The organism is Rubrobacter taiwanensis (genome assembly GCF_004337705.1).
Lineage (GTDB): Bacteria > Actinomycetota > Rubrobacteria > Rubrobacterales > Rubrobacteraceae > Rubrobacter_C > Rubrobacter_C taiwanensis.
Map to the genome: position 1 here is coordinate 1 of NZ_SKBU01000012.1, position 110,538 is coordinate 110,538.

At 68.4% G+C, this 110,538-nt stretch carries 124 protein-coding genes, 1 pseudogene and 2 riboswitches (1 of these 127 only partly in view); of the genes and pseudogenes, 98 read left to right on the plus strand and 27 right to left on the minus strand.

Annotation, left to right across the window (positions count from 1 at the left end; genetic code table 11):
* From E0L93_RS05705 to trpE, 44 genes are all read left to right on the plus strand, one after another.
* Positions 1-88, plus strand: an 88-nt coding sequence (locus E0L93_RS05705) for an EF-Tu C-terminal domain-related protein (RefSeq protein ID WP_207890341.1), incomplete at its 5' end; no start/stop codon positions are given.
* Positions 89-98: 10 nt separating this feature from the next.
* Positions 99-410 carry a 30S ribosomal protein S10 gene (gene rpsJ, locus E0L93_RS05710; RefSeq protein WP_132689717.1) on the plus strand — a complete coding sequence of 104 codons (312 nt, stop codon included), beginning with the start codon at positions 99-101 and terminating at the stop codon, positions 408-410.
* Between the two features lie 4 nt (positions 411-414).
* Positions 415-1,032, plus strand: a complete 618-nt coding sequence (gene rplC, locus E0L93_RS05715) for a 50S ribosomal protein L3 (RefSeq protein ID WP_132689720.1) — start codon at positions 415-417, stop codon at positions 1,030-1,032.
* A gap of 1 nt (position 1,033) precedes the next feature.
* The gene (gene rplD / locus E0L93_RS05720; protein ID WP_132689723.1) at positions 1,034-1,672 is read left to right on the plus strand and encodes a 50S ribosomal protein L4; all 639 of its coding nucleotides are present in this window, start codon (positions 1,034-1,036) and stop codon (positions 1,670-1,672) included.
* Between the two features lie 5 nt (positions 1,673-1,677).
* A complete protein-coding gene (rplW, locus tag E0L93_RS05725) occupies positions 1,678-1,965 on the plus strand; it encodes a 50S ribosomal protein L23 (protein ID WP_132689726.1) in 288 nt (95 codons plus the stop codon).
* 13 nt (positions 1,966-1,978) lie between these two features.
* Positions 1,979-2,815 (plus strand): 50S ribosomal protein L2, encoded by an 837-nt coding sequence (gene rplB, locus E0L93_RS05730; RefSeq protein WP_132689729.1) that lies wholly within the window; start codon positions 1,979-1,981, stop codon positions 2,813-2,815.
* A 1-nt stretch (position 2,816) separates the two neighbouring features.
* Positions 2,817-3,098: a 30S ribosomal protein S19 gene (gene rpsS, locus E0L93_RS05735; protein WP_132689732.1), complete on the plus strand. Its 282-nt coding sequence runs from the start codon at positions 2,817-2,819 to the stop codon at positions 3,096-3,098.
* Between the two features lie 2 nt (positions 3,099-3,100).
* Entirely contained in the window at positions 3,101-3,481 is a 381-nt protein-coding gene (gene rplV, locus E0L93_RS05740) for a 50S ribosomal protein L22 (RefSeq protein ID WP_132689735.1), read from the plus strand.
* Entirely contained in the window at positions 3,482-4,147 is a 666-nt protein-coding gene (gene rpsC / locus E0L93_RS05745) for a 30S ribosomal protein S3 (RefSeq protein WP_132689738.1), read from the plus strand.
* On the plus strand, positions 4,147-4,566 hold the full coding sequence (rplP, locus tag E0L93_RS05750; protein WP_132689741.1) for a 50S ribosomal protein L16: 420 nt from the start codon (positions 4,147-4,149) through the stop codon (positions 4,564-4,566). Before rpsC ends, rplP begins: the two co-directional genes overlap by 1 nt.
* The gene (gene rpmC, locus E0L93_RS05755) at positions 4,563-4,757 is read left to right on the plus strand and encodes a 50S ribosomal protein L29 (RefSeq protein ID WP_132689744.1); all 195 of its coding nucleotides are present in this window, start codon (positions 4,563-4,565) and stop codon (positions 4,755-4,757) included. Before rplP ends, rpmC begins: the two co-directional genes overlap by 4 nt.
* Positions 4,758-4,848: 91 nt before the next feature.
* A complete protein-coding gene (gene rpsQ, locus E0L93_RS16055) occupies positions 4,849-5,118 on the plus strand; it encodes a 30S ribosomal protein S17 (protein WP_279387453.1) in 270 nt (89 codons plus the stop codon).
* A gap of 1 nt (position 5,119) precedes the next feature.
* Positions 5,120-5,488, plus strand: coding sequence for a 50S ribosomal protein L14 (gene rplN, locus E0L93_RS05765; protein ID WP_132689746.1), 369 nt, complete (start codon positions 5,120-5,122; stop codon positions 5,486-5,488).
* A gap of 4 nt (positions 5,489-5,492) precedes the next feature.
* Positions 5,493-5,804 (plus strand): 50S ribosomal protein L24, encoded by a 312-nt coding sequence (rplX, locus tag E0L93_RS05770; RefSeq protein WP_132689749.1) that lies wholly within the window; start codon positions 5,493-5,495, stop codon positions 5,802-5,804.
* 1 nt (position 5,805) lies between these two features.
* Entirely contained in the window at positions 5,806-6,348 is a 543-nt protein-coding gene (gene rplE, locus E0L93_RS05775) for a 50S ribosomal protein L5 (protein WP_132689752.1), read from the plus strand.
* Between the two features lie 12 nt (positions 6,349-6,360).
* A complete protein-coding gene (locus E0L93_RS05780) occupies positions 6,361-6,546 on the plus strand; it encodes a type Z 30S ribosomal protein S14 (RefSeq protein ID WP_132689755.1) in 186 nt (61 codons plus the stop codon).
* Between the two features lie 12 nt (positions 6,547-6,558).
* A complete protein-coding gene (gene rpsH, locus E0L93_RS05785; RefSeq protein ID WP_132689758.1) occupies positions 6,559-6,960 on the plus strand; it encodes a 30S ribosomal protein S8 in 402 nt (133 codons plus the stop codon).
* Positions 6,961-6,970: 10 nt separating this feature from the next.
* The gene (gene rplF / locus E0L93_RS05790; protein ID WP_132689761.1) at positions 6,971-7,504 is read left to right on the plus strand and encodes a 50S ribosomal protein L6; all 534 of its coding nucleotides are present in this window, start codon (positions 6,971-6,973) and stop codon (positions 7,502-7,504) included.
* Positions 7,505-7,519: 15 nt separating this feature from the next.
* Positions 7,520-7,876: a 50S ribosomal protein L18 gene (rplR, locus tag E0L93_RS05795; protein WP_132689764.1), complete on the plus strand. Its 357-nt coding sequence runs from the start codon at positions 7,520-7,522 to the stop codon at positions 7,874-7,876.
* A gap of 92 nt (positions 7,877-7,968) precedes the next feature.
* Positions 7,969-8,535 carry a 30S ribosomal protein S5 gene (rpsE, locus tag E0L93_RS05800; RefSeq protein WP_132690083.1) on the plus strand — a complete coding sequence of 189 codons (567 nt, stop codon included), beginning with the start codon at positions 7,969-7,971 and terminating at the stop codon, positions 8,533-8,535.
* A complete protein-coding gene (rpmD, locus tag E0L93_RS05805) occupies positions 8,532-8,714 on the plus strand; it encodes a 50S ribosomal protein L30 (protein WP_132689767.1) in 183 nt (60 codons plus the stop codon). Before rpsE ends, rpmD begins: the two co-directional genes overlap by 4 nt.
* A 1-nt stretch (position 8,715) precedes the next feature.
* Entirely contained in the window at positions 8,716-9,177 is a 462-nt protein-coding gene (rplO, locus tag E0L93_RS05810) for a 50S ribosomal protein L15 (protein ID WP_132689770.1), read from the plus strand.
* 2 nt (positions 9,178-9,179) lie between these two features.
* The gene (gene secY, locus E0L93_RS05815; RefSeq protein WP_132689773.1) at positions 9,180-10,466 is read left to right on the plus strand and encodes a preprotein translocase subunit SecY; all 1,287 of its coding nucleotides are present in this window, start codon (positions 9,180-9,182) and stop codon (positions 10,464-10,466) included.
* Positions 10,463-11,089 carry an adenylate kinase gene (locus tag E0L93_RS05820; protein WP_132689776.1) on the plus strand — a complete coding sequence of 209 codons (627 nt, stop codon included), beginning with the start codon at positions 10,463-10,465 and terminating at the stop codon, positions 11,087-11,089. The genes secY and E0L93_RS05820 overlap by 4 nt, the downstream gene beginning before the upstream one ends.
* Positions 11,086-11,832 (plus strand): type I methionyl aminopeptidase, encoded by a 747-nt coding sequence (map, locus tag E0L93_RS05825; protein WP_132689779.1) that lies wholly within the window; start codon positions 11,086-11,088, stop codon positions 11,830-11,832. Before E0L93_RS05820 ends, map begins: the two co-directional genes overlap by 4 nt.
* Before the next feature lie 69 nt (positions 11,833-11,901).
* Positions 11,902-12,120 carry a translation initiation factor IF-1 gene (gene infA / locus E0L93_RS05830; RefSeq protein ID WP_132689782.1) on the plus strand — a complete coding sequence of 73 codons (219 nt, stop codon included), beginning with the start codon at positions 11,902-11,904 and terminating at the stop codon, positions 12,118-12,120.
* A gap of 25 nt (positions 12,121-12,145) precedes the next feature.
* On the plus strand, positions 12,146-12,259 hold the full coding sequence (gene rpmJ, locus E0L93_RS05835; RefSeq protein ID WP_132689785.1) for a 50S ribosomal protein L36: 114 nt from the start codon (positions 12,146-12,148) through the stop codon (positions 12,257-12,259).
* Between the two features lie 6 nt (positions 12,260-12,265).
* Positions 12,266-12,637 (plus strand): 30S ribosomal protein S13, encoded by a 372-nt coding sequence (rpsM, locus tag E0L93_RS05840; RefSeq protein ID WP_132689787.1) that lies wholly within the window; start codon positions 12,266-12,268, stop codon positions 12,635-12,637.
* A complete protein-coding gene (gene rpsK / locus E0L93_RS05845; RefSeq protein WP_132689790.1) occupies positions 12,638-13,042 on the plus strand; it encodes a 30S ribosomal protein S11 in 405 nt (134 codons plus the stop codon).
* 27 nt (positions 13,043-13,069) lie between these two features.
* Positions 13,070-13,672, plus strand: a complete 603-nt coding sequence (rpsD, locus tag E0L93_RS05850; RefSeq protein ID WP_132689793.1) for a 30S ribosomal protein S4 — start codon at positions 13,070-13,072, stop codon at positions 13,670-13,672.
* 40 nt (positions 13,673-13,712) lie between these two features.
* Positions 13,713-14,642 (plus strand): DNA-directed RNA polymerase subunit alpha, encoded by a 930-nt coding sequence (locus tag E0L93_RS05855; protein WP_132689796.1) that lies wholly within the window; start codon positions 13,713-13,715, stop codon positions 14,640-14,642.
* Positions 14,639-15,019: a 50S ribosomal protein L17 gene (gene rplQ, locus E0L93_RS05860; protein WP_132689799.1), complete on the plus strand. Its 381-nt coding sequence runs from the start codon at positions 14,639-14,641 to the stop codon at positions 15,017-15,019. Before E0L93_RS05855 ends, rplQ begins: the two co-directional genes overlap by 4 nt.
* Before the next feature lie 4 nt (positions 15,020-15,023).
* Positions 15,024-15,881: an ATP-binding cassette domain-containing protein gene (locus tag E0L93_RS05865; RefSeq protein ID WP_243638126.1), complete on the plus strand. Its 858-nt coding sequence runs from the start codon at positions 15,024-15,026 to the stop codon at positions 15,879-15,881.
* Positions 15,878-16,687, plus strand: a complete 810-nt coding sequence (locus E0L93_RS05870) for an energy-coupling factor ABC transporter ATP-binding protein (protein WP_132689802.1) — start codon at positions 15,878-15,880, stop codon at positions 16,685-16,687. Before E0L93_RS05865 ends, E0L93_RS05870 begins: the two co-directional genes overlap by 4 nt.
* Position 16,688: 1 nt before the next feature.
* Positions 16,689-17,477 carry an energy-coupling factor transporter transmembrane component T family protein gene (locus tag E0L93_RS05875; protein WP_132689805.1) on the plus strand — a complete coding sequence of 263 codons (789 nt, stop codon included), beginning with the start codon at positions 16,689-16,691 and terminating at the stop codon, positions 17,475-17,477.
* The gene (gene truA / locus E0L93_RS05880; protein WP_132689808.1) at positions 17,474-18,226 is read left to right on the plus strand and encodes a tRNA pseudouridine(38-40) synthase TruA; all 753 of its coding nucleotides are present in this window, start codon (positions 17,474-17,476) and stop codon (positions 18,224-18,226) included. The genes E0L93_RS05875 and truA overlap by 4 nt, the downstream gene beginning before the upstream one ends.
* Before the next feature lie 9 nt (positions 18,227-18,235).
* Positions 18,236-18,904: an O-methyltransferase gene (locus E0L93_RS05885; RefSeq protein WP_132690088.1), complete on the plus strand. Its 669-nt coding sequence runs from the start codon at positions 18,236-18,238 to the stop codon at positions 18,902-18,904.
* Positions 18,905-18,988: 84 nt separating this feature from the next.
* Positions 18,989-19,423 (plus strand): 50S ribosomal protein L13, encoded by a 435-nt coding sequence (gene rplM / locus E0L93_RS05890; protein WP_132689811.1) that lies wholly within the window; start codon positions 18,989-18,991, stop codon positions 19,421-19,423.
* Position 19,424: 1 nt separating this feature from the next.
* Complete coding sequence (rpsI, locus tag E0L93_RS05895) at positions 19,425-19,820, plus strand: 30S ribosomal protein S9 (RefSeq protein WP_132689814.1); 396 nt, start codon at positions 19,425-19,427, stop codon at positions 19,818-19,820.
* 75 nt (positions 19,821-19,895) lie between these two features.
* Entirely contained in the window at positions 19,896-21,197 is a 1,302-nt protein-coding gene (gene glmM, locus E0L93_RS05900) for a phosphoglucosamine mutase (RefSeq protein ID WP_132689817.1), read from the plus strand.
* Positions 21,194-22,030, plus strand: coding sequence for a DUF429 domain-containing protein (locus E0L93_RS05905; RefSeq protein WP_132689820.1), 837 nt, complete (start codon positions 21,194-21,196; stop codon positions 22,028-22,030). Before glmM ends, E0L93_RS05905 begins: the two co-directional genes overlap by 4 nt.
* A complete protein-coding gene (gene hisF, locus E0L93_RS05910; protein ID WP_132689823.1) occupies positions 22,030-22,788 on the plus strand; it encodes an imidazole glycerol phosphate synthase subunit HisF in 759 nt (252 codons plus the stop codon). The genes E0L93_RS05905 and hisF overlap by 1 nt, the downstream gene beginning before the upstream one ends.
* Complete coding sequence (gene hisIE / locus E0L93_RS05915) at positions 22,785-23,393, plus strand: bifunctional phosphoribosyl-AMP cyclohydrolase/phosphoribosyl-ATP diphosphatase HisIE (RefSeq protein ID WP_132690091.1); 609 nt, start codon at positions 22,785-22,787, stop codon at positions 23,391-23,393. Before hisF ends, hisIE begins: the two co-directional genes overlap by 4 nt.
* A complete protein-coding gene (gene trpE / locus E0L93_RS05920) occupies positions 23,377-24,894 on the plus strand; it encodes an anthranilate synthase component I (protein ID WP_132689826.1) in 1,518 nt (505 codons plus the stop codon). The genes hisIE and trpE overlap by 17 nt, the downstream gene beginning before the upstream one ends.
* Before the next feature lie 4 nt (positions 24,895-24,898).
* On the opposite strand, the gene E0L93_RS05925 is transcribed toward trpE, so the two are convergent.
* Complete coding sequence (locus tag E0L93_RS05925) at positions 24,899-25,555, minus strand: DedA family protein (RefSeq protein ID WP_165874184.1); 657 nt, start codon at positions 25,553-25,555, stop codon at positions 24,899-24,901.
* Between the two features lie 94 nt (positions 25,556-25,649).
* On the opposite strand from E0L93_RS05925, the gene plsY reads away from it, so the two are divergent.
* The 12 genes and pseudogenes from plsY to E0L93_RS05985 all read left to right on the plus strand — a co-directional run bounded on the left by plsY (position 25,650) and on the right by E0L93_RS05985 (position 38,540).
* On the plus strand, positions 25,650-26,267 hold the full coding sequence (gene plsY / locus E0L93_RS05930; RefSeq protein WP_132689832.1) for a glycerol-3-phosphate 1-O-acyltransferase PlsY: 618 nt from the start codon (positions 25,650-25,652) through the stop codon (positions 26,265-26,267).
* A complete protein-coding gene (locus E0L93_RS05935; RefSeq protein WP_132689835.1) occupies positions 26,257-28,491 on the plus strand; it encodes an HAD-IB family hydrolase in 2,235 nt (744 codons plus the stop codon). Before plsY ends, E0L93_RS05935 begins: the two co-directional genes overlap by 11 nt.
* On the plus strand, positions 28,492-29,700 hold the full coding sequence (locus E0L93_RS05940) for a zinc-dependent alcohol dehydrogenase (protein WP_132689838.1): 1,209 nt from the start codon (positions 28,492-28,494) through the stop codon (positions 29,698-29,700).
* Between the two features lie 12 nt (positions 29,701-29,712).
* A pseudogene (locus E0L93_RS05945) lies at positions 29,713-29,988 on the plus strand (protoglobin domain-containing protein); the annotation flags it as partial.
* A complete protein-coding gene (locus tag E0L93_RS16565; RefSeq protein WP_207890350.1) occupies positions 29,919-30,428 on the plus strand; it encodes a MarR family winged helix-turn-helix transcriptional regulator in 510 nt (169 codons plus the stop codon). The pseudogene E0L93_RS05945 and the gene E0L93_RS16565, both read left to right, overlap by 70 nt.
* Positions 30,429-30,446: 18 nt before the next feature.
* Positions 30,447-31,121, plus strand: coding sequence for an MOSC domain-containing protein (locus E0L93_RS05955; RefSeq protein WP_132689844.1), 675 nt, complete (start codon positions 30,447-30,449; stop codon positions 31,119-31,121).
* A 62-nt stretch (positions 31,122-31,183) separates the two neighbouring features.
* The gene (gene larAH, locus E0L93_RS05960) at positions 31,184-32,761 is read left to right on the plus strand and encodes an NPN-dependent hydroxyacid isomerase, LarAH14/15/16 family (protein ID WP_132689847.1); all 1,578 of its coding nucleotides are present in this window, start codon (positions 31,184-31,186) and stop codon (positions 32,759-32,761) included.
* A 38-nt stretch (positions 32,762-32,799) separates the two neighbouring features.
* Positions 32,800-34,443: an acyl-CoA dehydrogenase family protein gene (locus E0L93_RS05965; protein ID WP_132689850.1), complete on the plus strand. Its 1,644-nt coding sequence runs from the start codon at positions 32,800-32,802 to the stop codon at positions 34,441-34,443.
* Between the two features lie 168 nt (positions 34,444-34,611).
* On the plus strand, positions 34,612-34,977 hold the full coding sequence (locus tag E0L93_RS05970) for a hypothetical protein (RefSeq protein ID WP_132689852.1): 366 nt from the start codon (positions 34,612-34,614) through the stop codon (positions 34,975-34,977).
* A gap of 35 nt (positions 34,978-35,012) precedes the next feature.
* Positions 35,013-35,198, plus strand: a riboswitch (cobalamin riboswitch).
* A gap of 115 nt (positions 35,199-35,313) precedes the next feature.
* Positions 35,314-36,249 carry an ABC transporter substrate-binding protein gene (locus E0L93_RS05975; protein ID WP_165874185.1) on the plus strand — a complete coding sequence of 312 codons (936 nt, stop codon included), beginning with the start codon at positions 35,314-35,316 and terminating at the stop codon, positions 36,247-36,249.
* Positions 36,236-37,252: a FecCD family ABC transporter permease gene (locus tag E0L93_RS05980; RefSeq protein ID WP_132689858.1), complete on the plus strand. Its 1,017-nt coding sequence runs from the start codon at positions 36,236-36,238 to the stop codon at positions 37,250-37,252. Before E0L93_RS05975 ends, E0L93_RS05980 begins: the two co-directional genes overlap by 14 nt.
* Complete coding sequence (locus tag E0L93_RS05985; RefSeq protein WP_132689861.1) at positions 37,242-38,540, plus strand: ABC transporter ATP-binding protein; 1,299 nt, start codon at positions 37,242-37,244, stop codon at positions 38,538-38,540. The genes E0L93_RS05980 and E0L93_RS05985 overlap by 11 nt, the downstream gene beginning before the upstream one ends.
* Here the strand turns inward: E0L93_RS05985 and E0L93_RS05990 are convergent.
* From E0L93_RS05990 to E0L93_RS06010, 5 genes are all read right to left on the minus strand, one after another.
* Entirely contained in the window at positions 38,524-39,573 is a 1,050-nt protein-coding gene (locus tag E0L93_RS05990; RefSeq protein WP_132689864.1) for an NAD-dependent epimerase/dehydratase family protein, read from the minus strand. The two genes, E0L93_RS05985 and E0L93_RS05990, sit on opposite strands and share 17 nt — an antisense overlap.
* Before the next feature lie 143 nt (positions 39,574-39,716).
* Positions 39,717-40,334, minus strand: a complete 618-nt coding sequence (locus tag E0L93_RS05995; RefSeq protein ID WP_132689867.1) for a superoxide dismutase — start codon at positions 40,332-40,334, stop codon at positions 39,717-39,719.
* A 160-nt stretch (positions 40,335-40,494) separates the two neighbouring features.
* Positions 40,495-41,979, minus strand: coding sequence for a sulfatase (locus E0L93_RS06000; protein ID WP_132689869.1), 1,485 nt, complete (start codon positions 41,977-41,979; stop codon positions 40,495-40,497).
* 77 nt (positions 41,980-42,056) lie between these two features.
* The gene (locus tag E0L93_RS06005) at positions 42,057-44,459 is read right to left on the minus strand and encodes a glycoside hydrolase family 31 protein (RefSeq protein ID WP_132689872.1); all 2,403 of its coding nucleotides are present in this window, start codon (positions 44,457-44,459) and stop codon (positions 42,057-42,059) included.
* A 55-nt stretch (positions 44,460-44,514) separates the two neighbouring features.
* Positions 44,515-45,468: an ornithine cyclodeaminase family protein gene (locus tag E0L93_RS06010; RefSeq protein WP_132689875.1), complete on the minus strand. Its 954-nt coding sequence runs from the start codon at positions 45,466-45,468 to the stop codon at positions 44,515-44,517.
* A 54-nt stretch (positions 45,469-45,522) separates the two neighbouring features.
* On the opposite strand from E0L93_RS06010, the gene E0L93_RS06015 reads away from it, so the two are divergent.
* The 10 genes from E0L93_RS06015 to E0L93_RS06065 all read left to right on the plus strand — a co-directional run bounded on the left by E0L93_RS06015 (position 45,523) and on the right by E0L93_RS06065 (position 53,429).
* On the plus strand, positions 45,523-46,086 hold the full coding sequence (locus E0L93_RS06015; RefSeq protein WP_132689878.1) for an anthranilate synthase component II: 564 nt from the start codon (positions 45,523-45,525) through the stop codon (positions 46,084-46,086).
* 7 nt (positions 46,087-46,093) lie between these two features.
* A complete protein-coding gene (gene trpD / locus E0L93_RS06020; protein WP_132689881.1) occupies positions 46,094-47,119 on the plus strand; it encodes an anthranilate phosphoribosyltransferase in 1,026 nt (341 codons plus the stop codon).
* Positions 47,116-47,874, plus strand: a complete 759-nt coding sequence (locus tag E0L93_RS06025) for an indole-3-glycerol phosphate synthase TrpC (protein WP_132689883.1) — start codon at positions 47,116-47,118, stop codon at positions 47,872-47,874. The genes trpD and E0L93_RS06025 overlap by 4 nt, the downstream gene beginning before the upstream one ends.
* The gene (locus E0L93_RS16420) at positions 47,871-48,002 is read left to right on the plus strand and encodes a hypothetical protein (protein WP_279387450.1); all 132 of its coding nucleotides are present in this window, start codon (positions 47,871-47,873) and stop codon (positions 48,000-48,002) included. The genes E0L93_RS06025 and E0L93_RS16420 overlap by 4 nt, the downstream gene beginning before the upstream one ends.
* A gap of 30 nt (positions 48,003-48,032) precedes the next feature.
* Positions 48,033-48,248 (plus strand): hypothetical protein, encoded by a 216-nt coding sequence (locus E0L93_RS06035; protein WP_132689886.1) that lies wholly within the window; start codon positions 48,033-48,035, stop codon positions 48,246-48,248.
* An 815-nt stretch (positions 48,249-49,063) separates the two neighbouring features.
* The gene (locus tag E0L93_RS06045) at positions 49,064-49,681 is read left to right on the plus strand and encodes a phosphoribosylanthranilate isomerase (RefSeq protein ID WP_132689892.1); all 618 of its coding nucleotides are present in this window, start codon (positions 49,064-49,066) and stop codon (positions 49,679-49,681) included.
* On the plus strand, positions 49,665-50,852 hold the full coding sequence (trpB, locus tag E0L93_RS06050) for a tryptophan synthase subunit beta (protein ID WP_132689895.1): 1,188 nt from the start codon (positions 49,665-49,667) through the stop codon (positions 50,850-50,852). Before E0L93_RS06045 ends, trpB begins: the two co-directional genes overlap by 17 nt.
* Positions 50,849-51,631, plus strand: a complete 783-nt coding sequence (gene trpA, locus E0L93_RS06055; RefSeq protein WP_132689898.1) for a tryptophan synthase subunit alpha — start codon at positions 50,849-50,851, stop codon at positions 51,629-51,631. Before trpB ends, trpA begins: the two co-directional genes overlap by 4 nt.
* Positions 51,577-52,476 (plus strand): acetyl-CoA carboxylase, carboxyltransferase subunit beta, encoded by a 900-nt coding sequence (gene accD / locus E0L93_RS06060; RefSeq protein ID WP_243638130.1) that lies wholly within the window; start codon positions 51,577-51,579, stop codon positions 52,474-52,476. Before trpA ends, accD begins: the two co-directional genes overlap by 55 nt.
* Complete coding sequence (locus E0L93_RS06065) at positions 52,470-53,429, plus strand: acetyl-CoA carboxylase carboxyltransferase subunit alpha (protein ID WP_132689901.1); 960 nt, start codon at positions 52,470-52,472, stop codon at positions 53,427-53,429. Before accD ends, E0L93_RS06065 begins: the two co-directional genes overlap by 7 nt.
* Here the strand turns inward: E0L93_RS06065 and E0L93_RS06070 are convergent.
* The 4 genes from E0L93_RS06070 to E0L93_RS06085 all read right to left on the minus strand — a co-directional run bounded on the left by E0L93_RS06070 (position 53,426) and on the right by E0L93_RS06085 (position 57,747).
* Positions 53,426-54,856 carry a sodium:solute symporter family transporter gene (locus tag E0L93_RS06070; RefSeq protein ID WP_132689903.1) on the minus strand — a complete coding sequence of 477 codons (1,431 nt, stop codon included), beginning with the start codon at positions 54,854-54,856 and terminating at the stop codon, positions 53,426-53,428. The two genes, E0L93_RS06065 and E0L93_RS06070, sit on opposite strands and share 4 nt — an antisense overlap.
* Positions 54,853-55,494 (minus strand): TenA family protein, encoded by a 642-nt coding sequence (locus tag E0L93_RS06075; RefSeq protein ID WP_132689906.1) that lies wholly within the window; start codon positions 55,492-55,494, stop codon positions 54,853-54,855. Before E0L93_RS06075 ends, E0L93_RS06070 begins: the two co-directional genes overlap by 4 nt.
* A complete protein-coding gene (locus tag E0L93_RS06080; RefSeq protein ID WP_132689909.1) occupies positions 55,491-56,111 on the minus strand; it encodes a TenA family protein in 621 nt (206 codons plus the stop codon). Before E0L93_RS06080 ends, E0L93_RS06075 begins: the two co-directional genes overlap by 4 nt.
* An 83-nt stretch (positions 56,112-56,194) precedes the next feature.
* A riboswitch (TPP riboswitch) is annotated at positions 56,195-56,306 on the minus strand.
* Positions 56,307-56,343: 37 nt separating this feature from the next.
* Positions 56,344-57,747, minus strand: coding sequence for an alanine/glycine:cation symporter family protein (locus tag E0L93_RS06085; RefSeq protein WP_132689912.1), 1,404 nt, complete (start codon positions 57,745-57,747; stop codon positions 56,344-56,346).
* A 390-nt stretch (positions 57,748-58,137) separates the two neighbouring features.
* On the opposite strand from E0L93_RS06085, the gene E0L93_RS06090 reads away from it, so the two are divergent.
* Positions 58,138-58,953: a glycosyltransferase family 2 protein gene (locus E0L93_RS06090; RefSeq protein WP_207890351.1), complete on the plus strand. Its 816-nt coding sequence runs from the start codon at positions 58,138-58,140 to the stop codon at positions 58,951-58,953.
* Here E0L93_RS06090 and E0L93_RS15755 read toward each other — a convergent pair whose 3' ends face one another.
* Together E0L93_RS15755 and E0L93_RS06095 are read right to left on the minus strand one after the other, a co-directional pair.
* Positions 58,954-59,115 (minus strand): hypothetical protein, encoded by a 162-nt coding sequence (locus tag E0L93_RS15755; protein WP_165874186.1) that lies wholly within the window; start codon positions 59,113-59,115, stop codon positions 58,954-58,956.
* A gap of 9 nt (positions 59,116-59,124) precedes the next feature.
* Positions 59,125-60,174, minus strand: a complete 1,050-nt coding sequence (locus tag E0L93_RS06095) for a 6-phosphofructokinase (protein WP_132689918.1) — start codon at positions 60,172-60,174, stop codon at positions 59,125-59,127.
* Positions 60,175-60,519: 345 nt separating this feature from the next.
* Here E0L93_RS06095 and E0L93_RS06100 point away from each other — a divergent pair, with 345 nt between their 5' ends.
* The 3 genes from E0L93_RS06100 to E0L93_RS06110 all read left to right on the plus strand — a co-directional run bounded on the left by E0L93_RS06100 (position 60,520) and on the right by E0L93_RS06110 (position 63,829).
* The gene (locus E0L93_RS06100) at positions 60,520-62,334 is read left to right on the plus strand and encodes a phospholipase D family protein (RefSeq protein ID WP_165874187.1); all 1,815 of its coding nucleotides are present in this window, start codon (positions 60,520-60,522) and stop codon (positions 62,332-62,334) included.
* A 162-nt stretch (positions 62,335-62,496) separates the two neighbouring features.
* On the plus strand, positions 62,497-62,982 hold the full coding sequence (locus tag E0L93_RS06105) for a low molecular weight protein-tyrosine-phosphatase (protein WP_132689923.1): 486 nt from the start codon (positions 62,497-62,499) through the stop codon (positions 62,980-62,982).
* Positions 62,969-63,829, plus strand: coding sequence for a fructosamine kinase family protein (locus tag E0L93_RS06110; RefSeq protein ID WP_132689926.1), 861 nt, complete (start codon positions 62,969-62,971; stop codon positions 63,827-63,829). The genes E0L93_RS06105 and E0L93_RS06110 overlap by 14 nt, the downstream gene beginning before the upstream one ends.
* Here the strand turns inward: E0L93_RS06110 and E0L93_RS06115 are convergent.
* On the minus strand, positions 63,794-64,213 hold the full coding sequence (locus E0L93_RS06115) for a PPOX class F420-dependent oxidoreductase (protein WP_132689929.1): 420 nt from the start codon (positions 64,211-64,213) through the stop codon (positions 63,794-63,796). The genes E0L93_RS06110 and E0L93_RS06115 overlap by 36 nt on opposite strands.
* A gap of 89 nt (positions 64,214-64,302) precedes the next feature.
* On the opposite strand from E0L93_RS06115, the gene E0L93_RS06120 reads away from it, so the two are divergent.
* Genes E0L93_RS06120 through E0L93_RS06160 form a run of 9 tightly spaced genes read left to right on the plus strand, consistent with a single transcriptional unit; the run spans position 64,303 to position 75,707 of the window.
* Complete coding sequence (locus E0L93_RS06120; protein ID WP_132689932.1) at positions 64,303-65,175, plus strand: MurR/RpiR family transcriptional regulator; 873 nt, start codon at positions 64,303-64,305, stop codon at positions 65,173-65,175.
* The gene (locus E0L93_RS06125) at positions 65,175-66,512 is read left to right on the plus strand and encodes a YjiH family protein (protein ID WP_132689935.1); all 1,338 of its coding nucleotides are present in this window, start codon (positions 65,175-65,177) and stop codon (positions 66,510-66,512) included. The genes E0L93_RS06120 and E0L93_RS06125 overlap by 1 nt, the downstream gene beginning before the upstream one ends.
* A 7-nt stretch (positions 66,513-66,519) precedes the next feature.
* Positions 66,520-68,043 (plus strand): histidine ammonia-lyase, encoded by a 1,524-nt coding sequence (hutH, locus tag E0L93_RS06130; protein WP_132689938.1) that lies wholly within the window; start codon positions 66,520-66,522, stop codon positions 68,041-68,043.
* A complete protein-coding gene (locus E0L93_RS06135) occupies positions 68,043-69,263 on the plus strand; it encodes a Zn-dependent hydrolase (protein WP_132689941.1) in 1,221 nt (406 codons plus the stop codon). The genes hutH and E0L93_RS06135 overlap by 1 nt, the downstream gene beginning before the upstream one ends.
* The gene (gene hutU / locus E0L93_RS06140) at positions 69,260-70,927 is read left to right on the plus strand and encodes a urocanate hydratase (protein ID WP_132689944.1); all 1,668 of its coding nucleotides are present in this window, start codon (positions 69,260-69,262) and stop codon (positions 70,925-70,927) included. Before E0L93_RS06135 ends, hutU begins: the two co-directional genes overlap by 4 nt.
* Positions 70,920-72,176 carry a formimidoylglutamate deiminase gene (locus tag E0L93_RS06145; protein ID WP_132689947.1) on the plus strand — a complete coding sequence of 419 codons (1,257 nt, stop codon included), beginning with the start codon at positions 70,920-70,922 and terminating at the stop codon, positions 72,174-72,176. The genes hutU and E0L93_RS06145 overlap by 8 nt, the downstream gene beginning before the upstream one ends.
* Positions 72,173-73,411 (plus strand): imidazolonepropionase, encoded by a 1,239-nt coding sequence (gene hutI, locus E0L93_RS06150; RefSeq protein ID WP_132689950.1) that lies wholly within the window; start codon positions 72,173-72,175, stop codon positions 73,409-73,411. Before E0L93_RS06145 ends, hutI begins: the two co-directional genes overlap by 4 nt.
* Positions 73,408-74,517: a cobalamin-independent methionine synthase II family protein gene (locus E0L93_RS06155; RefSeq protein WP_132689952.1), complete on the plus strand. Its 1,110-nt coding sequence runs from the start codon at positions 73,408-73,410 to the stop codon at positions 74,515-74,517. The genes hutI and E0L93_RS06155 overlap by 4 nt, the downstream gene beginning before the upstream one ends.
* Before the next feature lie 32 nt (positions 74,518-74,549).
* Positions 74,550-75,707, plus strand: coding sequence for an MFS transporter (locus E0L93_RS06160; RefSeq protein WP_132689955.1), 1,158 nt, complete (start codon positions 74,550-74,552; stop codon positions 75,705-75,707).
* On the opposite strand, the gene E0L93_RS06165 is transcribed toward E0L93_RS06160, so the two are convergent.
* Entirely contained in the window at positions 75,704-77,197 is a 1,494-nt protein-coding gene (locus E0L93_RS06165) for a metallophosphoesterase family protein (protein ID WP_132689958.1), read from the minus strand. The genes E0L93_RS06160 and E0L93_RS06165 overlap by 4 nt on opposite strands.
* A 95-nt stretch (positions 77,198-77,292) precedes the next feature.
* On the opposite strand from E0L93_RS06165, the gene E0L93_RS06170 reads away from it, so the two are divergent.
* Positions 77,293-77,739: a universal stress protein gene (locus E0L93_RS06170; protein ID WP_132689960.1), complete on the plus strand. Its 447-nt coding sequence runs from the start codon at positions 77,293-77,295 to the stop codon at positions 77,737-77,739.
* A gap of 332 nt (positions 77,740-78,071) precedes the next feature.
* Complete coding sequence (locus E0L93_RS06175; protein WP_132689963.1) at positions 78,072-78,593, plus strand: P-loop NTPase family protein; 522 nt, start codon at positions 78,072-78,074, stop codon at positions 78,591-78,593.
* 290 nt (positions 78,594-78,883) lie between these two features.
* Here E0L93_RS06175 and E0L93_RS06180 read toward each other — a convergent pair whose 3' ends face one another.
* From E0L93_RS06180 to E0L93_RS06200, 5 genes are all read right to left on the minus strand, one after another.
* A complete protein-coding gene (locus E0L93_RS06180) occupies positions 78,884-80,224 on the minus strand; it encodes a S8 family serine peptidase (RefSeq protein ID WP_165874189.1) in 1,341 nt (446 codons plus the stop codon).
* 110 nt (positions 80,225-80,334) lie between these two features.
* The gene (locus E0L93_RS06185) at positions 80,335-83,166 is read right to left on the minus strand and encodes a CHAT domain-containing protein (protein WP_132689967.1); all 2,832 of its coding nucleotides are present in this window, start codon (positions 83,164-83,166) and stop codon (positions 80,335-80,337) included.
* A 14-nt stretch (positions 83,167-83,180) separates the two neighbouring features.
* On the minus strand, positions 83,181-83,798 hold the full coding sequence (locus tag E0L93_RS06190; RefSeq protein WP_132689970.1) for a hypothetical protein: 618 nt from the start codon (positions 83,796-83,798) through the stop codon (positions 83,181-83,183).
* A gap of 98 nt (positions 83,799-83,896) precedes the next feature.
* Positions 83,897-84,445 carry an RNA polymerase sigma factor gene (locus E0L93_RS06195; protein WP_132689973.1) on the minus strand — a complete coding sequence of 183 codons (549 nt, stop codon included), beginning with the start codon at positions 84,443-84,445 and terminating at the stop codon, positions 83,897-83,899.
* A 90-nt stretch (positions 84,446-84,535) separates the two neighbouring features.
* Positions 84,536-85,237 carry a response regulator transcription factor gene (locus E0L93_RS06200; RefSeq protein ID WP_243638131.1) on the minus strand — a complete coding sequence of 234 codons (702 nt, stop codon included), beginning with the start codon at positions 85,235-85,237 and terminating at the stop codon, positions 84,536-84,538.
* 65 nt (positions 85,238-85,302) lie between these two features.
* Here E0L93_RS06200 and E0L93_RS06205 point away from each other — a divergent pair, with 65 nt between their 5' ends.
* Both E0L93_RS06205 and E0L93_RS06210 read left to right on the plus strand, forming a co-directional pair.
* Positions 85,303-86,739, plus strand: coding sequence for a sensor histidine kinase (locus E0L93_RS06205; RefSeq protein ID WP_132689975.1), 1,437 nt, complete (start codon positions 85,303-85,305; stop codon positions 86,737-86,739).
* Positions 86,736-87,098, plus strand: coding sequence for a response regulator transcription factor (locus tag E0L93_RS06210; RefSeq protein ID WP_132689978.1), 363 nt, complete (start codon positions 86,736-86,738; stop codon positions 87,096-87,098). Before E0L93_RS06205 ends, E0L93_RS06210 begins: the two co-directional genes overlap by 4 nt.
* Here the strand turns inward: E0L93_RS06210 and E0L93_RS06215 are convergent.
* The 6 genes from E0L93_RS06215 to E0L93_RS06240 are packed head-to-tail and all read right to left on the minus strand — an operon-like array spanning position 87,073 to position 92,830.
* Entirely contained in the window at positions 87,073-88,707 is a 1,635-nt protein-coding gene (locus E0L93_RS06215; protein WP_132689980.1) for an MFS transporter, read from the minus strand. The two genes, E0L93_RS06210 and E0L93_RS06215, sit on opposite strands and share 26 nt — an antisense overlap.
* Complete coding sequence (locus E0L93_RS06220; protein WP_132689983.1) at positions 88,704-89,540, minus strand: ATP-grasp domain-containing protein; 837 nt, start codon at positions 89,538-89,540, stop codon at positions 88,704-88,706. Before E0L93_RS06220 ends, E0L93_RS06215 begins: the two co-directional genes overlap by 4 nt.
* Positions 89,540-90,721, minus strand: a complete 1,182-nt coding sequence (locus E0L93_RS06225; protein WP_132689985.1) for a mannitol dehydrogenase family protein — start codon at positions 90,719-90,721, stop codon at positions 89,540-89,542. Before E0L93_RS06225 ends, E0L93_RS06220 begins: the two co-directional genes overlap by 1 nt.
* A complete protein-coding gene (locus E0L93_RS06230) occupies positions 90,718-91,536 on the minus strand; it encodes an ATP-grasp domain-containing protein (RefSeq protein ID WP_132689988.1) in 819 nt (272 codons plus the stop codon). Before E0L93_RS06230 ends, E0L93_RS06225 begins: the two co-directional genes overlap by 4 nt.
* On the minus strand, positions 91,533-92,432 hold the full coding sequence (locus E0L93_RS06235) for an ATP-grasp domain-containing protein (RefSeq protein ID WP_132689990.1): 900 nt from the start codon (positions 92,430-92,432) through the stop codon (positions 91,533-91,535). The genes E0L93_RS06230 and E0L93_RS06235 overlap by 4 nt, the downstream gene beginning before the upstream one ends.
* Positions 92,429-92,830 (minus strand): response regulator transcription factor, encoded by a 402-nt coding sequence (locus tag E0L93_RS06240; protein ID WP_132689993.1) that lies wholly within the window; start codon positions 92,828-92,830, stop codon positions 92,429-92,431. The genes E0L93_RS06235 and E0L93_RS06240 overlap by 4 nt, the downstream gene beginning before the upstream one ends.
* Before the next feature lie 318 nt (positions 92,831-93,148).
* Here E0L93_RS06240 and pstS point away from each other — a divergent pair, with 318 nt between their 5' ends.
* From pstS to E0L93_RS06315, 15 genes are all read left to right on the plus strand, one after another.
* Positions 93,149-94,279: a phosphate ABC transporter substrate-binding protein PstS gene (pstS, locus tag E0L93_RS06245; protein ID WP_132689995.1), complete on the plus strand. Its 1,131-nt coding sequence runs from the start codon at positions 93,149-93,151 to the stop codon at positions 94,277-94,279.
* 139 nt (positions 94,280-94,418) lie between these two features.
* Positions 94,419-95,366 carry a phosphate ABC transporter permease subunit PstC gene (gene pstC / locus E0L93_RS06250; protein WP_132689998.1) on the plus strand — a complete coding sequence of 316 codons (948 nt, stop codon included), beginning with the start codon at positions 94,419-94,421 and terminating at the stop codon, positions 95,364-95,366.
* Complete coding sequence (gene pstA, locus E0L93_RS06255) at positions 95,363-96,223, plus strand: phosphate ABC transporter permease PstA (RefSeq protein ID WP_132690000.1); 861 nt, start codon at positions 95,363-95,365, stop codon at positions 96,221-96,223. The genes pstC and pstA overlap by 4 nt, the downstream gene beginning before the upstream one ends.
* A gap of 153 nt (positions 96,224-96,376) precedes the next feature.
* Positions 96,377-97,141 carry a phosphate ABC transporter ATP-binding protein PstB gene (pstB, locus tag E0L93_RS06260; RefSeq protein ID WP_165874199.1) on the plus strand — a complete coding sequence of 255 codons (765 nt, stop codon included), beginning with the start codon at positions 96,377-96,379 and terminating at the stop codon, positions 97,139-97,141.
* Between the two features lie 3 nt (positions 97,142-97,144).
* Positions 97,145-97,834: a phosphate signaling complex PhoU family protein gene (locus E0L93_RS06265; RefSeq protein WP_132690003.1), complete on the plus strand. Its 690-nt coding sequence runs from the start codon at positions 97,145-97,147 to the stop codon at positions 97,832-97,834.
* 63 nt (positions 97,835-97,897) lie between these two features.
* The gene (locus E0L93_RS06270) at positions 97,898-98,350 is read left to right on the plus strand and encodes an RrF2 family transcriptional regulator (protein ID WP_165874190.1); all 453 of its coding nucleotides are present in this window, start codon (positions 97,898-97,900) and stop codon (positions 98,348-98,350) included.
* Positions 98,351-98,352: 2 nt separating this feature from the next.
* The gene (locus E0L93_RS06275; RefSeq protein ID WP_132690008.1) at positions 98,353-99,042 is read left to right on the plus strand and encodes a class I SAM-dependent methyltransferase; all 690 of its coding nucleotides are present in this window, start codon (positions 98,353-98,355) and stop codon (positions 99,040-99,042) included.
* 251 nt (positions 99,043-99,293) lie between these two features.
* Positions 99,294-101,414 carry a DNA helicase PcrA gene (gene pcrA, locus E0L93_RS06280; protein ID WP_243638132.1) on the plus strand — a complete coding sequence of 707 codons (2,121 nt, stop codon included), beginning with the start codon at positions 99,294-99,296 and terminating at the stop codon, positions 101,412-101,414.
* A gap of 45 nt (positions 101,415-101,459) precedes the next feature.
* Positions 101,460-103,073 carry a putative manganese-dependent inorganic diphosphatase gene (locus tag E0L93_RS06285; protein WP_165874191.1) on the plus strand — a complete coding sequence of 538 codons (1,614 nt, stop codon included), beginning with the start codon at positions 101,460-101,462 and terminating at the stop codon, positions 103,071-103,073.
* A 21-nt stretch (positions 103,074-103,094) separates the two neighbouring features.
* Positions 103,095-103,931, plus strand: coding sequence for a bifunctional methylenetetrahydrofolate dehydrogenase/methenyltetrahydrofolate cyclohydrolase FolD (gene folD / locus E0L93_RS06290; protein ID WP_132690013.1), 837 nt, complete (start codon positions 103,095-103,097; stop codon positions 103,929-103,931).
* Positions 103,932-104,055: 124 nt separating this feature from the next.
* Positions 104,056-104,820, plus strand: coding sequence for a GNAT family N-acetyltransferase (locus E0L93_RS06295; protein ID WP_132690015.1), 765 nt, complete (start codon positions 104,056-104,058; stop codon positions 104,818-104,820).
* A gap of 30 nt (positions 104,821-104,850) precedes the next feature.
* Positions 104,851-105,132 (plus strand): Asp-tRNA(Asn)/Glu-tRNA(Gln) amidotransferase subunit GatC, encoded by a 282-nt coding sequence (gatC, locus tag E0L93_RS06300; protein ID WP_132690018.1) that lies wholly within the window; start codon positions 104,851-104,853, stop codon positions 105,130-105,132.
* Between the two features lies 1 nt (position 105,133).
* Positions 105,134-106,576 (plus strand): Asp-tRNA(Asn)/Glu-tRNA(Gln) amidotransferase subunit GatA, encoded by a 1,443-nt coding sequence (gene gatA, locus E0L93_RS06305; protein WP_132690020.1) that lies wholly within the window; start codon positions 105,134-105,136, stop codon positions 106,574-106,576.
* On the plus strand, positions 106,573-107,052 hold the full coding sequence (locus E0L93_RS06310; protein WP_132690022.1) for a MaoC family dehydratase: 480 nt from the start codon (positions 106,573-106,575) through the stop codon (positions 107,050-107,052). Before gatA ends, E0L93_RS06310 begins: the two co-directional genes overlap by 4 nt.
* Positions 107,053-108,093 (plus strand): DUF2891 domain-containing protein, encoded by a 1,041-nt coding sequence (locus tag E0L93_RS06315; RefSeq protein ID WP_132690024.1) that lies wholly within the window; start codon positions 107,053-107,055, stop codon positions 108,091-108,093.
* On the opposite strand, the gene E0L93_RS06320 is transcribed toward E0L93_RS06315, so the two are convergent.
* Positions 108,090-108,908, minus strand: a complete 819-nt coding sequence (locus E0L93_RS06320; protein WP_243638133.1) for a serine/threonine-protein kinase — start codon at positions 108,906-108,908, stop codon at positions 108,090-108,092. The genes E0L93_RS06315 and E0L93_RS06320 overlap by 4 nt on opposite strands.
* 14 nt (positions 108,909-108,922) lie before the next feature.
* Positions 108,923-110,538, minus strand: partial view of an ABC transporter ATP-binding protein gene (locus tag E0L93_RS06325; RefSeq protein ID WP_132690104.1) — the 3' portion only. 205 nt of this gene lie beyond the right edge of the window; 1,616 of the gene's 1,821 nt are visible here — the last part of the coding sequence; its start codon lies off the right edge, out of view — the gene reads right to left on this strand; the stop codon is at positions 108,923-108,925.

The window sequence follows — 110,538 nt, forward strand, 5'->3', positions numbered from 1 at the left end:
GATAGCTATGGACGAGGGGTTGAACTTCGCCATAAGGGAGGGTGGCCGGACGGTTGGTGCCGGTGTGGTCACCCAGATCATAGAGTAGGAGAGCCGGGATGGCCGTCTCAAAGATAAGGATCAAGCTCAAAGCCTATGACCACGAGGTCATAGACAAGACGGCTAAGTCCATAGTCGAGACCGCGGAGAGGACCGGGGCCTTCGTCTTCGGCCCCGTTCCTCTGCCGACGAAGCGCAGCGTGTACACCGTGATCCGCTCCCCCTTCAAGGACAAGGACTCGCGGGAGCACTTCCAGCTCAAGACGCACAAGCGGCTGATAGACATCCAGCAGCCGACGCCGAAGACGGTGGACTCGCTGCAGCGGCTGGACTTGCCGGCCGGAGTGAGCATCGAGATAAAGGCGACTTAGAGTTATGGCGGTAGCACTGGTAGGACGCAAGAAGCACATGACCCAGGTCTTCGAGGAGGACGGGACGGTCGTGGGTGTCACGGTCCTCGAGGTGGAGCCGAACGTCATCACGGCGGTCCGCACCGAGGAGGCCGACGGCTACGAGGCCGTGCAGGTCGGCTTCGGGCAGGTGGACTCAAGGAAGGTGAACAGGCCCCAGGCCGGCATCTTCGCCCGGCTGGGCGTGCCGCCGCGGCGGCATCTGCGCGAGCTGCGGGGCGTCTCGGGCGAGGTGGGCGAGACGCTGACCGTCGAGGCGTTCGCGCCCGGAGACCGGGTGCACGTCACGGGGACCTCCAAGGGCCGGGGGTTTCAGGGTACGGTCAAGCGCCATGGCTTCGGCCGCGGTCCCGTCACCCACGGTTCGCACAACGTTCGCCAGCCGGGCTCCATCGGCCAGTCGGCCGATCCTTCACGGGTCTTCCCGGGGCGGAAGATGCCCGGCCACATGGGCAGCGAGACCGTTACGGTCCGGAATCTGCGCGTGGTCGCGGTGGACCCGGAGAAGGGCGAGATCCTGGTCGAGGGCGGCGTACCCGGGGCCCGCAACGGCCTGGTGACCATCCGGAAGGCGGGTGAGTAGCATGGCGCAGGCACAGGTGCTCGACGCGCGCAACGGTCAGAAGTCCACGCTGGAGCTCGAAGGGCGGCTGTTCGAGACCGAGCCGAAGGAGCACGTGATACACCGGGCCGTGGTGGTCGAGCTCGACCGGCGGCGGCGCTGGACCGCCTCGACGAAGGGCCGCAGCCAGGTCGCCGGGTCGGGGGCGAAGCTCTACCGCCAGAAGGGGACCGGACGGGCCCGGGCGGGCGACATAAAGTCGCCGATCCGGGTCGGCGGAGGGACTTGGGGCGGGCCGCGCCCCAAGCACGCCCGCTACGGCAAGAAGATCAACAAGAAGGAGGCCCGGGCGGCGTTCTACGGGGCGCTCTCGGCCAAGGCCCGGGACGGCGAGATCTTCGTCCTCGATTCGCTGCGGTTCGAGGAGCCCTCCACCAAGGCGGCGAAGAGGATTCTGGAGCAGCTGGAGGTGCGGGGGCCGGTACTGCTGGTCGTCACCGACGAGGATCAGAACGCCGCGCTGTCGTTCCGGAATCTGCCGGAGGTCACGATCGTAGGGCCGAACGGCTACGGGGTCTACGAGCTGCTGACGCACCGGGAAGTGGTCTTCTCGCGCGCGGCCTATCAGGCGCTCGTGCGGCGGAACGAGGGGGTGAGCTGAGGGCGATGGATCCGCATCAGGTGATCATAAGGCCGGTCATCTCCGAGAAGAGCTATAATCTGATCGAGTCCGAAGGCCAGTACACCTTCCAGGTAGATCCCAGGGCCAACAAGAATCAGATCAAGCGTGCCGTGGAGCAGGCTTTCGACGTGAAGGTGGTCAAGGTCAACACGGTGAACGTGAAGAGCAAGCCCAAGCGGCAGGGCTTCACCCGGGGTCGGACCTCCAGCTGGAAGAAGGCTCTGGTGCAGCTCGCCGAGGGCGACAGGATAGAGTTCTTCGAGGGAGTCTAGAAGGAGTCTGAGGATGCCGGCGATACGCTACAAGCCGACGAGCCCGGGGCGGAGGAACTCCTCCGTGCTAACGCGCGACTCGGTGACGAAGAACAAGCCGGAGAAGAGCCTGCTGGCCAAGCTCCACAAGACCGGTGGGCGCAACCACCACGGCAGGATCACAACCCGGCACATCGGCGGCGGGCACAAGCGCCGCTACAGGATAATAGACTTCAAGCGCGACAAGGACGGGGTGCCGGCCACGGTCGCGGGCATAGAGTACGACCCGAACCGCTCGGCGAACATCGCGCTGTTGCACTACCACGACGGTGAGAAGCGCTACATCCTGGCTCCGCGCAACCTGACGGTGGGCTCCATCGTCGAGAGCGGGCCGGACGTCGAGGTGAGCGTGGGCAACGCGCTGCCGCTCAACCGGATCCCGGTCGGCACGGTGGTGCACGCCGTGGAGCTGGAACCGGGCCGGGGGGCGCAGCTCGCCCGCAGCGCCGGGACCAGCGCGCGCATCCTCGCCCGTGAGGGCGCTCTGGTCACGCTGCGGCTGCCGAGCGGCGAGCGGCGCCGGGTGCGCGGCGAGTGCCGGGCCACCGTGGGTGTCGTGGGCAATCAGTCGCACCAGAACGTGCGGTGGGGCAAGGCCGGGCGCAAGCGGCATCTCGGCGTGAGGCCCACGGTGCGCGGTACGGTGATGAACCCGGTCGATCACCCGCACGGCGGCGGCGAGGGCAAGAGCACGCCGGGCCGGCCGCCGGTCACGCCGTGGGGCAAGATCACGCAGGGGCAGCCCACCCGCAAGAAGAAGCGCTCGGACGCCATGATCGTCCAGCGGCGCAGGAAGGGAAGGAGGCGCTAAGGTGACCCGGTCTTCGAAGAAGGCGCCGTACGTCGAGGAGAAGCTTATGCAGCGCATCCTGCAGCTGAACGAGCGCAACGAGAAGCGCATCCTGAAGACCTGGAGCCGGGCCTCCGTGATCTACCCCGAGATGGTCGGCCACACCATCGCCGTCCACGACGGACGCAAGCACGTTCCCGTCTACATAACCGAGAGCATGGTCGGCCACCGGCTCGGGGAGTTCGCGCCCACCCGAACCTTCCGCACGCACGTGAAGGCGGACAAGACGGCGAGGAGGCGGTAGCGGTGAAGGCGACGGCCAGATACGTGCGCATCTCTCCCCGCAAGGCCCGGCTGGTGGTGGACGAGATCCGGGGCAAGAGCTACCCGGAGGCCCGCTACACCCTGCAGTTCATCAACAAGCGGGCGGCAGCCCTGGTCGGGGACGTGCTCAAGAGCGCCGCGGCCAACGCGGAGAACAACGACGGGATGGACCCCGACGATCTGTACGTCAAGGCCGCCCGGGTGGACGAAGGCCCGACCATCAAGCGCTACCGCCCCCGGGCCATGGGGCGCGCGACCATGATCCGGAAGCGCACCAGCCACATCACCATCGAGCTCGGCGCCCGGGAAGGCGTGCCGGTCGGCGGCGCTGTAGACACGCCCGGAAGCGAGGAGGAGAGATAGATGGGTCAGAAGATACATCCGGAGGGCTTCCGGCTCGGCGTTCGCCGCAGGGGCGAGAAGCTCGACTGGAAGAGCAGCTGGTATGCCAGCCGGGACTTCGCCGAGCAGCTCGGCGAGGACATGAAGATCCGGGATCACATCGAGAGGAAGCTCCGCCGGGCCGGCATAGCCAGCATAAACATCCGCAAGGCCGCCGAGCAGGGTGAGATAGCGGTAGACATCCACACTGCCCGGCCGGGCATCGTCATCGGGAAGGGCGGCAGCGAGGTAGATGCGCTGCGCAGGGATCTGGAGAAGCTCACCGGCAAGAAGGTGCAGATCAACGTGCGGGAGGTCTCCCGGCCCGAGCTGGACGCCAATCTGGTGGCCGAGTCCATTGCGGAGCAGCTTGAGGGGCGGGCGGCGTTCCGCCGGACGATGAAGCGGGCGCTCACGAGCGCCATGCGCAGCGGGGCCGAGGGTGTACGCATCCGGTGTTCCGGCCGGCTGGGGGGCATCGAGATGAGCCGGGCGGAGACCATCTCCGAGGGCCGGGTGCCGCTGCACACGCTGGACGCGAACATCCAGTACGGGTTCAAGGAAGCTAACACGCAGATGGGCCAGATCGGGGTAAAGGTCTGGATCAACCACGGTACGGCGGGTGAGGATGAGGAGGTGAGGCGCTAGTGCTGGTGCCCAAGAAGCTCAAGTACCGCAAGCCCCAGCGGGGCCGCATGAAGGGCAGGGCCAAGGGCGGCACCGAGGTCATGTTCGGGGATTACGGGCTGCAGGCGCTGGAGCCCGCCTGGATCACCAACCGTCAGATAGAGGCCGCCCGAATCGCCATGACGCGCAAGATCCGGCGCGGCGGGAAGGTCTGGATCAACATCTTCCCGCACAAGCCGGTGACCAAGAAGCCGGCCGAGACCCGGATGGGCAGCGGCAAGGGCAGCCCGGAGTACTACGTTGCGGTGGTCAAGCCGGGACGGGTCATGTTCGAGATGAGCGGCGTGAACGAGGATCTCGCCCGGGAGGCGATGGAGCTCGCTGCTCAGAAGCTGCCCATCAAGACGCGGTTTTTGGTCCGGGGAGGTAGCCAGTCGTGAAGGCGTCCGAGATACGAGAGCTGGACGTGGAGGAGCTGGAGCGGCGCATCGCCGACACGCGGCGGGAGCTCTTCAACCTCCGGTTCCAGCACGCGACGGGCCAGCTGGAGAACACGGGGCAGTTGAGGGAGGTTCGGAAGAACATCGCCCGGCTCCTCACGGCACTGAACCAGAAGAAGCGGGAGAGTTAGCATAGTGACGGAGAATCAGGAGAATCAGGGCGTACCCGTGGAGGAGGGTGCGGAGGCCGCGTCTCCGCGTCTGGACCGGGACGAGGGGCAGGTGCAGAGCCCCCACACCGGCCGCGGCAGCCGCAAGGAGCGCGTGGGGGTCGTGGTCTCCGACGCGATGGACAAGACGATCACCGTCAAGGTCGAGCGGCTCGTGCGCCATCCCAAGTACAAGAAGCGCATCCGGCGCTCCAGCAAGTTCCTGGCGCACGACGAGCGCAACGAGGCGCGGGTTGGCGACACGGTGCGCATCGTGGAGACCCGGCCGCTGTCGGCGCGCAAGCGGTGGCGGCTCGCCAGGATAGTAACGAGGGCTGAGTGAGATGATCCAGAACGAGACGAGACTCAAGGTGGCGGACAACTCCGGCGCTCGGGAGCTCTTATGCATCCGCGTTCTCGGCGGCAGCAACCGCCGCAGTGCGGGCGTGGGCGATGTGATCGTGGCCTCGGTCAAGGAGGCGACGCCCGGGGGTTCGGTCCAGAAGGGCAGTGTCGTGCGGGCCGTGGTCGTGCGCACCAAGAAGGAGACCCGGCGACCCGACGGCTCGTACATCCGGTTTTCGGAGAACGCGGGCGTGCTCATAAATCAGGAGGGGCTGCCGCGGGGGACGCGCATCTTCGGGCCCGTGGCGCGGGAGCTGCGCGACAAGGGGTACACGCGGATAATCTCGCTGGCTCCGGAGGTGTTGTAAGGATATGGGATTCAAGATCAAGCGCGGCGATACCGTGGTGGTGATCACCGGCAGGGAGAAGGGCAAGCGCGGCGAGGTCGAGCGCGTGCTGCCGAAGGAGAACCGGGTGGTGGTCAAGGGCGTGAACGTCCGCACCCGGCACGCGCAGCCGAGCCAGAAGAATCCGGACGGGCTCTACACCTTCGAGGCTCCGATACACATCTCGAACGTGAGGCTCGTGGACCCGCACACCGGGGAGCCGACGAAGGTCACGTACCGGTTCACGGAGGCCGGGGAGAAGATCCGGATCAGCAAGAGCTCCGGGAGGGAGATCTAGCATGGCCGCCAGGTTGAGAGAGCTCTACCGGTCGGAGGTGGCTCCGGCACTGAGGGAGCGGTTCGGCTACGAGAACGTGCATCAGATACCGAAGCTGGAGAAGATCGTTGTCAACATGGGCGTCGGCGAGGCGGCGCAGAACGGCCGGGCGCTCGAGGGAGCGATGAACGATCTGGCGAAGATCACGGGCCAGAAGCCCCAGCTCCGGCGGGCGCGCAAGAGCGTTGCCGGGTTCAAGATCCGGGAGGGGATGCCGGTAGGCGCCCGCGTCACGCTGCGGGGCGAGCGCATGTGGGAGTTTCTGGACCGTCTGATCTCGATCGCGCTGCCGCGGGTGCGCGACTTCCGGGGTTTGAACCCGGCCTCCTTCGACGGCCGGGGCAACTACGCCCTGGGGCTGCGCGAGCAGCTGATCTTCCCGGAGATCAGCTACGACGAGGTGGACAGCATCCGCGGCATGGACGTGTCGGTCGTGACCACGGCCGAGAGCGACGAGGAGGCGCGGGAGCTGCTCGCGCTGCTGGGCATGCCGTTCCGGCGCTAGGAGGAGGAAGCTTTGCCGAGAAAAGCGCTGATAGTCAAGCAGAGGAAGAGGCAGAAGTACTCCACGCGGGAGTACAACCGGTGCCAGCGGTGCGGCCGGGCTCACGGGTACTTCCGCAAGTTTGGTCTGTGCCGGATCTGCCTGAGGGAGCTGGCTCACGAGGGCAAGATTCCCGGCGTGACGAAGGCTAGCTGGTAGGTGTAAGAGAAGATGTCTTCTGTGAACGATCCCATAGCGGATATGCTGACCCGCATCCGGAATGCGGGCATGGCCCGCCACGAGACGGTGAGGGTGCCGGCCTCGAACATGAAGCGGGAGCTGGCGCGCATCCTCAAGCGGGAGGGTTACATCGCCGACTACGAGGAGCGGGGCAACGGCGCTCGCCGCGACCTGATAATCCATCTGAAGTACGGGCCGGATGGCGAGCGGGTCATCTCCGGGCTCAGGCGGCTGAGCCGCCCGGGCCGGCGGGTGTACCGCAAACAGGCGGACATCCCGCGGGTGCTGGACGGGCTCGGGATCGCCATCCTCTCGACCTCCAGAGGCGTGATGACCGACCATGAGGCCCGGCGCGCCGGTATAGGTGGCGAGGTCCTCTGCTACGTCTGGTAAGGAGAGGGAGATGTCAAGGATAGGGAAGGCTCCGGTAGAGCTGCCGAGCGGGGTCTCGGTGGATATCTCCGGGCGGCGCATAAAGGTGACGGGGCCGAAGGGAGAGCTGGAGGTGCCTGTCGGCGAGGGCGTCACGGTCCGGCAGGAGGACGGCGCTCTGATCTGCGAGCGGGCTTCGGACTCCCCGAAGCACCGGGCGATGCACGGCCTGACCCGTTCGCTGCTCTACAACGCGGTTAGGGGCGTCACGGACGGGTTCTCAAAGACCCTCCAGATACAGGGCGTCGGATACCGGGCTCAGATGCGCGGCGGCAACATCGAGTTTCAGGTCGGCTACTCGCACCCGGTGGTGGTCGAGCCGCAGGAGGGCGTGGAGTTCGAGCTGCCGAACCCCACGACCGTCGTCGTCAGGGGCATAGACAAGCAGCGCGTCGGGCAGGTGGCGGCCGAGATCCGTGCCATCCGTCCCCCCGAGCCCTACAAGGGCAAGGGCATCCGCTACGAGGGCGAGCAGGTGCGGCGCAAGGTCGGCAAGGCAGGGTAGCGGGAGGTTTTCCAGATGCCAACGGCGGTTGAGAAGAAGCGGGCGCACCGGGCCAGGCGCCGGGCGCGCGTCCGGCGGCGGATCTTCGGCACGCCGGAGCGGCCCCGGATCTCGGTGTTCCGCTCCAACAGGTACACCTACGCGCAGCTCATAGACGACATCGCCGGCCACACGCTGGCCGCGGTGGACACCCGGCGGGTGGCCGGCGCCGAGAGCCCGACCGATGCCGCCTACAAGGCCGGGGAGCTGCTGGCGAAGAAGGCGGCCGAGGTCGGGATAGAGCGGGCCGTCTTCGACCGGGGCGGGTATAAGTATCACGGCCGGGTCAGGGCCCTGGCCGAGGGTGCGCGTTCCGGCGGGCTGAAGTTCTAGAGAAGGTTCTCGCGAGGGAGGAGATCTTGGACGGACCCAGAACAGGTCAGAGCAGGGGGCACGGCCCCTCCGGCAGCAGCCGCGGTGGGGGTATGGACGCCCGCGGCGGCGGCCGGGGCGGGGGCGGCACTACGCGGGAGCGGGACGCCCGCGGCCCCCGGCCGCGCGAGCGCGGACAGCGTGATGGCGGCTCCGAGCTGCAGGACCGGGTCGTGGAGATCCGGCGCGTGGCCAAGGTCGTGAAGGGCGGGCGCCGGTTCAACTTCTCGGCGCTGGTCGTCGTCGGTGACGGCAACGGCCGCGTCGGTGTGGCGCTCGGCAAGGCCAATACCGTCCCCGCCGCGATAGCTAAGGGGCAGGAGAAGGCCAAGGCGAACATGTTCGACGTGCCGCTGCGGGGCACGACCATCCCGCACGAGGTGCTGGGCGAGTTCGAGAGCTCGTCGGTGGTGCTGAAGCCGGCCTCCGAGGGTACGGGGGTCATTGCGGGCGGCGGCGTCCGCGCCGTGCTGGAGCTGGCCGGCATCAAGGACGTGCTCACCAAGTCCCTCGGGTCGAACACGCCGGTCAATCTGGTACGGGCGACGGAGCGGGGGCTGCGGCAGCTCCGCTCCAAGGCGGCCATCGAGCGGGCCCGGGGGGTGAAGATCACGCTATGAGCCAGATCAGGGTGACGCAAACGAAAAGCGTGATAGGCTCCAAGGAGAAGCACAAGCGGACCGTGCGGGCTCTGGGGCTCAAGCGCATCCGGGACTCGCGCGTGCATGAGGACACGCCCCAGATCCGGGGGATGATCCGGAAGGTCTCCCATCTGGTGAGCGTAGAGGAGGTGAAGTAGCGTGCGGCTGAACGAGCTCTCGCCGGCTCCGGGCTCCCGCAGGGAGCGCAAGCGCGTGGGCCGGGGCTCGGGCTCCGGATACGGCAAGACGGCCGGCCGGGGGACGAAGGGTTACAAGAGCCGCTCGGGCGGTCAGGTGGATCCCACCTACGAGGGCGGCCAGCTCCCGCTGCAGCGCAGGCTGCCCCGCTTGAAGGGAGTGGCTCGCGGGAGGCACAAGCCGACCCACCCGACGGTCTACCAGCCGGTGAACCTGAGCCGGCTGGAGGAGATCGGCAAGGACGAGATCGGCGTTGAGGATCTGCGGGAGGCCGGGATCATCCGCAAACGGGAGACCCCGGTCAAGATTCTCGGTGACGGGGAGGTGAGCCGGGCGCTCAAGGTGCGGGCGCACGCCTTCTCCAGGACGGCGCGGGAGAAGATCGAGGCCGCCGGGGGCACGGCCGAGGTTCTGGAGCGGTAGAGATGATAGATGCCCTGGCGAATGCCTGGCGCGTTCCCGAGCTGCGCCGGAAGCTGTTCTTCACCGTAGGGATGCTGGCCCTCTACCGGCTGGGGGCGTACATACCCCTGCCGGGGGTGAACCGGGAGTTCCTCGCCGCCGGCGGGGTGGACACGGGCGAGAACGCCATAACCGGTCTGGTCGGGATCTTCACCGGCGGGGCCTTCAACAACCTCTCGATCTTCGCTCTGGGGATAATGCCGTACATCACGGCAGCGATCACCATGCAGCTTCTGACGGTGGCGATCCCGCGCCTGCAGCAGCTCGCGCGCGAGGGCGAGACGGGGCAGAAGAAGATCACGCAGTATACCCGGTACTTTACGCTGGGGCTGAGCTTCATCCAGTCGGTCTCGGTGGTGATGCTCTTCCGCTCGGGGGCCCTGGGTGGCGGAGTGCTTGCGAACTCCACGCCGCTGGACCTCTACCTGATCGTTCTGACGCTCACCACCGGCACGATGCTTATCATGTGGATGGGCGAGCTCATCTCGCAGTACGGTATCGGGAACGGCATCTCGCTGATCATCACGGCGGCCATCATCTCGCAGGCGCCCAACGGCATCCGGACGCTGTTTGAGGGGGGCAATGTCCTGACGATCGTGATCATAGGCCTTCTGGCGCTCCTGATCATCACGGCCATCGTGTTCGTAAACGAGGGGCAGCGGCGGATCCCCATCTCTTACGCCAAGCGGCAGGTGGGCCGCCGGATGACCCAGGGCGGCACGACCTACCTGCCGATGAAGGTGAACATGGCCGGGGTCATCCCGATCATCTTCGCATCCTCGCTCTTGATCTTCCCGACCGCCATCCTGCAGTTCGCCGGGGGAGATCCCGACTCGTTCCTGGTCAGGTTCGCGCAGTTCTTTGCTCCGGGCGAGCTGCCGTACCTGGTGCTGTTCGCGATCTTAATCGTCCTCTTTACCTACTTCTACACGGCGGTCCAGTTCAACCCGATCGAGCACGCCGATAACCTGAAGAAGACCGGCGGCTACATCCCCGGCATCCGGCCGGGCCAGCCGACGGCCATCTACATGAACAACGTGCTGACCCGGATAACGCTCTTCGGGGCGTTGTTCTTGGCAGCGGTGGCCGTGGTCCCGTACGTCATCACGGGCTTCATGAACGTGCAGATATTTCTGGGCGGCACCTCCATGCTGATCGTGGTCGGCGTGGCGCTGGACTTCGTGCGCCAGCTGGAGAGCCAGCTGATGATGCGCAACTACGAAGGGTTCTTGAGGAAGCAGAGGATATGAGGATACTGATACTCGGGCCCCAGGGAGCCGGAAAGGGGACTCAGGGCCAGCGGCTGGCGGAGATTACCGGCGCCCGCCACATCTCTACCGGCGACATCGTACGGGCGGAGATCAAGTCCGGCAGCGAGCTGGGCCGGAAGGTGAAAGAGTACCACGACCGGGGCGAGCTGGTGCCGGACGAGATCATCGTCGAGATGGCCCGGCCTCACCTGCGCGACGCCGGGAGCTGGATCCTGGACGGGTTCCCCCGCAACGAGGCTCAGGCCCGCGCGCTGGACGAGGCACTGGAGGAGATGGGGGTGGAGCTGGACCGGGCGGTGGCGCTGGAGGCGCCGGACGAGCACCTCGTCCGGCGCCTCTCGGGCCGCCGGCAGAGCCGGGCGACGGGCCGTATCTACCACCTCGAGTACGACCCGCCCCCGCCCGATGACCCGGGACCGTTCGTCCAGCGCGAGGACGACACCGAGGAGGCCATCCGGCGGCGGCTGGAGATCTACCACCGGGAGACCGAGCCGCTAAAGGGGTACTACGCAGAGCGGGGGCTGCTCGTGAGCGTGGACGCCACCCGGAGCATCCCGGAGGTCACGGAGAGCATCCTGCAGGCGCTGGGAGAGAAGGGGTGATCGTCCGCAAGAGCCGCAAGGAGCTGGAGGCGATGCGGGAAGGCGGCCGCATAACGGCAGGCTGCCTCGGGATGCTGCGCGAGAGCGTGCGGCCGGGTGTCACCACCGCCGAGCTGGACCGGCTGGCCGAGGAGTACATCGTCTCCCGCGGCGGCCGCCCGGAGTTCAAAGGGTATCAGGGGTTCCCGGCCTCGATCTGCGCCTCGCCGAACCACATGATCGTCCACGGCATCCCCGGCCCCTACAGGCTCAAAGAGGGCGACATAATATCCATCGACGTCGGGGTGCGTTACAAGGGGTTCGTCACCGACAGCGCCACGACGGTCGCCGTCGGCGAGGTGCCGGAGGAGGTGCGGGGACTCCTGGAGGTGACGCGGGAGTGCCTGGAGGCCGTGATCCGGCAGATGATCCCCGGCAACCGGCTCGGAGACCTGGGCCACGCCATCCAGTCGGTCGCCGAGCCGCGCGGCTACGGGGTGGTGCGGGACCTCGTCTCCCACGGCGTGGGGCGCCGGATGCACGAGGAGCCCCAGATCCCCAACTACGGCGAACCGAACACCGGGCCGCGGCTGCAGCCGGGTATGACCTTCGCGCTGGAACCCATGATAACCCTGGGCACCTGGAAGATCCTGCTCGACGAGCAGGACGGATGGTCCATCTACACCGCAGACGGCTCGCTCGCAGCTCATTTCGAGCATACCGTGGCCGTCACCGAGGACGGGCCTCTGGTGCTCACCGAGTAGATAAAAGCGGAATGCGTGCTAGAATAGGCGATTGGCTTCAGAAAAAGATTAAGACAGGTAGGGAGGTCCTTGGCTAAAGAAGACGTCATAGAGGTTGAAGGCACCGTCATCGAGGCTCTGCCGAACACACAGTTTCGCGTGGAGCTGGACAACGGGCACATCGTGCTGGCGCACATCTCCGGCAAGATGCGCATGAACTACATCCGCATCCTGCCGGGGGACAAGGTCAAGGTCGAGCTGAGCCCCTATGATCTGGACCGGGGCCGGATAACCTACCGCTACAGGTAGTCTCAGGCGACTCTCGGGAGGAACGGTGAAGGTAAGAGCGAGTGTGAAACCCATCTGCGAGCGCTGCAAGGTGATCCGGCGCCGCGGCGTGGTGCGCGTCATATGCGTGAATCCGCGGCACAAGCAGAGGCAGGGGTAGGGTCTCATGGCGCGCATCGCGGGCGTGGACCTTCCGCGCGAGAAGCGGGTGGAGATAGGGCTCACTTACATCTACGGCGTCGGACGCTCGACGGCGAGGAAGATCCTGGAGGAGACGGGCGTAGATCCGGACACGAAGGTCCGGGATCTCACCGAGGGCGAGACGGCCAAGATCCGCAGCTACATAGACGAGAATCTGCGGGTCGAGGGAGATCTCAGGCGTGAGGTCAACCAGAACATCCGGCGTCTGATCGAGATCGGCTGCTACCGGGGCATCCGGCACCGCCGGTCTCTGCCGGTCCGCGGCCAGCGGACCCGGACCAACGCCCGGCAGCGGAAGGGACCGAAGCCATCCATAGGCGGGAGGAAGAAGAAGTAGATGGGCAGGCAGCGCAGCAGGACCCGCGGCGGCCGCACGCGGCGCAAGGCCCGCAAGAACATAGCGGTCGGCGTGGTGCACATCAAGAGCTCGTTCAACAACACCATCATCTCGGTGACCGATCAGGAGGGCAACGTCATAGCCTGGGAGTCGGCCGGTTCGCTGGGCTTCAAGGGCAGCCGGAAGAGCACGCCCTTCGCGGCGCAGATGACGGCCGAGAGCGCGGCGAACAAGGCCATGGAGCACGGTGTCAAGCGCGTGGACATCCGGGTTCGCGGGCACGGATCGGGCCGGGACATGGCCGCCCGCACCTTCCAGGCCATGGGCATCGAGGTACTCTCGGTCAAGGACGTGACGGGTCAGCCGCACAACGGTTGCCGGCCGCCCAAGCGGCGCCGGGGTTAGAACGAGCATCGGGAGGTTGTAGGAGAATTGGCACGCTACACGGGACCCAAAGTCCGGAGGGACCGCCGGGCGGGGGTGATGCTCTCCAACAAGCGCAAGAACGCGCTGGAGCGCAAGCCCTACCCGCCGGGCGAGCACGGCCGGGGACGCCACCGGCAGACGGAGTACGGCATGCGGCTGCTGGAGAAGCAGAAGGCCCGGTGGTTTTATGGGGTCTCTGAGAAGCAGTTCCGCAGGGCTTACGAGAAGGCGACCCGGATGCCGGGGGTTACGGGGGAGAACCTGCTCCGGCTGATGGAGCTGAGGATGGATAACGTGGTCTTCCGGCTGGGGTTCGCCAGCAGCCGGCCGCAGGCCCGCCAGCTCGTGGTACACGGCCACTTCCAGCTCAACGGCCGCAAGCACAACATTCCGTCGGCGGTGCTCAAACCGGGCGACGTGATAACGGTGCGGGAGAAGAGCCGGAACCTCCAGCCCATACAGGAGGCCGTCGAGAACGTGGTGGCCGTTCCTCCGTGGCTGGAGGCCGACCACGACAACTTCACGGGCCGTGTGCTGCATGCCCCGAGCCGGGAGGAGATGGAGGTCCCGGTCGAGGAGCAGCTGATCATCGAGTTCTACAGCCGGTAGTAGTCCAAAAGAAGAGTTCGTTGCAGGTGGTAGTTTGACGATGTTAGATGTTGCGCCGCCCCGTTTCCGGGCGGAAGAGGAAGAGGAGCGCCGGGGGCTCTTTGTGGCCGAGCCGCTGCCGCGGGGATTCGGCCACACTCTGGGGAACTCGCTGCGGCGGGTGATGCTCTCCGGTCTGACCGGAGCGGCTGTGACCAAGGTTCGCATCGAGGGTGTCTCGCACGAGTTCTCGACCATCCCCGGCGTGCGGGAGGATGTCGTGGACCTGATCCTCAACGTCAAGGGCCTGAAGTTCAGGCTGGAGCGCGACGAGCCGATGGAGCTGGAGTTGATCAAGGACACCCCGGGCGAGGTCCGGGCCTCCGACATCCAGCTGAAGGCCGACGTGGAGGTTGTGGACCCCGACCACTATCTGGCTACCGTCTCGGAGGGCGGGAGCCTGGAGATGCGGCTTACGGTCGAGCGGGGTCAGGGCTACGTGCGGGCCGAGCAGAACAAGAGCGACGCCGACCCGATCGGAGTCATCGCCGTGGACTCGATGTTCTCGCCGGTGCAGCGGGTGAGCTATACGGTCTCCGAGACGCGCGCGGGTGCCCGGGCGGACCTGGACTCGCTCACCATAGAGGTGTTCACTGACGGCCGCATAACGCCCCGGGAGGCGGTTCAGGAGGCCGCCGGCCGGCTCATGGAGATGCTGCAGCTCTTCACCGACGGCTACGAAGGCTCCCTCGGGGCCGAGCCGCGCCGAGGCGGGCGGCCCGCCATCGCGGACGAGCGCCCGATAGAGGACCTGGAGCTTACCGTACGCTCCTACAACTGCCTCAAGCGCGAGGGCGTGGACACCATCGGACAGCTGGCGACGATGACCGAGGAGGAGCTGATCAACATCCGCAACCTCGGCCAGAAGAGCGTGGACGAGATCCGCAGCAAGCTCGCGGAGTACGGATACCAGCTGGAGAGTGGGCTATGAGGCACGCTAAGAGGGGTCGCAAGCTCGGCCGCGAGAGGCAGCACCGGCACCTGATGCTGGGGACGATGGCCGGACAGCTCATCGATCACGGGCGCATCAAGACCACCGAGCCCAAGGCCAAGGAGCTGCGGGGCGTGGTGGACCGGCTGGTCAACCTCGCCAAGCGGAACGACCTGCACGCCCGGCGGCAGGCGGTGAAGGTGCTCAGGGACAAGCGCATCCTGCGCAAGCTGTTCGAGGAGATCGCGCCGGAGATGGCCGACCGCGATTCCGGGTACACCCGCATCCTGAAGCTCGGTCCGCGGCCCGGAGACGGCGCCGGTCAGGTGTATATCGAGTTCGTCAACTACGACACGATCTACAGCGTCGAAGAGTAGGCCGGTGGCTCCGGAGGGAGGACGCCCGGCGAGGGGGGAGGGAGCTCGCTCCGGCGGGCTCCTTCTCGTCTGCTGCGAGGGCGTGACCTACTCCTATCCGGGCTCCTCCCGGCCGGCCATAGATCGTCTGGATCTGCGGGTCTCGGCCGGCGAATACGTGGGCGTGCTCGGTCCGAACGGGAGCGGCAAGTCCACGCTGGCGCGTCTGCTGAACGGGCTGCTTCGGGCCGACTCCGGGAGGGTGCTGGTGGCCGGGTACGATCCGGCCGAGGAGCCGTGGGAGGTGCGCCGGCGGCTGGGCGTGCTCTTTCAGAACCCAGACAACCAGCTCCTCGCACCCTTCGTGGAGGACGACGTGGCCTTCGGGCTGGAGAACCTGGGGGTGAGCCGGGAGGAGATGCGCGGCCGGGTGCGGGCGGCGCTGGAGGCGGTGGGTCTCTCCGGGTTCGAGCGGCGGGAGCCGCACACCCTCTCCGGCGGGGAGAAGCAGCGGGTGGCGCTGGCCGGGATTCTGGCCGTCGAGCCGGAGGTGCTGGTGCTGGACGAGCCGACCTCGATGCTGGACGCCGCCGGGAGGCGGGAGGTGCTGGAGCGGATCTCGGCCCTGCGCGGGGAGAGGACCGTGGTGCATATCACGCACCACCTGGACGAGATCCTGGACGCCGACCGCGTGCTCATCCTGAACGGGGGGCGTCTGGTGGCGGAGCTGGCACCGGAGGAGCTGGTGCGGGAGCCGGAGCTGCTGCGGGAGAACCGGCTCGTGCTGCCGCCGGTGCTGCGGCTCGCTGCCGCCCTGGGGCTCGGATTCTGCCGCACGCCGGAGGAGCTGGCCAGGGCCATAGCGGGGCAGAGGGTGTGGTGAGGTTAGAGCTGGAGGATGTGCACCACGTCTACGCGCCGGGCACCCGTTTCGAAGTGCCGGCGCTGCGGGGCGTCTCGCTCGCCGTGGAGCCGGGTGAGGTTCTGGCCGTCGTCGGCGGCACCGGCTCCGGCAAGAGCACGCTGGCGCAGCACCTGAACCTGCTGCTCAAACCGACACGCGGGCGGTTGCTGGTGGACGGCGAGGACGCGCGGGGTATGAAGCTGGGCGAGCTGCGCCGGCGGGTGGGGCTCGTCTTCCAGTTCCCGGAGGCGCAGCTCTTCGAGAGCAGCGTGCGCCGGGATGTGGCCTTCGCGCCCCGGCGGCTCGGGCTGGGCGAAGACGCGGTCGGGGAGCGGGTCCGGCAGGCGCTTGCGGAGCTGGAGATCTCTCACCTCGCCGACCGCAGTCCCTTCTCGCTCTCGGGCGGCGAACGGCGGCGGGCCGCGATTGCGGGCGTGCTGGCGATGGACCCGGAGGTGCTGGTGCTGGACGAGCCGACGGCCGGGCTGGACCCGTTCGCCCGGGCGGAGCTGCTGGGGCTCGTGCGCCGCTTCCGGGAGAGGGGGCGCTCGGTCGTGCTGATCTCCCACGATCTGGACGAGGTGGCCGAGGTCGCGGACCGGGTCTGCGTGCTGGAGCGCGGCCGGGTGCGGGCGCTTGGCACGCCGGAGGAGGTCTTCTACGCGAACCCCGCCCTCGCCCCGGCGACGGTGCGGGTTATGGCGGCGCTGGGGCGGGCGGAGGCCGGCCGGCCGGTACGGTTCGCAGATACGCTGCAGGCGCTGAAGGAGCTGCTGGAGGGGTAGGTTGCTCGGCAGGGGGTTGGGACAGTTCTATCCGGCCGAGTCGCCGGTGCACCGGCTGGACCCGCGGGCCAAGATAGTGGCCGCCGGCGCTATCGTGGCCGGGCTCTTCCTCGTGGACTCGATGGCGGGGTTTCTCGTCATCGGGGGCGCGGTGGTGGCGGCGCTCGTGGTGAGCCGGGTGCCGGTGGGGAGCTTCCTGCGCGCCATGCGGCCCGTCCTGTTCATCCTCGTCATCACGAGCCTCTTCCAGATCCTCTTCTACCGGCGGGGGGAGCTCATCTTCGGGTGGGGCTGGATCCAGGTCTACACCGGCGGGGTGGAGCTGGCCGCGTTCCTGGCGCTGCGGCTGGCGCTCCTGATCTCGGCGACCACCCTGCTCACCGCCACTACGAGCCCGCTCGCGCTCGCCGACGGGCTGGAGGATCTGCTCTCGCCCCTCTCGCGCCTGCGCTTCCCCGCACACGAGCTCGCGATGATGATGAGCATCGCGCTGCGCTTTATCCCGACCCTCTCCTCCGAGGCGGAGAAGGTGATGAAGGCCCAGGCCGCCCGCGGTGCGGAGTTCTCCGAAGGGGGGCTGCTGCGAAGAGCCCGGGCGCTGGTTCCCGTGCTGGTGCCGCTCACCATAGGCGCCTTCAAGCGGGCCGACGAGCTCGCCGAGGCAATGGAGAGCCGGGGCTACCGCGGAGGTGCGGGCCGGACCCGCTACCGGGAGCTGCGCTTCCGGCCGCCGGACGCGGCGGTGCTCGCGCTCGCGGTGGCCGCCGTTGCGGGAGGTGCCCTCGTTTGAAGTTCGCCGGGCTCGTGGAGTACGACGGTACGGAGTTCGCCGGCTGGGCCGAGCAGCCGGGGCAGAGGACCGTGGAGGGCGAGCTGCGGCGGGCGCTCGGGACCGTCCTGCGCCAGCCCGTGAAGCTGAGCGTGGCCGGCCGCACCGACGCCGGGGTGCACGCCTCGGGCCAGGTCGTCTCGTTCGCAGCGGAGACCGGGCTCGCCCCGGACCTCATCGCCTACAAGGCGACCGCCGTGTTGCCGCAGGACGTGGCACTGCGACGCTGCACGGTCGTGCCGGACGCCTTCGACGCCAGAAAGGACGCCCGCTCGCGCAGCTACGAGTACCGGATCGTGAACTCGCCGGTGCGCTCGCCGCTCCGGCGGCGCTACGCCGCGTTCGTGCCGCGGGAGCTGGACTTCGGCCTCCTGCGGCGAGCGGCCGCACTCGTCCGGGGCGTGCACGACTTCCGGGCCTTCACGCCGAGCCGGACGTACCACGTGCGGTTCGAGAGGATAGTGAGCGAGTCCCGCTGGGAGCGGGCGGGGGAGCTGCTGACCTACCACGTGACCGCCGACTCGTTCCTCTACGGTATGGTCCGCTCGCTGGTGGGGACCATGCTGGAGGTGGCCGAAGGGAAGCGGTCTCTGGAAGGCCTCGAGCGGCTGCTGGAGGGAGCGGAGCGCCGGCAGGCGGGGCCGGCGGCTCCGGCGCGCGGCCTCACGCTGGTGGGAGCCGGGTACGAAGATCTGAGCTTCGGAGGATAGAGCTTGAGCGTGGACGAAGGGCTGCTGAGGGAGATAGACGGCTACATCGAGAGCCTCTTCGGCGAGCAGGACGAGGCGCTGCGGGCGGCGCTGGAGGAGTCCCGGCGGGCGGGGCTGCCCGAGATACAGGTCTCGGCCAACCAGGGGAAGCTGCTGCACATCCTGGCGGCTGCGAGCGGCGCGCGGCGCGTTCTGGAGATCGGCACTCTGGGCGGGTACAGCACGATCTGGCTCGCCCGCGCCCTGCCGCGGGACGGGGTCCTGATCTCGCTGGAGCTGCGTGAGCATCACGCCGGGGTGGCCCGCCGGAACATTGAGCGGGCCGGGCTCTCCGGCCGTGTCGAGGTGCGTGTGGGCGACGCCCGGGAGAGGCTGGCGGAGCTGGCCGGGCAGGGTGGGGTCTTCGACCTGATCTTCATAGACGCGGACAAGACGGGATATCCGGAGTATCTGGAGTGGTCGCTCAGGCTCTCCCGGCCCGGGACGCTCATTCTGGCCGACAACGTCATCCGGGGCGGGGCGGTGCTGGACGCGGAAGACGAGGTCTCGCGGGCGGTCCGTCGCTTCAACCGCGTCCTGGCGGAAGATCCGCGCCTCTCGGCCGTGATACTGCCCATACTGCGCGAGAGGGTAGACGGACTCGCCATAGCGCGAGTGCGGGGGATGCCGCAGTCGTAACAGTTTGACACTTGCGGTCCCGTTATTTAACATCACAGGGTTGGTTTCGACCCCCGTGAAGGCGGCATTCGGAGCTGGAGGACTATGAGGAGTTACATGGCGCGGCCCCTAGAGGTCGAGCGTAAATGGTACCTGATAGACGCGGAGGGCAAGACGCTGGGGCGGCTGGCCTCGGAGATCGCGACGCTCTTGCGCGGCAAGCGGAAGCCGCAGTACACCCCGCACGTGGACGTGGGGGACTTCGTGGTCGTGGTCAACGCCGGGAAGGTCGCGGTGACCGGCAGGAAGGCGGAGCAGAAGGTCTACTACCGGCACAGCGGCTATCCCGGTGGCCTCAAGACGACGACCTTCGAGCAGATGATGGAGAAGAAGCCGGAGGAAGTCCTGCGCCGGGCGGTCGCCGGCATGATGCCGAAGACCCGGCTGGGGCGCAGGCAGCTCAAGAAGCTCAAGATCTACGCCGGCCCGGAGCATCCGCACCGGGCCCAGGCTCCCGAGACTTACGAGGTGAGGCAGTAGGATGGCTCAGCAGGCACTCTACAGGGGAACGGGGCGCAGGAAGACCTCGGTGGCGCGGGTACGGATCTTGCCGGGGGAGGGCAAGATCACGGTCAACGGCCGCGACTACACCGAGTACTTCCCGCGGCTGACCTACCAGCACGCGATCCGTTCCCCGCTCAGGATACTGGACGCTGAGGGACGCTACGATATAGTCGTCAAGGTCGAGGGCGGCGGCCCGACCGGTCAGGCGGAGGCTGTGCGGCACGGCATAGCCCGGGCGCTGGCCGAAGAGTCTGAGAGCGCGCGCGCCGAGCTGAAGAGCGCCGGGCTCCTGACCCGGGATGCCCGGGCCGTGGAGCGCAAGAAGTACGGTCTGAAGAAGGCCCGCAAGCGCCCGCAGTTCTCCAAGCGGTAGGGGTCGCGTGCCGGAGATCGTCTCTCGGGAGCGGACGGGCGCGCGCCCGTCCGCGCGGGGGGTGATGCAGTCCCGGTGAGGATCAGGTTCGGAACCGACGGGGTACGCGGGGTGGCCAACCGGGAGCTGGCACCCGAGCACGCCCTCGCCCTGGGGCTCGCTGCCGCCCGGCTCTTCGGCGGGCCTCTCGCCGTCGGGCGTGACACCCGGCTCTCGGGCGGGATGCTCTCGGCAGCGCTCGCGGCCGGGGCCGCGAGCGGCGGGTCGGAGGTGCTGGACCTCGGGGTTCTGCCCACGCCGGGCGTTGCGGCGCTGGTCGGGGAGCTGGGCGGGGCGGCTGCGGCGGTCATCAGCGCGTCGCACAACCCCTACCCGGACAACGGTATCAAGTTCCTCTCCCGCGAGGGGCGCAAGCTGCCGGACGGGCTGGAACGCGAGCTAGAGCATCTGGTGGAGAGCACCTTCGACGACCGGCCGGCCGGAGCGGGTGTCGGCGGCATAAAGCGCATTGAGGACGCTGCCGGGCGCTACGCGGGGTTTCTGGCCGCCCGGATCCGGCCGCGGGCCGGGGGGATGCGGGTGCTTCTGGACTGTGCGAACGGCGCGGCGTACCGGGTTGCCCCGCTGGCGTTCGAGCGGACCGGGGCGGATCTCACGATCGTCTGCGGCGACCCCGACGGGACGAACATAAACCGGGGCTGCGGCTCGACTCACGTCGAGGGGCTGGACGTGCGGGGGCACGATGTGGCCTTCGCCTTCGACGGGGACGCCGACCGGGTGCTGGCGGTGGACGAGACGGGCTCCGTGGTGGACGGGGACAGGATCATCGCCATCCTCGCCCGCGACCTGAAGGAGCGGGGCGAGCTCTCCGGCGGGGTGGTGGTCACGGTAATGAGCAACCTCGGCTTCTTCAAGGCCATGGAGGGGCTCAACATACCGGTCGAGGTCACGCCGGTCGGGGACCGGCATGTGGCCGAGGCCATGCGGAAGACCGGGGCCGCCGTGGGCGGCGAGCAGTCCGGGCACATCATCCTCTCCCGGTACACCACGACCGGGGACGGTATCCTGACGGCGCTCGCGCTGCTGGAGGTGATGGTGCGCTCGGGCCGGCCGCTCTCGGAGCTGGCCCGGGTTATGGAGGTCTATCCCCAGCGCCTCATCAACGTCCGCGTGAAGGACCGCTCCGTGGCCGGGGATGGGGCCGTGCGGCGGGCTGTGCGCAGTGCGGAGGAGAGGCTCGGGAAGGAGGGCAGGATACTCCTGCGCCCGAGCGGCACGGAGCCCGTGGTGCGGGTTATGGTGGAGCACGTGGACGAGGAGGTGTGCCGGACGGTGTGCGAGGAGGTCGCCGGGGTGGTCGAGAGGGCGGGCGCGTGAGGTTCGTGGGATGCGCGCTCGCCTGGCGGCCGGGTGAGGCGAGGGACCGGAGCTCCGCGCTCGTGGTACTGGACGAGCGCGGCGGGATCATCGCCAACGCGTTTGCCGCCGGGGTGGAGGAGCTCGCCGGGGCGATAGAGTCTTACGCCGGCGGCGAAGGCGTGCTGGTGGGGGTAGACGCCCCGCTCTCCATCCCCAACGAGCGCGGCACGCGCGAGGTGGAGCGCATCCTGTCGCGGGTCTCGCTCCCGGCCTACTCGGCCAGCCGTAAGATGTTCGGGGAGGAGGTCTACCCGGAGGAGTTCCTGGCTGCGCTGGAGAGGGTTGGGATCCAGTACACCGACTACCCCTTCCCCCGTGACCGGGAGCAGCGGGCGGTGGTGGAGGTGAACTCGGCGGCCACGCTGAAGGTGATCTCTTTCGAGCGCGCCGGCAGCGACGGCCGGCTGGAGGAGATCCGGGAGCCCCGCTACCGCAAGGGGAACAAGGCGCAACGGGCCGCGGCCCTCAGGGAGGTCGTGGAGATCCTCTGGAACACGCCGGGGCTCCGGTTGCGTACCGGCAACCTCTCGGACGACCTGAGCGCACCGGAGAACGTGGACGTCTCGCGCATAGAGGTGACCGAGGAGATGTCGCACGCGGAGCTGGACCGGATCATGAACCTGGTCGAGGGCACGCTCGCGGCCTACACGGTGCTGCGGCACTGGAGGGGGCGCGACGGTTCGCTCGTGGTGGGGACCGGCCCCGAGGGATACGTGCTCATCCCGGCCCCGGAGATCCTGCGCCGGCGCATAGCCGAGGAGTGCCGGGCGGCGGGGGTGCCCTACGTCTGATGGCCCTCTGCGTGCGAATAATCCCCTGTCTGGACGTGGATGCCGGGAGGGTCGTCAAGGGGACGCGCTTCAGGGATCTGCGGGACGCCGGGGACCCGGTCGAGCTGGCTGCGCGTTATGACGCCGAGGGGGCAGACGAGATCGTCTTCTACGACATAACCGCTTCGCACGAGCGGCGGGCCACCTCCGTGGCGCTGGCCCGCCGGGCCGCCGAGGAGGTCTTCATACCCTACACCATCGGGGGTGGCGTGCGCACGGTCGAGGACATGCGCGCCATGCTGCGCTCCGGGGCCGACAAGGTCTCCGTCAACACCGCTGCCGTGAAGAACCCCGACCTCATAAGCGAGGGCGCGGAGCGCTTCGGGAGCCAGTGCGTCGTCCTGAGCGTGGACGTGAAGCGGCGGGAGGACGGTCCGGGCTGGGAGGTGTACCTGAACGGCGGCCGGGTGAACACCGGCCGCGACGCGCTGGAGTGGCTCGTGGAGGGCGAGCGGCGGGGCGCGGGCGAGTACGTGCTGAACAGCATGGACGCCGACGGCACGGAGACCGGCTACGATCTGGAGCTCATCTCAGCGGTCGCCGAGCACACGAATCTGCCCGTCATCGCCTCGGGCGGGGCCGGGCATCCGGATCACATGGTCGCGGCCGTCGAGGCCGGGGCCGACGCCGTGCTCGCTGCCAGCATCTTCCACTTCGGGGAGTGGTCCATAGCGGAGGTGAAGGCGTGGATGAAGAAGGCCGGCATCCCGGTGCGATGAAGCTGGAGGGCGTGAAGTTTGACGGGCGGGGGCTGGTGCCGGTCGTAGCTCAGGACGCGCGCACCGGCGAGGTCCTGATGCTGGCCTACGCCGACCGCGCGGCGCTGGAGCGGACCGCCGCCACCGGCGAGGCCCACTACTACTCCCGCTCCCGCGGGGAGCTGTGGCACAAGGGAGCCACTAGCGGCAATACTCAGCGGGTGGTCGAGATGCGGCTGGACTGCGACGGCGATGCCGTGCTCTACCGGGTTGAGCCCCGCGGCCCGGCCTGCCACACCGGGGCGCGGAGCTGCTTCTTCACCCGGCTCGCCGGGGAGGGTGCTGCCGGGCTTGGGGAGATGCTGGCGCGGCTCTCCCGCGTCATCTCCGAGCGCCGCCGGGCGCTGCCGGAGGGCTCTTACACGGCGGAGCTCTTCCGGGGCGGTTCGGGGCGCATCGCGCAGAAGGTGGGCGAAGAGGCCGTGGAGACGGTCGTGGCCGCGCTGGAGGGGGAGCGGCTGGAGGAGGAGGCTGCGGATCTCCTCTACCACCTGCTGGTGCTGCTGGAGGACCGGGGCGTAAGCCCGGACGAGGTGGCGAGGGTCCTGGATGAGCGTCACCGCTGACTCTCTCATCCCCGCCCTCCCCGAGGCCCGGCGGCTGGCCCGGGAGTACGACGTCGTACCGGTCTACGCGGAGTTCATCGGGGATCTGGAGACCCCGATCTCGGCCGCGCTCAAGTTCGCGAACGAGGAGACCGTCTTCCTGCTGGAGAGCGCCGAGGGGGCCGAGCGCTTCGGGCGCTACTCCTTCCTGGGCTTCGATCCCAAGCGCACGCTCTTCTACCGGGGCGGCGCGTATACGGTTGTGGACGCCGACGGGGCGCGCGAGGTCCCGGCGAAGGACCCGTTCCGGGGCCTTGCGGAGCTGGTGGGTCGGCGCAGCGTCGCACCCCTGCCGCACCTGCCGCCCTTCGTGGGCGGGGCCGTGGGCTACTTCGCCTACGATGCCGTGCGCTACCTGGAGAGCCTGCCGGACGCCCCGCCGGACGATCTGAGCCTCCCGGAGGCATACTTCGCCGTGACCGAGACGCTGGTCGTCTTCGACCACCTGCGGCACAAGGTGCTTGTGATCTCGCTCCTCGATGCCGGCCGCCTGCGGGACGTGGAGGGCGAGGGCTTCGCCGCCGCCTACCGCCGGGCGGCGGACGAGGTGCGCCGGGTGGCCGAGCGGCTGTCGGGACCGCTGAGAGACCGCGGTCTCGCCCCTGGCGCCAAGAGGCCGCAGGTAGACTCCAACTTCACCCGGGCTGCTTACATGGAGGCCGTGGAGCGCGCCCGGGAGTACATCCGGGCCGGGGATGCTTTCCAAGTCGTCCCCTCACAGCGCTTCGTGGCCGAGACCGGAGAGCTAGACCCGTTCCGTCTCTACCGGGGCCTCAGGAGCGTGAACCCCTCTCCGTACATGACCTGCCTGAAGCTCGGGGATCTGGCCCTGGTCGGGGCCTCGCCCGAGCCGCTGGTACGGGTGGAGGGACGCACCGTGATGACCCGGCCCATCGCCGGGACCCGCCCCCGCAGCGAGGACCCCGAGCGCGACGCCGCACTGGCCGAGGAGCTGCTCGCCGACGAGAAGGAGCGCGCCGAGCACGTGATGCTTGTGGACCTCGGCCGCAACGACCTGGGACGGGTCTCGGAAGCCGGCTCCGTGAGGCTGGAGCGGTTCATGGAGATCGAGCGCTACTCGCACGTAATGCACCTGGTCTCCACCGTGACCGGGCGCCTGCGGCCGGAGCTCACCGCGCTCGATGCCCTGGCCGCCGCCTTCCCCGCGGGCACCGTCTCCGGCGCGCCCAAGGTGCGGGCGATGCAGATCATAGACGAGCTGGAGCCCGTCCGCCGCGGCCCGTACGCCGGGGCCATCGGCTACTACGGCGTGGACGGCCGGCTGGACACCTGCATCACCCTGCGCACCGCCCTGCTCAGGGACGGCCTGGCGTACTTCCAGGCCGGAGGCGGCGTGGTCGCCGACTCGGACCCCGCCGCCGAGTACGAGGAGACCCGCAGCAAGGCCCGGGCGCTGGTGCGGGCGCTGGAGGTCGCCCGCAGCCGCGAGCTGTGGCTTTAGGGCCCTAGCGGCGGCGTTGGCGGCGGTAGATGAGTAAGGCCACCACGAGCGCGGCGGCGAGCAGCGCTACGGCCCGGCCGTAGGACTGGAGGGCCGTTATGATCACCTCCCAATACTCGCCGAAGAGGAACCCGATGGAGCCCATGGAGACGGCCCAGAGGGATATGGCGAGCAGGTCGAAGGCCAGAAAGCGGGGGTAGAGCATCTTGCTGAGGCCCGCGGAGAGCGGCATCGCGGCCCGCATCCCCGGCGTGAAGCGCCCGAAGAGGACCGTCTTGCCGCCGTGCAGGTAGAACCACTTCTCCACCCGCCGGAGGTGGCGGGGCTTCAGGAAGCGCCGCAGCAGCCGGGAGCGGAAGAGGCGGTTTACGAAGGCATAGCCCCCGATGCGTCCGGTCCAGTACATGGTGCTGTCGCAGACTGCGGCTCCCAGAGCCCCGATGAGTATGACGTAGATCAGATGTATATCCCCGGTGCTATTGGCGAGCCAGCCGCCGGCGAGCATGACCAGATCCCCCGAGCTCGGCAGGCAGAAGTCCAGCGCGGCGCCCAGAAACACGATCAGGTACCCGTGTTCGGTGAGCAGGCGCGTCAGGAACTCGAGCAGCTCTTCGGGGGAGCTGAGGGCGGATCTCAGATCTGTCAGCAGCGCTCCGGCCATCTTCGTACTCATACCCACAGAGCGCAATTAAAGCACAGATGTCCGGAGCCTCCACCGCGGGATAATCCCCCGGCGTTCCGCTATACTTCGCGCCATGCTGGAGGTCTTCCTGATCCTGCTCGGGTATCTTATGGGGTCCGTGCCGACCGGGGTTCTGGCGGCGCGGGCTTCGGGCGTGGATGTCCGGCGGGTGGGCAGCGGGAACATCGGGACGGCGAACGTGCTGCGGGCGGCGGGCAAGAAGGCGGCCTTCGTCACGATGCTAGGCGACATGGCCAAGGGTTTCGCGCCGGTCCTGATCTCGGTGCACCTTACGCCGTCTACATGGGTGCACGCGGCGGTGGCCTTCGCGGCGCTCGCGGGCCACACCTGGCCGGTCTTCCTGCGCTTCAAGGGGGGCAAGGGGGTGGCGACCGGGGCCGGGACCGTCATCGCGCTCGCGCCGCTCGTGGGACTCTTCATGTTCGCCGTCTGGTGGGCCGTCGTGCTTATTAGCCGGTATACTTCTCTGGGGGCCATGGTCACGATGGTGCTTGGGCCCGTGGCGTTCATCCTCACGGGCCAGCCGCTGCCGTATGTGGCGTACACGGTCTTGGGGGCCGCGCTCGTGATCTGGCTCCACCGCGAGAACATCCGGCGGCTGGCCGCGGGGACCGAACGCAAGGTCGGCCAGCGAGAGAGGTTAGAGAGGAGCGGCGAGCGTGTTAGGTGACGCTTACCGGGGCAAGTCCCTGCTCCTGACCGGCGGGACGGGTTTTCTGGGGACGGCTCTGGTGGAGAAGATGCTGCGCAGCCTGCCGGAGCTGGAGCGGATCTACCTCCTCATCCGGCCGTCTTCCGGCAAGGGCGGCCGGGAGCGCTTCGAGAAGGACATCCTCGGCTCGGACGCCTTCGACCGCCTGAGAGAGGAGCTGGGAGAGGAAGGACTCGCGGAGCGGGCCGCGAAGGTGCGCGTGCTGGAGGGGGACGTGCAAGCCCGGGACCTGGGGCTCTCCCGGGAGGAGCTGGACGAGCTGGCCGAGGGCGTGGACGTTGTCATCCACTCGGCGGCCTCGGTTATCTTCGACGCTCCGCTGGACGCCGCCGTGGATTCCAACGTGCGGGGCACGCTGGGGCTGCTGCGCCTCGCCCGCGGGTGGGAGAAGCGGCCGCTCTTCATGCACATCTCCACCGCCTACGTGGCGGGCGAGGTGGAGGGACCGGTGCCGGAGCTGCTGCCCGGCGGAGAGACCCCGAACGGCGCCCGCATAGACTGGCGTGAGGAGGTTGCGGCGCTGGACCGGATGGTGCAGGAGGTGGAGGACGCTTCCTGGGAGCGGGAGCGGGCGAGCGAGTTTGAGGCTGAGGCCCGGCGCGAGCTCGGGATGGTCGGTGAGGAGCCGGAGGTGGCCGAGCGTGCCGAGCAGCTGCGCCGGGCGTGGGTGCGCGAGCGGCTGGTGGAGCGCGGTAACGAGCGCGCCCGCGAGCTGGGCTGGCACGACGTGTACACCTTCACCAAGTCGCTGGCCGAGCGCGGGGTGCTGGCCGAGCGCGGCCCGCTGCCGCTCGTGATACTGCGGCCGGCGATCATCGAGAGCAGCCTCTCCGAGCCGCGGCCGGGGTGGATCCAGGGCTCCCGCATGGCCGACCCCATCATCATGGCCTACGCCAAGGGCGTTCTGCGCGAGTTCCCCGGGAACCCGGAGAGCGTCGTGGACCTCGTGCCGGTGGACCACGTGGTGAACGCCGCGCTTGCGGCGGCAGCCCGGCGGCCGGAGGAGCCCGAGGTCTATCAGGTGGCCTCCGGTGAGCGCAACCCGCTACGCTACCGCGAGCTATACGGCTACGTGCGGGAGTACTTCCTGGAGAATCCGCTGCGCGACGCCGGACAGCGCCCCATCCCGCTCCCCGAGTGGAGCTTCCCGGGCCGCCGGGCGGTGGAGAACAGGCTCCGGGCCGAGCTGGCGGCGCTGAAGGCGGCGGGGAAGGTGGCCGAGCGGCTCCCCGAGGGGCACATGACGCAGGATCTGCGCGGCCGCATCGCGCGCGCCGAGAAGCGTGCCCGCATGAGCTTCTACTACAGCCGTATCTACGGCCCTTACTCGGATATCAGATCCACATTCTCCGCCCAGAACACCTACCGGCTCTACCGGGAGCTTACCGAGGAGGACCGGAGGGAGTTCCCCTTCGACATCGCGGAGGTGGACTGGGCCGAGTGGCTGCAGAGGATTCACCTGCCCGCGATCACGGCCCGCCCGGGCCGCAAGACGCGCCGGGTGGCGAAAGAAGAGGAGCCCGGGCAGGTGGCCGCCATCTTCGACGTGGACGGCACGCTGGTGGAGGCCAACGTGGTCGCCTACTATGCGTGGCTCAGGATGCAGCAGCTGCCGCGCCCGCTGCGCCCGCTGTGGTTGGCCACCTTCCTGCCGAAGATCCCATACTACTGGGGGCTGGACAAGATCAGCCGCGCTCACTTCAACCGCGCCTTCTACAAGAACTACGCGGGCTGGACCCACGAGCAGGCCCGGCAACTGGGACGGGAGAGCTTCCACAACTTCACCCTGAAGCGCCTCTACCCGGAGGCCATGGAGGTCCTGCGGGACCACCGGGAGAAGGGTCACCGCATCGTCTTCCTCTCCGGCGCCCTGGATTTCGTGCTGGAGCCGCTCGGCGGGCTCGCCGACGATGTGCTCTGCGCCCGGCTCTCGGAGGAGAACGGGACCTACACGGGCCGGCTCTCCGGCGCCCCGGTAGCCGGAGAGGCGCGCGCCCGGATGCTGGCCTCCTTCGCCCGCCGCCGCAACATAGACCTCTCCCGGTCCTACGCCTACGGAGATTCCATCTCCGACCTGCCGATGCTGGAGGCCGTAGGATACCCGGTCGTCGTGAACCCCGACCGGCGGCTGGCAGCCGAGGCGAAGCGGAAGGGATGGCCGGTCCGGCGCTGGAGGCGCTAGATGCAGGCCCTGCGGTATAGGAAGTCCATCCCGCGCTACCTCCTGATGCGGCTGGCTGCGAAGCGTGTCAGGGGCCTGGACACGAGTTCTGCCGCTCCGTTCGGGCTGGAGGAGATCCCGGAGCCCGTACCGCCCACCCCGGAATGGGTCCGGGTACGGCCGCGGCTGGCCGGGATCTGCGGCTCCGACCTCTCGACGCTCTCTGCCACAAGCTCGCCGTACTTCTCCCCGCTCACCTCGCCGCCGTTCGTGATGGGACACGAGGTAGTGGGAGAGGTCGCCGAAGACGCCGGAGACTTCCGCGCCGGAGATCGGGTCGTGATCGAGCCCGCGCTCGGATGCCGGGTGCGCGGGATCTCCCCGGAGTGCCCGATGTGCTCCGCCGGCCGCTACGCCCTGTGCACAAACGTCACCGAAGGCGATATCTCGCCCGGCATCCAGACCGGCTTCTGCCGCGACACCGGCGGCGGCTGGTCGGAGATGCTCGTCGCCCACCCCTCGCAGCTCTACCGCGTTCCGGAGACCCTCTCCGACGAGGAGGCCGTGCTGACAGAGCCCCTGGCCTGCGCCGTCCACGCCGCCCTCACCCACGCCCCAGACCCGGAGGAGACCGTGGTCGTACTCGGTGCCGGGAGCATCGGCCTGCTGGTCGTGGGAGCCCTGAAGCAGCTCACCGGCGTGGAGCGCCTGATCTGCGTCGCCAAACACCCCCGGCAGAGACAGGAGGCCCTGCGCCTCGGCGCAAGCGCGGTCGTCTCGCCGAAAGAGGTCTACACCCGACTGCCGGAGCTGCTCGGCGCGCGCCTCCACAGACCCGAGCTCGGCAAGCCGGTCGTCCTCGGCGGCGCAGATAAGGTCTTCGAGTGCATCGGCTCCCCCGGCACGCTGGAGGACGCTACGCGCCTCGCCCGCCCCGGCGGAACGGTCGCCTTCGTCGGCATGCCGGGACACTCGAGCCGCCTGGACCTCACCCCCCTCTGGCATCAGGAGACGGAGCTGGTCGGAACCTACGCCTACGGCATAGACGAATACCGCGGCGAACGAGTGAAGAGCTTCGAGCTGGCGCTCAGAATAGCCCCCGCTCTGGACCTGAAGGGACTCGTGGGACCCCGCTTCCGACTCCCCCAGTACCGGGAAGCCATAGCCGCCGCCCGCGCCGCCGGACGTAACGGCCACGTGAAGGTCGCCTTCGACCTGCGCGAAGAGTAGCCGCCCTTGACCTACGACCGGGAGTGGCTGGACTACCAGCAGGAGATAGCCCTGCGCCACACGCGGGCGAAGAAGAACCGCACCGATGGGGTGGACTCGGTCGAGCACATCCCGCTGCGGTACATGGTGGCGTTCATCTACCCGATCACGGCTACTATCAGGGGGTTTTTGGAGAACAGGGGGCATGGCGCCGAGGAGGTGGAGAAGATGCACCAGGCGTGGTTCAAGTCGGTGGTGTTGCAGGTTGCGCTCTGGAGCCAGCCGTACGCGAAGGCCGGGGATTTCTAATCGGCTCCGTCTTCGACCCGGCGGCGCAGCATGGTGGCGTAGACGCCAAGATCGTCGCGGCGCTCGAGCGGCTCGGTCAGGTCTTCCTCACGCTGCTGCGCGAGCGGGCAGCGGAGGCCGGGCTCAGCCCGATCCAGGCCCGCTTCCTGCTCTACCACGCCGTCGAACTGCGCCGGGTCGGCCAGCTCGCCCGCGAGTTCGGCCTCACGCCGGCTACCGTGAGTGATGCGGTAGACGCCCTGGAGGACAAGGGGCTCCTCAGCCGGGATCCTGACCGTCGCGCGGATGTGCATCACCTGCCGGTTCTTCCGGCGCGACGCCCATCCGGGTGCGGGCTCTCCCCACCACTGCCGGCTGCTGGACGTGCCGCTGTCCGACGCCGACCTCCGGCCGGACTGCCCGGAGCACGAGCTCGCCAGGAGTTGAGAAACCATCGGTAATCTTCAGAGGAGGGGTACGTGAAGGCACGGTTGGTCTCGTTGAACGTAGGGAAGCCGCGGGAGCTGGCGCACGGCCGGCGGACGGTGCGCAGCGCCATCTACAAGACGCCGGTCTCCGGCGTGCTCTGGCTCGGTGAGCGCGGGCTGGAGGGCGACGAGCAGGCCGACCTCCGCGTCCACGGCGGGCCGGAGAAGGCCGTGTGCGTCTACCCGCTGGAGAACCTGCCGCACTGGCGGGCGGTTCTGGGCCTGGAGCTGGGGCCGGGAGCGTTCGGAGAGAACTTCAGCGTCTCAGGAATGGTGGAGGAGGCGGTACACATAGGAGATACGTACCGGGTCGGGGAGGCGGTGGTGCAGGTCAGCCAGCCTCGCCAGCCGTGCTTCAAGCTGGCGGCCCGGCACGAGGTGCCGGAGCTGGCGCTGCTGGTGCAGGAGTCGGGCCGGACCGGCTTCTACTTCCGGTGCCTGCAGCCGGGTCGGGTGCGGGCGGGGGACGAGCTGGCGCTACTGGAGCGTCCCGGGGCCTCCGTGAGCGTTGCGGAGGCCAACCGCATCATGCACCGCGACAAGCGGGACGCAGCCGGCATAGAGCGGCTGCTCGCGATCCCCGAGCTATCTGCCTCCTGGCGGCGCACCCTGGAGAAGCGGCTCGGGGGTGCGGTGGAGGACGCAGGACGCCGCCTGAGCGGTTAGAATGCTTCCGGAGCCCGGGGCCGCCGGGAGAAAACCTGTAGCTTCCGACCGCAGGGAGGGAGATGAGCCGTCCGAGCCAGACCGTAATTCTGGACAGAAACAGCCCCCCCATGATGTTCAATGCCGGGGAGGGGTTCCGCTACGAGAAGCTGCCGGAGGGGACGCGGGTAATCTATCCTCCGGGGCCGGTGGAGCCGCTGGCCGACCCCAACGTGGCCATCGAGCGGGCGTTGCTGGAGCCGCTAGAGATGGAGCCGCTGCACGAGCTGCTCTTCCCCGGCATGAAGCTCACCATCGCCTTCGACGATCTCTCGCTGCCGCTGCCGCCGATGCAGAAGCCGGACATCCGGCAGCTCGTCATAGAGAAGGTCGTCGAGAAGGCGCGCGCGAAGGGTGTAGAGGACATACACCTCATTGCGGCTTTGGGGCTGCACCGGCGCATGACGCCGTGGGAGCTCAGGCGCTGTCTGGGGGACAGGATCTTCAACCAGTTCCACCCCGACCGCCTCTACAACTACGACGCCGAGGACGAGGAGGGGAACGTCAAGATCGGGGAGACCGAGCGGGGCGAGGAGGTGACCGTAAGCCGCCGCGTCGCCGAGAGCGACCTGCTCGTCTACGTCAACATAAACTACATCCCGATGGACGGCGGGCACAAGTCCGTGCACACCGGGCTTGCGCCCTACTCCTCCATCCGCCACCACCACACCCCGGAGACCCTGCGGAACACCCGCTCTTTGATGGACCCGCACAACTCGGCCATGCACGCCTCCATAGACCGCATGGGCCGGCTCTTCGACGAGCACGTCAAGGTCTTCCACATCGAGACGACCCTCAACAACGCTGCCTTCCCGCAGCTCTTCGACTTCATGGCCAGACCCGAGCATGAGTGGGGCCCCGTTACGAAGGCCAACTTCCTGATCAACCACACCTCCACGCAGCGGCTGCCGTGGAAGGTTTCGCACAAGATCTTCCAGAGCCTCGTCGCCCCGCACAGGATGACCAGCGTGCAGGCCGGGGCTACCGAGCCCGTACACCGGAAGACGCTCGAGGAATGCTACGAGCAGCAGCTGGTGCCGGTGGAGGGACAGGCGGACGTCTTGCTGCTCGGCGTGCCGTATCTGGGGCCGTACAACGTGTACTCGATCATGAACCCCCTGCTCGTGTACAATTTGCTGCTCGGCTACCTCTTCAACCTCTACCGGGGCAGACCGCTGGTGCGTGAGGGCGGGGTGCTCATCGGGACGCATCCCATGTACGAGCGCTTCCACGAGGTGCACCACCCCTCCTACATAGACCTCTACAACGAGGTCCTGCCCGAGACCAGCGACGTCTACGAGATCGCGCACCGCTACGAGGAGAAGTACGCCAACGACCCCTGGTACCGCACCCTCTACCGCAACTCCTACGCCTACCACGGCGCGCACCCCTTCACCGTGCTCTACTGGGCCGCTCACGCCCTCGACCATCTGGGGGACGCCATCGTGGTCGGCGCGAACCCGAACGCCGCGTCCCGGATGGGCCTCAAGCGGGCCGATACCGTGGCCGAGGCGCTGGAGATGGCGAAGGACGTCGTGGGGCCGAGCCCGCAGATCACCTACATGCACATCCCGCCGCTTTTTATGTGCGAGGTGAGTTAGTCGGGGAGTAGGAGTTTAGCGTTCGAGCGGGGGTAAGGATGTCTGAGACGCACGAGGTGTTCAACCAGCCACCCCCTCTCGTGGACTACGACGCCGCGGACGACCCGGCGCTGCTCGAGGCGCTGCGCCGGGAAGGCGGGGAGGAGGCGGAGGTGCGTGCCGTGGGGAAGCTCGTGGGCTCCGGCCGCGTGCAGGAGCTGACGCGCCTGGCGAGCGAGTGCTCGCCCACCCTCCGCACCCACGACCGATACGGGTACCGCATAGACGAGGTCGAGTACCACCCGGCGTGGCACGAGCTCATGCGTACGGCGGTGTCGCTGGGGTTGGCCGGCAGCCCGTGGCGGGGCTCCGCCTCCGGCGCGCATGTAGTGCGTGCCGCGAAGTACCTCGTCTGGGCGACGCAGTCTGAGCAGGGGAATTGCTGTCCGGTGACGATGACCTACGCCGCGGTGCCGGCTCTGCGCTCCGAGCCGGAGCTCGCCGATCGCTTCGAGCCCCTGCTGACCTCCTCCGAGTACGACTTCGGCCTCAGGCCTCCGGAGAGCAAGCACGGCATCATTGCGGGCATGGCGATGACCGAGAAGCAGGGTGGGTCCGACGTGCGCGCCAATACCACCCGTGCCGAGCCCGCGGGCGACGGCACCTATCGCATCACCGGGCACAAGTGGTTCTGCTCGGCACCGATGAGCGACGTCTTTCTGGTGCTGGCTCAGGCTCCGGGAGGGCTTACCTGCTTCCTCCTGCCGCGCGTTCTCCCCGATGGGGAGCGCAACCGCATGCGCCTGCAACGCCTCAAGGAGAAGCTCGGTAACCGCTCCAACGCCTCCTCCGAGGTAGAGTACGAGGGTGCGGTGGCCTGGCGCGTCGGGGAGGAGGGACGGGGCGTACGCACCATTATCGAGATGGTCAACATGACCCGGCTGGACTGCGTTATCGGTGCCGCAGGCGGGATGCGGTGGGGGCTGCATCAGGCCGTCCACCACGCCCGCCACCGCGAGGCGTTCGGGAGGCGGCTCATCGAACAGCCCCTAATGCGCAACGTGCTCGCCGACCTGGCCACCGAAACCGAGGCGGCGATCGCTCTCGCTCTGCGGCTCGCGGGTGCCGTGGACCGCTCCCTCGCCGGGGATGCGGGAGAGGCGGCTTTCAGGAGGCTTGCGATACCGGTCTCCAAGTACTGGGTCACCAAACGCTGGCCGGCGCATGCGGCAGAATGCCTGGAGTGTCTGGGCGGCAACGGCTACATAGAGGAATCCGGTATGCCCCGTCTGTACCGTGAGGCTCCCCTCTACAGCATCTGGGAAGGTGCTGGCAACGTCGCCGCGCTGGACGTGCTGCGCGCCATGAAGCGCGAGCCCGAGAGTCTTGAGGCGTTCTTCGCGGAGCTCGGGGCCGCTGCTGGCGTCGATCGCCGGCTGGACGGGGCCGTTCGCGCGCTGCGGCGGGAGCTATCGCACCCGGAGGGGATGGAGCCGCACGCCCGGAGGCTAGTCGAACGCATGGCCCTCGCTTTGCAGGGGTCCCTGCTCGTCCGGCACGGGCACCCGGCAGTCGCCGACGCCTTCTGCGCCTCCCGGCTCGCCGGGGAGTGGGGCCATGCTTTCGGCACACTTCCGGAGGGGCCGGGGCTCGACGCCATCCTGAGGCGTGTCCTGCCCGGAACCGGCGGTCATGCGCGTTGAGACGGCCCTCCTGGTTGATCTGTACCGCTCCGCCAGGAGGGCCGGCCGTAACTCGCCTTCGAAGTCCATGCGGACGGGTAAGCGCCTTGTAGCGATATGCGGGCCGGAAGGTTCCGGAGGTGATCTCTCGAACAGATCCGGGACGTCCGGATTGCTAGTATATGGAGCATGAAGGCGGTTATGCGGACCCCGTTCGTGGTCTTCTGGAACTGGCTGGCGTGGGGGCGGCGCACCCGGCTCAACAGGGTGCTCTTCGCGCTCTCCTGCGGAGTCTCCGTCTTCGTGACGGCGGCCTTTCTGTGGGCCACCCTCTCTCCGGCTCCGGGCGACGTGGTGCGCTACTTCGCCCTCTACTACGTGTGGGGGATGTGCGCCATCGGGCTCATCTTCGGGCTCGGGGAGTACAAGACCAGTCCTCTGAGGGAGAAGCGGGAGCGGGGGCATCTCTTCATCCTGCTCTACCTGGGCGTGCTGCTCATCATCACCCGGGCTCTGAACGCCTACCTCTACTACAACCCCGACGGCTACATGTAGATTGACGCCCTGCCCGGGGGCTGTTAGGCTCTGCGTGCTGCCAGTTGCGCCGCGGTGTCAGGGAAGCCGGTGAGAATCCGGCGCGGTCCCGCCACTGTGAGCGGCGAGCCGGGGGCGCTATCGGGTGGTCCCGGACCACTGGGCCCGTAGGCCCGGGAAGGTCGCGCCCGGCCGGCGTTCGAGCCGCAAGCCAGGAGACCTGCCGCGGTGCCCGCAACCCGGAAGCTCTTCGAGGAAGGAGTGTGGGGATAAGTGAGCATCAGCGGTTTCTTCTAGCGCCTCTCGAGAACGAGTGCTGGTTCGGCGAACTTCTGTCTCTTGGGGGGTGATCTGCTCTTGCGCAACAGGCTGTTTGTGATGCTAGCCGTTCTGGCGGTTCTCATCTTCGCCGCCGCGTGCGGCGCGGACCGGCAGGAGGGAGCCGGGGAAGATGCGGCCGCCGAGACCGGCTACCCGCTGACCGTTACGGACGCCGTAGGCCGGGAGGTGGAGATAGAGGGGCGTCCGGAGCGGATCGTCTCCATGGCCCCGAGCATCACGGAGACGCTCTTCGCCGTCGGGGCCGGAGAGAGGGTCGTGGGCGTGACGACCGCCGACGACTATCCGCCGGAGGTCGAGGCCATAGAGCGGGTTGGGGACTTCCAGGGTCCGAACGTGGAGAAGGTGGCCGCCATGGAGGTGGACGTGCTCTTCCTCTCCTTCGACTACTCGACCCCCGAGACCGCGGACGACCTGCAGCAGAAGACCGGGGCGGACGTGGTGGTCCTCAACCCGCAGACGGTGGAGGAGGCCATCTCCAGTATCGGTACGGTGGGTGAGATCGTGGGCGAGCCGGAGCGGGCGCGGACGGTGGAGGAGCGGCTGCGCGGCGAGCTGGAGGAGATCCGGAGCGCGGTCGAGGGCCGCGAGCGTCCGGCGGTCTTCTACGAGATCTGGCACGAGCCGCTGCAGACGGCCGGCGGCGGGAGCTTCATCGGCGATGCCATAAGGCTCGCGGGCGGGCGGAACGTCGCCGAAGACGCCGCGCAGGACTACCCGCAGTACCCGCTGGAGCGGCTCCTGGCGGAAGACCCGGAGTACTACTTCGTCGGCAGCAGCTCTGGGGCGACTCCGGAGGACGTGGCCGCGCGCCCGAACTACGGGAGCCTCCGGGCCGTGCGGGAGGACAACGTCGTCGTCATAGACGACGATCTTGTGAACCGCCCCGGCCCCCGGATAGTCGAGGGAGTCCGGCAGCTGGCGGAGGCGCTCCACCCGGATGCGTTCGAGTAGGCCGGGGATCTGGGCGTTCTGGATCGGGGCTTCCCTGGCCGCGCTCGCCGGGGTGAGCGTTCTGGCGCTCGGCACCGGGCCCTCTTGGCTGCCGCCGGGAGAGGTGGTGCGGGCGCTGCTCGGCGGGGGAGAGGGGCCCTCTGCTGCCATAGTGAACGATATCCGGCTGCCCCGCATCGCGCTCGGCGCGCTCGTGGGGTGCGCTCTGGGGATCAGCGGGGCGGCGATGCAGGGCGTCTTCCGCAACCCCATGGCCGACCCGTACATCATCGGGATCTCGCCCGGCGCGGCGCTGGGCGCGGTGGTGGCGGTGGCCTCGGGCGTCTCCGTCTCCGTGCTCGGGCTCTCGGCGATCTCGCTCGCCGCGTTCGCCGGCGCGCTGCTGGCCGCCCTGACCGTGATGACGCTGGCGCGCCGGGGCAGCCTCTTCCCGGTCGCCGACCTGTTGCTCGTCGGGATAGCGGTCGGGGCGTTCGCCTCGGCGGTCTACTCGCTGCTCGCACTCACGCTCGCCGACAGCCGTATCGCGGCCGTCTTCTACTGGCTCCTGGGCTCCCTCTCCGCCGCCGACTGGGACCGGGTTCTGGCGACGCTGCCGTACCTGGCCGTGGTTGCGGCGGTGCTCCTGAGCATGGCCCGGCAGCTGGACGTCTTCGCGTTGGGGGAGGAAGAGGCCGGGTATCTGGGCATCCGGGTCGAGCGGATGAAGCTGATCGTGGTCGGAGCGGCCTCGCTCGGGGCTGCGGCGGCAGTGGCCGTGAGCGGGGTGATCGGGTTCGTCGGGCTCATCGTGCCGCACCTGGCCCGGCTGGTGGTGGGGCCGCGGCACGCCCTGCTGCTCCCCGTCTCCGGTATCTGGGGGGCGACGCTGCTCGTCGCGGCCGACGCGGTGGCGCGCAGCGCGCTGGCCTATTCGGAGATCCCGGTCGGCATTATCACCGCGCTCTGCGGTGCGCCGTTCTTCCTGTACCTCCTGAAGAGGACGCGCAAGCGTGGGCTCTAGGCTGGCGATAGAGGTCCGCGGGGTCCGGATCGCCTACGGCACGGCGGACGTGTTGCACGGCGTCACGCTGGAGGTCCCGGCCGGGGGATTTCTCGCCGTGGTCGGACCGAACGGGAGCGGGAAGAGCACGCTGCTGCGCGCCGTCGCGCGCGCCCTCAAACCCCGTGCCGGAGCGGTGCTGCTGGACGGGAGAGACGTGGGCTCCTGGGACTCGCGGGAGTTTGCCCGCGAGGTGGCCGTGGTCCCGCAGCACGGCGAGCCCGCCTTCGACTACACCGCCCGCGAGCTGGTAGCTATGGGGCGCACCCCCTACGAGCGGCGCTTCACGCCGGACGCGGGCGGCCGGGAGGCCGTCGAGGGCGCGATGCGCCGGGTCGGGGTGTGGGAGCTCAGGGACCGCCCGGCGAGCACCCTCTCCGGCGGCGAGCGGCAGCTGGTCAGGCTCGCCCGCGCGCTGGCCCAGCAGCCGGAGGTGCTGCTGCTGGATGAGCCCACCAACCACCTGGACATCCGACACCAGGTGACCTTCATGGAGGTGCTGAAGGGACTGAACCGCGGTGGCGTCACGGTGCTCATGGTCGTACACGACCTAAACCTCGCCGCCCGCTACGCAGACCGGGTGATCGTCATGCGGGAGGGGGAGATCTCCGCTGCCGGGCCGCCGAGCGCGGCTCTGAACCCGGCGGTGGTAAGAGCGGTCTTCGGGGCCGAGGTGGAGGTCTCGGTCTCGCCCCGGACGGGAGCGCTCAACGTTCAGACCGTCGGCGTGCCGGATCCGGGAGCCGGCGGCGAGCCTCGCGTCCACCTCGTCTGCGGCGGCGGCTCCGGGGCGGCCCTGATGCGCCGTTTGTATGAGGAGGGTATACCCTTCTCCGCCGGAGTGGTGAACGCCGGAGACACCGATCACGCCCTCGCCCGCGCGCTCGGCGCGCCGGTGGTGGAGGGAGCCCCCTACTCCCCCGTCTCCGACGAGGCGCACGCCGCGAACGTCGCGGCCGCAGAACGGGCGGAGCTGGTGGCCGTCTGCGACATGCCGGTGGGGCCGGGCAACCTGAGGAATCTGCAGGCCGCGCTGGAGGCGCTGGACGCCGGGGTCCCGGTCGTCCTGCTGCGCGACGGCCCCCATCACGGCGAGAAGCGCGACTACACCGGCGGGGCCGCTACGGAGCTGGCCCGGCGTCTAAAGAGCGGCGGCGCGCGGGTGGTCGAGTCCGCAGACGGCGTGGTCCGGCTCCTGGCCCCGGACCGGGGAGCGGGGAGGGAGCCGGCGGCTAGAAGAACCTCTTGAGCAGCCCGAGCGCGCCCTGCTTCCACGGCACGCGGTGTGAGACACCGCTCTTCTTCTCGAACTGCTTGCGGTTCTCGATGTACCACTCGAAATTTCTGAGCAGCGCCTCCCTGTTGGAGTACTTCGGGGTGAAGCCGAGCTTCTTCTCGGCCTTCTCGATGGAGACGAAGGAGTCCTTTGAGGCCGTCTCGTAGACCCACCTATACAGGGGGGAGAGGCCGAGCCTGTCCAGCAGGCGCAGCCCCCAGATGGCGGGCGCGGCCGGGAAGCCGATGACCCGCTTGCCGTGGCCCGCGCGGTCCAGCACGGCCTGGTAGTCCTCCTTCATCGTGGCAAACTCCTTGGCCCCGATGTTGAAGGTGTCGTTCACCACGTCCTCCGGGAGTGTCATGGTGCGGTGGATCGCCTCGCAGAGGTCTTCTACGTCCAGCAGCTGGTAGCGGTTGTTCCCGCTCCCAATCATGGGGAAGTTGCGCCCGTCGAGCGCCCAGTCGTAGAGCAGCGCGAAGACCCCGAGACGCTCCGGGCCGACGAACGACTTGGGCCGGATGATGGGCACCACCATCCCCTTCGCCCGCCACTCCAGGCAGACCATCTCGGCCTGGATCTTGGCCTGCCCGTAGGGCCCGACGCCCTCCAGCCGGTCGTCCTCGTAGAGCGGGTGGTGGTCCGGGATGCCGTAGACCGCCGTGGACGAGATGTGCACGAAGCGCTCCACGCCGCGGTGGTGCGCGGCCTCCAGAAGGTTGCGCGTCCCCTCCACGTCGGTGGTGTAGATCTCCTCCGGTGAGTAGAGGGGCAGCGCGGCGGCGGTGTGCACCACGATGTCCACGTCCTCCATCGCCCGCTCCACGGCGCGTCTGTCCCGGATGTCGCCGCGGATGATCTTCACTTCGTCACGCATGTCCGGGTAGTCGAAGTCGGCGATGTCGAGCGAGACCAGCTCGTATCCCCGCTCGTGCAGGTAGCGGATCAAGTTTATCCCCAGAAAACCGGCTCCCCCGGTGATGAGAACCCTCTTCTTCTCTCGCATGGCCTCTCCTCGCAGGTGTTATGCCTCGGTCAAGGCGAGAATTCTACACGAGAGCAAGGGTGCTTGTAAGACTTTGATCCGGATCGAACGGCGAAGGAGCCGGTCCCGGCAGGACCGGCTCCCCCTCTCCCTCAGAATCCGCTCTAGCGGGCGGCGTCGTAGCGGCGGGCCACCTCGTCCCAGTTGACGACGTTCCACCAGTTATCCACGTACTCGGGCCGCCGGTTCTGGTACTTCAGGTAGTAGGCGTGCTCCCAGCAGTCCAGGCCCAGGATGGGGGTCCGGCCCTCCATAAGCGGGTTGTCGCCGTTCGGGGTGGTCTCGATGGAGAGCGAGCCCCCGGAGCCCACGACCAGCCACGCCCAGCCGCTCCCGAAGAGGGCGCCCGGAGCGGCGGCCGCGGCCCACTGCTCTTTGAGCTGGTCGAAGGAGCCGAAGGCATCGTTGATGGCGTCGGCCAGAGCGCCCGAGGGCTCGCCGCCGCCGTTGGGGCTCATGATCTGCCAGAAGAGCGTGTGGTTGTAGTGCTGCCCGCCGTTGTTGCGCACCGCCCGGCGGATGTCCTCCGGCACGCTGTTCAGGTTCCGCATGAGCTGCTCAATATCGCCGGGGTCGGCGTCGGGGTGCTTCTCCAGCGCCGAGTTAAGGTTCTGGACGTAGGTGTTGTGGTGCTTGTCGTGGTGGAGACGCATCGTCTGCTCATCTATGTGCGGCTCCAGTGCGTTGTAATCGTAGGGAAGCGGCGGCAGTTCGTAGGCCATCTGTGCGTCTCTCCTTTCCTCGCTCTACACCACGCTTCGCTCCGGGATCGGCGTCTCCCTACATCTTCCCTGCACACCTCCTCTGCACCGGTCGTTCCGGCTCCCTGCACTACTTACCCCACTTTCGCACAGATTATGCTCCCGCGCTATCTGCGCGGGGCTAGATGTCGTAGCGCGGGAGCGGGCCGCCGCCGGCCTCCTCGACGATGCGGTCGAAGATCTCGCGCGCCACCTCCGGCTTTTCACCGGAGATGTCCCGCCTCTGTTCGGGGTCCTCCCGGAGGTCGTAGAGGCTCGGGTTCTCACCGCGGTTTTCGGACATGTAGACGTAGCGGTCGTCCCGCGACCATACGAAGCGGTCGTAGCCGGAGACCATGTAGGGCCGCTCGGCGGCGGGCCTCTGGCCCTCCAGCAGCGGCGCGAGGCTCACGCCGTCGAGCGGCTGGTCTGCGGGTTCGAAGCCGAGCATATCCGCGATGGTGGCGGGGATGTCGTGGAAAGCGGAGAAGTAGTCGGTGGTCTGGCCGCGGCCCTTGCCCTCCGGGTGGCGGATGAGCATCGGGATGTCCATGAGGTCCGGGAAGAGGCGGGAGGAGACCTTGCCGACCACGCCGTAGTCCCCGAGCTGGAGCCCGTGGTCGGAGACGAAGATGAGCAGCGTCTCCTCGAAGAGCCCGAGCTCGTCCACCTTGTTGAGGAACTCGCCAAACCAGCGGTCCATCATCGTGGTCTCGCCGGCGTAGAGGGCGCGCGCCCGCTGCAGCAGCCGCTCGTCGAGGTAGCCGGCGTCGCCGTACTTGACGGTTATGGGCTCTATACCGTCGTAGTCTGGATCGTCGTAGAGGTAGACGTACTTGAGCGGCGGGTCCCAGGGCTCGTGCGGATCGAAGACGTCCACGGTGAGGAAGAAGGGCCGGCTCTCCTTGAGCTCCTCCAGCACCTCCATGGCCTGGATGAAGACCTGTGGCGCGAACCAATCCTCTTCGGTCTCGCGCCCCTCTGTGTTGGCGACGTACTGCCGGATCTTGCTCTCCACGTGCGTGCCCCGGTAGGCGTCCAGCAGATAGCGCTGCACCCGCTCCTCGTCGGCCTGGCGGGCCGGACGGTACTCGGACCACTCCTGGCCCTCGATCTTGCGCCGGATGTGGAAGCGCTCCATGAAGTTCATGTGCGGCTCGAACTGATGCCGGGTATCGGTCACGATGGCCGTCTCGAAGCCGGCGTCGCCGAGCACCTCGGAGATGGTGACCTGGCCGTCCGGGATGGGTTCCCAGCCGTAGACCCGCACGTCGCCGGGTTCGTACTCCCAGTTCCGGAAGGGGAAGGAGCGCAGCCCCGTGTGGATGGAGCGCCGGGCCGGAATGGTCGGCACCGACTCCGGGAAGAAGCGGTCGAAGCGCAGGCTGTCCCCGGTGAGCGCGTCTATGCTGGGGGTCCGGATCCGGTCGTGCCCGTAAGCTCCCACGGCGTCCTTGCGCAGGCTGTCCACGATGACCAGGATGATGTTCATTGCATCTTCCGGGGCTTCCCGGCGGACGAGCGATCCCGCGCCGCCGGTGCATGCCGCACCTCCGAGCAGAGCGGCCCCGGCGACGCCGGCTCCACCCAGTCTGAGAAACTCCCGCCGCGAGAACTTGCGACCCATATGTGCGAAGACCCTCCCCAGGATTAGCTCAGCGCCAACAGAACATATTGTATACGTAGTGCGGCCGGATTTCCGGCTTACAGCGTTGCCTTTACCACGTGTTCTGCGGCGTCCTCGGGGAGCTCCACGGTGAGGGTCTCCTCCCCGTACTCCCAGTCCGCATCTCCGCCGTCGAGTGTCACCGAGCGGGGCCGGGATTCGAGGGCCCGCAGCTCCAGCCGCACCCGCTCCCGCGGCGGTTCATAGCCGCCCGCGCGCTCCCCGAGGCGTACGGTCACGGTCCCGTCTCCGGCCTCGCACTCCACCCGGCGGCGGGCGTAGACGCCGCTTTCGTGCTCGTAGCCGTCCCCGGCGTCCTCGTAGAGGGTGAACTCACCCCGGCCTTCGGAGGGGTAGGCGAACAGCGTCAGCGGATCTTTGCCCTCCCCGGTGTGGCCGGATTCCGGCCAGAGCGGGACGGGAGTGTTGGCCTTCACGTAGACGGCGGGTTCCCCGAGCGGGGCGCGGGCCAGGATGTGTGCGGGACCTTCGGTGCGCTCCCCGCTCCAGAGGTGGAACCACTCGCCCTCCGGGAGGTAGACGTGGCGGTGCTCGATGCCGGGGCGGGTGATCGGGGCGACGAGCAGCGCGCTGCCGAGCAGGAACTCGTCGTCCAGCGCGTAGGTCGTCTCATCCTCCGGGTACTCGAAGAGGAGGGGGCGCAGGATCGGGGCCCCGGTGCGGTGGCACTCCTCGAAGAGCGTGTAGAGGTAGGGGAGGAGGCGCTGGCGCAGCTTGAGCATCTTGCGGATGACAGCCTCGTACTCCGTTCCGAAGGCCCAGGGTTCCTGGTCTACGGTCCCCTTCGCGGAGTGGTTGCGGCAGTAGGGCTGGAAGACGCCGAACTCGTACCAGCGGGCCAGCAGCTCGCCGTTCGCGTCGCCGAAGAACCCTCCGATGTCCACACCGGCCCACGCGACGCCCGAAAGCCCCAGGTTCTGGAGCTGGGGCATGCTCATCCAGAGGTGCTCCCACCAGGAGGAGTTGTCCCCGGTCCACTGCATGGCGTGCCGTTGCAGCCCGGCGTAGCCTGCCCGCGTGATGACGAACGGCCGGCGGTCGGGCCGGAGCCGCCCGAGCCCCTCGCGGGCGGCGCGGGCCATGAGGGAGCCGTAGGCGTTGTGTATCTGGGCGTGGAGCTTCGGCTCTCCGTCGCCGGGGTGAACCACGTCGGGCGGCATCGTGGACTGCTTGGGGATTGCGAGCGAGGGCTCGTTCATGTCGCACCAGATGCCGGCGACGCCCGCGTCCAGCAGCGCCCGGTGGTTCTCGCCCCACCACTCGCGCACCCGCTCGCTCGTGAAGTCCGGGAAGGCGCAGAGCCCGGGCCAGACCACGTTGCGGTACTCCTCGCCGCCGCGGGTCTTGCAGAAGAAGTCCCGCTCGCGGCCTTCGGCATAGATGCGGTAGCTCTCGTCCACCTTCACGCCGGGGTCTACGATGGTCACCACGCGGAAGCCCTGCTCGCCCAGCTCGGAGATCAGCCCCTCGGGGTCCGGGAAGCGCTCCTTATCCCAGGTGAAGACCCGGTAGCCGTCCATGTAGTCTATGTCGAGGTAGAGCACGTCGCACGGCAGGTCGCGTTCGCGGTACTCGCGGGCTATTTCGCGCACCCGGTCTGCGGTCATGTAGCTCCAGCGGGACTGCTGGTGACCCAGCGCCCACAGCGGCGGCATCGGGGTACGGCCGGTGAGCTCGGTGTAGCGGTCCAGGACCGCGCGCGGCGTGGGACCGCAGAAGACGTAGTAGACGAGGCTGCCCCCGGCGGCTTCGAACCGGGACAGATCTTCGTCCTCGCGGGCCAGATCGAACTCCACCCGGTGGGTGCTGTCGAAGAAGAGGCCCCACGCCCGGCCCTCTCTGAGCGCCAGCAGGAACGGGATGGAGGTGTAGAGGTTGTTGAAGGAGGCGGTGTGTCCGGCCGGCGGGTCTATGTTCCAGAAGATCTGGTGCGAGTTGGTCTTCTCCAGACCGCCGGTGCGCTCTCCGCAGGCGAAGTATCGCTCGCCGGGGGCGCGCCGCTTGTAAAGCCGCACGGCCGGGCCGACGGGGTCCAGGAAGGGGTCCGCCGGTTCTGAGGGACGCACCACGCCCATGCCGGGTCCGCCGTCAGCCGCGAAGGCGCGGCCCCCGGAGTCCTCGAAGCCGATGCGCAGAGGGTCCAGGCCGATGCGCGCCGTGGCCTGGGGGGTGGAGAGGGTAAGCTCGCGGGAGCCGCCCCGGATCCTGACCTTCAGCCTCTCCCAGTCCTCCTTCGCCACCCCTTCGGAGGCGTACTCCGGCGGGCGGCCCTCCGGGAACATCCCGACCCGGAAGAGGTCGGGCGCGAGCGCCGCCACTTCCACGGTCGCGGAGCCGGCCCAGAGCCGGACGCCGCGGTCGTCGTGGTCCGCGAGCTCGGCCGCTCCGAGCGGCTCGTAGTTCTTCGGGTTCTCGGACAAGCTCCCCTCCTCTTTCGCGGGTGTTTGACCGCTACCAGATTAAAGCATCTCGCACTCAGAGCTCTATGTCCCGGCCCACGTCCCGCTCGAGCGCGCGGTCGTAGACGAGGCGAGCGGCCGCCATGTCTTCCAGGGCGAGCCCTTGGCTGCAGAAGAGGGTTATCTCCTCCGGACCGCTGCGGCCCCGGACTTGGCCGGCGATGACCTGGCCGAGCTCGTAGACTTCTTCGGGCAGGATCTGGCCGGTCTCCAGCGGCTGCAGCAGGTCGCCGGCCTCGGTCCCGAGCTCGCCGCGCGAGTCTACGCAGATGAAGCCGGCCCGCCGCACGACGTGCCGGTCTATCTCGGACTTGAAGAGGAAGTTGGAGCCCGCGGCGTTGACGTGGGTGCCGGGCCGCAGCCACTCGCCTTTCAGAACCGGCTCTTTCGAGGAGGTTATGGTTACCACCACGTCTTGTGCGGCGGCCTCCTCGGGGGAGTCTACGGGCTCTATGTTCTCCAGCCCGAGCGCTTCGCTCATCCTCTCCGCGAACAGCCGGCGGTTCTCCTCCGAGCGGCTATAGACCGCGACGCGCTCCAGATCCAGCACCTCTGAGATGGCTTCGAGCTGGCTCTCGGCCTGCCAGCCGGAGCCGAAGATGCCCAGAGAAGAGGCGTCCTCGCGCGCGAGATGCTTGGTGGCGACGCCGCTGGCAGCCCCGGTGCGCATCTGGCCCAGTTTGTCCGCCTGCATGATGGAGAGCAGCTCGCCGCCCTCGGCGTCGAAGAGCAGGACGTAGAAGCGGGCTCCGGTGCGCGAGACGGTGTACGCCTTGAGACCCAGCGCGTCCAGCTCCGGGGCTCCGGCGGCCATCACGTTGAGGCTGCTCGTGGAGAGCCCCACCCGGTAACGGGGGCGGTTGGTGGCCCGGCCCTCGGCCTGCTGTCTCAACACCTCTTCCACCGCGCGCAGGGTGGAGGGCATATCCAGGAGCTCTTCCACTTCGGCTTCGGTCAAAAGCAGGGGCATTGCGTCTCCTCTCGGTCGTAAGGGGACTCCGTTTAAGCTACAATCCGGTGAACCATGCGGGTTCTGGTGTTGGACAACTACGACTCCTTCACCTACAACCTCGTCCAGTACCTGGGCGAGCTCGGGGCCGGGGTGCTCGTCCGGCGCAACGACGAGGTCACGCCGGAGGAGGTCTTGGCCCTCGCACCGGACAGGATAGTCATCTCGCCGGGCCCGTGCACCCCGAACGAGGCCGGGGTCTCGCTGGAGGTGATCCGGCAGCTCTCGGGGAGCCTCCCGATACTGGGGGTCTGCCTGGGGCATCAGGCCATCGGGCAGGCGTTCGGGGGCCGGGTGGTGCGGGGCGAGCCGGTGCACGGCAAGACGGCCCGCATCCTGCACGACGGCGAGGGGGTCTACCGGGGCCTGCAGCAGGGGTTCGTGGCGACGCGCTACCACTCGCTCGTGATCGAGCCCGAAAGCGTACCGGGGTGTCTGAAGGTCACCTCCCGTACGGAGGACGGCGTGATCATGGGCGTGCGGCACCGGGAGCTGCCGGTGGAGGGCGTTCAGTTCCACCCGGAGAGCGTACTGACCGCTGGCGGCCACGACGTCTTGAAGAACTTCCTGGAGCTGTAGGTGGTGTATGCTGCGTGAGGTTTTGCGGAAGGCCGCCGCCGGAGAGAGGCTCTCTGCGGGCGAGGCCGAGCGGGCGCTGGAGGCCATCATGGAGGGGACGGCCTCTCCGGCGGCGACGGCGGCGCTCTTTACCGTGCTGCGGGTGCGGGGCGAGTCGGTGGATGAGATCGTGGGCTTCGCCCGCGCGATGCGGCGGTTCGCAGAAAGGGTGGACGCTCCCGGCGACGTGGTGGATACCTGCGGAACCGGGGGCGACGCGAAAGGGACGATCAACGTCTCCACCGCCGCGGCGTTCGTGGCGCGGGGCGCGGGGGTGAGGATAGCCAAGCACGGCAACCGCTCGGCGACGAGCCGGTGCGGCTCGGCCGACGTGCTGGAGGCCCTGGGAGCGGAGATAGAGCTGAGCCCGCAGCAGGTGAGCGCGTGCATCGCGGAGGCGGGGATAGGCTTCATGTTCGCCCGCACGCACCACCCGGCGATGCGCTACGTGGTCCCAATCCGGGCCGAGCTGCCGTTCCGCACCGTCTTCAACATCCTCGGTCCCCTGACCAACCCGGCCGGTGCCCGGAGGCAGCTCGTGGGCGTCTTCGCGCGGGAGTACGTGCGTCCCGTGGCCGAGGCGCTGGGGGAGCTGGGGGCCGAGCGGGCGCTCGTGGTGCACGGCGCGGACGGGATGGACGAGATCACGGTCACCGGCGCCACGCACGTGGCGGAGCTGAAGGGCGGGAAGATAGAGGCCTACGACCTCTCCCCGGAGGACTTCGGCCTCTCCCGCCACGAGCCGGACGACCTGCTCGGGGGAGACGCCGCCCTGAACGCCCGCATCCTGCGCGACATCCTCTCCGGCCGCGAGCAGGGCGCAACAAGGGAGATAACGCTGCTGAACGCAGGAGCCACCATCTACGTCGCCGGGAAGGCGGGGTCCATAGAGGAGGGCGTGCGCGCCGCGGCGGAGTCTATAGACTCCGCCGCGGCGGCCGGGGCGCTGGAGGGCTTCGTCCGCATCACGCGCCGGATGGGGGGGCTGGTGTGAGCGTGCTGGACGAGCTGGCCGCGGCGGCGGCGGAGCGGGCGCGGGCGCTGCGCGAGCGGATGGACCCGGACGAGCTCTACCAGCGGGCCGTGCTCTTCGACAAGCGGGACTTCACCGCCGCCCTCAGGAGACCCGGCCTGAGCGTGGTGGCCGAGGTCAAGCGCGCCTCGCCCTCGGCAGGCTTCATAGCCGATGTCGATCCGGCAGAGCAGGGAGTGCTGTACGAGTCCCGGGGTGCGAGAGCCCTCTCGGTCCTCACCGAGCCGGAACGGTTCAAGGGGTCGCTGGAAGACTTGGACGCCGCGCGCGAGCGGGTGGAGATACCCGTTTTGCGCAAGGACTTCACGGTGGACGAGGTGCAGGTGCTGGAGACAGGAACCCGGGCAGACGCCGTGCTCCTCATCGCCGCGCTCTTCGATAAGACGCACCTTCCGCGCTACGTCTCGCTCGCCATGGAGCTGGGGCTCACGCCGCTCGTGGAGGTGCACGACGAGCGGGAGGCGGACCTGGCGCTGGCGTGCGGGGCGCAGGTGGTCGGAGTGAACAACCGCGACCTCAGAGACTTCACCGTGGACCTCGCCACGACCGAACGGCTGGCCCCGATGCTGGAGGGTGTGACGCTCGTCGCCGAGAGCGGCGTCAAGACGGTGGAGGACGCCCGGCGGCTGCGCGACGCCGGAGCCGACGCCGTACTCGTCGGGGAGGCGGCGATGCGCGACTCGGCCCTGATCTCCGGGATAGCCGGCATAGAGTGAGCGGCGGGGACAACAGGACGGTCGCACTCGAAGCCTACGAGCGTCCGGCGACGCTCTCCCTGCTGCCGGATGTAGCCGGCAAACGTGTCCTGGACGCCGGCTGCGGGCCGGGAGTCTACTCCGAGTAGCTCTCAGAGCGCGGCGCGGAGTTCCACCGGATGTTGCGGTGGGGCAGACACCTGGTCTTCTCGATGGAGCACCCGTTCCTCAAGTTCGCCGAGCGGGGCGAGGGGAGCTACTTCAAGGTCGAGCGGGTGCTAGAGCCTCGCCCGACCGGGCAGTTCGAAGCAACGGACCCGGAGGAGTACAGAAGGCTCCTGCGCGAGCCCGGCTTTCTGTGCGTTCGAGCGGCGAAGCGCGAAGTTGGCCGGTGATCTTCTGGGACAGGCCATCCGCCTGCGCAAGGATAAGGCGTAATTGGCCGGGGCTCGGTGTGGCGGTGAAATCGGTGAAATTTCTTCACCGATTTCACCATTGTCATCTCATGCGGTACGGTGTTGGTGTGAAACGTGCAGCTATCACGCTACCGGATGAGCTGGAAGAGGCGATCGAGGCATACCGGCGCTCTCAGGACGCTCCGCTACCCTTGACTGCGGTAACGCAGGCTGCCCTTCGGGAGTATCTGGAGCGGCGAGGATTCTTGTCTCCTTCTCCGTTCCGGCCGTTCAGGATCACACCGGCCAAGGAGGGGAGCGGGACGAGAGACGTTAGCAAAGAGCACGATAAGTATTTCGCCGGGACCGTCGAAAGGTGAGAAGGGCGGTGCTGGCCGATACGGGCCCCCTCTATGCGGCGTTTGATCCTTCTGACGGTGAGCACGAACGGGCAACCGGGAGGAGTGAGGGGTGATGGTATCGTATCCGACGCTGTGCGAGGCTTACTCCCTGGTTCTGTATAAGCTGGGTATCGGCAATGCGCATAGCTGGCTGAGAGAGGTGCAAAGTTACGCTACCCTGATAAACCCCACTTCCCCGAAGACTACCGGGAGGCACTGGGCCGGCTTCTCGACTACCGGGATCAGGGACTGAGCGTATTCGACGCCGTGGCCGCCGTTGTGAGCACGCGGCTCTCTCTGCCGGCGTGGACCTACGACCACCACTTTGACATTATGCGCGTGGAGATCTGGCGGGGCGCTTGATACGCGGGCTCTTCTTCCGGTAAGCCCTCTCAGAGGAGTACAATTCCCCACATGGTCAGGGTGAAGGTCTGTGGCATAACGAGGCCGGAGGACGGACACGTGGCCGCCGGGGCGGGGGCCGACGCCATCGGTCTCGTCTTCTTCGAGAAGAGTCCGCGGCGGGTGAGCGTGGAGCGGGCGCGGGAGATCTCGGCGGCGCTGCCGGAGGGCGTGCTGAAGGTAGGGGTCTTCGTGAACGAAGAGGCCGGGGAAGTCCTGCGCGTAGCTGCTGAGGTCGGGCTGGACTGCGTGCAGCTGCACGGGGACGAGGGACCGGAGGTAGTGCGGGAGCTGCGGGCTAGCGGCCTGAAGGTGATCAAGGCCCTCCGGGTGCGGGACGCGGGGTCGCTAAAGAGGATGGGGGAGTATGGGGCAGATCTCTTCCTGCTCGACGCCTGGAAGAAAGAGTTGTACGGCGGGACGGGGACCCGGTTCGACTGGGGGCTGGCCAACGTGCTCGGCGGTTGTGCTAACATCGTCATCTCCGGGGGGTTGACCCCGGAGAACGTGCGCCGGGCGGTGGAGCTCTTCGAGCCGTACGGGGTAGATGCTTCGAGTTCTCTGGAAGACGCGCCCGGCAGGAAGAACGGCGAGCGGGTCCGGAGGTTTATAAGTGCGGCAAAGGGCTAGACCGGGATACTTCGGAGGTTTCGGGGGGCGCTTCGTGCCCGAGACCTTAATCCACGCCCTGGAGGAGCTGGAGGCGGCCTATGAGCGCTACCGGACGGACCCGGAGTTCGTGGAGGAGCTGGACGCTCTGGCGAAGGACTTCGTGGGCCGCCCGACGCCGCTGATGTTCGCCGAGCGCCTCACGCGGAAGTGGGGCGGGGCGCGGGTGTACCTCAAGCGCGAGGATCTGGCGCACACGGGGGCGCACAAGATAAACAACACTTTAGGCCAGATCCTGCTCGCCGACCGGATGGGCAAGTCCCGGATCATCGCCGAGACCGGGGCCGGGCAGCACGGGGTGGCGACCGCCACCGTCGCGGCCCTCTACGGCAAGGAGTGCGTGGTCTACATGGGCGAGGAGGACACGCGCCGCCAGCGCCTCAACGTGGTGCGGATGCAGCTTCTGGGTGCGGAGGTGCGCCCGGTCAAAAGCGGCTCCCGCACGCTCAAGGACGCGGTGAACGAGACTATCCGGGATTGGGTCGCCAACGTGGAGGACACGCACTACATCATCGGGAGCGTGGTCGGGCCCGCGCCGTACCCGAGGATGGTGCGGGACTTCCAGACCGTAATCGGCAGGGAGATCGAAGCCCAGGCGCGCGAGCGGTTCGGGCGCGACCCGGACGCCATCGTGGCGTGCGTCGGTGCGGGCTCTAACGCCATCGGCGCGTTCCACCCGTTCATCGGGCGGGAGGGAGTGCGGCTCATCGGGGTGGAGGCCGCGGGGCACGGGATAGGCACCGGGAAGCACGGGGCGTCGCTGGCAGGCGGGCGGCTCGGGGTGCTGCACGGGGCCATGAGCTACGTGCTCCAGACGGAGGACGGCCAGATCCAGGAGGCGCACTCCGTCTCCGCCGGGCTGGACTACCCGGCCGTCGGTCCCGAGCACGCCTACCTCCGGGATGAGGGGCTGGCCGAGTACGTGAGCGTCACCGACGAGGAGGCGCTGGAGGCGTTCACGCTCCTGGGCCGTACCGAGGGGATACTCCCCGCGCTGGAGAGCGCGCACGCCGTCTCTTACGCGGAGAAGGTCGCAAAAGAGCTGGGACCGGAGGCGAACGTGGTCATAAACCTCTCCGGGCGCGGGGACAAGGACGTAGAGGTCGCGGCGGAGGCGCTGGGGGCCTTGTGAGGGGCCTGAAGGGAGCATTCCGCGCGGACCGGGCGGCGCTCATCCCGTACCTCACCGCCGGATACCCGACGCTGGAGGGGGCGCGCGAGGTAGCTGCGGCCTACGTTGCGGCCGGGGCGGATATCCTGGAGATCGGGGTCCCCTTCTCCGACCCGCTCGCCGACGGCCCGACCATACAGGACACCACCACGCGGGCGCTCCGGAACGGGGCCGACCTGGACTACTGCCTGGAGCTGGCCGCCGGGTACGCGGAGCGGGTGCCGGTGGTGCTGCTCGTCTACTACAACAACGTGTTCGCCCGGGGAGCGGAGCGTTTCCTGGACGAGGCGGCGGGGGCCGGGGTCGCCGGGCTCGTGATCCCGGACCTCCCGGCGGATGAGGCGGGGGAGTTCCGGGAGCTGGCCGGCGCGCGGGGGGTGGCCATGTGTCCGCTCGTCGCGCCGACCTCGACCGACGAGCGGATCGAGCACATCGGCGGGATCGCCACCGGGTTCGTCTACTGCGTCTCGGTCGCCGGGGTGACCGGGGTGCGGGAGGGGCTGCCGCCGGGCGCGGTGGAGCTGCTGCGGCGCGTCCGGCGGCGCGTCTCCGTTCCGGTCGCGCTGGGATTCGGCATCGGGTCGGTGGAGGCCGCGGTCGAGGCATCTGCCGAAGCAGATGGGATAATAATAGGGAGCCGGCTGATGCAGCTCGTCGGGGAGGGCGGCGCGGAGAGGGCCGGCGGGTGGCTGCGCGAGGTGCGCGAGGCGCTGGACGGAGCGAAGGCAGGTACGAGATAAGGCACTGGCTCAGCAAGCGGAGGGAGTACGCCCGGCCGGCTCCGGAGACCGAGAGCGGCCTGGGGCCCATAGACGGTGTCTTCACCAAGTGCGAGGCCTGCAACGAGCCGGTCTACGCCAAGGATTTCGAGGCCCGCTACAACGTATGCCCCAACTGCGAGCATCACTACCCGCTGGCTGCCCCCGAGCGGGTGCGGCTGCTCGCCGATAGTGGGAGCTTCGAGGAGTGGGACGGTGGGATGGTCGCCGGGAACCCGCTCGGCTTCGAGGGTTACGAAGAGCGGCTGGAGAAGGCGCGCCGCAGGAGCGGGCTGGAGGACGCCGTGCTGAGCGGGGGAGCGGCGATCGGGGGGCGCCCGGTGGCGCTGGCCGTGATGGACTTCCGGTTCGTCGGGGGCTCGATGGGGAGCGTGGTCGGCGAGCGGGTGGCGCGGACGATAGAGCGGGCCACCGAGCGCCGGCTGCCGCTGATCATCGTATCGGCTTCGGGCGGGGCCCGGATGTTTGAGGGGATCTACTCGCTCATGCAGATGGCCAAGACCAGCGTGGCGCTCGCCCGCTACCGGCGGGCGGGCGCCGGGGCGTACGTCTCGGTGCTCACCGACCCCACCTTCGGCGGGGTCACGGCCAGCTTCGCGACGGCGGCGGACGTGATCATCGCCGAGCCGGGGGCCAGGATCGGGTTCGCCGGGGCGCGGGTGATCGAGCAGACCACCCGCGAGAAGCTGCCCGAGGGGTTCCAGACGGCGGAGTTCCAGCGGGAGCACGGCAACGTGGACCGCATCGTGCACCGGCTGTCACTGAGAAGCGACCTGGAGCGGGTGCTGGGGTACCTGGCGTGGTAGTCCTGGAGTTCGAGCGCCCGATCAAGGAGCTTGAGGACCGCATCGGGGAGCTGCGGCGGCTCGCCGGCCCGAGCGAGGAGCTGCAGGGCGAGATCGCGCGCCTGGAGGAGGCACTGGAGGCCGCCAAGCGGCGGATCTACACCAACCTCACCCCGTACCAGCGGGTGCAGATCGCCCGCCATCCGGACCGGCCGCATTTCGAGGCGTACGTGGACGCGATAGCCGAAGACTTCTACGAGCTCTCGGGCGACCGGCTCTTCGGCGACGACCCGGCGGTGCGCGGCGGGTTCGCGAGAGTAGGGGAGCACCGGGTCGTGCTGCTCGGCCACGACAAGGGGAGCGACGTGAAGAGCCGCGTCAAGACCAACTTTGGCATGGCCCACCCGGAGGGGTACAGGAAGGCCCACCGGTTATATGAACTGGCCGGGAGGTTCGGGCTGCCGATCGTCACCCTGATAGACACGCCGGGGGCGTTCGCCGGGCGCGGGGCCGAGGAGCGGGGACAGGCGTGGGCTATCTCCGAGGATCTGATGGCGCTGGCCGGCGTGCCGGTGCCGGTGGTCTCGGTCGTCGTGGGGGAGGGGGGCTCCGGGGGCGCTCTGGCGATGTGCCTGGCGGATCACGTGGTGATGCTGGAGAACTCGTATCTCTCCGTGATCGCCCCCGAAGCTTGTGCCTCGATCATCTTCCGCGACTCCGGCCGCGCCGCCGAGGCGGCCGAGGCGATGAAGCTGACGGCCCGCGACCTGGAGGCGCACGGCATAGTTGATGAGGTGCTGCCCGAACCTTTGGGTGGTGCGCACCAGAACCCGGACGCGGCCACGGAGGCCGTCGCCGGGGCGGTACGCCGGGCGCTCTCCGGGCTGGCCGGCAAGGACCCGGCGGCGCTCGTCGAGTCCCGCTACGAGCGCTACCGGCGCATCGGGGCGCACGTTGCGGGGCAGCCCGGCTAATCCCTGATGGACCGCGCCGCCCCTGCGAGCGATTCGAGGTCGAAGGTGCTCCGCCGGGGCGTGAGCACGAGGGAGACGGCTACCGGGACGAGGGCCGCAGCCGCGAACGCTCCGAGCAGGCTGCCGCGGGTCATGTCCGGGTCGGGGAAGAGCAGCCCCCCGGCCGCGAGCCCCGCCAGCGTGCTCCAGATCGCGGCCCGGCCCGTGTAGCGCTCGCTGTAGAGCCCGTAGAAGACCGGGAAGGCCGCTGCGGCGCAGACCAGGTCTGCCAGGAGGAAGAGGTAGAGCACGCTGTAGCCCTGCGAGGCTATGAGCAGGAGCGGGAGCGCCAGCGCCACGGTGGACCAGCGCGAGATCCGCAGCAGGCTACTGGCCCGGACCCCGGGCATCGCCCGGCGCAGGTCCACGGCAACGATGCTGGCCAGTCCGTTGAGCAGCGAGTCGGCGCTGCTCATCACCAGCGCGAGGCCGAGGATTGCCAGAACCGCTACGAGGGCGGGCGGCAGGGCCTCCAGCAGGACGCTGAAAAGGGCGACCGAGGGCGTCCCGGCCCGGTCCAGACCGACCGCCGCCAGCCCGAAGAGCCCGAGCGCGAGCACTATCGGGATTACGGCCGCGGCCGCGACCAGGAACCCGGTGCGCAGGGAGCGGGCGCTGCGGGTGGCGTAGACCCTCTGCCAGTAGCCCTGGTGGAAGAGGTTCGCCGCCAGGATGGCGATGACGAGGGTCAGAGCGCCTTCCAGGCCGGGCAGGTAGCTCCAGTCGAGCAGCTGCGGAGCACGCTCTTCGAGCCCCGCGAGAGCGGGCCCCGCGCCGCCCAGGGCGAGGTATCCCCCTGCCAGCAGGACCGCCAGCAGGGGCAGGATGAGGACCGTCTGCACCGTGTCGGTGAAGATGGAGGCCTTGAGCCCGCCGTAGGCCGTGTACGCCAGGGTGGCGGTCATGACGATCAGGGCCGTGACCCAAAGTGGTACGCCGGCCACCAGGCTGGCGATGAGGGCCATGCCGGTGAGCTCGGCGGCCAGGAAGATGAACATGTAGAAGGAGATCACGAGCAGGGTGAAGAGGTACATGCCGCGCCCGTAGCGGTGCCGGACGTACTCGGTGAGGGTGTGCCCCTCGGGCATCAACCGCCGGAGCCGCCGGCCGAGCGGTATGAAGACCAGGAGCGGCGCGGCGGCCCCCAGGGCGTAGCCCGCGATCGCCGGCAGGCCGCCCCAGGTCGCCGCTTCAGCCGGGCTGAACAGAATCCAGGCCCCCATCCCCGAGGCCACGAGCGTCGCTGCGGTCGCGGCGGCGCCCAGGCTGCTCCGGGCGGTGATGTAGTCCTCCAGGCTGCCGATGAACCTGCTGGAGTAGGCGATCCCCGCCGCGGCAAACCCGGCCGCAACCAGGAAGAGGAGCGCGGCCGCCACCCCGCCGCTCATCGCCGGCCTCCATCCATCCCCCGGGATGCAGACTCGAAGAAGTCTACCTCCAGCCGCATGGCCCGGCGGTAGGCGGACCTGATTGCCGGTGTATCCCTGCCGTAACGGTCCAGCAGCTCCTCCAGCCGGGAGGCGAGGGCCTCGAATCCTGGATCGGAGTACGTCCGGACCCACTCCGCGTAGGGGTTGTCTTCACCGGGGCCGCTTCCGGCCAGAGATTGTCCCAGGAAGGCGTAGAGGCGCATGCAGGGCGTCATGGCGGCGCAGATCTCACCCACATCCCGCAGCCCGGCGGTCGCCAGCAGGAAGTCCGTGTAGGCCAGCGTTGCGCCGTCCGGGATGACCTCCTCCAGTTCTATGCCCTGGCTCTGCGCGTAACCTTTATGCAGCTTGAGCTCCTCCAGCACGCCGGCCAGCAGCTCGAAGAACGCGTACAGCCCCTCGCGTTCCGGGCTGCGGGCCAGAGCCAGGGCGTAGGCGCGGGCGAAGGCTTCGAGGAAGAAGGTGTCCTGCGCCATGTACCGCCGGAAGTTCTCCTCCGGCAACGTCCCATCCCCGAGGCCCCGCACGAAGCGGTGCTCCAGCGCGGCCTGCGCCAGATCCCGGTTCTCCTCCCACAACGTCTTAGCCAGCTTCATTCCTCTCCCCCTTCCAGGGCCATCTGCCAGAAGTCTCTCTCCAGCCGGGCGACCTCCAGGAAGGCGGCTTCGGCGCGCCGCCCCTCCTCGCCGCCGGATGCGAGCGCGCGGTCGGCTGCTTCTTCCAGTCCGCCCACGTAGTCCGCGAACTCGGGCGCCGTCCAGTGCTCCACGAACTCCCGGTACTTTGGGGCTCCCGGCGCGGCGCTCTGCCAGGCTTCCAGGTAGGCTCTCTCCAGCGCCCAGAGCGCCGTCAGGGCGGCGGAGTAGGGTTCGCGCTCCAGCCCCGCCAGGAAGTCGCGGTAGGCGGCGTTCGGCGGGTGGCGGGGAGCTTCGAGCGGCAGGCCGCGCCGGCCGGCCTGCTCCTCGAACCAGCCGAGCTCGCTCTCCAGCGCCACCAGGCCTTGCACCAGGATCGCCTGGTCGGGCCACGGCGCGCGGGCCAGGAGGCGGGCCTGGAAGGAGAGAGCGTCGTTTACGAAGAGGTAGTCCTGCACCAGCCAGGTCTCGAAGGCCCCGGCGGGCAGGGTGCCGCGGCGCACGGCGTCCAGGAACGGGTGGCGGGTCGCCTCCTCCCAGATCCCGGAGTACCGCTGCGGCAGTTCTCGGGCTTGCATCGTCCTCCCTTCTCCACGGCCCGGGTGCCGGAGGGGAGGACGGCAAAGCGCTCCGGCAATCTTCGCCGGAGCGCCGGTGCGTTTTGATATGGTTCCATCTCTCCCTCCGCCGGCATTACCCGGATCAGGTTCCTCGGGTCGGCGCGGCTCCAGCGCCCTCTCAGCTCCCTGCCGGAAGCTCCCCAGACTGCTTCTTCATTCTACAGCGGGCGGCGGAGAGATTGTAGGGAGCTTAGCGTACCCGGTCGGGCTTGCCCCAGGCCTCGGTGTTTCGCAGGCCGGGTATGCTGTCCGTATGGAAGGTCGGGTCTCTGCCCGTCCGGCGCTGCCGGGTGTAGTCGTTGAGCGCGGCGAAGGCGATTCTGCCGAGCAAACCGATGGCGATCAGGTTCACGAGCGCCATCGAGCCCATGAACAGGTCGGCCATCGCCCAGACGAGCTCCAGAGCCGCCACCGAGCCGAAGACGACCAGCCCCAGCACGGCCAGCCGGTAGTAGAAGACGTAGCGGTCGTCGCCGGTGATGAACTGGATGTTCGTCTCGCCGTAGTAGTAGTTGGCGATGATGGAGGAGAAGGCGAAGGTGAAGACCGCGAAGGCGAGGAACGCCGAGGCCCAGCCGCCGATGTGAGCGCTGAGCGCCTGCTGCGTGAGCTCGATGCCCGAGGCGTCGCCGGCCTCGTAGATGCCGCTGAACAGGATGATGAAAGCCGTGGCGGAGCAGATGAGCAGGGTATCGACGAACACGCCGAGAGACTGGACCAGACCCTGCTTGACCGGGTGGGAGACGTTGGCGGTCGCCGCGGCGTTCGGGGCACTGCCCATGCCGGCCTCGTTGGAGAACAGCCCGCGCTGCACGCCCGCCAGGAGCGCCGCGCCCAGCCCGCCGCCGGCGACCTCGGTGAGCCCAAACGCATTACCCACGATAAGAGCCAGAACTCGCGGTATCTCCGTGAAGTTCGCGAGGATCACGTAGAGCGCCATGAGCACGTAGGGGACCGCCAGGACCACGACGAGCACTTCTGCGGCGCGGGCGATGCGCTTGATGCCCCCGAAGATGATGGCACCCGAGATCGCCGCCAGCACCAGCCCGAGCAGCAGGCGGTTGGTGCCGTAGGCTTCTGAGAAGGCGAGGGAGATCGTGTTCGCCTGCACGGAGTTGAAGACCAGACCGAAGGTGACGGTTATGAGGGCGGCGAACAGAAGCCCCATCCACCGCTGGCCCAGCGCCCGCTCCATGTAGTAGGCCGGACCGCCGCGGAAGGTGTCTCCGTCGCGCACCTTGTACACCTGCGCCAGGGTGCTCTCGACGAAGGCGGAGGCCGCGCCGACGAGCGCGATCACCCACATCCAGAACACCGCGCCCGGCCCTCCGACCGCTATGGCGAGCGCTACCCCGGCCAGGTTGCCGGTGCCCACGCGCGCCGCCGTGCCGACGGCGAACGCCCCGAAGGACGAGACGCCTCCCCGGGAGCGGGTCCCACTGGCCAGGAGCCGGACCATCTCGCCGATCATGCGAAACTGCACGAAGTTCGACCGGACCGTAAAGTACACTCCAAGCCCGATTAGCAAGAAGATCAGGACGTAGGTCCAGAGCAGCGTGTTGCCCGCCGAAATTATGCTCTCAAGTATTCCCAAGCTCGTCCCCTTTCCACAGGCTCGCCCGGCCAACGGGGCCCTGAGAACCCGGATTGCCCGTCAGGCATCGAACGCCGGGATTATAGCGGAGGGCGGGTTTGCGTTAAAATCTTGGAGCTGTGGGAACGATCGTCTCGCCGAACGGTTCTGCGCGACCGCCGGAGCAGGTCGGGACCGGTCCCGTAAGGCCGGTCTGCCAGACCGTTTTCATCGGGCTCTTCAGGTTTCACATCTCGAGGAGGGTTCGTGGCGATTCCCTGCTGCATGTCGATGGCCGCTCTCCCCCGCAGGGGATGACCCTCTAAAGAGGTCGGGCGGGGCACTCTCCGCCGGGTTATCCGAGTTCGTTCGAACGAGGAGGGAGAGGTCGACATGCGCTTTTCTCTGGTTATGCCAACTCTCGGAAGGGTTGAAGAGCCCGCGCGCTTTCTGGCCTCGCTGCGAGAGCAGCGCTTCCGGGATTTCGAGCTGATCGTGGTGGACCAGAACCCGGACGAGCGGCTCCGGCCGCTTCTTGCGGCCTGCCGGGACGAATTCCCGGTGCTGCATTTGCGGCTGCGGGAGAGCGGGGCCTCGAGGGCCCGGAACGCCGGGCTCGAACGGTGCCGGGGCGAGATAGTCGCCTTCCCGGACGACGACTGCCGCTACCCGGCCGGGCTCTTGGAGCACGTCTCGGGCTTCTTCGCCGGAAATCCCGGCATAGACGTCCTGTGCGGCCGGTTGGTGGACGATGAGGGGCGCTCCAGCATCCTGGACTTCGATCTGGAGGCCGGGCTGGTGGACGCCTCCAACGTATGGGTCCGGAGCATAGAGTCCACCATCTTCGTGCGCCGCGGAGCTACCCGGCGGGTGTGGTTCGACGAGAACCTGGGCAAGGGTGCGGGTACGCCCTGGGGCTCCGGCGAGGGCACGGACTACCTCTTGAAGCTGCTGGAGCTGGGGAGCCTGATCTACTACGACCCGGACGTGAACGTGATACACCCCTCGCCCGTGCCGCCTTATGACCGCCGCGCCTGCCGGAGGGCCTACTCCTATGGATGTGGCATGGGCCGGGTGCTCCGCAAGTACAAGTATCCTGTGCGGAGCCGGATCTCGTACCTGTCCGGGCCGGCGGCCGAGGCCGTCCGCTCGCTCGCCGGGCTGCGGCCGGACCGGGCCGGCTACTACTGGAACGTCTTCCGGGGCCGGCTGCGGGGGATGCTGTAGCTACCGCCGCCAGGTCAGGTAGACGGCCGAGATGCCGGCCGCCAGAGCCGCTGCGGCGAGGATCAGTGCCGGCCCCGGACCCCGGAAGACCAGCGCCGCATACGCCCCTCCGGAGAGGAGCAGCAATAGCAGGTAGGGGATCATCCAGAGCGGCGACCGCATCCCCGGCCGCTAGCCGAAGAAGGTCGCCAGGTCGTCGTAGAGCTCGCGCGGAACGGTCTTGGTCTCCTCGGTCGCCTCGGCCAGCGAGACCAGCACGATATCATTGCCCCTGAGCGCGACCATCTTGCCCCACTCGCCGTCCCGGACGGCCTCGGCGGCGCGCAGACCGTAGCGGGTGGAGAGGATGCGGTCGTAGGCGGTAGGGGTGCCACCGCGCTGGAGGTGCCCCAGCACGACGTGCCGGGTGTCTATGCCGGTGCGCTCCTTCAGCTCGCCCGCGAGCGTCTCGCCGATGCCGCCCAGGCGCACGTGTCCGAACTCGTCTCGCTCGGCGGTCTGGGTGATGTACTCCTCGCCGATGGTCACGCCCTCGCTCACGGCCACGATTCCCCAGGGCTCGCCCCGCTCGGCGCGCTTCTTGAAAAGATCGGCTACGGCGTCCAGGTCGGGCTCCACCTCGGGGATGAGGGTGACGTTCGCCGCTCCGGCCATCCCGGCGCCCCAGGTGATCCAGCCCGCGTGCCGGCCCATGATCTCCACGACTATGATCCGCTCGTGGCTTTTGGCCGTGGTGCGGATGCGGTCTATGGCCTCCGTTGCGATGGAGACGGCGGTGTCGTAGCCGAAGGTGGTGTCGGTCGCAGAGAGGTCGTTGTCTATGGTCTTGGGACACCCGACGACCCGGATGCCGAACTCGTCGTGCAGCCTGCGGGCCACGCCTAAGGTATCGTCTCCGCCGATGGCGACCAGCGCGTCTATCCCGTTCTGCTCCATGTTCCTGACGACCTTCTCGGCGTCGCCCTCTCTCTTGTAGGGGTTGGTGCGGGAGGAGCCCAGGATGGTGCCGCCCTCCTGCAGGATGTAGCGGACGTCGTCCACCTTGAGCGGGAAGATGTCGCCCTCCTTCGGGTCCAGAAGCCCCTTCCAGCCGAGGCGGATGCCCGCGACATCGTAGCCGTACTCGCCCGCGCACTTCATGGTCACGGCCCGGATCACGCCGTTCAACCCCGGCGCGTCGCCGCCCCCGGTCAGCATTCCGACCCTGCGTACCTCAGCCATCTCGCCTTTCCCTCCTGTGTCTCTCCCGTACTCCGGCTCAGTCTAGCAAACCGGAATCCTGCGGCCATTATGCTACCCCTGCGCCGGGAGTCTCTACCTGAGGTTCGCCGGGCCCTCCGTCTGGGAGGCGAAATATCCTGTCGAGAAGGATGCTGTCCTCCGGTAGACTGGCCGTAAGCAATCGAGAACCGTTGGGGAACAGATATGTCGGATAAACGGGACCGTCCGCCCTCTTTGCTGGGAGACTCCTGCTCTGAAGGGACTTCGGGGCTGGAGGTCGTGCAGGCAAGGTTCGCCGGTCGCCGGCGGAGCTCTTTCGAGGATCTTGTCTCCGGTTACTCGTCCATGAGGGTGCTGACTTACTCCAACAGCGTCTCCATGATCGGGCGTGCCGCGGAGTTGCTGGACCGGATGGAGATCGTCTTCGGGTGCGAGGACGTTATCGGGAGCACGGCGGCGTACTTCCAGTTCCAGGAACAGCTCATCAAGGAGTTAGTAGACGAGGTAAGGGGCAAGGACGCTCTGGAGCAGAAGATCTCCTCGGGGGACGTGCGGCTCTACGTCGCGACGGAGACCGTCAACCACGAGAAGCTGTTCCTGCTGGAGGGCGAGCGGGGCCGGCGGGTCATTACGGGCTCGGCGAACTTCTCGGAGCGGGCGTTCTCCGGGCGGCAGAACGAGAGCTACATCTGCTTCGAGGACGACCCGGAAGCCTGGGAGTACTTCGACGAGAAGTACGAGCGGATCAAGGCCGCCTCCACCACGAGCATCTCCAAACGAGCGGTGCTCGCCGGCGGGTTCAGCCCGGAGCACCTGCCCGCTCTCTCTTTCGAGGAAGATTCCGGCGGGATCACCGTCGCGGTGGGAAAGCCGCCGGCACCCTCGGTGGTCCACAAGGTCATCGTGACGCGGCCGTCCAGGAAGTACGAGGGGATGAGCCAGGTCATCCCGAGCCGCAACGGCCGGGCGAACATCGACCTTCAGAGGGCCTCCAGAGCGATCCGTTACATCAAGAGCAACTCCCGCACGGAGGGTGCGAACCCGGAGGAGTACCTCAGCGTCTACCCGGAGTCCGGGGAGGTGGTCGTCTCGGGCGTGGTGCTGGATCTGGAGCCGGAGAAGCCGGACGTCGCGCGGGACGTGAGGCTGCTTCTGGAGTACTTCCGGGGCTACGAGAACTTCAGGGGCGACGCGAAGAAGCTCGCCCGCGACTACTTCACCTTTATGGCTTGGCTCTACGCCGGTCCTTTCGTCTGCGATCTCCGCAACGCGGCCCTCTCTCGCGAGGAGCACGTCCTCGACTACCCCACCTTCGGGATCCTCTACGGCAAGAGCAACTGCGGCAAGTCCGAGCTGGTACGGACGCTGCTGGTCTCGATGTTCCAGAGAGAGGGGTTCCTGAAGAACGAGTGGTTCACCCGGACCCGGATGGAGGGTCTCATGGTCCAGAACAAACGTTACCCGCTCGCTTTCGACGATCTCGACCGCACCCGCTTCAACACTCATGCCGTCGCCCTGATCAAGGACGACTACCTGACCCTGGACGAGTACCCGGTGACCGTCCTCTCCATGAACGCCGAGCAGGACACCTTCGGCACCGAGGTTCGCAAGCGGGCCTTGATCTTCTACACCAACGCTTCTCTTCCGGACCACGTGGGCGAGAGCCGAAAGCTCGCCAGCGACGTCCGGCGCACGAGACGCGAACTCGGCAACGCCCTCTATCGCGAGTACCTGCGGCGGGCGTTAGTAGCGCTCCGGGAGGAACGTTCGCGGGACATCCTGGCCTTCTCTTCGGAGATACTGCACGGCATCTTCGCCGAGCACTGCGAGGGAGAACTTCCCGCCTGGTGCCGGATTACGAGCATGGCGGACTACGAGCGGAGCAAACACGACAAGGTCCGGGACGAGCTGCTCCAGCTCATGCGCCACGCCCCGGACGCCTGGAAGCGGGACGCCAGCAAAGTCGTCCTCCGCCTCGCCGACATCCACGACCTGAGAAAGCTCAAGAAGGATGTGCCCGACTACCTCCTCGCCAGCGGCTCCCGGGGGAACGCCCTGGTCTTCGAGGCCCGGGATCTGGAGGAGTTCCTGGGAAGGCTCCCGCTCGAGAGACCCGGCCTCTCCGGCCTTCTGGCCCGCCTGTTCAAGGGCCGCGGGTAGGGAGCGGAGCGCACTGCAGCACCTTGGTGGACGCGGGGAGAGCGGCGTACGCGAGTCGGAGCACCGGCTGAGCCAGGTTGGGAGGTGGCCTGCAACCGGACGCGATTTCTGGTATCCATTTAACTTGATGTCTGGTTGTGGTGCCGGACCGGAGGTGGCAGCTTGGCAAGCGTTCTCTTCGTCTGTATGGGGAACATCTGCCGCTCGCCGACGGCTCAAGGGGTCTTCGAGCGGCTCGTAGAGCGCGAGGGGCTGGAGGGCGAGATCCGTGCCGACTCGGCCGGGACGGGCTCCTGGCACGTCGGCGAGCCTCCGGACCGGCGGGCGCAGGAGAGCGCGCGGCGGCGCGGGATAGACCTGAGCGGCCAGCGGGCGCGGCAGCTGGAGCCCGAGGACTTCGAGCGCTTCGACTACGTCGTGGTCATGGACCGGGAGAACTATCGCAACGTGCTCGCCATGTGTCCCCCGGAGCACCGGGAGAAGGTGCGCCTCCTGATGGAGTACGCGCCGGAAACCGGCGTCTCCGAGGTCCCCGACCCCTACTTCGGCGGGCCGGACGGCTTCGAGCGGGTTCTGGACCTCGTAGAGGAGGCCGCCGAAGGGCTGCTGGACGAGATCCGGGCCGGAGGCGGCGATGATGGCCGCTGAAGTGAGACGGGAGGCGGAGGCCGCGCTCGGAGTGCGGCTCACGAGCGTCCGCCCGCTCGGCGGCGGATGTATCGGGGAGGTCTACCGGCTGGACCTCCCGGACGGCTCCCGGCTGGTCGCCAAGGCGGATCCGTCCCACAAAGCGCACCTGGAGCGCGAGGCATACATGCTGCGCTACCTGCGGGAGAATAGCGACCTGCCGGTCCCGGAGGTGATCTACTCCTCCGAAACCCTCCTGGTCATGGAGTTCGTGGAGAGCGACGGAGACATCTCCGGGACGGTGGAGGAGCACGCGGCGGAGATGCTGGCCGACCTGCACAGCCTCTCCTGGAAGGCCTTCGGGCTGGAGCGGGACACCCTGATCGGGAGCCTCCCCCAGCCGAACCCTCCCTCAGAGTCCTGGGTGGAGTTCTTCTGCGAGTACCGCCTGCTCTACCTGGCGCGGGTGGCCCGCGAGGCCGGCCGTCTGCCCGCCGATACCTACCGCCGCCTGCAGCGGTTCGCGGACACCCTGCCAGGAAGACTGCCGGAACCCGAACGCCCGGCCCTGATCCACGGCGACGTCTGGAGCGGGAACGTGCTGGTACGCAACGGCCGGGTGGCGGCCTTCCTGGACCCGGCCATCTACTACGCCGACCCCGAGATCGAACTCGCCTTCATCACCCTCTTCAATACCTTCGGCGAGCGTTTCTTCCGGCGCTACGCAGAGCTCCGAGACCTCCGGGAAGGGTTCTTCGAGGAGCGGCGCGACGTCTACAACCTCTACCCGCTCCTCGTGCACACCTACTACTTCGGCGGCAGCTACCTTGGCTCAGTGGAGAATACCCTGACCCGGTTCGGATTCTGACCGGAGCCGCAGCTCTATGGTGACCATGTTGCCCCGGTTGCCCCGCAGCAGGTTCATGAGATCCATCACCCGCTTGAGCAGCCCATACTTCTGCCGGACCCGCTCGTTGATCTCGTAAGCCTCTTTCTCATCCTCAACTAAGCGCGCCTCAGCCCGGACCCAATCCCCCCGTACCCCCCCACCCCAGTCACACGGAGCGACCCCGACCTCCGGGTTGTTCCGAATGCGCCTCACCTTCCCCGCCGTCCTCGGCGTCCGGACGTACAGCTTCCCATCCTCCTCCACAAACCACATCGGCGTCCTTACCGCCACCCCACTCCGCCGGTAGCTCTCCAGATTCAGATACCTCTCGCCCGCAAACTGCCTCAATCGCTCCGATCCCATACCCCTCCAGACTATATCTACACCCCTCTGAATGCAAATATTCAAAAACTTGCGTGCCGGGAGGGTGTTACTGTATAGTATTATTCAGAATGGAGGAGAGGGCGTCTAGATCCGGGGGTTCCGGCGAGGGGCGGCTGGCGGCGTTCTTCGAGCGGCGGCGGCTCTCGCCGACGCAGCGGCGGCTGGCGCGGTACATTCTGGATCATCCGCGCGAGGTTCCGTTTCTGTCGGCTGTGGAGTTGGCCGCTCGGGTGGGGGTGAGTCAGCCGTCGGTAACGCGGCTGGCGGTTGCGCTGGGGTTCCGGGGGTATGGGGATTTTCAGAGGGAGCTGCGCCGGATCGCGTTGAGCGGTTCGGGGGAGGAGACGGGCAACAAGTTCCAGAGGGCGGTTACGGCCGAGATCGAGAACCTGAAGCTGCTGCGCGATTCGCTGGGGGATGCGGGGGAGATTTCGGCTCTCGGGAGGGGGCTCGCCGCTTCGGAGCCGCTGGTGGTGCTGGGGTTGAGGGCTTCGGCTCCGATGGCGGAGTACTTCGGGTACTTCGCGGAGAAGGTCCACCCCGATGTACGGGTTCTGACCTGTGGCGGCAGCGTCGCAGCCGACCGGTTGGCGCATGCCCGGCATGCGGGCGGTGACCGGGTGCTCTGCTTCCTGCTGCCGCGTCATCCGCGCGAGACGCTGGAGGCGCTGTCGTACGCGAGGCGGCTCGGGTTCTCCATCTCGGTCGTCACGGACCGCAGGACGGAGGCCGTCTTACGGTTGAGTGATGACGTTCTCACGGTGGGGATGGGGACGCGGCTCGTCTTCGACTCGCAGGCGGCGGCGATGGTGCTCGCCGGGGTGCTTCTGGAGGCGCTCTCGGATGCGTTCTCCGGCCGGGCGCAGGCGCGGCTGGAGGACTTCGAGCAGCGGGCGGCGGAGCTGGAGTGGTTCGTGATCGAGGAAGGAGGCGAGGGATAATGGAAGAAGCGGCGGCCGGCAGGTCCGCGGCGGCGCTCAGGTTCGTTCTCACCACGGTAGTGGGGGCGTTCTTCTTCCTGGTGCCGGTCTATTACGCCGGGCAGTGGACGATTCCGTTCGACGTGGTGGTCAGCTACATCCGCGGCGGTTTCCCGCAGGCGGTGGCGCTCTACTGTCTGGTCGTGATCCTGGCCTCCGTGGCGCTCAGCGTCGCGGCCGAGCTGCAGGCGCGCGGGAAGTTGGAGGCCGGGCGCTTCGATGTCCGGTACTTCAGGACCGGCCCGGCGTTTCTGTTCTTCAGGTTACTGGGCGGGGTGTTCGCGGTCATGATCTACTTCGGTGCAGGGCCGGAGTTCATCCTCGCCGAGAGCGCCGGCGGTCTGATGTACAACACTCTTGTGGCATCGGTGGCCGTGATCGTGCCCATCGGCGCGATCTTCATAACGCTGTTTGTGGCCTTCGGCGGGCTGGAGTTCGTCGGCACGCTGGCGCGCCCGGTCATGCGCCCGCTCTTCAGGGTGCCGGGGCGGGCGGCGCTGGATGCGACCGCCTCATATGTGGGCAGCTACTCCATCGGACTCTACGTCACCAACAAGATGTACAACGAGGGACGCTACTCGGCGCGGGAGGCCGCCGTCATCGCCACGTGCTTCTCGACGGTGAGCATGGGTTTCTTCGCGGTCGTGGCGGCGACGCTGGACCTGCTGCCGTACTTCCCCCTGATCTTCCTCTCGACCACGTTCGTTATCATTGTGCTGGCGGCGATCCTGTGCCGGATACCGCCGCTCTCGTGGAAGCCGGATGCGTACGCCGCGGAGCCGGTGCGGGAGCGGGAGTACTCGGGTAACCTCTTCCGGCACGCCGTGGAGGAGGCGGTCGGGCGCGCTGCCCGGGCCCGCAACGTCTTCGTGGAGCTGCGGGACGGGTTCATCGACGGGCTGAAGCTCACGCTCGTCATCATCCCCACGATCCTGGCCATCGGCCTGCTGGCGATCCTGCTCGCCGAGCACACCCCGCTCTTTACCTGGCTCGGGGCTCCGGTGGAGCCGGTTCTGGAGCTTTTGGGCGTTCCGGACGCGGCGATAGTGGCTCCGGCGACCCTGATCGGGATAACCGAGATGTTCCTGCCCGCGCTGCTCGCTACCGAGGCGGCGCTCGCGGCCAAGTTCTTCGTCGCGGTGCTCTCGCTGAGCCAGATCCTCTTCTTCTCCGCCGTGATCCCGCTGCTTCTGGAGATAGATATCCCGGTCAAGCTCTGGGAGATCCTGCTCCTCTTCCTGCTCCGGACTATAATCGCGATACCGCTCATAGCGGCGTTGATGCACATCTTCTTCTAGGGGTGGCGTGGAGACGGTCCGCCTGGAGAGTCTGAGCCCGGACGGCGTGGTGGCCGTAGCCCGCCGCGCGGCCCGGGTTGCGGTGAGCCGGGAGGCGCGCGAGCGCGTCCGCCGCTTCCGGGAGCACGTCGAGCGTATCGGCAGCGGGGAGGAGGCGGTCTACGGGGTCACGACCGGCTTCGGGGCGCTCGCGACCGCCCGCATCCCCCCGCAGGAGCGGCGGACGCTGCAGCACGCCATCCTGCGTTCCCACGCCGCCGGGATGGGGCCGTTCGTAGAGCCGGAAGTTGTGCGGGCGATGATGGTCATCCGGGCCAAGACGCTCGCGATGGGACACTCCGGCGTCCGGCCCGAGGTGGTGGACGCGCTGGTCGGGCTGCTGAACTCCGGCATAACCCCCGCCGTCCCGGAGCACGGTTCTTTGGGCGCGAGCGGGGATCTGGCCCCGCTCGCGCACGTAGGGCTGGTCCTGACCGGCGAGGGGTGGGTGCTGGAGGACGGTGAGGCGGTACCGGCCGCAGAGGCCCTGGCGCGGGCCGGGATCCGGCCCCTCCGGCTGGAGGTCAAGGAGGGCCTGGCGCTCGTCAACGGCACCGACGGGATGCTGGCGCTCCTGATCCTGGCGCTGGAAGACTTCGGGATGCTGCTCAAGACGGCAGATGTCACGGCGGCGATGAGCATAGAGGCCCTCTTCGGCACCGACCGGGTCTACCGGGAGGAGCTGCACGCCCTCAGACCGCACCCCGGCCAGCTGGAGAGCGCGCGCAATATCTACCGGCTTCTCTCCGGCAGCCCCATGGTCGCCTCGCACCGGGACTCCGACCACCTGGTGCAGGACGCCTACTCGCTGCGGTGTACCCCGCAGGTCTGCGGGGCGGCGCGGGACACCCGGCGGTTCGCGGCGGAGGTAGCGGAGCGGGAGCTCGCTTCCGCCACGGATAACCCGGTGGTGCTGGAGAGCGGGGCGGTTGAGAGCACGGGCAACTTCCACGGGGAGCCGCTGGCCTTCGCATTGGACTTCCTGGCGGTCGCTGCGGCGGAGGTGGGGGCGATCGCCGAGCGCCGCACGGACCGTATGCTCGACCCGGCCCGCTCGCAGGGGCTGCCGCCGTTCCTGATCCCGCGCGCCGGGACCAACTCCGGGTTCATGGTCGCCCAGTACACCGCGGCCGCGCTCGCCGGGGAGAACCGGCGGCTGGCCATCCCGGCGAGCACCGGGTCGCTGCCGACCTCCGCGATGCAGGAGGATCACGTCTCGATGGGCTGGAGCGCCGGGATGAAACTGCGCAAGCTGCTCGAGAACCTCACCCGCATCCTGGCGGTGGAGGCGGTGTGCGCGGCGCAGGCTCTGGACCTGCGGGCCCCTCTCCTGCCCGCCGCCGCGACCAACGCCGTCCTGCTGCGTATCCGGCAGGAGATCCCGTTCATGCCGGAGGACCGCTTCCTGGCGCCGTACCTGCGGGCAGCCGAGGAGCTGGTAGGTTCGGGCGAGCTGCTGAGGGCCGCGGGGGAGGCGGTGGAGCTGGAGTAGTGGACGCGGGAAGGGTTGAGGCGCGCCTGGAAGAGCTCTTCGAGCTCGCCCGCGACCCCGGCGGCGGAGCGACGCGGCCTGCCTACTCGCCGGAGGAGGCGCAGGCGATGCGCCTCGTTGCGGAGTGGATGGAGGAGGCCGGGCTCTCCCCCCGGCTGGACGGCTTCGGTAACCTGTGGGGCCTGCCGCCGGGGGCCGGGCGGTTCGTCACCGGCGGCTCGCACGTGGACACCGTCCCGAACGGCGGCCGCCACGACGGCGCTCTGGGGACCGTACTCGCGCTGGAGGCGGCCGAGGGGCTGGACGGCCCGTTCGGCGTGCTGGTCTGCGCCGCGGAGGAGGCCCCGCGGTTCGGGGCCGGAACTTTAGGCTCTCGCCGGCTCGCCGGGAAGCTCTCCGATGAGGATCTGGCACAGCTGCGCGACGCGGCGGGCGTCTCCGCGCTCGAAGCGCGCGCGGGGTTCCTGGAGCTGCTCGCCGGCATCCCGCGGCTGGAGGATGCAGACCCGCTCTCGCGCGTGGCGGCGCACGTGGAGGTGCACATCGAGCAGCGCCGCGATCTCAGGGAGCGGGGCGCGCCGGTGGGGGTCGCAACCGCCGTGGCCGGTCCCGCCCGTTACCGGCTCGTCTTCGCCGGCACCACCGGCCACTCCGGGGAGACCCGGATGCCGGAGCGCCGGGATGCCCTGTGCGCCGCCGCAGAGACGATCCTGCTCGTCGAACGGCTGGCGCGGGGAGCGGCCTCTACCGTAGCCACCGTCGGGACCGTGGGGGTGGAGCCGGGCTCGCTCACCGCCATTCCGGGCCGGGTGGAGCTGGGGCTGGACGTACGCAGCACCGACCCGGAGGAGCGGGAGGAACTGGTCGCCGCGGTAGCGCGCGGGAGCGGCGAGATAGCCGCCCGGCGCGGCGTACGGTTCTCCGCCCGCAAGCTCTCGGCCGCCGCCCCCGTCCTCATGGACGGGCGGTTGGTGGAGCTGGTCGAACGGGTTGCCCGCAGCGAAGGTATCCCGGCGCTCCGGTGCGAGAGCCACGCCGGTCACGATGCCCAGCACCTCGCCGAAAGGGTGCCGGCCGCGCTGCTGTTTGCCGCCTCGGCCAACGGGGTGAGCCACGCGCCGGAGGAAGCCGTGGACCGGAGGGATCTGGAGCAGGTGCTCGCGCTGCTCGCGGCACTCATGCCCGAGCTGGCGCGCCGATACGGAGGAGGAGAGAGATGACCGACGAGAAGACCACGACTATAAGGGCTCCGCGCGGGGCGGAGATCTCCTGCCGCGGCTGGCAGCAGGAGGCCGCTTTAAGGATGCTCATGAACAACCTGGACCCCGAGGTCGCCGAGCGGCCCGAAGACCTGGTAGTCTACGGCGGGACCGGGAAGGCCGCCCGCAACTGGGAGAGCTTCTGGGCCATAGTCTCGACGCTCCGGCGGCTCGCCGACGACGAGACCCTGCTGGTGCAGTCCGGCAAGCCGGTCGCCGTGTTCCGCACCAACCCGTGGGCCCCGCGGGTCCTGATCGCCAACTCCCTGCTCGTCCCCGACTGGGCCGACTGGGAGACCTTCCGGGAGCTGGAGCGGGCCGGGCTCACCATGTACGGCCAGATGACCGCCGGGTCCTGGATCTACATCGGCACCCAGGGCATCCTGCAGGGCACCTACGAGACGTTCGCCGCCGTCGCCGAGCAGAAGTTCGGCGGCACGCTGCAGGGCCGGGTCTGCCTCACCGCCGGGCTCGGCGGAATGGGCGGGGCGCAGCCGCTCGCCGTCACGATGAACGAGGGTGTTGCCCTCTGCGTCGAGGTGGACCCGCGCCGCATAGAGCGGCGGATTGAGACCGGCTACCTGGACGAACGCGTAGACGATCTGGACGGGGCGGTGCGCCGGGCCGAAGAGGCGAAGCGAAACGGCGAGCCCGTCTCCATCGGCATCCCGGGCAACGCCGCCGAGATCTTCCCGGCGCTCCTGGAGCGCGGGTTTATCCCGGATGCTGTGACCGACCAGACCTCCGCCCACGATCCTTTAGGCGGATACATCCCGGCCGGATATTCGCTGGAGGGGGCCTCAGAGTTGCGCGAGTCCGATCCGGAGCGCTACGTGGCCGAGGCGCGCCGGAGCATGGCCCGCCACTGCGCGGCGATGGTCGGCTTTATGCGGCGCGGAGCAGAGACCTTCGACTACGGCAACAACCTGCGCGGCGAGGCGAAGCTGGGCGGCTTTAAGGATGCCTTCGCCTATCCCGGCTTCGTCCCGGCCTACATCCGGCCGCTCTTCTGCGAGGGCAAGGGGCCGTTCCGCTGGGCGGCCCTCTCCGGGGACCCGCAGGACATCGCCGCCACCGACGAGGCCGTCCTGGAGCTCTTCCCGGAGGACGGGAAGCTCGCGCGCTGGATCCATCAGGCCCGCGAGAAGGTCCGCTTCCAGGGGCTCCCGGCGCGCATCTGCTGGCTCGGGGCCGGGGAGCGGCACAAGGCGGGCCTGCGCTTCAACGAGCTGGCCGCCGCCGGCGAGGTCTCCGCTCCCATCGTTATCGGGCGCGACCACCTGGACGCCGGCTCCGTCGCCTCGCCCTACCGCGAGACCGAGGCGATGGCCGACGGCTCCGACGCCATCGCCGACTGGCCCATCCTCAACGCCCTGCTCAACACCGCGAGCGGCGCGAGCTGGGTGGCGGTCCACCACGGCGGCGGGGTCGGCATCGGGAAGTCCATCCACGCCGGGGCGCAGGTCGTCGCCGACGGCACCGCAGAGGGCGCCGCACGCGTCGAGCGGGTGCTCACCAACGACCCCGCCATCGGCGTCGCGCGCCACGCCGACGCGGGCTACGCGCCGGCCCGGGAGGCGGCCCGCAGGCTCGGTCTCGACCTGCCGATGCTCGACCGTGAGTAGGACTCTCCTGCCGGACCTCGTCCTCGACGCCCGCGGCGCGCGCTCCGGCGTGGGCGTCACGGTCGAGGGCGGGAAGATAGTAGAGGTCGGCCCGGCGAGTACCGGCGAGCGCCTGCCGGGCCGGGCGCTCGCGCCGGGCTTCGCCAACGACCACAGCCACGCCTTCCAGCGGAGCTTGCGCGGGCGGGTCGAGCACCGGGACCCGGAGCGGCCGCACGACGACTTCTGGAGCTGGCGCGAGCGGATGTACGCGCTGGCCGGGAGCCTTACCCCGGCCTCCATGCGGAGCGTGGCGGAGCGCTGCTACCGGGAGCTGCTGGCCGCCGGATATACCTCCGTTACCGAGTTCCACTACGTCCACCACCGGCCGGATGGAACCCCCTACGAAGACCCGAACGCTCTTGCCCGGGCCGTCGCCGAGGCCGCCGAAGCGGCGGGCATCCGGCTCCTGCTGCTCCCGGCAGCCTACGCCCGTGGCGGCATCCCGCGCTTCCGGGACGCGAGCCTAAAATCGTTCCTGGAGCGGGTGGAGGCGCTGCGGGAGTGGGCCGCGGACCGGCCGCTCGTCGAGGTGGGGATCGCGGCGCACAGCGTGCGGGCCACACCAAGGGGCTGGCTGGAGGAGCTGGGCGAGTACGCCCGGCGGGAGGGGCTGCCGCTGCACATCCACGCCGGCGAGCAGCCGCAGGAGATAGAGGAGTGCAAAGAGGAGCACGGCCGGCGCCCGGTAGAGCTGCTGGCGAAGACGGGGTTTCTGGGGCCGCAGACCACCGTCGTGCACGCCACGCACGCCGATGAGAGGGAGCTGGACCTGCTGGCGGCGCACGGTTCCGGCGTCTGCGCCTGCCCGACGACCGAGGGCAACCTGGGCGACGGCTTCCTGCCCGCCGAGGGTATCCTGGAGCGGGGGATCCGGCTCTCGGTCGGCTCCGACCAGCACGTGCGGCTGGACCCGTTCGAGGAGCTGCGCGAGCTGGAGACGAACGCCCGGCGGCTCTCGGGCCGGCGCAACGTGCTCGTGGCTCCGGGCGAGGACTCCCCGGCGCCCTACCTGCTGCGCGCCGGCTGGCAGCGGCCGGGGCTGCGTCCCGGGGACCCGGCGGACTTTATCGAGATAGACCTGGAGCACTTCGAGGTCTCCGGTATCGAGCCCGGGTACCTGGGTGCCGCCCTTATCTTCGGGGCCGGGCGGGATGTGGTGGCCGGCGCGTGGGTGGCCGGAGAGCGCGTCTGCGGGAGGGAGGTATGAGCGGGACTACCTTGTTCATCCACGATCTGAACGCCGCCGTCTCGCCCGCCGGCACCGGGCCGCTGCGGGGCGCGGCGCTGGGAGAGCTGGAGGTGCACGCTCCCGCCTCGGTGGCTGTCTCCGGCGAGAAGATCCTCGCCGTCGGAGATCCCAAAGAGGTCTTGCGCGAGCATCCGCCGGGGCCGGACTGCGTGGAGGTCGACGGGCGCGGGAGGGTGGCGCTGCCGGGGCTCGTGGACTGCCACACCCACGCCTGCTTCCTCGGCGACCGGGCGCGCGAGTTCGAGCTGCGGGCGGGCGGGGCCAGCTACGAGGAGCTGCACGCCGCCGGGGGCGGCATCCTCTCGACCGTCGAGGCCACGCGGGCGGGGAGCGAGGCGGAGCTGGCCGCCGCCGTGAAGCGGCACCTGGACTGGATGCTGGAGCATGGCACCACCACTGCCGAGGTGAAGTCCGGCTACGGCCTGGACCGTGACTCCGAGCTCAAGATGCTGCGGGCCATAGTGCGGGCTGCGGCGGAGCACGCGGTGGACGTGTCGCCGACCTTCCTGGGGGCGCACACCGTCGCGCCGGAGTTCGGGAGCGCCGCGGAGCACGTGGAGTACCTGGTGCGGGAGGTGCTGCCGGAGGCGGCGCGGCACGCGAGCGCCGCGGATATCTTCCTGGAGCGGGGCTCGTTCGAGGCCCCGGAGGCGCGGCGCTACCTTGAGGCCGCGCGGGAGCGCGGGCTGGCCCTGCGGCTGCACGGCGACCAGTTCTCCGAGCGGGGCGCGGTTCCGCTGGCGGTGGAGCTGGGGGCGCGCAGCGTGGACCACCTGGAGGCGACCGGGGAGGAGGGAGCGCAGCTGCTCGCCCGGAGCGGCGTGGCGGCCGTGCTGCTCCCGGCGTGCGCGCTCTTTTTGGACCTCCCGCTCCCTCCGGCGCGTGCCCTGATCGGGGCGGGCGGGATAGTCGCTCTGGCGACGGACTTCAACCCGGGCAGCGCGTTCTGCGAGTCGCTGCCGCTGGTGATGAACCTCGCCTGCACGCGCCTTAAGATGACGCCCGCCGAGGCGCTCGCCGCCTCTACGGCCAACGCCGCGCACGTGCTGGGGTTGGGCGACGTGGGCCGCCTGGCTCCCGGCTACCGGGCCGACGTGCTCGTGCTGGACGCCCCGGACTGGCGGCATCTGGCGTATCATCTGGGGGGAGACCGGTTCGCCGCGAAGGTAAAGGCCGGGAGGTTGCTCGCATGATAGAAGCCCGCACCGACGTCGTAGGCAGCCTGCTGCGCCCGCCGGAGCTGCTGGAGGCGCGGGAGAAGCTGGCGCGAGGGGAGATCTCGCCGCCTGAGTTCAAGCGGATCGAGGACCGCGCCGTGGACGCGGTGCTGGAGCTTCAGGAGCGGTGCGGGCTGGAGGTGGTGACCGACGGCGAGCTGCGCCGGGAGTCGTTCCAGAGCCAGCTCACCGAGGCGGTCGAGGGCTTCGGCGAGCACGACATAAGCGCCTTCCTGTGGGGCGAGTGGCGCGGAGATGAGTCGGTGGGAGATAAGAGCGTGGAGCGTCCCCGCACGCTCGGTGTGGTGGAGAGGCTGCGCCGCAAGCGGCATCTCTCCTCGGAGGAGTTCGTCTACGCCCGCGCCCGCACGGACAGGATCGTCAAGGTTACGCTGCCGAGCCCGAGCCTCTTCGCCAACTTCTGGGACCCGGACATCTCGAAGGAGGCGTACCCTACGCTCGACGGGTTCCTGGAGGACGTGGCCGAGGTCCTGCGCGAGGAGGTCGAGGAGCTGGTGCGGCTCGGCGCGGAGTACGTGCAGCTCGACGCGCCGCACTACCCGCTGCTCGTGGACCCGAAGACCCGCGCCTTCTACGAGCGGCGGGGCTGGAGCGTAGACGAGTGGCTCGCGCGCGGCATAGAGCTGGACAACTACGTGATCGGGTCGCACCCGGGCGTGACCTTCGCGTTCCACCTCTGCCGGGGCAACCAGGGCAGCCGGTGGCTGGCCTCCGGTTCCTACGAGCCCATCGCGCGCCGGATCTTCCGGGACATAGCCGCCCGGCGCCTGATGCTGGAGTACGACGACGAGCGCTCGGGAGACTTCCAGCCCCTCCGCCACGTCCCGGAGGATAAGACGGTGGTGCTGGGCCTCGTGACCACCAAGACCCCCCGGCGCGAGACGGTCGAGGAGCTGGAGGGGCGGGTGCGGGAGGCCGCCCGCATTATCCCGCTGGAGCGGCTGGCGATAAGCCCGCAGTGTGGCTTCTCCACCTCTATAGTCGGCAACGCCGTCACCGTCGAGGACGAGGAGTACAAGCTGCGCACGCTGGTGCGCGCCGCGGGCAGGATCTGGGGGTAGAAACCGGACGCTCCGGGGCGTAGGATACCCCGGTGCGGTTCGGACTCTCAGAGATCGGGTTCCCGGTTTCGGCCCGGCTGGCGGTAGCCGCGATCTTCTTCGTCAACGGGGCGCTCTTCGGCAACTGGGTGGCGCGCATCCCGGCTGTGAAAGAGAAGCTTGGTTTAAGCGAGGGGTTGCTCGGGTTGGCGCTGCTGGCGATCGCGGTCGGGGCGCTGGTGGCGATGCCGGTGGCCGGGGTGCTGATCTCGCGCCTGGGGAGCCGCGGAATCACGGCAGCAGGTGTGCTGGGGGCTTGTGTGGCCCTCCCGCTCGTGGCGGTGCCGGGGAGCTTCCCGGCTCTGGTAGCTGTCCTCCTCGCGCTCGGGGTGCTTCTGGGGTCGCTGGACGTGGCGATGAACGCCCAGGGGGCGGCGGTCGAGAAGGTCTACGGGCGCCCGATCATGAACTCCTTCCACGCCATGTTCAGTATCGGTGGGCTTGCAGGGGCAATGATGGGCGGCGCGATGGCCGCGCTCGGGGCCGGGCTGGGCGCACATTTTCTGGCGGTTGCGGCACTCTTCGGGGCGCTGGCGCTGTTTGCGGTGCAGTACCTTCTTCCCTCGGAGCCCGTCGGGGCCGGCGAGCCCGCGTTCGCCGTGCCGGATCGGGCCATGTTCGGGCTCGGGATCGTGGCGTTCTGCGTGCTGCTCGGGGAGGGTGCGGTGGCCGACTGGAGCGCCGTGTACCTCAGCGGGACGCTCGGCACGGGACCGGGGGTAGCGGCCGCTGGGTTCGCGGCGTTCTCGCTCATGATGACCGCGGGACGCCTGGCGGGTGACCGGTTGAATATGCTGCTGGGGCCGGTGACGCTGGTGCGGCTCGGCGGTGGGGTGGCCGCGCTCGGGATGTCTCTGGCGCTCTTCAGCGGGAGCCCGGCGTTCGCGCTGGCGGGGTTCGCGGGTGTGGGAGCCGGTTTCAGCGTCGTGTTCCCGATCGTACTCAGCACCGCGGCCCGGACGCCGGGGGTGGCACCGGGGGCGGCCATCGCGGCGATGTCCACGATGGGGTACTTCGGGTTTTTAGTGGGGCCGCCGCTCATCGGGTTCGTCGCCGAGATGCTCACGCTGCGCGGGGCGCTGGGTCTGATCTTGATCTCCAGCGCCGCGATAGCGCTGCTGGCGAACAGCGCCGCCCGGGGGAAGGTCTAACCTATATCCAGGAACGGGTCGGCACGGGAGGCGTCGTCGTTCCAGACCATAAGGTGGGACTCCACGCTCCCGTTCCCGCCGCGCAGGATCTCGACGAAGCTCAGCCGCTCCCGCTCGCCCAGGAGGTCGAAGGTATCCGGGAGGATAGGGGTCCAGGTCCCGCTGTTGATGTAGCGGGGGAACGAGCCCCGCTCCAGCGGGTGCTGCTCGGCCTCGTGCGTGTGGCCCATCACGTAGACGGGAACGCCGCATCCGGCCCGCCGCAGGCAGGCGTGGATGCGCAGGGCGGCGTTGAAGAGGAAGCCGTGCTCGTCGAGCTCCTCCGACGCCTGGCGCAGGTAGTCTGGCGAGCGCCCGGCGCGCAGGATGCGCCGCCAGCCCTCGCGAACGAGCTCGCGGTCGCGCCAGACCATGAGGGCCGTCAGCAGCAGGAACCCCAGCAGCGGCCGCCGCTCCGGGTAGCGCTTGAGGATCCGGTAGATTGCGGGACCTGCCACCGGAGCTGAGATAACGGGCAGGTTCATGCGGAGCAGGCTGCGGTAGAGCAGGTCCCGGTTGGCGAGGGTGGGGTCCTTCGCGAGCCGGTCCAGGGACTCCAGCATCCTCTCCGGCAGCCCGAGCCTCCGGGCGTAGGGGCGCACGTACTCCTCACGGTACTCGTCGCGCAGCCGCTTCAGCTCGTGCCCGTCCAGGTTGCCGGCCTTGCGCAGCGTGCGGGCGAGGAAGCGCGGGTAGTGGCGCAGCGCCACGAGCGCCCGCACCGGGTGATTCAGCAGCACCCAGGAGAGATAGCGCGTGGCGGGTTTCACGTTGTCCGCGAACGGATCGGCCTCCTCGATGTGGTTGAACCAGTGGAGCACGAAGAACGAACCGAGGGGGAGCTCGATACGGTCCGGCCGCTTCTCCAGTACCGGGTTGAGCTGCCGCAGGAACGCGTTGTTCGCATCGTACTGGTGGCCGTGCTCGGCGTAGAGAACTCCCGGCACATAGAAGAACCAGGGGTGGAAGGTTATGCCCCTCTCTACGTCTGCTCCCGCGGCATGCCGGGCGACGAGCTCGCGCAGCTTACGTCGCACGCCCGGCCAGAAGAGCTCCACGTCGTGGTTGCCGGGCAGGATGTCCAGCGGATTGCCGGCTGAGACGAAGCGTCCCAGCGCCTCGAAGACGCCGGGGTGGCCGCGCGCGATCACCTCCAGCTTCCGGACGGACGCCTCTTCCGAGGTGTCCCCAAGCTCGTGAGCGCCCGGCGGGTCTACCTGCAAGAACTCCAGAAAGTCCCCCAGGATCACGGGCCGCAACGGGCGGCGCCTGGAGCGTTCGATCAGGTGGTCCGCAAACCGCCCGAACGCCCCGTCGTAGAAGAAGTCCTCCAGCGGATCGAAGGTCCCGGTGCGCGGGTCGTAGCCGGAGGAGAGGTGCAGGTCGCTGACGATGATGATGTCCCGGCCGTCGTCCCGCAGCTTCCGACCTCCTTCCTGGTCGCCGCCCAAGAAGTATACATGTGAAGTCGGTCGAACTCCCGGTCTATAATTGGTGTAGGAACACTAGTAGCATGGAGCGGGAGCGTAGCTACAGGGGGTAAGTCATGAGCATCTTTCCGACGAAGATATTGCTGGCTACTGACGGTTCGGCGGACGCGATGCTGGCGAACGAGACGGCTGCGGATCTGGCAAACACCACGAACTCCGAGCTGCACGTGGTGACCGTTGCGCCGGGGGCTCTGGACCCTACCTACCGGATCGAGTCCTTCGTCCGCTACGAGGATGCGCTCAAGGAGGTGGAGGAAGAGGCCCGGAGGATCCTAAACGAGCAGGTGAAGAAGATAGAGGAAGCCGGGGGGAAGGTAGCCGAGGCGCATCTGCGCCGGGGCCGGCGGGAGGACGAGATAGTGAAGCTGGCCGAGGAGATAGGCGCGGGGCTGATCGTTATGGGCAGCCGCGGGCTGGGTGGGGTGCGGCGGGCCTTGATGGGGAGCGTCTCTGACTTCGTCGTCCGGCACGCCCACTGCCCGGTCATGATCGTGCGCCGGTAGCGTCCATCCTGAAGTATGCGTGGAGGTGTGCGATCTCCCTTCTCGTGCGCGGCCGGCGCGAGCCGGGGCATTTGGAAGACCTCGTGGCTCCCTTCACCGCGGGTGTAATCCGCTGGGGCCGGCCGCACGGAGAGTCCCGGACGTAGTTCACCGGGGGAAGCGCAGATGAGAAAGCTCTAATAGAGAGCGAGAGTGAGAGCATTTTAATCCGTTCCTGAGGCGCGCTTTATGTCGGGGGGCTAAGATTCCTTACCGGGGCGTCGGCACCGTTTGAGGCACATGGGGAGGCGATGCTGAAAGGATCTCCGTTAGGAGCAGGGATTTTCGCCCTTTTGATGATTATGGCCGGCTTCACCTCCGGGTGGTTCCTCTCCGGGCAGCGCGGCCTTACCGGCGGGGAGATGCCCCCGGGCCGGGAGGGGGTGGAGCTCTCGGCCCCCACCGAGCGGTCGCTGCCGGAGACCGACGTTCCCGGTTCGGATATCCCGGAGTTGCCGCGATATCCGGGCTCCGTGATGTTCGAGTACGAACAGAAACTCTACGGGAACATCATGGTCACCAAGGCCGACTACCTCTCCGCCGATGCGGATGTAGAAGAGGTCAAGGCTTTCTACCGCGACGTGTTCCGGCGTGGCGGCTGGCGGGTGAACGACCTCAGCTTCTCGCAGGGAGAGTGGGAGTTCTTCGTCGTGAAGGGCGAGCGAGAGGCGACCATAGAGATAGAGCCTGAAGACGGTCTGATCGAGATCGAGATCGAGATCAGCCGGCCACACCCGACCCCCGCGCAGCAGGCTCCGCCTGCGGTTGTGGGGGATGACGACGACCTCTACGAGGAGTTCGAAGCCGACGACTGAGGGAAGGCTCCGGCCGGTGCCCCTGGACTATCCGGCGAGGCAGGGACGGAGCGCCTCCCAGAGCAGGAGGCCCACGCAGAACCAGACCCAGCCGTCACGAAGTCTCTCCAACTCTACCTCTCTTCAGGGATCTCGGTTCACCGGGAGCCGGGGCTCTTCCGGCCTCTCTCTGCGACATATGCCGGTCTGCTGGCAGATAAATACATGCGGCGCCGGCAAAAAGAGCCGCCTCCTACGAGGAGGCGGCTGAAGAGCAGGGGGAGCGGGGGGAGTTCGCTTACGCGCGGTTATTAATCGTCATCGGTCTCGGGGTAGAGGGCGGGGACGCCCCGCCCGCAGTCGCCGGTGTTCTGGCCGCGCATGATGGTGGCGAGGCTGCGGCCGATATCTGCGTGGCCGCCGTTTATGCTCGCTACCCGCTGGTTGAAGGTCCCGCGGATGATGTCCTCGATCTCCTCGGCTATGTCGTCCCGTTCGATATCGCGGGGAGCGGCGCTGTACATCAGCGCAGCCTGGCCGGCGACGAACGGGGCGGCCATCGAGGTGCCGTTCCAGTTGGCGTAACCGCCCGGCACGGAGCTGCGGATACGCACGCCCGGCGCGGCGACGTTCACCCAGGCCCCGTAGCTGGCCCAGGCCGGGCGCTGCTTCTGAGCATCGGCGGCCGTCACCGCCAAGCCATCTTCGGCGGCGGGGTACTGTTTGATCGCGCTGCCCCCGTTGCCGGCGGCGCTGACCACGACGACCTCGTCGTCCACGTCGTCTATCACGTCGTCCAGCAGCTCCGATTCCGCCGGCATCCCGAAGCTCATGTTTATGACGTGCGCGCCGTTGCGCTCGGCGAACTTTATCGCCTCGGCTATCGCGAAGACGTTGCCCCGGCCGTTGGAGTCCAGCACGCGCAGGGGCATGATCCTCGCCTGCGGCGCGGTGTAGGCCACGATCCCGGCCACGTGCGTGCCGTGCCCCCACATCTCGTCTATCTGGCCGTCGTTGTCGGTGTCGCGGTTCTGGCGGCGGTCCAGGGGTTCGGTGGTGCCGCGCAGGAAGTCGTAGCGCTTGGCTGTCAGGCGGTCTCTGAGGTAGGGGTGGTTGAGGGCCACGCCGGTGTCTATAACGGCGACCACCGCGCCCCGACCCTGCGTGATCTGGCGCGTGCAGGAGAGGTTGAGGTTCCTGAACGCGTAGCCGTTGGAGGTCTCCGGGCCGGTGCTGCTCTGGCCGAAGGCCCTGAATCTCTTGCCACCCTCCGGGGTATCGACGACGAAGTTCAGCTCGGCGAAGACCGTCCGGCGGTCCCGGTTCATGGCTGACACCTTCGCCTTCGTGTTGACCCGCTGGCCCTTGAGTTGCAGCAGGTAGATGCGCTTGCTCTGGTAGATCAGGAGCGTATCCCGGATCGAGGCGTTGTACTGCCGGAGGAAGTTGTTCCGGGCCGTGCTGGTGACGCCGGGCTTGAACTGCACTACCGCCTGCCGGGGTACGAAGCGGGTGGTGCCGTCGTCATCGTCGGCGCGGGCGGCGGCGGAGACGCCCGCGATGCTTGCTCCTGTGATCAGGAGGACGAGAGCCAGAACTCCCAGCCACTGCACCCGATTCGAAGCCCCGTAAGAAGTCATCCGTGCTCTCATGCAAGCCCTCCTGAAGGTGATGCCCGATTGCATATTCATAAGGACCTGTGCGCCGCTTGACAAGAGCAGATACATTGGAGTTCTCTCACATTAGAGGTTTCTAATGCGCCCTACCGCCTGCCGACCAGTACGAACGGGGCCCAGTAGTAGGGGTGGGGATGCCTGGCTTTGATCTCCAGCTGGGCCACCCTGAGCGCCTCGGCCCTGCCTAAGCCTTCCTGCAGGTGCCCGTACCAGCTCTGCATGAGCTCTGCAGTGGTCTCATCCTGGACCAGCCAGAGGCTGACCACTAGCGTCGTCGCTCCGGTTCCCAGGAAGGCCCGGGTGAGGCCCAAGATCTCGTCGCCTCCGATCACCTCGTTGCGTCCCGACTCGCAGGCGCTGAGGGTTACTAGCGCTCCTTCGAGGTTCAGGTTCATCGCATCCGCTGCGGTCAGCCAGCCGTCGTGCAGCTTCAGGGACGAGAACATGGGATTGTCGCTGCGGAAGAGACCGTGGCAGGCCAGGTGTAGCACCCCGCGTCCGGCAGAGCTGCTCTTGAAGGCTTCGATGGTCGCCTCCTTGTCCAGCAAGAGCTCCGAGTCCGGGAATATCCTCGCGACGGCCTTCGCCTCCGCCATCGTAGCCGGGATCGAGGGGTCGGAGAGCCCCAGCGCGAGTGCCCGGTTCGTGCTCTGCGGGACCCGCTCCTGACACAGGGCGTAGACCGTGGCGCTGGGCGCGTAAGAGATCTCAAACCGCTCCAGCAGGTATCTCTCTCCGTCGAAGAGGGCGTGGAAGGGTACTCGATGCAGGAGCCCGTGGGGTATGATCGCCAGCCTCCGTACTTCCTTATCTCGTTCCAGCAGTTCTTCGAGAGGGGCGAAGAGCACGCCGTAGAGCGCACCCAGTACCCGCCGGACGGAGCGGTGCATTACCTCCATGTGGCGTTCGGTGAATCCCTGCCCGGCCCGGAAACGATCCATCTGCACTTCGAAGCGCTGCAGAAGCTCCCGTACCTCGGCTACGGCGCCGAGGTTGCGGACGACCCGGAGATCTCCGGAGTCACTGATGAAGGCCAGGATTTCTTCCCCGACTATGTGGTAAGCTGCCAGGAACTCGTCTGCCGGGAGCCGGTCCGGAGTCGTGTTCGGGGAAGCGGCGAAGGGGTCGGGCGAGGCGGTCGCGGCGGCCTGTATCCGGAGGCGGTTTATCTCCGTCTCCAGTTCCGCGGCCCGGCTGCCGGGCTCCAGGATCTCTTCGCCGGTTCCTTCGAGCATCTGGTTGTATATGGCGTTCAGGTCTGCCTGGAGCTCCTGGATGCGGTGCTGTAGCTCCCCGCCGGTTGAGGGCTCTTTGCCGACTATTCCCGTGAGCAGGTCTACCAGCGCGCGAGACTTCGCCCGCTCGGCTGCAGCGAAAGCTTCCCGGACGCTCTCTTGACCCCGCCGGGCCAGATGCACCCGCAGCAGCCCTTCGTAGGCAGCCAGTTTGTCTTTGAGGAAAGATGCGCGGATGGCCTCTTGGGTTACGGTCCCCCGCAGGTTCTCTATTTCATCCACGGCTGCCTGAAGCAGCTCTCTTGCTTCAGGCAGCCGTCTCTTTAGGAGATGCAGATTTCCGAGGCGTTCGTTTACCCGGTAGCGCAGGTTCGGTAATGCCAGGCTTTCGGCTATCTGCTTCGCTTCGAGCAGATGCCGCTCCGCTTCTTCTGGCCCGGTGAGCCGCAAGTCGGCCAGCCGGAGGCGGGCGTAGAAGTTCTGCACCGGCCAGTCACGGCCGGAGACGAGCTCCAGAGCCTCGCTCGCTTTCTGTAGGGCGGCTTCGTGGCGTCCGCGGGCTTCCAGCAGAGCTGCCTGCTCCAGCATCACGCCGGAGAGTAAGGGGAGGTTCCCGGCTTCGGAGAACAGGCTGGCGGCTTCAGCGAGCGTACTCTCGGCTTCTTCAAGGTTTGACCGGAAGGCCAGGGCTGATCCCAGGCCCCACAGTGCTCGGGCTCGCTCGTAGGACATGCCCGTCCTCTGAAGGGCTTCGCTGGCTTCCCGGTATGCCGCCAGGGCTTCCGAGTAAAGGTTGAGCGCCAGGTAGGCGTCTGCGGTGTCGCGGAGGAGCAGATGCCTGTCTGCGAGCGCTTCTATCGAGTCGAGCAGCCGGCGCGCTTCTTCTAGAGCGGAGAGACCATCTCTGTAGTTTCCCAGCCTTAGATGAGCCTCGCCCACGTTGTTGAGAGCTTTGGCGTACGACAGGGTGAGCCCCGCTTCGGCGAAAAAGTCGGCGGCGCTCTTGAAGGCGTTCAAAGCATCTCTGCTGCGTCCCAGATCCAGGAGTATAAGCCCCCGGTTGTTGCGGATTTCACCGAGCCGCTCGGTCATCCCCAGCTCTTGGTAGGCGCTTTCGGCAGAGGTGTAGGCTTCGAGCGCCTCTTCATAGCGCCCCATATACTCGTAGCAGCCGCCTATATTCTGGAGGGTGAGGGCGGTAAGCAGGCTTACATCCCGCTCCTCTACGTGAGGCCCCTCGATTCCTTTGAGAGCTTCCAGCACCTCATGTCCTATCCCGAGCGCCTCTCTGTAGTGCCCCAGTTCGAGCAGAACCGCCGCCTGGCCGACGTTGGTCCGGAGCGTCTCCAGTACCCTGCCCAGCCTCAGGTAGCCTTCTTGAGCTGTTCTGGCTAGCCGGAGAGCCTCTTCGAATCTGCCGTTTATGAAGTTGGTCTCTACGCAGAGGTAGATTGCCCGCGGCTCGATGGCGGGCGCGCCGGCCACTTCTGCCAGCCCGGCACAGGCTTCGGCCAGGCGCCGGGCGCGGCCGGGGTCGCTGTGCACCAGCTCTTCGGCGGCGTCGAGCAGGCGGGAGAGCCCGGGCTCGTTCAAAAGACCGCGGGAGCGCAGGCAGTCTTCGCGCCCGGGGGCGGGGAGGGCGAGCAGATTCTCTATCAGGTCTGAGTCGGCATCTGCCGCCATTCCACGATTTTACTCTATGCCCGGGCTTCTATGGGGGGGATCAGGATCTCGTACTCCCCGTTGCTGAGCACCAGCTCGTAGGTGTCGGGCTCCAGCTCCCGGAAGGCGAACTCGCCCAGATCGTCGGCGATGGTTATGCCGGCCTCCTTCGAGCCGCGCAGGAGCTGGACGATGAAGCCTTCGGGCTCCACGTCGCCGGTGGGGAAGATCTGGCCGCTTAGGTCCAGCCGCCGGTTCTGCCGCTGCTGGATGTTTACGGCCACGTCTGCCAGGTCGGTGGCGTAGACGAGCTGCTGCCGGCTCTCCTGAGCCCCGCCCGACCGCACTCCGGCGAGCACGGATTGACGGCCGCTGTCGAAGGTGAGGCTGGCGAGCATCCGCTCCAGCAGACCCGGCTTCCGCGCTCGGCTCTCGAAGCGGCGGGCCAGGGTTTCCCGCACCTCCGGTGGGGGAGTGTCGAAGACGGTGCCGGCGCTAATCTCCCGGAACTCCCGAAGCCAGTCTACCTCGGAGCGGACCTCCGGACCGGCGCTCTCGACGTAGCGGGCGACGGCTGCCGCTTCGTCCTCGGGAAGCCGGCCTTCGAGCCAGTCCAGGATCTTCTCGAAGTCGGGTGTGTTCGGCCTCGGCATGGTCTCTCTTCTCCCTAAATATACCCGAAGGGTTTGCTGGAACTCACTAGTTAAGATGTCGCGGCAAGAGCCCTGAAATACACCTGGCAAGGGGGCACTCAGCCGAGCTTCGCCTTGAGCTGCTTCAAGCAGCGCGCCCGCGTCGGGCCGATGCTCCCGACGGGCATCCCCAGCCTCTCGGCCACCTTGGCGTAGGAGGGTTCCTCTGGGGCGAAGTAGAGGGCGAGCAGCAGCTCGCGGCAGCGGGTGTTGAGCTGCGAGAGGCCCTGGTCCAGCCACTCGACCAGCTCCCAGCGCTCCATGCTGCGGGCGCTGGAGTCGTCGGGCAGCGGGCTCTCCGGCAAGTCTCCCTCTGCTCCGGTCGTCTCCCGGCGTTTGCGCTCCATCAGCCGCCAGGTGTGCCGGCGGGCGACCACCGCGAGCCACGGCCCCAGGCGGCTGTCGTCGGCGATTCTGTCTATGCTCTGGAGGAGGATGGAGAAGGTGAGCTGCGTTATATCGGCGGCGTCCTCGCGCGAGAGGCCGTAGTTGAGCGGGATGGAGAAGACCAGCCGCTCGTAGCGCTTGAACAGCCGGTCCCACGCCCGCCGGTCGCCCCGGCGGCAGGCCGAGATCAGGGCCGCGTCTGAGGTGTCTCTTCTCAGCATTTGCACCGATCTCCGCCCCGGGAGTCGCTGTTAGAGTTCCCCTCCAGAACCGATCCGGTTTTCATGAGCGTATTCTAGTCGAGCGGGAGGTTACTCGCTCCCGGGGGAGGCGGCCGGGTCGAAGCGGTATCCCGCCCCGCGGATGGTGGTTATAAGGGAGGGTTCTCCCGGCCGGTCTATCTTGCGCCGCAGGTAGCGGACGTAGACGTCTACTATGTTGGACCCGGGGTCGAAGGAGTAGTCCCAGATCGCTGAGAGCAGCTGTTGGCGGGAGAGGACCTGCCGCGGGTGGCGTGCGAAGTACTCCAGCAGGGCGAACTCCCGGCTGGAGAGCTCCACTCTCTTCTCCCCCCGCCACACCCGGCGCGAGAGGAGGTCTATCCTCAGATCTCCCAGCTCCAGCCGGGAGGATCTGGGCTGGTCCGCGCGGCGGGTGAGGGCGTGGATGCGGGCCAGCAGCTCCTCGAAGGCGAACGGCTTGGTCAGGTAGTCGTCGGCGCCGGAGTTGAGGGCGCTCACCTTGTTCTGCAGGTCGTCGCGGGCGGTCAGCATGAGCACGGGCAACTCGGGCCGCGTCTGCCGGATGCGCCGCAAGACCTCGTGTCCGTCCATCTCCGGCAGCGAGATGTCCAGCAGTACGAACTCCACCGCCTCGTCGGCGGCCAGCGCAGCGCCGTCTCGGCCGTTGTCCGCGCTGAGGACCTGGTAGCCGTGCGCCGCGAGGCCGCGCTCCAGCATCCGGACTATCGGGGCCTCATCTTCGACGACCAGAATTCTCATAGCTCCGGTCACAAAGTATAATTGATCTCCCGGCTGCGAGAACGGCACGCCCGCGCAAATACTCTGGAGGGCGGTAGGTGGAACAACCCAAGCGAATACGCTCCCAGCCGCTGCAGATCGCCGTCTCCGCCGTGGGCGGGCTTCTGATCTTTATCGCGGTGGTAGGGGTGGTGGGCCTGGTTCTCAACTACCGGATCACGGGGGTGACCCAGGAGGCGCTCACCTACGACGTGGAGCTGGAGGATCACGGCGACGACCTGCGGGTGGCCGTTCTCGACGTCCGCCACTACCAGCGCAACCTCTACTTCGAGGCTCTAACGGGACAGGGGATCTCCAGGACCAGGGTGGCAGATTTCGAGGGTGCGTACGCCACCTTGCTTCAGGAGATAGACGAGCTGGAGGAGCTCGGCATTCGAGACGAAGACGTGCCCCAACCGGAGGATTTCCGGCGGGTGGCCCGCGAGTACTACGAGGGGTTCCGCCCAGCGATAGACCTTGAGGCGTCTGATCACAGGGCCTTCCTCGACGCTCACGAAGAGGCTCTGGTGAGGATAGACGAGCTCGAAGCCGCTGCGCGGCAGATAGACAAGCTGGGCGAGCAGCGGTCGGCGGCGGCGCTGAGCAACGTGCAGCGTACGGCGCAGAACGCGGAGTTCCTGATGCTGGCGGTGCTCGGAGGGCTTGTCCTGGTCGGGGCGCTGCTGGCGTATGCGGCGTTGCGCGTGGTCGCCGAACTGCGCCGCCTCTACGACAGCGAACAGCGGGCGGCCGAGGCGCTGGCCCGCGCGAACCAGGCCAAGGCGGACTTCATCGCCGACGCCTCGCACGAGCTGAGGACGCCGCTCACCGTGCTGCACGGGAACGCCCAGATCGGTCTGCAGCTCGAGGACCGCCCCGAGCAGCGCGAGATCTTCGAGGACATCCTCCGGGAGTCCACCCGGATGTCCCGGCTGGTCGAGGACCTGCTCTTCCTGGCCCGTTCCGACTCGGCCTCACCGCCGCTGCACAGGGAGCTCGTGGAGGTGCGGTCCTTTCTCTTCGGGCTGGCGGCGCGGGCCGCGGCGCTGGCGCAGGAGCGCGGCGTCCCCTTCAGCAGGGAGCTCGGCGGCTACGGGACCCTGAATGCAGACGTCGCCCGCATCGAGCAGGCCGTCTTGATCTTCGTGGACAACGCCGCCAAATACTGCCCGCCCGGGACCCCGGTGAGACTCGTCTCGGAGACCGCGGGCGGCGAGTTGCGCATCACGGTCGAGGACCGGGGACCGGGGATCCCGGAGGAGGACCTCTCCCGCATCTTCGAGCGCTTCTACCGGGTGGACAAGACCCGGGCGCGCAGGCAGGGCGGTTCCGGGCTCGGGCTCTCCATCGCCCGGACCATAGCCGAGGCGCATGGCGGCCGGGTCGAGGCGGAGAGCCGGGTGGGCGAGGGGACGAAGATGACCCTCGCCGTGCCGCTCGCCGCTGGCACCGTCCCGGAGAGGGACCGCGAAGCGGCGATGGGTGAGGGACGGTGAGCCGGGTCCTGGTGATAGAGGACGATCCCGGTATCGCTCGGCTGCTGAAGCGAGGCCTGGCGCTCGAAGGCATAGAGGTGGATATCGCCGAGGACGGGTTCGCCGGCCGCGAGCTGTGGGAGCGGGGCGGTTTCGATCTCGTTATCCTGGACGTGATGCTCCCCGGCGTGGACGGCCTGAGCCTGTGCGCCGAACGCCGGACGGCCGGAGACGAGGTACCCATCATCCTGCTCACCGCCCGGGATGAGGAGGAGATTGCGCACCGGGCACGGGAGGCCGGGATCACGGCCTGTATCGGCAAGCCGTTCTCGTTCCCGGAGCTGCTGGAGCGGGTTACCGCTCTTCTGAAGGCCGGTTAGGTGGTTGCAGCAGACCCTCTATACGCTCCACCTCCTCCACGACCGCCTCTGCGCTGCGGCGGCGCTCTTCGGGCGGGGTGTCTTCCCGGCTCAGCACCAGCTCTACCTCGCCCCGGATCACGGTCACCGGCCCGCGCAGGTCGTGGGCCAGATTACGCACCCGCTCTGTGCAGGAGCGCTCCAGCGTCCGGAGTTCGGCGGCGAGGACGGCCCCGCCCGCCAGCGCGCCGGCGGCCGCTCCGAGGAGGACGAGGGCCCCGCCCAGAACCAGCTCTCCGGTCGCGATCTCAATCTCTTCCCGGGATGCGAGATCCTCGAGCCAGAGCGCGCCGGCTGCGGCGAGCCCGAGCACCGGCGGGATCAGGCAGGCCGTTACGAGCTTCATTCCGGCGAGCCGGCGGCCCCGCAGCTCGCCGAAGACTCGCAGGGCGGCTATCTCGGCGACCGCTGCTATGACGATGCGCGCTCCGAAGAGCGCGAAGACACCGCCGGTCTGCCACAGCAGGCCGGCGAGCGCCGGGCCCAGAGCCTCGCCGGCCGTCTGCGAGGTGTCCAGAGCGCCGAGGCGCCGCCCACTCCGCCGGGGATCTCTGGCCGCTATCTCCGCCACCGCCGAGGCCCAGGCGGGCCGGAAGGCGGCCTTGCCGGAATCGTCCACCGAGCGGGCGGCGGCGAACCCGAGGAAGGTGGGGCTGATCAGGTACAGCACTGAGGAGCCGATGTTGGCTGCAGAGCGCCAGGCTATACCGATCAGACGCCCCTTGCGGTCCACGAGCATCCCGAAGACCGGCCCGGAGACCAGGAACACGGCCGCCGAGAGGCTGTAGATTGCCCCGGCCTGGACCTCGCTCAGACCTGCGTACTCGGTGGCCAGGATGGGGAAGAGTCCATGCACCATGTAGGCGCTGGCGGCCACGAGCATCCCCACCGATGCCGGGCCGCCCAGCTCCCGCAGCAGGGAGAGGGTCCCACCCTTGACCGGCACGTCCTCCCGCGCCTCGGCCGACCCCTCCAGATCTTCCGGTGCGCTCTTCCTGGCCACCTCCTCGTCGGAGACCTCGCGCAGACCGAGCCAGGCGGCGGCCGTGGGGAGTACGGAGAGGGCGAGCACGGTCAGAAAGAGCGTCTGGTAGCCGGCCGCCGCGATGATGAGCCCGGCCAGGGCGGCCCCGGCGACGCCGCCGACGTGCTTGGCGCTGGAGTACCAGCTGTAAACGGTCCCGACGCGGGCCTGCGCCTCGCGCGCGATTACGCCGAGCGAGGCCACATCCCGGCCGGCGGCGCTCGCTCCCTGCAGCAGCCGCACGAGCAGCAGGCCCAGGAACCCGCCCGCGGCGAGCAGGATGGCCGCGGCCGCCACCCGGCAGAACGCCCCGAGCATGTAGACGGCACGGACCCCTATCCTGTCCGAGAGCCAGCCGGCGGCCGGTTTGAGCGGGAGCACGAAGACCGTGCGCAGGCTGATGAGGATCCCCACCTCCGCGACCGAGAGCCCGAGGGCTATTGCGTACAGCGGCAGTCCGAAGCTGACCATCCCGAACGCCAGCCGCCCGAGCAGCCCCTCGGCGACGACCGTGGCGAGCGCGACCCGGGGGTTGCGGGATCTCACGGCAGCGCTCCCTCTATCTCGGCCAGCAGGACCGGGACCGCCTCCGGGAAACCCCGGTATCCTGGGAACGGGTTGGCGTCTATGATGAACGGCTGCCCGCTCTCGAAGCGCAGGTCCACGCCGAAGAGCCGGAGACCCAGAGCCTCTCCGGCGGCGAGCACGACCTCTTGCGTGCCGCCGCTCAGCTCCACCGGCTCTATCTCGTCCGCCGCGTAGCTGGCGGGGGTGAATCTCTTGGTGCCGGCGAAGATGCGCCCGCCGGCCACATACGCCTTCACGTCGGGCTCATCGCCCCCGATCCGACGCTGCACCAGCCGTGTTCCATCATCCACGATGCAGGAGCCGGCCGGCATCTTCGTCCCGGCCGGCTCCCGGAGTGCGGACTTGAGGTCCGGGTGCGCCGCTACGCCCCTTCCGTGCACCCCGCGGACCGGCTTGACGATCCAGCCGCCGGGGGAGTCCGGGATTCGGCCGTCGGATCCCGGCACGAAGAGATGTGTCTCGGGGACCGGCAGGCCCGCGGCCGCCAGGCGGGCGATCGTGGCCGCCTTGTCGTGGGCCCGGAGCGTGAACCGCGCGCCGTTCAGGAAGCGGGTGCCGGAGGCTTCTGCAACCACGGCCCGGGAGAGGGCGAGCGTCGTTGCCGACTTGAGCAGCGCGAGGTCCGGGCGGCGCTCTTCCCGCGGGTCCGCGAGCTCGTGCTCCGGAACCCGGACGGTGGCGCGCGCTCCGGCGGCCTCCAGCCGGTCGAGCAGCGCCCGCATCACGGGGTTGACGGCCGCAGCTCCGTTTCGGGCCTCGACCCAGAGCTCGATTCGCCGCCCCCGCAGCATCAGAGCGCCGCCTCCTCCGCGGCGCGCTCGTGGTAGCTTCGGCAGATAAGCCGGGCCAGCTCGTCCTGCGGGGCCAGGGTGCTCACGGTGGAGAGCACCTCGGCCGGGCCCAGCAGCTCCAGCTCCCGCTGGAGGTTCACGGCCTGCGGGTCGGATGGATCGGCGTATGAGAGGGCGGCGGCCGCAGCGGTCGCGAGCGCGGAAGGCTCAATGCCGGCGGCCCGGCAGGCGATGGCGGGACCGATCAGCCGGTCGTCAGCGGCCAGCTTGCGCCGGGGTTCCCGCGCCACCCGCACTACGGGATCGGCCAGGGCTGGATCGGTGTAGCGGTCCAGGATCCAGCCCGGCGGGCGGGACGGAACGGGAACGGGCCTGCAGTATATCTCAAGGTATGCCTCGAAGGCCCGCCGGGCCTCGGCCACTATCTCGCTCACGGCAGCCCGGATTCCGGGGCGGCTCATGGCCTCGTGCAGCGTCCGGCATCCGGCGTGCCAGCCCAGATAGGCTGCGGCCGCGTGGCCGGCGTTGAAGATCCAGAGCTTCTCGATTATGCGGTCGTCGAACGCGCGCACCGGAGACAGGCCGGGGATCGAGCCGTCGAGCGGCGGGACGCCGGGGACGAGCGAGGCGGCGTCCACGTAGCACTCCTCCACGGCGTCCGCCTCGAAGCGGATGCCATCTTCCGCCACCGCGCGGCGGGAGACGGCGCGCCAGACGGCCGCGCCGCCGATCCCGAGCCGGACCCCGATCTCGCCGGCGAGCTGCGGGTGGGCTTCCAGCAGGCCGAGGGTCAGGAGCTCCGGGGCGCGCCGGTGGTTCTCGAAGGTGATCACGTTCGCCGGAGCTGAGGACTCCTCCAGCCGTTCGCCGAGCAGCGGGGCGAGCATCCGGCCCGCCGCCGCCAGCGACGACGGCCCGACCGAGGTGGCGAAGAGATCCGCGCCGGCGGCTGCGGCGAGCAGTTCCGGGTCCTCGGGCGAGATCGCCCGTACTCTGCCGACCCAGCGGTCCGGCGCGCCCGTAACGCGGAGCCACAGGCCGCCGCCCGCGTTTATAGCGTCCCGCACCTCTCGGTTGCGGCAGATCAGGAGCGTTTCCCAGCCCGCCGCGCTCAGCAGCGGGGCTACGAAGCCGCCGGCCACCCGGCCCGCACCGGCGATCAGACACCGGGGCGCGCTCACCGGAGCCCCTCCGCTACCCGCGAGATCTCGGCCGCCAGCGCCTCCGCGGCGCCCTCCGCGCCCTTGTAGCCGGGGAAGGCGTTCACGTCTACCAGCCACCACCCGGCGCTGCTGCGGACGAAGTCGCAGCCGAAGCAGGTGAGGCCGAGCAGCTTCCCGGCCGCTCTCGCAGCTGCGGCGGCCTCTTCCGGCAGTTCGGCGGGGCGACCCAGCTTCTCCTCGTAGGTCTCCGCCGGGAACGGCCGCTCCACGGCGGCCATCCACTCCCCGGCCGCGAACACCTTCAGGTCGTCTCCGGCGTGCTCTACCCACTCCATGATCAGGTACGGCCCCGCCGGGAGACGGGGGAGCAGCTCCGGCAGTTCTCCTGCCGCGGCCCTCCACAGGCCCCGCCCGCGCGAGCCCCGGGCGGCCTTCACCACGAGCGGCCGGCCGGCAAGCTCCTCCAGACCGGGCGGCGTCCCCGATCCCAGCCACGCCAGGCGAGCGGGCGCGATCGGGAGCCCCGCTCGCTGCAAGATCGCGGCGCTCGCCAGCCTGTCCTGCGCCAGCCGGGTGGCCTCGCTGCCGTTGAGGCTCGGGATGCCCCAGGCTTCAACTGCTGCAGCCAGGTGTAGGGCGGCGGCCGATCCGGACTTCAGCACGACCATATCCCAGGGCGGGCGGACATCCAGCCGGTAGGGTCCGGTCTCGGCGTGGACGAGGCTCACTTCGGCGCCCGCCTCCCGCAGCATGGGTATCAGGCGGTCTGAGATTGCGCCCCGGTGGCCGGGAGGGTGGCGGCGCTCGATGAAACCCACGCGCAGGCCGTTCATGAGGGCTTCCTCACGATGGAGTGCATGCCGCTCCGGCCCGCCCGGCGGGCGACGGCCTCTATCTGCACCAGGGCGAGGACGTGGCGGGCGATGGCTTCCCCCGCCCTCGGGACCGCCGAGTAGGTGGGGAAATCGTTGACCTCGATTACGTACGGACCGTCCGGGGTCATCGCCACGTCCACGCCCCAGAGCTCCAGCTTGCAGGCCCGCCCGCACGTCAGCGCGATGTCCCGCAGCCGGGCGTCGAGCTCGACGATTTCGGCCCCCTTCGTCTCCTTGAAGACGGCGGGACCCGGCTCTGGGAAGCTGACCGGCGAGGGCTTGCGCACGGCCCAGGTCTGAGAGCCCACCCCGTAGAGCTTGAGATCCCAGCCGTCGGTCTCCAGATACTCCTGTGCCAGGTACAGAGACCGGCTGCGCTCCAGCGGCGGCAGGAGGTCCACGTCCTCCGGCCGGGTCAAAAGGGCGAGCCCCCGTGCTCCGTCGCCGTCGAACGGTTTGACGACCAGCGGGAACCGCTTGCGGGGCACGCTGCGGAAGACCGCGGCGTCGGCGGCGAACCAGGTCTTCGGCAGCGGCAGGCCGTGCTCCAGCAGCACGGCCTGCATGGCGATCTTGTTCCGTACAAGCTCTATGGCACGAGGGCTGTTGATCGCCACCACCCCCAGCGCTGCGGCTGCGGCGAGCAGTCCGAGCCCGGCGAGGTCGCGCCCCCGGCTCAAGACCGCGTCCCAGGGCGGGGCTTCGGCCGGTATGTCGAAGAGCCGGTTCGAGTCCGGTACGACGAGCGGGACCTCGCACCCGGCTGCTTCAAGAGCTGCCCGGGCTTCGCGGAGAGCCCGGTTTTTCAGGTGCCGCCGCTCGGCCAGGATCGCTACCGTCGGACCGGCCTTCACGGCTTACGCCCCGCCTGGGCCCCGGAACGGCGCAGCAGCGCCCGTACCCGGGCCTCGAACTCCAGGAAGCTGAACGGCTTGGTCAGGTAGTCGTCGGCGCCCAGATCCAGTCCCCGCGCCTTGTCCACGTCGGAGTCGCGGCCGCTCAGAAGCATCACCGGTATGTCGCTGGACTCCCGGATCCGGCGCAACACCTCCCAGCCGGAGACGTCCGGCATGACCACGTCCAGGATTACGAGATCCGGCTCCGAATCTCCAAGGCGCGAGAGACCCTCCAGCCCCGAGGTGGCGGTCTGCACCTCCAGGCCGTTCTTGCTGAGGGCGAGCCGGGCCAGCGCCAGCAGCCGCTCGTCGTCTATCACCAGGACTCGCTGCCCGCCGGGATTATGGGGATCCATCGGCAACCTCCCGTGGATGCCCCGGCGGGTGGAAGCGGGTGCTCACCCCGGAGCACGTCTCGAACCTGCTGCCCATCTTCACCGCCTCCATGGTCTTCGCGCTTTTAACCTGCATTTAACAAATGCGCGATTTCGGGTTTGTGATACACCGGCCGGGCGGATTTTTGCATCCCGGGGCGGTTCCGGTTAACACAGATTTAATTCAGGGTTTACGTTGATGAAACTAAATCCGGAATCCTATGCCTTATCATCCGGCTGGTGAAGCGGCACGCGTGTCCTCAAGGGTTTTGAGTTGTCTCTGAGAAAGGAGCTGGCGGGTTGAGTCGGATTGCGCGGTGGAGGTTGCTGGCCGCCGGGCTGGCTTTGTCGCTGTTCGTTGTGGCCTGTGGTCCCACGGTGGAGGAGCAGGCCGGAAGGGAGGGGCAGCCGGACGGCGGCGAGGCTCAGAGCGGCGATGTGGAGCCGGCCCGGAGCATAGACGGGGCCGGGGCCACCTTTCCCGCTCCGCTCTACAGCGAGGTCTTCTCGGCGCTCGCCGAGCAGGAGGGCATCCAGGTAAATTACCAGTCCATCGGCTCCGGGGGTGGCATCGAGCAGTTCACCAACCGCACGGTGGACTTCGGGGCCTCGGACGCGCCGATGACCGACGAGCAGATCCAGCAGGCCGGCGGCGATGTGCTGCACGTGGCCACGGTCGGTGGCGCGGTGGTGCCGACCTACAACCTCCCTGGGGTCGAGGAGCTGAACCTGACGGGCGAGGTACTGGCGGACATCTTTCTGGGCAACGTCACGCGGTGGAACGATCCGGCGATAGCGGAGCTCAACCCGGATGCGGACCTGCCGGACGAGCCGATCCAGGTCGTCCACCGTTCCGACGGCTCGGGGACCACGTTCATCTTCGTGGAGTACCTCTCGGCGGTGAGTGAGGAGTGGGCTGATGAGGTCGGTTCCGGCACCGAGGTTGCCTGGCCGACGGGCAGCGGGGCTTCGGGCAACGAGGGTGTTGCGGCCCAGGTCTCGCAGACGCCGTACTCCATCGGCTACAACGAGCTCGCCTACGCTACGGAGAACGACATCCCGTACGCCCGGCTCGCGGACGATCCGGAAGGGCCGTTCGTGGAGGCCAACATAGACACGGCGAGCGCGGCGATCGCAGCCGCCGAGGTCCCGGATGACCTGCGGGTCTCCATCTCCGGCCTGAACGTCACCGAGGGGCCGGAGGGCCAGGAGGCGTACCCGATCACGGGCCTGACCTGGCTGCTCATCCGGCAGGAGATGGACGATCTGGCGACCTGCAAGGCCGTGGCCCAGGCGGCCTGGTTCGCCACGCACGAGGGCCAGGAGTTCGCTCCGCCGGACTACGTACCGATCGGCGGCCGGACCCTGGAGATCGGCGAGGAGTTTATTCGCAGCATGGAGGCTCAGGGACAGCCGTGCTACGAGGAGTAAGCGTATCTCGGGGCCCGGCGTGGGGCATAAGTACGGCAGAGAGGGAGCCTTCAGCGGCTCCCTCCGCCGCGTCTTTCGGAGGCGGAGGGGCTCACGGGCAGATGTGGAGAGAAGACTGCCGGAGGGAGGGACGAGGCTGATGGATCTGTTCAAGCAGCTCCGGCGGGGCAATCCCGGAGACGCCATCTTCAAGGGGCTGGCGGTCCTGTTCGGGCTCTCGCTCCTGTTCATCTCTGGGCTGGTGGTCTTCGAGCTCTGGTACCAGAGCTCGCTCTCCCGCGGCGAGTTCGGCTGGAGCGTGCTCTGGAGCACCGAGTGGGATCCGCCGGGCGAGAGGTTCGGGGCGTTGCAGTTCATCTACGGCACCTTGGTTACGGCTCTGGGGGCTCTGCTGCTCGCCGGGCCCATCGGGATCGGGATCGCGGCGTTTTTGGTCGAGATCGCGCCCCGGCGCGTGGACCGGGTGGTGGGGATCGTGGTCGAGACGCTGGCGGCGGTCCCCTCGGTCGTGTACGGGCTCTGGGGCATCTTCGTACTGGGGCCGTTCCTGTGCTCGTATGTCGCCCCGCCGCTGCAGGCCGTGCTCGGGTGGCTGCCGCTCTTCTCCGGGCCGTGCCGCTCCTACAGCGTGTTCACGGCCACTTTCATCCTGGCCATAATGATCCTGCCGACGGTGGCGGCGATCTCGCGCGACGTGATCCGGGCCGTCCCGGACGCCCAGCGGGAGGCGATGCTGGCGCTCGGAGCGACGCGGTGGGAGATGTTCAGCCGGGCGGTGCTGCCGTACGCCAAGAGCGGCATCGTCGGGGCATTCGCCCTGGCGCTGGGCCGGGCGGCCGGCGAGACGATGGCGCTGGCGATCATCATCGGCAATGCGCCCCGGATCTTCACCTCGCTCTTTGACCAGGGGGCGACGATGGCGAGCATCATCGCGGCGAACTTCGCCAACGCCGGCAGCGCGATGTTCGTCTCGTTCCTGATCGAGCTCGGTCTCATACTCTTCGCCATCACCCTGATCATCAACGTCTCGGCCCGGCTGCTGGTGTGGACCGTGGCCAGCGGGCCTTCGGGAGGTATACGCGCATGACGACCAGGCTGACCGACGTGACGAGCAACTACCGCCGCCGGAAGCTCGTAGACTCCGTCATGACGGGCGTGGCGTACGTGTGCACCGCGGTCGCCGTGGCGGCGCTCGGCTTCGTCCTCTTCTACGTTGTAGTGCGGGGGCTGGGGGCGTGGAACCTGGAGTTCTTCACCAGCACCACTAAGTATTTTGGGGAGGGTGGCGGCATCGCCAACGCGCTCTACGGCACGGCCGTCATAGTGGCCTTCGCGGCGCTGATGGGCGTGCCGGTCGGCATCATGGCCGGCATCTACCTGGCCGAATACGGGGAGAACCGGCTGGGCAATGTGGTGCGGTTCGTTGCGGACACGATGACCGGATTCCCGTCCATCGTGCTGGGCCTCTTCGTCTACGGCCTGCTGGTGCTGGCGTACGGGTTCCACGGGTTTGCGGGCTCGGTGGCGCTGGCGGTGATGATGTTGCCCATCGTCGCGCGGACGACCGAGGAGATCATCCGGCTCGTCCCGGACTCCATCCGGGAGGCGTCGCTAGCCCTCGGGGTGCCGCGGTGGAAGACCATTCTGCGCGTGGTGATCCCCACGGCGATGAGCGGTATCATTACGGGCGTGATACTGGCTCTGGCACGGGTGGCGGGCGAGACGGCGCCCCTGATCTTCACCATCCTGGGCAACCAGTTCTGGAACACCGACCCCTTCTCCGGTGCGATGGCCGCCGTTTCGCTCTTCGTTTTCGAGGCGTCCAAGTCCCCGTATGAGGCCGTGCAGCAGACGGCCTGGGGCGGAGCGCTGGTGCTGGTATTGATCGTCCTGGTTCTGAACCTGACGGCTCGTTTCATAGCCAGCCGCGGGAGCGTCAGGTAAGGGGCCGCCTGCAGAGGAGGCGAGTTGCGGATGAGGATATTCGGGGAGACGAAGGAGAGGATGGACAAAAGACAGGCCGACCGGAGGCAGGGGGCTCCCGGGGAGCGGGAGGTGCAAACGCGGACCGCGCCCGCCGTCGAACGGGCCCAGGAGATGGTGGTCGAGAACCTCTCGGCCTACTACGGGAACTTCAAGGCCATTACGGACGTGAGCATGCACATCCGGCCGAACAAGATCACGGCCCTCATCGGCCCCTCGGGCTGCGGCAAGAGCACCTTCATCCGCACTCTGAACCGGATGCACGAGGTGGCCCCCGGAGGCAGGATCGAGGGCCGGGTGCTCCTGGACGGAGAGGACATCTACGCCAGGGACGTGGACCCGGTGCGCGTCCGCCGCAGGGTCGGGATGGTCTTCCAGAAGCCCAACCCGTTCCCGACCATGTCCATCTACGACAACGTGGTCGCCGGCCTCAAGCTCACCCGCCGGCGCAAGAAGAGCGAGCTGGATGAGATCGTGGAGAGGACCCTGCGGCAGGCGGCGCTCTGGGACGAGGTCAAGAACAAGCTCAGTGAGAGCGGCACCTCCCTCTCCGGCGGCCAGCAGCAGCGGCTGTGCATCGCGCGCACCCTGGCGGTGGAGCCGGAGGTGATCCTGATGGACGAGCCCGCCTCGGCTCTGGACCCGATCTCGACCCAGAAGATCGAGGACGCCATGGAGGAGCTCAAAGAGCGCTACACGGTCGTCATCGTGACGCACAACATGCAGCAGGCGGCCCGCATCTCGGACTACACCGGCTTCTTCTACATCGAGAACATGGGAGATCCGGGCCGCCTGTGGGAGTTCGACGAGACGGACAAGATCTTCTCCAACCCCGGCCGCAAGGAGACGGAGGACTACGTCACGGGGAGGTTCGGCTAGGAAGTGCCGCGTGAGACCTTCCACCAGGAGTTGGAGGCGCTCGTCGGCGACCTCCTGGAGCTCGGGGAGGAGGTCAAGTCCACCCTGAGCCGTATGGTCGAGGGGCTGGAGCGCCGCGACGCGGAGGTCTGCAGGGGCGAGCTCGGCATCGATGCGCGGTTCAAGCTGCGCGGCGCGGAGATAGACGAGGAGTGCATGATCCTGCAGGCCCGCCAGGCGCCGGTGGCCCGGGACCTCCGGCTCCTGTACACGGTCCAGACCGTAGCCAACCATCTGGTGCGTGCCGGGACCCTGGGCGAGCACATCTGCCGGGTCGTGGTGGACACCGCCGGGGAGGAGAAGGAAGAGGCGCTGGAGAGCGTCCTGATCCAGATGGCCAAAGCCGCCAAGGAGCTCATGGACCGGGGGCTGGCGGTCTTCAAGAGCCGGGACATAGACGGCGCGCGCGACCTGCGGGCGATGGATGACGAGGTGGACCTCATGTACGCCGAGGCGATGAACCTGATCGCCAACCCGCCCACCGGGAACCGGGGCTCGCCGGAGTGGCGGGCCAAGGCCGCTCTGGTGGTCCACTACCTGGAGCGCATCGCCGATCACGGGGTCTCTTTGGGCAACCGCACGGTCTTCCTGGTGACCGGCGAGCGCATCGAGAACGCCATGCTCCAGTACCGGGAGCGCGGAGACTCTAAGTAAGCCCCTGCCCCGCGATCTGATAGAATGTTACTAAGCGGACCGCGGCGAGCAGGTGATTCGGCTTTGAGGCTTACACAGAAGAGTAAATACGCGGCGCGGGCGCTCGTCGAGCTGGCCCTGAGCGAGGACGACTGTCCTCTGGGGGTCTCCGAGGTAGCCCGCCGGCAGCACATCCCGGAACGCTTTCTGGAGCAGATCTTCGGCGAGCTCAGGCGTGCCGGCATCCTGGAGAGCCGCCGCGGCGCTCACGGCGGCTACCGCTTCGCCACACCGACGGAGGAGATCACGGTCCTGGACATCGTGGAGCTCCTAGACGGCGAGGTCCGTCCGGCCCGGTGCAGCGCGGGCGGGACCTGCTACATCAAGGATGCCCCGCTGTGCGCCACGAGCCGGGTCTGGGACGAGGCCCGCCTCGCGATAGAGGGTGTCTTCGGCAAGTACACCATCGCGCAACTCGCCGAGACCGAGCGAGCCCTGCGGGAGGCCGCTCCGCTGGCCGGTTCGGGCCAGAAGTAGGTTTGCTGCCCGAGCGTCTGCGCGCCCACCTCTCGGGCCGGACGGACCTGAAAGAGACCACTCTCCGGATCGGGGACCGGGAGTACCGCCTGATGCATCCCGCAGCCCCGTACGCCCTGATAGACGAAGAGGAGTTTGCCCGGGACGAGCGCCTGCCCTACTGGGCGGAGCTGTGGCCGAGCGCCGTAGCTCTGGCCCGGCAGCTGGAGGAGTTGGGCCCCTGCCTCTCCGGCCGCCGCGTGATAGAACTGGGGTGCGGGGTGGGACTTCCCGCCATAGTCGCCCTCGCGCATGGAGCGCGCGTGCTGGCCACCGACCACTACGCGTCCGCGCTCGACTTCGCCCGACACAACGCGGAGCGCAACACCGGGTATGCCCTCCAGACCGCGCTGCTGGACTGGCGCGCGCCGGAGCCGGTCGGGAAGTTCGGCCTGGTAATGGCCGCCGACGTGCTCTACGAGCGGCGCAACGTGGGGCCGCTGCTGGCTCTGATCTCGGAGCTGCTGGAATCTGGCGGCGAGGTCCTGATCGCCGACCCGCAGCGCGCGAGTGCGCCGCTCTTCGCGCAGGAGATGCGGCGGCAGGGCTTCCGGCATTCCTCCGGGATGGCGGAGGTAGAGCTGGACGGTCCGGTGGTTCGGGTAGAGCTGCACCGCTTCGTCCGGCAGGGCCGGCATACTACGCGGGCGTGATGCCCGGCTGGAGATCCGGGGCTTCATCCTCGCCTTCAGAGGCACCATGCCCGGATTCGTATTGGGCGAGATCGGGAAAAAGCGGTGTCTGTGCCGGGGTGCATGAAGGCTGCGGCGATGGATCCGGAGAGAACCGGAATCCCGGGCAGGAGTACGAGCAACCCTCCTGATCCCAGGTTATCTCCCGCGGCCGCGCGTAACTTTAGCGGTGTGAGGAGCCGGGGTCGTCCGCCTGTTATACTCTCCGTGCTGTGCTGCTGGATTCACTTAACCCCGCGCAGAGAGAAGCCGTAGAACACACCGAGGGGCCGCTCCTGGTCCTGGCCGGGGCCGGGAGCGGGAAGACCCGCGTTCTGACGTACCGCATCGCCCACCTCATAGACCGGGGGCTGGCCGCGCCGGACGAGATCCTGGCCATCACCTTCACCAACAAGGCCGCGCAGGAGATGAAGGAGCGGGTCGCCCTGTTAGTCGGGCCGGAGTCGCGCAGGATGTGGGTCTCCACCTTCCACGCCTTCTGCTCCCGCGTGCTGCGCGCCCACGCCTCCAAACTCGGCTACAAGAGCGGCTTCACCATCTACGACGCGGCGGATCAGGTGCGGCTCGTCAAGCGCTGCATCATAGAGCTGGACAAAGACCCTAAGCGCTTCAACCCCCGGCAGTTCCACGCCCAGATCTCGGACGCCAAGAACCGCCTGCTGGACGCCGACGACTACCTGCGCCGCGCCGAGGGGTACCTGGCCGAGAACGTCGCCGAGGTCTACCGGCTCTACCAGCAGCGCCTCTACGAGAACAATGCCCTGGATTTCGACGATCTCATCATGCAGACCGTTGCCCTGCTGGAGCTCTTCCCCGACGTGCGGGAGCGCTACCAGACCCGCTTCAAGTACATCCTCGTGGACGAGTACCAGGACACCAACCGCGCCCAGTACCGGCTGGTCAAGCTCCTCGCCGACAGGCATAAGAACATATGTTGTGTCGGGGACGACGACCAGAGCGTGTACTCGTGGAGGGGGGCGGACATCCGGAACATCCTGGAGTTTGAGCGGGACTATCCGGAGGCGAAGGTGGTGAAGCTGGAGCAGAACTACCGCTCGACGCAGATCATCCTGGATGCTGCGAACGCGGTGGTGGTGAACAACGCCTCGCGCAAGCCCAAGAACCTCTGGACGGACGGGGAGGAGGGGGAGCGCATCCGCATCTACACCGCGCCGGACGAGTACGCCGAGGCGCGCTACGTGGTCTCGGAGATGGAGCGTTTGCTGCGGAGTGGTGCGCGGCCGGAGGAGATGGCCGTCTTCTACCGGACGAATGCGCAGAGCCGCGTGCTGGAGGACGTGCTGGTGCGCGAGGGCGTACCGTATCAGGTAGTGGGCGGCGTGAAGTTCTACGAGCGGGCCGAGGTAAAAGACGCCATGGCCTACCTCTCGGTCATCGTCAATCCCGGGGACTCAGTCTCGCTGGAGAGGATCATAAACGTTCCCAGGAGGGGGCTCGGTTCGGCCTCCGTCGGGAAGCTGCGGGAGCACGCCTTGCGGGAGGGGATCTCGCTCTACGACGCGCTCGCCGAGGCGGAGCGGGCCGGGCTCGCGGGCAAGGCGAAGAAGGCCTGTTCGGAGCTGCGCCGGCTCTTCGAAGGCTGGCGGGTCGCCGCGCGGGAGATAGAGCCCTCCAGGCTCATAGAATCCGTGCTAAAGGAGTCCGGATACAGGGGGGAGCTGGAGGCCGAGGGCACGGTGGAGGCCGAGTCGCGGCTGGAGAACCTGGAGCAGCTGGTCAGCGCGGCCCGGGAGTACGAGGTCGTCGATGATGAGGCGCGTCTGGAGGAGTTTCTGCAGGAGCAGGCGCTCTACTCCGATCAGGACGAGCTGGTTGACGGGGCAGCTGGTGTGACGCTGATGACGTTGCACAACGCCAAGGGGCTGGAGTTCCCCCACGTCTTCATCGTGGGGATGGAGGAGGGCACCTTCCCGCACGCCCGCTCGCTGGACGAACAGAACCTGGAAGAAGAGCGGCGGCTCTGCTACGTGGGGATCACACGCGCCATGAAGACGCTGACGCTGACGCACGCCCGAGTCCGCTCCGCGTGGGGGGAGCGGGAGTTCCGGCTGCCCTCGCGCTTCCTCTCGGAGATCCCGGACCGCTGCAAGGCCGGAGGTGCCTCCGGAACGCGCCGTGCCCCGGCGTTCGGGAGGCCGCCGGAGAGGACCGGGGATGGCGAGCCTCCGGCGTTCCGGGCGGGCGAGAGGGTGCGGCACGCCAAGTTCGGCGTGGGAGAGGTCGTGGACGCGCGGGCCGGCCGGGTCGTCGTGCGGTTCGGTTCCGAGGACCGGACCTTCGTGCCCGGGCTCGCTCCGCTCAGGAGGGTATAAATTGTTTCGACGTCCGGACTCTCTGCGGTCAGGAAAGGAGCTGCATTGAAGCACGTTTACGTGACGGGGCACAGGAACCCCGATCTGGACTCCATAGCCTCTGCCATAGGCTACGCGGAGCTCAAGCAGAAGCTGCATCCGGGTGATACCTATGCTCCGGCCCGGCTCGGGGATCCCAATCCGCAGACCGAGTGGGCGCTCAAGAAGAGCGGGGCCCGGGCTCCGAAGTTCGTCCCCCACATCATGCTGCGCGTCAAGGACGTCATGAACCAGGACGTCATAACCTCCAACTGGAACGATCCCATCCGGGACGCGGGACTCGCGATGGCGCGGCGCGGGATAAGCCAGATCCCGATCGTGGACGACCGGGGGGTGCTGGTCGGGATCATAACCGAGCGGGACCTCGCCCGCATGTACATCCGGGAGTCGCGGGAGCCCTCCACCTTCGCGCACAGCCCGGTCTCCGTCTCCTCTATCGTCAGCGTGCTGGAGGGCGAGCTGGCCGCCGGCGGCGACCAGCAGGTCGCGGGCCGGCTGTGGGTGACGGCAATGAGCCTGGAGTCCATGGGCAAGGCCATGGGCAGCGGCGACATCGTGGTCGTGGGCGACCGGCCGGAGGCCCAGCTGCGGGCGCTGGAGCTCGGGATCTCGGTCCTGGTCATAACCAACGGCGCGCATCCGGAGCGCGAGGTCGTCGAGCGGGCTAAAGAGCAGGGAGCCAGCGTGGTGCGCTCACCGCTGGACTCCTACGTAACGAGCCGCATGATTCAGCTCGCCGTTCCCTGCCGGACGGTGATGAGCGAAGACCCGCTGACGGTCGGGCCGGAGGAGCTGATCTCGGACATCACCGACCAGGTGATGGAGGTGCACTACCGGGGCGCCGTGGCGGTGGACTCCGGGAACCGGCCCATCGGGATCGTGACCCGCACGGATCTCGTGAACCCCGAGCCCCGGCGTGTGCTGCTCGTGGACCATGCCGAGCGGGGTCAGAGCATTCCCGGCGTGGACCAGGCACACATCGAGGAGATCCTGGACCACCACCATATCGGAGACATCCAGACCAAGGTGCCGGTGGCCGCGACCTTCGACCCCGTGGGGTCCACCTCCACCCTGGTCATGGAGCGCTTCCGGCTGCACGGGATAGAGCCCGAGCGCTCCACAGCCATGATGCTGCTTGCGGCGATCCTCTCGGATACCGTGATCCTCAACTCTCCGACGACCACCGACCGGGACCGGAAGGTGGTGAGGCATCTGGAGGAGATGCTCGGCGTCGACGCGGAGGAGTTCGGACGGGAGATGTTCGAGGAGTCCTCCGACGTCTCGCGGCTCTCGGCGGAGAAGTTGATCTCCCGCGACTCCAAGACCTACCAGCTCGCCTCGGGAGATGAGATCTGCATAGCCCAGGTGGAGACCGTCGGAACCGCTCTTTTGGAGCGGAAGGATGAGCTGCTCCGGGCGCTGGAGGAGGCCCGCCGGAGCAGCGGATACCTTCTCTACGCACTCATGATCACCGACATCGCCGAACAGGGGACCAAGCTGCTTCTGGCCGGCGACGCCGCTCCGGTCGAGAAGGCGTTCAACACGAAGATGAAGGACAACGTCATAGACCTGCCAGGAGTCATGAGCCGCAAGAAGCAGGTGGCTCCGAAGCTGATCTAGGCGTCTGGAGAGGGGAGTGTCTTGGCGCGAATCCTGAACGGCCGGGCCGCCGCCGCTGCGGTGCGGCGGGAGGTGTCGGCAGAGGTGATGAAGCTGAAGAGCCGGGGGGTTTCGGTGCGGCTGGACGTGATCCTGGTCGGCGAGGACCCCGCCTCGGTCACCTACGTCCGCAACAAGCAGAACGACTGCGCCGAAGTCGGGATAGAGTCGCAACTGCACAGCTTCCCCGAAGATGTTCCGCAGAAGGAGCTGGAGGTGCTGGTCGAGCGTCTGAACGAGGACGATGCCGTCTCCGGGTTCTTCATCCAGCTCCCGCTGCCGAGAGGTCTGGACGCCCAGCCGCTAATCTCGCGCATAGACCCGGACAAGGACGTGGACGGGCTGAGCCCCCTGAGCGCAGGCCGGCTCGCGGTCGGGCTGCCGTCTCTTCTGCCCTGCACGCCGCACGGCGTGATCCAGCTTCTGAAGAGGAACGGTATCGAGCTGGAGGGGAGGGAGGCGGTAGTGCTGGGACGCTCGAACCTCGTCGGCAAACCGCTGGCCCAGCTCCTCCTGCGCGAGAACGCCACCGTTACCGTCTGCCACTCGCGCACCCAGAACCTGGCGGAGGTCGCCTCCCGCGCGGACATCCTCGTTGCGGCCATCGGGCAGCGGGAGATGATCGGCGGAGACCATGTGAAGGAAGGGGCGGTGGTAATAGACGTGGGCATCCACCGCACTCAGGACGGTATCACCGGCGACGTCCGGTTCGGGGAGGTGGAGCCGAAGGCGTCCGCCATCTCGCCCGTCCCCGGCGGCGTGGGCCCGATGACCCGCGCCATGCTCCTGTACAACGCCCTGGAGGCGGCGCGGCGCTAGCCGGGTATCTGTCCCCGCGCCCAACCCGGTCCTCCGGAGGGCACTTATTCGACGTTGAGAGCTGCCGGGTGCTGGCGTGTCTCCAGCGGCCCGCCGGGGTAGCATGTAGGGCCGGAGGTGCCGGGTGAAACGCGAGGAACGAGATCTCATGAAGGAGCTGGCCGCGGCTCTGCCGGACGTACCGCGCTGGGTGGAGGTCCGCTCGTTGCTGCTCGCCGGTCACGGCGAGCTGTTCGGCCCGGACGGGGAGGGCTTCGCCCTCTGTGACCCGGATGACGAGCTGGTGATCGTAGTCCGGAAGCCGGACCATACTCTCATCCGGCAAGCCCTAGCACGCACCGGAGGCATGGGCTCCGTCCTGGCTACTCCGGAGGACGCAGACCACGCGGCGCGGGTGTTGCCGGACCACAGGCGTGTCCGGGCCGTGATCCACCAACTCGGCGCCGGCACAGAGCGCCTGCTGGAACCGGTGGATGGTGTACGCCTGCTGGAACCCGCCGAGTTGGAGGGGCTGCGGGACCTTCCGCCGGAGCTCGCATCCTGGCTGCGGCTCGCCGCCGACCGGAGATACCTCACCGCCGCGGCGTTCGCCGGGGACCGGCCGGTCTCCTTCTGCTGCGTCGCGGCCCTCACCGAGACCCTGTGGGACGTAGCGATAGACACCCTCCCGGAGTACCGGCGCCGGGGGCACGCGGTCCGGTGCTCATCGTACATGATCCGGCACATGCTGGAGCGGGACAGGTGGCCCGTCTGGGGAGCCGAAGAGGACAACCGGGCCTCGCTGGCCCTCGCCGCGCGCCTCGGCTTCGTGCCGGAGGACGAGCTGGTGGTATTCCGCTCCGGGGGCCGGTATCCCCCCGCCGGAGAGACTTCGCCTGCTAAGATATAGCGGTCGCAGGCTAGTGGAGGTATTCGTCCGATGATATCCGAAGAGCAGGTGCGTCACGTGGCAGATCTCGCCCGGCTGGGGCTGACCGACGAAGAGGTTTCGAAGATGCGCGACCAGCTCGGCGTCATTCTGGAGAGCATAGAGAAGATCTCGGAGCTCGACCTGGAGGGCGTGCCGCCCACGGCCAACCCGCTCAACCTCACCAATGTCCTCCGGCCGGACACCCCGCGTGAGCCGCTGCCACGCGAGGAGGCGCTCCGGGTAGCGCCGGAAGTCATGGACAACATGTTCGCCGTGCCGAGGATAGACTAGAATGCTGGAGCTAACCGCCTACGAGCTGGCGGAGAAGGTCCGGGACCGCGAAGTCTCGGCCCGCGAGGCCGCCGAGGCCGCGCTCGCCCGCATAGACGAGGTGGAGGAGCGCGTCCGTTCCTTTATCACGCTCACGCCCGAGCTGGCCTTAGAGCGCGCCGGCCGGGTGGACGAGCGGGCCGGGAGCGGCGGCATCCGGCTGTGGGAGGCGGTTCCGATCGCGGTCAAGGACGTGCTCTCCACCAGGGGCGTTCAGACCACGTGCGGCTCGAAGATACTCGAAGGTTTCGAGCCGGTCTACGACGCCTCGGCGCTCCGGAACTTCGGCGGGGACATGATCATGCTCGGCAAGGCCAACATGGACGAGTTCGCGATGGGCTCCTCGACCGAGAACTCGGCCTACGGTGTCTCGCGCAACCCCTGGGACCTGGAGCGGGTGCCGGGTGGCTCCTCCGGCGGCTCCGCCGCGGCCGTCGCCGCGGGCGAGGGCTGGTGGGCGCTCGGGACGGACACCGGCGGTTCGGTGCGCCAGCCGGCAGCGCTCTGCGGCATCGTGGGCCTGAAGCCCACCTACGGACGCGTCTCGCGCTACGGGCTGATCGCCTTCGCCTCCTCGCTGGACCAGATCGGGCCCATGACCCGAGATGTGCGCGATGCGGCGCTGCTGTTGCAGGCCGTAGCCGGGCACGATCCCCGCGACTCTACCAGCGCCGGCGTCGAGGTCCCGGATTACCTCGCGGAGCTGGACCGCGGGGCAGAGGGTCTGCGCGTCGGGCTGGTGACCGAGCTGACGAACATCGAGGGGGTGGAGCCCGGAGTGCGGGAGGTGGTGGAGAGCGTGGCCCGCAGGCTGGAAGGCGCCGGGGCCAGCGTCGAGGAGGCCAGCCTGCCGCACGCCGAGTACGGGCTCCCGGCGTACTACATCGTGGCTCCGGCTGAGGTCTCCTCCAACCTGGCCCGCTACGACGGTGTGCGCTACGGACTGCGGGTGCCTGCCGACGGAGTGCACGAGATGTACCGCCGCACGCGCAACGAGGGCTTCGGGGCCGAGGCGAAGCGCCGGATCATGATCGGCACCTACGCCCTCTCCAGCGGCTACTACGAAGCCTACTACGCGCGGGCACAGAAGGTGCGGACCCGGATCATCCAGGACTTCCGCGCCGCGTTCTCGCGCTTCGACGTGTTGCTCTCGCCCACCTCCCCCACGGTGGCGTTCAGGATCGGTGAGCGCGTGGACGACCCGCTGGCGATGTACGCCTCGGACATCTGCTCCATCCCGGCCAACATGGCGGGGCTTCCGGCGATCAGCGTCCCCGGCGGCCTCTCCGAAGGGCTGCCGGTCGGCGTGCAGCTCATGAGCGACCACTTCACCGAACCCATGCTCCTGCGCGCCGCCCGCGCCGTCGAAGAGGTGGTGGACTTCCGCTACCGGATGAAGCCGTGAGCTCTTCCGGGTTTGGCGCGCCGGTCGGGGACCGTTACTTCGAGGACTACGTACCCGGTTCGGTGCACGAGTTCGGTCCGATCCTGGTCGAAGAGGAGGAGGTGATCTCCTTCGCCCGACGCTTCGACCCGCAGCCCTTCCACACCGACCCGGACGCCGCGAAGCGGAGCGTGTTCGGGGGCCTGATCGCCAGCGGCTGGCACACCGCCGGGCTCATGATGCGGCTCCTCGCCGACCACTACCTCTCGAAAGTTGCGAGCCTGGGCTCGCCGGGCATCGACGAGCTGCGCTGGCTCAGGCCCGTCCGTCCCGGCGACGAACTCTCGGTGCGCGTGACCGTGCTGGAGGCAAACCGTTCCCGCTCCAAACCGGACCGGGGCGCAGTTATCTCCTACATCGAGGTCCTAAACCAGGACCGCAGCGCCGTCATGACCCTGAAGGCCGTCAACCTGCTGCTCTGCCGGAAAGGACCCTGAATGACCTTCGATCGCCGCCGGCGCGAGGAGATTCTGCGCGAGCGGGCCGCCGGGTACGTCCGGACCGCGCTGGCCAACATTACGCGCGAGTACCCTCACATGCCGTACTTCGTCGCTACGGGACCGGGAGCGTACCCGACACACCGGGAGCTGCATCCCGCCTTCTACGGCTGCTTCGACTGGCACTCGTGCGTCGAGATGCACTGGGTCGTCGTGCGCCTGCTCCGCCGCTTCCCGGACGCCGTCCCCGGTTCTGAGGCCCGGGCCACACTCGACGAGCTGCTGACTGCCGAGAACATAGCGGCCGAGGCGGGCTTCTTCAGCGACCCCAACCATCGGGCGCTGGAGCGCCCCTACGGCTGGGGCTGGCTGCTGGCGCTGAGCTACGAGCTAAAGACGTGGGACGACCCGGACGCCCGGCGCTGGGCGGCGGCGCTGGAGCCGCTCGCCACCCTCCTGGGTTCCAATCTCGCCGAATGGCTTACCGTCGTGACGTACCCGCAGCGCACGGGCGTCCACCAGAACACGGCCTTCGCCCTCTCGCGCGCCTACGACTACGCGAAGCTCCGCGCCGGACAGGGCGACGATGCGCTGCTGGCTACGATCCGGGCCGCCGCCGGGCGCTGGTTCGCCCGCGATGAGGACTACCCGGCGCATTACGAACCCTCCGGGGCGGACTTCCTCTCGCCCGCCCTGTGCGAGGCCGAGCTGATGTCCCGCATCCTCGGCCCCTCCCGGTTCCCCGGCTGGCTGGAGCGGTTCCTGCCCACCCTCGCCGATAGCAGCCCTGAATCGCTCTTCCGGCCGGCCGTGGTCTCGGACCCGACCGACGGGCACATTGCGCACCTGCACGGCCTGAACCTCAGCCGCGCCTGGGCGTTCGCGACGCTCGCCGAGCGCTTGCCGCAGGACGACGTGCGCATCCCGCCGCTGCTCGCGGCGGCCGAACGCCACGCGGCCGCCGCGCTCCCGCATGTCACCGGCAGCGACTACATGGTGGAGCACTGGCTTGCGGCCTACGCGACGCTACTTTTGAGCTAGCTTTTCAGTAGGCGGTCGAGCTGCGCGAACAGCTCCCCGACCGCCGGGCGGTCCGCAGGGGCGGGCTCCAGACAGCGGTCTACGGCGGCGGCGAACGCCGGTGGTACCCGCCGGTGCTCCCGGACGGGATCCGCCCGGCGCTCCAGCTGCTCGTAGCGGGCCTCGTGTTCGGTGTCGCTGCCGGTGGAACCGGGAAAGGCCCGCCGGCCCGTGGCCGCCTCGTAGAGCACGACCCCGATGCCCCAGACGTCGGCAGCTGCTGTGAGATGCCCGCCGCGGGCCTGTTCTGGAGACATGTACGGCACCGTTCCGACGCCGCTCCGGCCCCGCCCCGGCGGACGGGCGATGCTCAGGTCTATAACCTTGGCGAGCGGGGGCTGAGAGATGATGTTCGAGGGCTTGAGATCCAGGTGCAGGAGGCCGTGACGGTGCAGGTAGTGCATGGCCGAGCACAGGTGCAGCCCGAGGTAGGCGATCTCCCGGAGCGGGAGCCTCCGCCCCCGCCGGTGGATGAGGTGCGCCAGCGTCTCCCCGGTGAGGGTCTCCAGGATCAGGACCGGCTGCGGCTCTTTCAGTGCCTCGTAGAGGCGCACGAAGTGGGGATGGGTCAGTCTCCCGAGCAGCCGGCCCTCGCGCAGCAGGCGGTTGCGCGCGGAGCGCTTCTCCAGCATGTCCGGAGCCGGGGTCTTGGCGATGCACCGGCAGCAGCGCTCGGCACTCCAGACGCCGTAGACATCGTAGCTCCTGCTGCGGTGGAGATGCTCCAGCACACGGTAACCGGGGGCCAGTTCGACCCCGGCTTTCAGCGGCGGCAATCCGGCGTCTCCGGTCACGTCAGGACCTCGCTTCCGGGCGCCCGGTAGAGGTCGGCATAGAGCCCGGCGCCCCGCATGAGTTCGCCGTGAGTCCCGCTCTCCGCTACCCGGCCGCGATCCAGCACCAGAATTCTGTCCGCTTCCCGCACCGTAGAGAGATCGTGCGAAATGATTATAGTTGTTCGGCCCCGCATCAGCCGCCGCAGCGGCTCCAGCACCCTCCGTCCCGACTCCGCGTCCAGTCCCGAGGTCGGCTCGTCCAGCACGAGCACGGGAGCGTCCCGGATCATGGCCCGCGCTATGGCTATCCGCTGCCGCTGCCCGCCCGAGAGCCGGCGCCCCTTCTGGCCGACGACGGTCTCATAGCCGTCCGGCAGCCTCGCTATGAACTCGTGCGCGTCGGCGAGCCTTGCGGCGCGTGCCACCTCCTCGTCCGTCGCACCGGGCCTGCCGTAGGCGATGTTCTCCCGCACCGTGCCGTCGAAGACCAGTGTCTCCTGCAGCAGCACGGCCACGTTCTCCCGCAGCGAGCGCAGCCGGATGTCCCGGATGTCGGTCCCGTCCAGCCGCACGGCACCCGCATCCGGGTCGTAGAAGCGCAGAAGCAGCTTAACGATCGTGGACTTGCCCGCTCCGCTCGGCCCCACGAGCGCCAGCGTCTCCCCCGGCTCTACGCGGAAGGAGATGTCTTCGAGCGCCGCGCCCCTGCCGGCCGGGTAGGAGAAGGAGACCGCCTCGAACTCCACGCGTCCGGAGGCACGGGCGATGCTCCTCGCGCCGGGCCGGTCTTCCACCGAGGGGCGCTCGTCCAGAAACTCGATAATGCGCTCCGCGCTCGCCGCGGCCGCGTACACGGTGTTGATCAGGCCGCTCAGCTCGCGCACCGGGTCGTAGAGCTGGCTCAAGAAGGCGATGAAGACCAGCAGCCCGCCCAGGGTCAGCTCGCCGCGGGCGAGCAGGAGAGCTCCCACTCCGATGACCACCAGCACCCCGGAGAGCTCTATGAGGTCTATGAGGGGCGAGAAGAGCGCCTTCAGGCGGGTGGCGGCCATCTTGGCCCGGAAGTTGGCCAGAGCCTCCCGGTGAAAGCGGGCAGCCTCCTCCGCCTGTCGGTTGTACGCCTGGACCAGGGCGGCGTTAGAGAGGCTCTCCTCGGCCACCGCGCCGGTAGCTCCGCTGCGCCGCCGGTGCTCGCGCGAGGCGTGCTTGATCCTGCGCGAGAAATACCTGGCCGCCGCGTAGAAGAGCGGCACCACGAAGAGCGAGATGAGCGCCAACTTCCAGCTCAGGTAGAAGAGCACCCCGACGAAGATGACGAGCTGCGCTACGGCCGCCAGCGCCTGCGTCACGCCGGAGAGCACCAGGCTCTCGATGGCCGCGATGTCGCCGGAGAGGCGGGAGATGACGTCCCCGAGCTTCCGGCGCTCGAAGAAGTCCAGCGAGAGGCCGTGCAGGTGCTCGAAGAACCCGCGCCGCAGCGAGAGCAGAAAGCTCTCTCCGACCCAGTCCCCGAGGTAGTCGTCGCAGAACGAGACGATGCCGCCCAGCGCCGTCAGCCCCACGTACGCCAGCGCGATCCAGACCAGCGGCCCCAGATCCCGTGCGACGAGCACGTCGTCGACCAGGAGCT

Excerpts from the sequence above, each read along its gene's own strand:
- rpmD (WP_132689767.1), top strand. The coding sequence starts at position 8,532 with ATGAGCCAGATCAGGGTGACGCAAACGAAAAGCGTGATAGGCTCCAAG.
- hutI (WP_132689950.1), top strand. The coding sequence starts at position 72,173 with ATGAGCGGGACTACCTTGTTCATCCACGATCTGAACGCCGCCGTCTCG.
- E0L93_RS06035 (WP_132689886.1), top strand. The coding sequence starts at position 48,033 with ATGTTGCGGTGGGGCAGACACCTGGTCTTCTCGATGGAGCACCCGTTC.
- gatC (WP_132690018.1), top strand. The coding sequence starts at position 104,851 with ATGATATCCGAAGAGCAGGTGCGTCACGTGGCAGATCTCGCCCGGCTG.
- E0L93_RS06180 (WP_165874189.1), bottom strand. The coding sequence starts at position 80,224 with ATGAGAGCACGGATGACTTCTTACGGGGCTTCGAATCGGGTGCAGTGG.
- rplM (WP_132689811.1), top strand. The coding sequence starts at position 18,989 with ATGAGGAGTTACATGGCGCGGCCCCTAGAGGTCGAGCGTAAATGGTAC.
- rpsC (WP_132689738.1), top strand. The coding sequence starts at position 3,482 with ATGGGTCAGAAGATACATCCGGAGGGCTTCCGGCTCGGCGTTCGCCGC.
- E0L93_RS06120 (WP_132689932.1), top strand. The coding sequence starts at position 64,303 with ATGGAGGAGAGGGCGTCTAGATCCGGGGGTTCCGGCGAGGGGCGGCTG.
- E0L93_RS05940 (WP_132689838.1), top strand. The coding sequence starts at position 28,492 with ATGCAGGCCCTGCGGTATAGGAAGTCCATCCCGCGCTACCTCCTGATG.
- rpsH (WP_132689758.1), top strand. The coding sequence starts at position 6,559 with ATGTCTTCTGTGAACGATCCCATAGCGGATATGCTGACCCGCATCCGG.
- rplQ (WP_132689799.1), top strand. The coding sequence starts at position 14,639 with ATGAGGCACGCTAAGAGGGGTCGCAAGCTCGGCCGCGAGAGGCAGCAC.
- E0L93_RS06220 (WP_132689983.1), bottom strand. The coding sequence starts at position 89,540 with ATGCTGCGGGGGCGGCGAATCGAGCTCTGGGTCGAGGCCCGAAACGGA.
- pstB (WP_165874199.1), top strand. The coding sequence starts at position 96,377 with ATGGTGGTCGAGAACCTCTCGGCCTACTACGGGAACTTCAAGGCCATT.
- E0L93_RS06075 (WP_132689906.1), bottom strand. The coding sequence starts at position 55,494 with ATGAAGCTGGCTAAGACGTTGTGGGAGGAGAACCGGGATCTGGCGCAG.
- rplB (WP_132689729.1), top strand. The coding sequence starts at position 1,979 with ATGCCGGCGATACGCTACAAGCCGACGAGCCCGGGGCGGAGGAACTCC.
- pstA (WP_132690000.1), top strand. The coding sequence starts at position 95,363 with ATGACGACCAGGCTGACCGACGTGACGAGCAACTACCGCCGCCGGAAG.
- rpsE (WP_132690083.1), top strand. The coding sequence starts at position 7,969 with ATGGACGCCCGCGGCGGCGGCCGGGGCGGGGGCGGCACTACGCGGGAG.
- E0L93_RS06000 (WP_132689869.1), bottom strand. The coding sequence starts at position 41,979 with ATGGGTCGCAAGTTCTCGCGGCGGGAGTTTCTCAGACTGGGTGGAGCC.
- rplF (WP_132689761.1), top strand. The coding sequence starts at position 6,971 with ATGTCAAGGATAGGGAAGGCTCCGGTAGAGCTGCCGAGCGGGGTCTCG.
- rplD (WP_132689723.1), top strand. The coding sequence starts at position 1,034 with ATGGCGCAGGCACAGGTGCTCGACGCGCGCAACGGTCAGAAGTCCACG.
- rplR (WP_132689764.1), top strand. The coding sequence starts at position 7,520 with ATGCCAACGGCGGTTGAGAAGAAGCGGGCGCACCGGGCCAGGCGCCGG.
- E0L93_RS06095 (WP_132689918.1), bottom strand. The coding sequence starts at position 60,174 with ATGGCTGAGGTACGCAGGGTCGGAATGCTGACCGGGGGCGGCGACGCG.
- E0L93_RS06190 (WP_132689970.1), bottom strand. The coding sequence starts at position 83,798 with ATGCCGAGGCCGAACACACCCGACTTCGAGAAGATCCTGGACTGGCTC.
- rplX (WP_132689749.1), top strand. The coding sequence starts at position 5,493 with ATGGGATTCAAGATCAAGCGCGGCGATACCGTGGTGGTGATCACCGGC.
- rpsK (WP_132689790.1), top strand. The coding sequence starts at position 12,638 with ATGGGCAGGCAGCGCAGCAGGACCCGCGGCGGCCGCACGCGGCGCAAG.
- E0L93_RS05970 (WP_132689852.1), top strand. The coding sequence starts at position 34,612 with ATGAAGGCGGTTATGCGGACCCCGTTCGTGGTCTTCTGGAACTGGCTG.
- E0L93_RS05820 (WP_132689776.1), top strand. The coding sequence starts at position 10,463 with ATGAGGATACTGATACTCGGGCCCCAGGGAGCCGGAAAGGGGACTCAG.
- rplW (WP_132689726.1), top strand. The coding sequence starts at position 1,678 with ATGGATCCGCATCAGGTGATCATAAGGCCGGTCATCTCCGAGAAGAGC.
- secY (WP_132689773.1), top strand. The coding sequence starts at position 9,180 with ATGATAGATGCCCTGGCGAATGCCTGGCGCGTTCCCGAGCTGCGCCGG.
- E0L93_RS06195 (WP_132689973.1), bottom strand. The coding sequence starts at position 84,445 with ATGCTGAGAAGAGACACCTCAGACGCGGCCCTGATCTCGGCCTGCCGC.
- trpE (WP_132689826.1), top strand. The coding sequence starts at position 23,377 with ATGAGCGTCACCGCTGACTCTCTCATCCCCGCCCTCCCCGAGGCCCGG.
- E0L93_RS06070 (WP_132689903.1), bottom strand. The coding sequence starts at position 54,856 with ATGAGCGGCGGGGTGGCGGCCGCGCTCCTCTTCCTGGTTGCGGCCGGG.
- E0L93_RS06240 (WP_132689993.1), bottom strand. The coding sequence starts at position 92,830 with ATGGATCCCCATAATCCCGGCGGGCAGCGAGTCCTGGTGATAGACGAC.
- rpsJ (WP_132689717.1), top strand. The coding sequence starts at position 99 with ATGGCCGTCTCAAAGATAAGGATCAAGCTCAAAGCCTATGACCACGAG.
- E0L93_RS06015 (WP_132689878.1), top strand. The coding sequence starts at position 45,523 with ATGCGGGTTCTGGTGTTGGACAACTACGACTCCTTCACCTACAACCTC.
- plsY (WP_132689832.1), top strand. The coding sequence starts at position 25,650 with ATGCTGGAGGTCTTCCTGATCCTGCTCGGGTATCTTATGGGGTCCGTG.
- E0L93_RS06115 (WP_132689929.1), bottom strand. The coding sequence starts at position 64,213 with ATGGGATCGGAGCGATTGAGGCAGTTTGCGGGCGAGAGGTATCTGAAT.
- E0L93_RS06155 (WP_132689952.1), top strand. The coding sequence starts at position 73,408 with ATGATAGAAGCCCGCACCGACGTCGTAGGCAGCCTGCTGCGCCCGCCG.
- E0L93_RS06315 (WP_132690024.1), top strand. The coding sequence starts at position 107,053 with ATGACCTTCGATCGCCGCCGGCGCGAGGAGATTCTGCGCGAGCGGGCC.
- E0L93_RS06185 (WP_132689967.1), bottom strand. The coding sequence starts at position 83,166 with ATGGCGGCAGATGCCGACTCAGACCTGATAGAGAATCTGCTCGCCCTC.
- E0L93_RS06090 (WP_207890351.1), top strand. The coding sequence starts at position 58,138 with ATGCCAACTCTCGGAAGGGTTGAAGAGCCCGCGCGCTTTCTGGCCTCG.
- E0L93_RS06100 (WP_165874187.1), top strand. The coding sequence starts at position 60,520 with ATGAGGGTGCTGACTTACTCCAACAGCGTCTCCATGATCGGGCGTGCC.
- gatA (WP_132690020.1), top strand. The coding sequence starts at position 105,134 with ATGCTGGAGCTAACCGCCTACGAGCTGGCGGAGAAGGTCCGGGACCGC.
- rpsI (WP_132689814.1), top strand. The coding sequence starts at position 19,425 with ATGGCTCAGCAGGCACTCTACAGGGGAACGGGGCGCAGGAAGACCTCG.
- E0L93_RS06125 (WP_132689935.1), top strand. The coding sequence starts at position 65,175 with ATGGAAGAAGCGGCGGCCGGCAGGTCCGCGGCGGCGCTCAGGTTCGTT.
- E0L93_RS06010 (WP_132689875.1), bottom strand. The coding sequence starts at position 45,468 with ATGCCCCTGCTTTTGACCGAAGCCGAAGTGGAAGAGCTCCTGGATATG.
- rpsM (WP_132689787.1), top strand. The coding sequence starts at position 12,266 with ATGGCGCGCATCGCGGGCGTGGACCTTCCGCGCGAGAAGCGGGTGGAG.
- hisIE (WP_132690091.1), top strand. The coding sequence starts at position 22,785 with ATGAAGCTGGAGGGCGTGAAGTTTGACGGGCGGGGGCTGGTGCCGGTC.
- trpD (WP_132689881.1), top strand. The coding sequence starts at position 46,094 with ATGCTGCGTGAGGTTTTGCGGAAGGCCGCCGCCGGAGAGAGGCTCTCT.
- pstC (WP_132689998.1), top strand. The coding sequence starts at position 94,419 with ATGGATCTGTTCAAGCAGCTCCGGCGGGGCAATCCCGGAGACGCCATC.
- E0L93_RS06230 (WP_132689988.1), bottom strand. The coding sequence starts at position 91,536 with ATGAACGGCCTGCGCGTGGGTTTCATCGAGCGCCGCCACCCTCCCGGC.
- E0L93_RS06045 (WP_132689892.1), top strand. The coding sequence starts at position 49,064 with ATGGTCAGGGTGAAGGTCTGTGGCATAACGAGGCCGGAGGACGGACAC.
- E0L93_RS05965 (WP_132689850.1), top strand. The coding sequence starts at position 32,800 with ATGTCTGAGACGCACGAGGTGTTCAACCAGCCACCCCCTCTCGTGGAC.
- hisF (WP_132689823.1), top strand. The coding sequence starts at position 22,030 with ATGGCCCTCTGCGTGCGAATAATCCCCTGTCTGGACGTGGATGCCGGG.
- rplC (WP_132689720.1), top strand. The coding sequence starts at position 415 with ATGGCGGTAGCACTGGTAGGACGCAAGAAGCACATGACCCAGGTCTTC.
- hutU (WP_132689944.1), top strand. The coding sequence starts at position 69,260 with ATGACCGACGAGAAGACCACGACTATAAGGGCTCCGCGCGGGGCGGAG.
- E0L93_RS15755 (WP_165874186.1), bottom strand. The coding sequence starts at position 59,115 with ATGCGGTCGCCGCTCTGGATGATCCCCTACCTGCTATTGCTGCTCCTC.
- E0L93_RS05980 (WP_132689858.1), top strand. The coding sequence starts at position 36,236 with ATGCGTTCGAGTAGGCCGGGGATCTGGGCGTTCTGGATCGGGGCTTCC.
- E0L93_RS05855 (WP_132689796.1), top strand. The coding sequence starts at position 13,713 with ATGTTAGATGTTGCGCCGCCCCGTTTCCGGGCGGAAGAGGAAGAGGAG.
- rplN (WP_132689746.1), top strand. The coding sequence starts at position 5,120 with ATGATCCAGAACGAGACGAGACTCAAGGTGGCGGACAACTCCGGCGCT.
- E0L93_RS05925 (WP_165874184.1), bottom strand. The coding sequence starts at position 25,555 with ATGGCCGGAGCGCTGCTGACAGATCTGAGATCCGCCCTCAGCTCCCCC.
- E0L93_RS05990 (WP_132689864.1), bottom strand. The coding sequence starts at position 39,573 with ATGCGAGAGAAGAAGAGGGTTCTCATCACCGGGGGAGCCGGTTTTCTG.
- E0L93_RS06170 (WP_132689960.1), top strand. The coding sequence starts at position 77,293 with ATGAGCATCTTTCCGACGAAGATATTGCTGGCTACTGACGGTTCGGCG.
- larAH (WP_132689847.1), top strand. The coding sequence starts at position 31,184 with ATGAGCCGTCCGAGCCAGACCGTAATTCTGGACAGAAACAGCCCCCCC.
- rplE (WP_132689752.1), top strand. The coding sequence starts at position 5,806 with ATGGCCGCCAGGTTGAGAGAGCTCTACCGGTCGGAGGTGGCTCCGGCA.
- E0L93_RS05995 (WP_132689867.1), bottom strand. The coding sequence starts at position 40,334 with ATGGCCTACGAACTGCCGCCGCTTCCCTACGATTACAACGCACTGGAG.
- E0L93_RS06110 (WP_132689926.1), top strand. The coding sequence starts at position 62,969 with ATGATGGCCGCTGAAGTGAGACGGGAGGCGGAGGCCGCGCTCGGAGTG.
- E0L93_RS06080 (WP_132689909.1), bottom strand. The coding sequence starts at position 56,111 with ATGCAAGCCCGAGAACTGCCGCAGCGGTACTCCGGGATCTGGGAGGAG.